General features: G+C 36.6%; 64 protein-coding genes and 1 pseudogene. 43 read left to right on the top strand and 22 right to left on the bottom strand.

What is annotated here, in order from left to right:
• Window positions 1-133 precede the first annotated feature (133 nt).
• The 12 genes from Q1K34_RS10090 (at window position 134) to Q1K34_RS10035 (ending at window position 14315) form a co-directional block, all read left to right on the top strand.
• Window positions 134-256, top strand: a complete 123-nt coding sequence (locus Q1K34_RS10090) for a hypothetical protein (RefSeq protein WP_300438036.1) — start codon at window positions 134-136, stop codon at window positions 254-256.
• Between the two features lie 3 nt (window positions 257-259).
• Window positions 260-1531 carry a hypothetical protein gene (locus Q1K34_RS10085; protein ID WP_300438034.1) on the top strand — a complete coding sequence of 424 codons (1272 nt, stop codon included), beginning with the start codon at window positions 260-262 and terminating at the stop codon, window positions 1529-1531.
• Window positions 1501-3000, top strand: coding sequence for a lipopolysaccharide biosynthesis protein (locus Q1K34_RS10080; protein ID WP_300438032.1), 1500 nt, complete (start codon window positions 1501-1503; stop codon window positions 2998-3000). Before Q1K34_RS10085 ends, Q1K34_RS10080 begins: the two co-directional genes overlap by 31 nt.
• Window positions 3001-3010: 10 nt before the next feature.
• Window positions 3011-3922: a glycosyltransferase family A protein gene (locus tag Q1K34_RS10075; RefSeq protein ID WP_300438030.1), complete on the top strand. Its 912-nt coding sequence runs from the start codon at window positions 3011-3013 to the stop codon at window positions 3920-3922.
• Between the two features lie 694 nt (window positions 3923-4616).
• Window positions 4617-5678, top strand: coding sequence for a glycosyltransferase (locus Q1K34_RS10070; RefSeq protein ID WP_300438028.1), 1062 nt, complete (start codon window positions 4617-4619; stop codon window positions 5676-5678).
• Window positions 5679-5736: 58 nt separating this feature from the next.
• The gene (locus Q1K34_RS10065) at window positions 5737-6852 is read left to right on the top strand and encodes a glycosyltransferase family 4 protein (protein WP_300438026.1); all 1116 of its coding nucleotides are present in this window, start codon (window positions 5737-5739) and stop codon (window positions 6850-6852) included.
• Window positions 6853-6942: 90 nt separating this feature from the next.
• Entirely contained in the window at window positions 6943-8064 is a 1122-nt protein-coding gene (locus tag Q1K34_RS10060; RefSeq protein ID WP_300438024.1) for a glycosyltransferase, read from the top strand.
• A gap of 10 nt (window positions 8065-8074) precedes the next feature.
• Complete coding sequence (locus tag Q1K34_RS10055) at window positions 8075-9010, top strand: GNAT family N-acetyltransferase (protein ID WP_300438022.1); 936 nt, start codon at window positions 8075-8077, stop codon at window positions 9008-9010.
• Between the two features lie 101 nt (window positions 9011-9111).
• Window positions 9112-10224 carry a hypothetical protein gene (locus tag Q1K34_RS10050; RefSeq protein ID WP_300438020.1) on the top strand — a complete coding sequence of 371 codons (1113 nt, stop codon included), beginning with the start codon at window positions 9112-9114 and terminating at the stop codon, window positions 10222-10224.
• Window positions 10225-10521: 297 nt separating this feature from the next.
• On the top strand, window positions 10522-11487 hold the full coding sequence (locus Q1K34_RS10045) for a polysaccharide deacetylase family protein (protein WP_300438017.1): 966 nt from the start codon (window positions 10522-10524) through the stop codon (window positions 11485-11487).
• A gap of 38 nt (window positions 11488-11525) precedes the next feature.
• Window positions 11526-13424, top strand: coding sequence for an asparagine synthase (glutamine-hydrolyzing) (asnB, locus tag Q1K34_RS10040; protein WP_300438015.1), 1899 nt, complete (start codon window positions 11526-11528; stop codon window positions 13422-13424).
• 48 nt (window positions 13425-13472) lie between these two features.
• Window positions 13473-14315 (top strand): glycosyltransferase family A protein, encoded by an 843-nt coding sequence (locus tag Q1K34_RS10035; RefSeq protein ID WP_300438013.1) that lies wholly within the window; start codon window positions 13473-13475, stop codon window positions 14313-14315.
• Window positions 14316-14360: 45 nt separating this feature from the next.
• Here the strand turns inward: Q1K34_RS10035 and Q1K34_RS10030 are convergent, their stop codons facing one another.
• The gene (locus tag Q1K34_RS10030; protein WP_300438011.1) at window positions 14361-15275 is read right to left on the bottom strand and encodes a glycosyltransferase; all 915 of its coding nucleotides are present in this window, start codon (window positions 15273-15275) and stop codon (window positions 14361-14363) included.
• 29 nt (window positions 15276-15304) lie between these two features.
• Window positions 15305-15964 carry an acetyltransferase gene (locus tag Q1K34_RS10025; RefSeq protein ID WP_300438008.1) on the bottom strand — a complete coding sequence of 220 codons (660 nt, stop codon included), beginning with the start codon at window positions 15962-15964 and terminating at the stop codon, window positions 15305-15307.
• A 191-nt stretch (window positions 15965-16155) separates the two neighbouring features.
• On the opposite strand from Q1K34_RS10025, the gene Q1K34_RS10020 reads away from it, so the two are divergent.
• The 10 genes from Q1K34_RS10020 (at window position 16156) to Q1K34_RS09975 (ending at window position 28329) form a co-directional block, all read left to right on the top strand.
• Window positions 16156-16938 carry a hypothetical protein gene (locus Q1K34_RS10020; RefSeq protein ID WP_300438005.1) on the top strand — a complete coding sequence of 261 codons (783 nt, stop codon included), beginning with the start codon at window positions 16156-16158 and terminating at the stop codon, window positions 16936-16938.
• A gap of 195 nt (window positions 16939-17133) precedes the next feature.
• Window positions 17134-18090: a hypothetical protein gene (locus tag Q1K34_RS10015; protein WP_300438002.1), complete on the top strand. Its 957-nt coding sequence runs from the start codon at window positions 17134-17136 to the stop codon at window positions 18088-18090.
• A gap of 154 nt (window positions 18091-18244) precedes the next feature.
• The gene (locus Q1K34_RS10010; protein ID WP_300437999.1) at window positions 18245-19522 is read left to right on the top strand and encodes a hypothetical protein; all 1278 of its coding nucleotides are present in this window, start codon (window positions 18245-18247) and stop codon (window positions 19520-19522) included.
• A gap of 73 nt (window positions 19523-19595) precedes the next feature.
• A complete protein-coding gene (locus Q1K34_RS10005; RefSeq protein ID WP_300437996.1) occupies window positions 19596-20759 on the top strand; it encodes a glycosyltransferase family 4 protein in 1164 nt (387 codons plus the stop codon).
• Between the two features lie 45 nt (window positions 20760-20804).
• Window positions 20805-21410 carry a sugar transferase gene (locus Q1K34_RS10000; protein ID WP_300437993.1) on the top strand — a complete coding sequence of 202 codons (606 nt, stop codon included), beginning with the start codon at window positions 20805-20807 and terminating at the stop codon, window positions 21408-21410.
• A complete protein-coding gene (locus tag Q1K34_RS09995; RefSeq protein WP_300437990.1) occupies window positions 21410-22024 on the top strand; it encodes an acetyltransferase in 615 nt (204 codons plus the stop codon). The genes Q1K34_RS10000 and Q1K34_RS09995 overlap by 1 nt, the downstream gene beginning before the upstream one ends.
• Window positions 22017-23162: an aminotransferase class I/II-fold pyridoxal phosphate-dependent enzyme gene (locus tag Q1K34_RS09990; RefSeq protein ID WP_300437988.1), complete on the top strand. Its 1146-nt coding sequence runs from the start codon at window positions 22017-22019 to the stop codon at window positions 23160-23162. Before Q1K34_RS09995 ends, Q1K34_RS09990 begins: the two co-directional genes overlap by 8 nt.
• A gap of 10 nt (window positions 23163-23172) precedes the next feature.
• The gene (locus tag Q1K34_RS09985; protein ID WP_300437985.1) at window positions 23173-25152 is read left to right on the top strand and encodes a nucleoside-diphosphate sugar epimerase/dehydratase; all 1980 of its coding nucleotides are present in this window, start codon (window positions 23173-23175) and stop codon (window positions 25150-25152) included.
• Window positions 25149-25922 carry a polysaccharide biosynthesis/export family protein gene (locus Q1K34_RS09980; protein ID WP_300437982.1) on the top strand — a complete coding sequence of 258 codons (774 nt, stop codon included), beginning with the start codon at window positions 25149-25151 and terminating at the stop codon, window positions 25920-25922. Before Q1K34_RS09985 ends, Q1K34_RS09980 begins: the two co-directional genes overlap by 4 nt.
• Window positions 25923-25926: 4 nt before the next feature.
• On the top strand, window positions 25927-28329 hold the full coding sequence (locus Q1K34_RS09975; RefSeq protein WP_300437979.1) for a polysaccharide biosynthesis tyrosine autokinase: 2403 nt from the start codon (window positions 25927-25929) through the stop codon (window positions 28327-28329).
• Here Q1K34_RS09975 and Q1K34_RS09970 read toward each other — a convergent pair.
• Window positions 28318-29070 (bottom strand): CpsB/CapC family capsule biosynthesis tyrosine phosphatase, encoded by a 753-nt coding sequence (locus Q1K34_RS09970; RefSeq protein ID WP_300437976.1) that lies wholly within the window; start codon window positions 29068-29070, stop codon window positions 28318-28320. The two genes, Q1K34_RS09975 and Q1K34_RS09970, sit on opposite strands and share 12 nt — an antisense overlap.
• A gap of 56 nt (window positions 29071-29126) precedes the next feature.
• Here Q1K34_RS09970 and Q1K34_RS09965 point away from each other — a divergent pair, with 56 nt between their 5' ends.
• From Q1K34_RS09965 to Q1K34_RS09955, 3 genes are read left to right on the top strand one after another with little or no spacing between them, the layout of a single operon-like run.
• Entirely contained in the window at window positions 29127-30491 is a 1365-nt protein-coding gene (locus Q1K34_RS09965) for a capsule assembly Wzi family protein (RefSeq protein ID WP_300437973.1), read from the top strand.
• A gap of 57 nt (window positions 30492-30548) precedes the next feature.
• Window positions 30549-33887: a PAS domain S-box protein gene (locus tag Q1K34_RS09960; protein WP_300437970.1), complete on the top strand. Its 3339-nt coding sequence runs from the start codon at window positions 30549-30551 to the stop codon at window positions 33885-33887.
• A gap of 24 nt (window positions 33888-33911) precedes the next feature.
• Window positions 33912-34316, top strand: coding sequence for a response regulator (locus tag Q1K34_RS09955; protein ID WP_300437967.1), 405 nt, complete (start codon window positions 33912-33914; stop codon window positions 34314-34316).
• Here Q1K34_RS09955 and Q1K34_RS09950 read toward each other — a convergent pair.
• Entirely contained in the window at window positions 34285-35397 is a 1113-nt protein-coding gene (locus Q1K34_RS09950) for an endonuclease/exonuclease/phosphatase family protein (RefSeq protein ID WP_300437964.1), read from the bottom strand. The genes Q1K34_RS09955 and Q1K34_RS09950 overlap by 32 nt on opposite strands.
• Before the next feature lie 15 nt (window positions 35398-35412).
• The gene (locus Q1K34_RS09945; protein ID WP_300437961.1) at window positions 35413-36234 is read right to left on the bottom strand and encodes a phosphatase PAP2 family protein; all 822 of its coding nucleotides are present in this window, start codon (window positions 36232-36234) and stop codon (window positions 35413-35415) included.
• A gap of 164 nt (window positions 36235-36398) precedes the next feature.
• On the opposite strand from Q1K34_RS09945, the gene Q1K34_RS09940 reads away from it, so the two are divergent.
• The 8 genes from Q1K34_RS09940 (at window position 36399) to thrC (ending at window position 46987) form a co-directional block, all read left to right on the top strand.
• Window positions 36399-37529, top strand: coding sequence for a hypothetical protein (locus Q1K34_RS09940; protein ID WP_300437958.1), 1131 nt, complete (start codon window positions 36399-36401; stop codon window positions 37527-37529).
• A 10-nt stretch (window positions 37530-37539) separates the two neighbouring features.
• Window positions 37540-39003 (top strand): magnesium chelatase, encoded by a 1464-nt coding sequence (locus Q1K34_RS09935; RefSeq protein ID WP_300438038.1) that lies wholly within the window; start codon window positions 37540-37542, stop codon window positions 39001-39003.
• Window positions 39004-39102: 99 nt separating this feature from the next.
• A complete protein-coding gene (locus tag Q1K34_RS09930) occupies window positions 39103-40146 on the top strand; it encodes an FAD-dependent oxidoreductase (protein WP_300437954.1) in 1044 nt (347 codons plus the stop codon).
• Between the two features lie 109 nt (window positions 40147-40255).
• Entirely contained in the window at window positions 40256-40711 is a 456-nt protein-coding gene (locus Q1K34_RS09925; RefSeq protein ID WP_300437951.1) for a KTSC domain-containing protein, read from the top strand.
• 32 nt (window positions 40712-40743) lie between these two features.
• Entirely contained in the window at window positions 40744-41622 is an 879-nt protein-coding gene (locus Q1K34_RS09920) for a DMT family transporter (RefSeq protein WP_300437948.1), read from the top strand.
• A gap of 701 nt (window positions 41623-42323) precedes the next feature.
• On the top strand, window positions 42324-44771 hold the full coding sequence (thrA, locus tag Q1K34_RS09915; RefSeq protein WP_300437945.1) for a bifunctional aspartate kinase/homoserine dehydrogenase I: 2448 nt from the start codon (window positions 42324-42326) through the stop codon (window positions 44769-44771).
• A 3-nt stretch (window positions 44772-44774) separates the two neighbouring features.
• Complete coding sequence (locus Q1K34_RS09910; protein WP_300437943.1) at window positions 44775-45695, top strand: homoserine kinase; 921 nt, start codon at window positions 44775-44777, stop codon at window positions 45693-45695.
• Entirely contained in the window at window positions 45692-46987 is a 1296-nt protein-coding gene (thrC, locus tag Q1K34_RS09905) for a threonine synthase (protein ID WP_300437940.1), read from the top strand. Before Q1K34_RS09910 ends, thrC begins: the two co-directional genes overlap by 4 nt.
• 5 nt (window positions 46988-46992) lie before the next feature.
• On the opposite strand, the gene Q1K34_RS09900 is transcribed toward thrC, so the two are convergent.
• From Q1K34_RS09900 to proC, 7 genes are all read right to left on the bottom strand, one after another.
• A complete protein-coding gene (locus Q1K34_RS09900) occupies window positions 46993-48480 on the bottom strand; it encodes a carboxypeptidase (protein WP_300437937.1) in 1488 nt (495 codons plus the stop codon).
• Window positions 48481-48514: 34 nt separating this feature from the next.
• The gene (locus Q1K34_RS09895; protein WP_300437934.1) at window positions 48515-50182 is read right to left on the bottom strand and encodes an AarF/UbiB family protein; all 1668 of its coding nucleotides are present in this window, start codon (window positions 50180-50182) and stop codon (window positions 48515-48517) included.
• 46 nt (window positions 50183-50228) lie between these two features.
• The gene (locus Q1K34_RS09890) at window positions 50229-52235 is read right to left on the bottom strand and encodes a cation:proton antiporter (protein WP_300437931.1); all 2007 of its coding nucleotides are present in this window, start codon (window positions 52233-52235) and stop codon (window positions 50229-50231) included.
• 224 nt (window positions 52236-52459) lie between these two features.
• The gene (locus Q1K34_RS09885) at window positions 52460-54334 is read right to left on the bottom strand and encodes a peptidase M61 (protein WP_300437929.1); all 1875 of its coding nucleotides are present in this window, start codon (window positions 54332-54334) and stop codon (window positions 52460-52462) included.
• Window positions 54335-54747: 413 nt separating this feature from the next.
• A complete protein-coding gene (locus Q1K34_RS09880) occupies window positions 54748-55947 on the bottom strand; it encodes a glutamate-5-semialdehyde dehydrogenase (protein WP_300437927.1) in 1200 nt (399 codons plus the stop codon).
• Between the two features lie 33 nt (window positions 55948-55980).
• Entirely contained in the window at window positions 55981-56754 is a 774-nt protein-coding gene (proB, locus tag Q1K34_RS09875; RefSeq protein ID WP_300437924.1) for a glutamate 5-kinase, read from the bottom strand.
• 31 nt (window positions 56755-56785) lie between these two features.
• Window positions 56786-57595, bottom strand: coding sequence for a pyrroline-5-carboxylate reductase (gene proC / locus Q1K34_RS09870; RefSeq protein WP_300437921.1), 810 nt, complete (start codon window positions 57593-57595; stop codon window positions 56786-56788).
• Between the two features lie 609 nt (window positions 57596-58204).
• Here proC and Q1K34_RS09865 point away from each other — a divergent pair.
• The 5 genes from Q1K34_RS09865 to ggt all read left to right on the top strand — a co-directional run bounded on the left by Q1K34_RS09865 (window position 58205) and on the right by ggt (window position 67027).
• Window positions 58205-61864, top strand: a complete 3660-nt coding sequence (locus tag Q1K34_RS09865) for a chemotaxis protein CheB (RefSeq protein WP_300437918.1) — start codon at window positions 58205-58207, stop codon at window positions 61862-61864.
• A gap of 7 nt (window positions 61865-61871) precedes the next feature.
• The gene (locus Q1K34_RS09860; RefSeq protein ID WP_300437915.1) at window positions 61872-64085 is read left to right on the top strand and encodes an ATP-binding protein; all 2214 of its coding nucleotides are present in this window, start codon (window positions 61872-61874) and stop codon (window positions 64083-64085) included.
• Window positions 64086-64144: 59 nt separating this feature from the next.
• Window positions 64145-64708: a response regulator gene (locus tag Q1K34_RS09855; protein WP_300437912.1), complete on the top strand. Its 564-nt coding sequence runs from the start codon at window positions 64145-64147 to the stop codon at window positions 64706-64708.
• Window positions 64689-65246: a biliverdin-producing heme oxygenase gene (locus Q1K34_RS09850; protein WP_300437910.1), complete on the top strand. Its 558-nt coding sequence runs from the start codon at window positions 64689-64691 to the stop codon at window positions 65244-65246. Before Q1K34_RS09855 ends, Q1K34_RS09850 begins: the two co-directional genes overlap by 20 nt.
• Before the next feature lie 68 nt (window positions 65247-65314).
• Complete coding sequence (gene ggt / locus Q1K34_RS09845; RefSeq protein ID WP_300437907.1) at window positions 65315-67027, top strand: gamma-glutamyltransferase; 1713 nt, start codon at window positions 65315-65317, stop codon at window positions 67025-67027.
• Here the strand turns inward: ggt and Q1K34_RS09840 are convergent.
• From Q1K34_RS09840 to Q1K34_RS09815, 6 genes are all read right to left on the bottom strand, one after another.
• Entirely contained in the window at window positions 67024-67596 is a 573-nt protein-coding gene (locus tag Q1K34_RS09840) for a pseudouridine synthase (RefSeq protein WP_300437904.1), read from the bottom strand. The genes ggt and Q1K34_RS09840 overlap by 4 nt on opposite strands.
• Before the next feature lie 262 nt (window positions 67597-67858).
• The gene (locus Q1K34_RS09835; RefSeq protein ID WP_300437901.1) at window positions 67859-69418 is read right to left on the bottom strand and encodes an amidohydrolase family protein; all 1560 of its coding nucleotides are present in this window, start codon (window positions 69416-69418) and stop codon (window positions 67859-67861) included.
• 68 nt (window positions 69419-69486) lie between these two features.
• The gene (locus Q1K34_RS09830; RefSeq protein ID WP_300437898.1) at window positions 69487-71640 is read right to left on the bottom strand and encodes a M3 family metallopeptidase; all 2154 of its coding nucleotides are present in this window, start codon (window positions 71638-71640) and stop codon (window positions 69487-69489) included.
• A gap of 790 nt (window positions 71641-72430) precedes the next feature.
• Complete coding sequence (locus tag Q1K34_RS09825; protein ID WP_300437896.1) at window positions 72431-73450, bottom strand: AraC family transcriptional regulator; 1020 nt, start codon at window positions 73448-73450, stop codon at window positions 72431-72433.
• A gap of 123 nt (window positions 73451-73573) precedes the next feature.
• Entirely contained in the window at window positions 73574-76120 is a 2547-nt protein-coding gene (locus tag Q1K34_RS09820) for an FtsX-like permease family protein (RefSeq protein WP_300437894.1), read from the bottom strand.
• Window positions 76121-76122: 2 nt separating this feature from the next.
• Window positions 76123-76803 carry an ABC transporter ATP-binding protein gene (locus Q1K34_RS09815; RefSeq protein WP_300437891.1) on the bottom strand — a complete coding sequence of 227 codons (681 nt, stop codon included), beginning with the start codon at window positions 76801-76803 and terminating at the stop codon, window positions 76123-76125.
• Between the two features lie 45 nt (window positions 76804-76848).
• Between Q1K34_RS09815 and Q1K34_RS09810 the strand changes: the two genes are divergently transcribed.
• A complete protein-coding gene (locus Q1K34_RS09810) occupies window positions 76849-77571 on the top strand; it encodes an arylesterase (RefSeq protein ID WP_300437889.1) in 723 nt (240 codons plus the stop codon).
• Window positions 77572-77873: 302 nt separating this feature from the next.
• Window positions 77874-80012 (top strand): catalase, encoded by a 2139-nt coding sequence (locus tag Q1K34_RS09805; RefSeq protein WP_300437886.1) that lies wholly within the window; start codon window positions 77874-77876, stop codon window positions 80010-80012.
• A gap of 196 nt (window positions 80013-80208) precedes the next feature.
• On the opposite strand, the gene Q1K34_RS09800 is transcribed toward Q1K34_RS09805, so the two are convergent.
• The 4 genes from Q1K34_RS09800 to Q1K34_RS09785 form a co-directional block, all read right to left on the bottom strand.
• Entirely contained in the window at window positions 80209-80631 is a 423-nt protein-coding gene (locus tag Q1K34_RS09800) for a hypothetical protein (protein WP_300437885.1), read from the bottom strand.
• Complete coding sequence (locus Q1K34_RS09795; protein WP_300437882.1) at window positions 80622-81188, bottom strand: hypothetical protein; 567 nt, start codon at window positions 81186-81188, stop codon at window positions 80622-80624. Before Q1K34_RS09795 ends, Q1K34_RS09800 begins: the two co-directional genes overlap by 10 nt.
• A gap of 96 nt (window positions 81189-81284) precedes the next feature.
• On the bottom strand, window positions 81285-81728 hold the full coding sequence (locus tag Q1K34_RS09790; RefSeq protein ID WP_300437878.1) for an MgtC/SapB family protein: 444 nt from the start codon (window positions 81726-81728) through the stop codon (window positions 81285-81287).
• A gap of 220 nt (window positions 81729-81948) precedes the next feature.
• On the bottom strand, window positions 81949-82686 hold the full coding sequence (locus Q1K34_RS09785) for a DUF3891 family protein (protein ID WP_300437875.1): 738 nt from the start codon (window positions 82684-82686) through the stop codon (window positions 81949-81951).
• Window positions 82687-82916: 230 nt separating this feature from the next.
• Here Q1K34_RS09785 and Q1K34_RS09780 point away from each other — a divergent pair, with 230 nt between their 5' ends.
• From Q1K34_RS09780 to Q1K34_RS09770, 3 genes and pseudogenes are all read left to right on the top strand, one after another.
• A complete protein-coding gene (locus Q1K34_RS09780; RefSeq protein WP_300437873.1) occupies window positions 82917-84038 on the top strand; it encodes a glycoside hydrolase family 130 protein in 1122 nt (373 codons plus the stop codon).
• 888 nt (window positions 84039-84926) lie between these two features.
• On the top strand, window positions 84927-85418 hold the full coding sequence (locus tag Q1K34_RS09775; protein WP_219548108.1) for a transcriptional regulator: 492 nt from the start codon (window positions 84927-84929) through the stop codon (window positions 85416-85418).
• Window positions 85419-85781: 363 nt separating this feature from the next.
• Window positions 85782-85969 (top strand): annotated as a pseudogene (locus tag Q1K34_RS09770) (hypothetical protein); the annotation flags it as partial.
• Window positions 85970-86332: the final 363 nt, after the last annotated feature.

The raw sequence follows: 86332 nt of genomic DNA, 5'->3' as shown, positions 1-86332 counted from the left end.
GTATTGGTGATATCCAGAGAGCAATACTATCTAATCATTCATTGGATGCAGAAATTATATCCTTGAACCTCACCTTCTGGAGGAGATTCCTGAAGATGAATTTTTCCACATTACTGCACTTATTGAAAAGATAATGGAAAGGAATGGAAAAGTGGGAATTTTCCCTGTAAGTGAAGGGAGTTGGATGGATATTGGTCAATGGGATGAGTATAATAAGACCTCAAAGAAATTGGGTTTTGGCGGAATAAATCTGTAGATTTTGAAGAAAGAAAACGTTCTTGTCACCGGGATAGGGCAGGCAAATTATATATTACAATTATATAGTGAAATTGGAAAAAAACTTCCTCAATACAATTTGAATGTTCTTAATTTAAGAAATTTTGGAAATAAGGATATAGAAAATAGAGCAACTACAGTTTTTAACAACATATATTTTGTTAAACCTACATTAAAAAATTTTTTTACTCTATTAAACGCATTATTACCGATTCTAACTAATAGATATTTTTGGAAAGATGTATCTATTCACATTGTCGAGAAGGGAAATATATTTTCAAATGAGGGCTTAAGGTTATTTTTAAGGCATGTGAATGCTTACCATTATGCATTTTTTATAGATAATAAAACCGATACCCAGCTTATTCATTTACACTATCCAACACATATTTTTTCATTATTTACAAAATATTTAAAAAAGGAGTATAAAATGATTTGGACCTATTGGGGTTCAGACATTTATCGAATTAATAGATGGAGAGACCACGAAATTCAAAATTCCCAAATTAGCAAAGCTACGATAATAACAGCCGCTACACCTGAAATGAAGTTTTCTATACTTTCGAGATTTGGTTTTCAGTATAATGATAAGATTAGACGAGCTCGATTTATTCACGATAGAACCTTTTATACCTTGGCAGAAGGTTTAATGTGTGATCGAAGTTGGGTTCATGATTTTAAAACATCATTTCAACTACCCCAAAATAAAATAATTATTTTAATGGGTCATAATGGACACCCTGAAAATAATCATCTTCAATTTTTACAAACAATTAAGTTCCTTCCTACTTCTGTTTTAAATAAGTTCCATGTGGTTTTTCCATTCACTTATGGGAATAATAAACCAGGTTATTTAGAAAAACTGCAAAATATCTCTAAAGAGATCCCTTTATCTTTTCAATTTATTGAGAATTTTCTGGATTGGAAGGACCTTGCAAAACTTAAAATTGTCTCTGATGTTTATATTCATTGTCCTACTACGGATGGGCTGAGTGCTTTTTTAACTGAATTTTTATTTACTAATAATCTGGCGATTGTAGCTGATTGGCTTCCTTATAAAACTTTTCGAGATCTCAATATTTCTTATTTAGACTTTAAAAACTTTGAGGAATTAAAAGGAATACTTATGAAATTAGAAGAATATCTCGAAAATAAGAATGAATTCACAAGAAGAAACACATCAATTATTTCTAAAAATTTTTCAGCTGAAGTAATTTCAGAAGAATGGGTATCAGTATTAAAGGAAATATATTAATGGTTAATCACTTAGCAAAAACAAAGCAGGGAGTAATTTGGAGCTTTATTAATCAAGGAGGAGCACAATTATTGAACCTTTTAATCACCTTTATTTTAGCCAGGCTGGTTAGCCCTAACGAGTTTGGTACCATTGCAATGGTCACAGTATTTACCGGATTTGCGATCCGATTCGTTGATTTTGGTTTTAGTGCTGCACTGATTCAGAAAAAGAAAGTTTACCAACAAGATATAAATACTGTGTTTTTCTTTAATATAATTTCTGGGATTATACTAACAGCTATCTTCTTTTTTTTATCTCCTTTGATAGCAAAGTTTTATGATGAAAGAATATTAAATATCCTAACGAAAGTCCTCTCCCTAATTTTTATAATTACCGCAATATCGGGAGTAAATAAAGCTTTAATAGCAAAAAACCTTGACTTCAAGCTCAGTGCATTAGTATCTTTATCGTCTCTAATTTTGAGTTCTTGTTTAGCTATTTTCTTGGCTTATATGGGATATGGTGTTTGGAGTATTCTCATTAAAATCCTATCACAGGAATTATTCACCTCTATTTTATATTATTTATTTTATCCAGTAAAGCAAAAACCAATTTTTCATAAAGGTTCATTTAATTCAATGTTTGGAATGAGCAGAAATGTTGCGGGAGAATCAATTATCAATTATTGGAGTAGGAATGCTGATAATTTGTTAATAGGTAAGATGTTGAATAGTAGTGCATTAGGAGTTTATTCTAAGGCTTATGCTGTAATGCTTTTACCTCTTACTAACTTCTCCCGAGTTATAGCAAAAGTCATGTTTCCTTCTTTTTCGTTAATTCAGGATGATATTTATCAGATAAAAAGAATCTATCTTAATGCCACAAAGACAATTGCTTTTCTAACCTTTCCAATGATGGGCGGCCTTGCTGTAGTTTCAAGAGAATTTGTTCTGACGGCGTTTGGGAACGGTTGGCAAGAAATGATTCCATTAGTTAGGATCTTATCCATGTTGGGAGCCTCTCAGTCAATACTAACTCTTAATGGGGTAATTTATAATTCGCTAGGGAAATCACATATTGCTTTTTGGATATCTTTAATATTCGGAATATTGAATGTCGTTGGTTTTTATATAGGAATTGAATGGGAAGGTCTAATGGGGTTAGTTATAATTTATACAATTATAGGTGTGATTGGAGCAATACCTAATTTTTATTTTGCAGGGCGTTTAATTGGAGTAAGTATTATAGAAATGTTGAAGAATTTATCTAATTCATTTTTTCTAACTATTTCCATGATGTTAATAGTATATCTTTGTAAGATTTATTTATCTAATTTTTCATTTAAACCTTTAATTAGTTTGATAATTTTAATATTAATTGGGGGATTAACCTATTTTATACCTGTTGTTGTTTTTAAAACTAAAGAATATGAGCTTATAAAAAATTTGATTAAAAAAGAGAATTTTAAAACTAATAAGAATAATTAAAATATTAATTATGTCCGGTGACCCTTTATTTTCTGTAATTATTCCTGTATATAATCGAGCCAATTTAATTTCTAATGCTATAAATAGTGTTTTGCAGCAGTCTGAATCAGATTGGGAATTGGTCATAGTGGATGACTGTTCTACAGATAATATTGGGGAAGTAGTTTCAAATTATGGGGATAGAAGGATAAAGTTTATCAAGTTGCTAAAAAACAAAGGGAATGCTGGTGCTCGTAATGAAGGAATTCAACAATCGAGAGGGCAGTTTATCTTTTTTTTGGATAGCGATGATGAAATGTGGCCGAATACACTTAAAACTTTTAAGGAAAGGCTTACTACGGAAGATCGAATCATGTTTGCTTTTGGAGGTTACCAAACTCGGGAAAAAAAAACCGGAATGATAAGAAAAATTTTCTGGAAACCCAGAAAAGGTATTTCTTTTTTGGAAGAACTTAAAATAGGAACGGGTTGCGGACTTTTTGTAAGAAATGATATTTTTGAGAAAGTTGGCTTATTTGATGAACGATTGAGGGTTGCTGTAGATACGGATTGGTTAATTCGATTAGATAATTATAAGTTTTATCCGACGATACTAGATGAAATTTTAGTTACAGTCAATATCCACAGCGGAGAAAGGGTTAGAAAAGATAGGGGCCAATTACTGAAATCATACGAAATTATATTTGAAAAAAATAGAGGGAAAATAATGAAGAGTAGTTCTCTTAAAAGAAAGTTTTTCTATAAACTTCAATGGTTGAATTACCATGAAGGTAATATTAAAAAAGGGAATAATTATTTTAATAAATTAATTTCGGATAGAATTATTTACAAAAATTCCATTTTACTATTTACATTATTTAATTTTCTCAATAAAGAGACTGCAAAGGCAATTCATTTAAAACTCAGTGGTCAGAGATTATGAGGATTTGCCAAAAATCCAAATAAAAGGCTTTTCTGATTTCAGAGGAGATTCAAGTTTTCGAGGATATTTTTAAAAAGGATGCTTTAATCGGGTTTTGAAGTTTTGTGAAAAATGAAAAGAAGCTTCAATATATCAAAAATATTCGAAATAACATGGCCAATCTTTTATTTGGTGCCTTTAAAAGAGGTGATGCAGAAACAAGAACTCTGGAGATTGGCGCCAATAGGGTATGTCTGTATAAGGAATAGAATTAAAAGAAGATTTCCAGAAAAGGGAATGATATTGGATTTTAACTCTCTTTTTTCAATGAAAAAATAAAGAAAATATTTTTGAACTGAAATTTTATCTGTAGGAAGAAATTAAGACCAATAATTATATATTTATTACTTAAACAATATAAAATTTTTAAATATATTCCTTATCAAAATCGCCAGTAGTTGTTTCTAATTTAATAAGAGCAACAAGATCCAATGGGAAAAATTTTTAAACTATTTAAAGATCACTTTTGAACAACTCAAATTGAAGACCTAAAGTATGGCTATGGAAATTGGATAAATGCAAAAAATAAATTAAGTCCTACTAAAATTTTGGAATAACCTCGAGAAAAACTTTCTAAAAAAGAAGAATTTTTTTTAATTTTTTTTATTAAATAATTTAAGCATTGTGTTGTTAATGCTCACGGGATAGTTTAAGTATGAAAATTCTACATATAATCCATAAAATTCAAAACAGGGGTGCTGAAATATTTACTTGCCAGCTTGCTTACCATCTTAGGGACCTTGGGCATGAAGTAAAAATCGTGGCTGTTTATTCTGGTGAGGCCCGCCTTCCTTTCTCTCCTAATATCGAAAATCTAAATGCCTCTGGCTTCACGGATATTGGTTCCTGGAGAAAAATTTCTAAAATTATTAAACATTTTAATCCAGATATTATACAGGCCAATTCGGGAGACACCCTAAAGTTTTTAATTATTTCAAAAATAATATTTGGTTGGAAGGTTCCTGTCGTTTTTAGAAATGCCAGTGAGGTGGGGCGTTATATTAAATCTTATAAGCAGAAAGTTTTCAATAAATTTTTGTATAAGAATGTAGACAGGGTTATTTCAGTATCTGAAGCTTCTAAGAATGATATTCTTTCTAATTTTCCGTTTTTAAAGGATAAAGTTGAAGTGATCCCGGTAGGTTTGGAAATGGGTAATCCTATTAAAGAATTTATTTATGAACCGGTTATTCATAAGCATATTGTTCATGTAGGAGGGTTTTCCTTTGAAAAAAATCACAAGGGCCTTATAAGCATCTTTAAACGCGTTCTGGATATTTGTCCTAACACACAACTTCATTTAATAGGGGATGGACCTTTGAAAAATGAAATAATGAATGAAATAAGGAAATCAGGAATTGCAGAAAATATAAATTTCCATGGTTTTGTGGATAATCCTCTTGATTATATTGCTTCTGCAGATCTTTTAGTTCTGCCCAGTAAAATAGAAGGCCTGCCAGGTGTTTTATTGGAAGCTATGTATTGCAAGACGCCAGTCATTGCATACGCAGTGGGAGGAATTTCGGAAATTGTGAATAAAAATACGGGATATCTGATTAAATATGGCAAAGAACAATTATTTACAGATACTATTGTTAATTCTTTGAAGAAAGATAATCAATGTATTATTAACGCTGCTTTTGATAAAGTAACGAAAGAATTTGATAATAGAGTTATTGCAAAAAGCTTTATTGAATCTTATGAAATATTGAGATAGCTTTCAGAGAGATGAATTTAAACAAAAGTATCCTTTATAGACCTTTCAAATTCATTGTATGAAAGTATTGTACATTATAGATACTCTGGAAGGTTACGGAGCTGAAAAAAGCCTCGTCGAGATTGCTGTAAATCTGACTAATATAGAGCCGGTTTTCGTTCAGGTATACAAGGGTGATATGCTAAGATCTAAATTAGAGGATAAAGGGATTAAGGTCTATCTTCTAAACCTCAATGCGAAATATGGTTTCAGAGAGGCGGTTAAAAAACTCATTCCCATCTATCTACATGAAAATCCGGCGATTGTCCATGCAACCCTTTTTCGATCTGAAATCGTTGCTAGAAGCCTGAAAAGAAAATTCCCGCAAATATGTCTCGTGGGAAGCTTTGTAAGCAATACTTACTCAAAAGCTCGCTTTTTAGATAAGAATTTCCTTTACAAAGCAAAATTATATTATTTCCACTTGCTAAATAAACGAAGCGTAAAGCGAGTGGATTATTTTATATCTAATTCCCAAACCATAAAGGAACGTAATGCCAATGCTTTAGAAATTCCATTGGAGAAAATTAAAGTAATATATAGAGGAAGGGATATAAAACAATTTCAACTTGAATTAGATCAGAATAGTGCAAATAAGAAGCCCCGAAAATTATTAAATGTAAGTAGATTAATACCTCTGAAAGGCCAAATGGATCTGTTGAAATCTATTGCTTTAATTAAAGGAGAGTTACCTGATATAAAATTAAGGTTTGCCGGTCACGGTTCCTATCTTCATACGTTAAAGCGGGAAGTAATAAAGTTATCTTTACAGGATAATGTTGAGTTTTTAGGAAGGGTTGATGATATTCCTGGTGTTTTAAATGAAGCTGATCTGTTTGTTTATCCTTCTTATTCTGAAGGTCTTCCTGGTGCACTAATTGAAGCCATGATGGCAGGTAAAATAATCATCGCCTCAAATATTCCGGAAAACCTGGAATGTGTAAATGATCATTCCGCGCTTATTTTTGAAAAAGGAAATATAGAAGAACTTGCCTCGCAAATTAAAGAAGTCCTTCTGAAGTGGTCTGATTTTCAGTTTCTGGGCAGGAATGCAAGGTTTCAGGCCATTGAAAGGTTTGAGATTAAGAATATTGTAGATCAATATCAAAATGCTTATGATTCCTTCTTAAAATGATATTAAGGAGTCCTGAATAAGGTCTTAAATTTCTTTTAATTACTTGATAGGCCTTTCAATTAGCTTAACTTTGCGACCAGATTTACTAAAATGCCAAAAACTAAAATCCTCCACATTATAAAATCCCTTGGAAGAGGCGGTGCAGAAATGTTACTGCCTGAAACCCTGCAGCTTCACAATAAGGATAAATTTGAATTTCATTATATATATTTCCTTCCCTGGAAGGATCAAATGGTAGAAGCTATTGAAAACGCAGGAGGATATGTTAAGTGTTTCCCGGCAAAGAATAATATCGAACTTTTGTTATCGGTAAATAAAGTAGTCGATTATTCTAAAAAAAATAAAATTAATTTGATTCATGCGCATCTTCCCTGGTCTGGATTCCTGGCGAGGCTGGTACATAAGAGAACTAAAATCCCCGTGGTTTATACAGAACATAATATTCAGGAACGTTACCATAAGCTAACCAAAGCTCTAAACCGGCTTAGCTTTAACTGGCAAAGTATGGCGTTGGGTGTCTCAAAAGATGTGAGTGATTCCATTAATTCGAATATCCATGTGAAAATTCCTGTAAAGACTCTTTTGAACGGAGTGAATACACAGAAATTTTCGCGTGATATGAACGCAGTCAAAAGGATAAGAGACTTATATGAAATTCCAGAAAACGCACTGGTAGTAGGCAATGTAGCTGTATTCAGAAAGCAGAAGGACTTAAGAACATGGGTTAAGGCGTTCCGATTAATTAGTGACGGGCGTCCCGGAGTTTATGGCCTTCTGGTAGGATCAGGACCCCAGGAAGAGGAGATACGTGATTTAATTAAAGATTTAAATATTCAGAATCTTATGTTACCAGGTTTACAAACAGATACCATCCCTTATTTTTCAGCTATGGATATATTTATGATGAGTTCAGAATTTGAAGGGCTTCCGGTAGCATTATTAGAGGCAATGAGTATGGAATGTGCTGTAGTTTCTACAAAGGCCGGTGGGGTCACCGAAGCTGTAAGAAATAATAAGGATGGCTTGTTGGTAGATATCGGTGATGTTGAAGCATTAGCTGAAAATTCATTAAGGCTGCTTAATAATAAAGAAGAACTTCAGTGTTTTAAGGAGAATGCCCGGAAGAGGGTTGTTGAAGATTTTAGTTTATTGAATATGGTGCAAAATCTTGAAGTGCATTATTATAATATTCTGAATTCAAAGCTCAATTAAATTTATAACAATGCTGATAAGAGAAGCAACTAACCAGGATATTCCCAATATAGTCCGGGTCCTTAAAGCAAGTCTGGGGGAAGATGAATTAGCTCTTTCAGAAGAAATATGGAAGTATAAACACGTAAACAATCCCTTTGGGGAGTCCCTGGTCTTACTGGCAGAGGAAAATAATGAAATAGTAGGTGTAAGGGCATTTATGCGGTGGAGATGGCAACAGGGTACAAAACAATTTTCGGCATTAAGGGCGGTAGATACAGCAACTCATCCCGAACACCAGGGTAAGGGTATTTTTAAAAAACTTACTCTTAAGGCTGTAGAGCTCGTAAGAGAAGATGGCGATCACTTTATTTTCAATACCCCCAATGCACAAAGCAGACCTGGTTATCTGAAGATGGGATGGAAAACGGTGGGAAAGATAAATGTAGGCCTAAGGCCTTCTTTATCTTTTATTTTGAATCGAATTAATCAAAAAACTTACTCAACATGTATCGAGGGTCCTGAACAAGGCCTGGAAGATCTCTGCCAATTTTGGAATAACAGAATGGAAGACTCAGGAAATATATTCACTCCTAAAAGCCCTGAATATCTGAAATGGCGATACCATATAAACCCCTTACAGTCTTACGAGATATTCTATAAGGATGGGCTTTATCTGGCAGGTTACGTGAAGAGAAGGAAAGGTTTGAAAGAATTCAGGATATCAGAATGCCTCTTTAAAAACTTAAGCCGCCGGGATCTTACCCGGCAAATAAAGGAAATAGAAAGGAAGTTTGGTTGTCACTTGATAAGCTTCTCCCCGCAAACAGTACCTCTAACTGGTAAAAAAGGCTTCTTTGGGCCTATATTAACGCTTAATAATCTTAACCTTTCCGGCGAGGATGTGCTGTTTTTTTCTGATATTAATAGGTGGAATAATACTTTAGGTGATTTAGAACTATTTTAAAAATGGCAGGTGTTTTTTTCTTAATAATTCTTTTCTTCATTTTAAATCAGTTGATTTATGGGTTATTCTCAAAAAAATTCTCCTGGTTTTCAAAGAAGAAAATGAACCTGCTTTATTTATACCATCTTATTTTTTATGGGGTTTATTCCTGGTATGCCTCTAATAATCCGTCAGATTCCCATAATTATTATAGGGTAATAAGTTCTCATCAGGGAGGCTGGTGGGAACTTTTTGGAACAGATACCAACTTTATTCACTGGCTGGGCTTTCCCTTTTTTCAATTAGGTTTTAATTATGATATGCTTATGCTTTCGTTCGCCTGGCTTGGATACCTGGGTTTTGTATATGCCTATATTTTCTTCCGGGAAAAGATACCGTTAAAATATAATTTCATGGGAGTAGACTTGTTAAGTCTCATCCTTTTCTTTCCCAATATGCATTTCTGGACCGCCTCTCTGGGAAAGGGAGCGCCTATCTTTTTGGGTTTAATGATGTTTACCTACGCCATAATAAAACCTAAGGACAGGCTTTTTGCGTTAATTCTGAGTTCTGTACTAATATTTCAGATTAGACCTCATGTCTTTATGTTTGTAGCGGTGGGAACGGCCCTAGGTTACATGAGCGGAAAGGAGAAAATTCCTTTCTGGCAAAAAGCACTGGTTTTTTTTAGTATGGGCACAGCGCTAATATTACTGCAGGATACAATTTTGGGAGTGATGGGACTGGAAGCTTCAGATAATCTTATAGATGAGTTTCAGGCGGTATCTGAAGAGCGCGCAGAAGATTTAAGCGGAGCAGGATCAGGGGTGGATATGTCCTCTTATCCTTTGCCATTAAAGCTTTTTACCTTTTGGTTCAGGCCTTTATTTTTTGATGCGCCAAATATTCTGGGTCTGATAGTTTCTGCCGAGAATCTGCTTTATCTTCTTTTATTCCTGAAAATATTGAAAAAGAATTTCGTGAATTTTATTAAAAAAGCCCCTGCCGTAGTGAAGATGAGTTTTGTTATATTCTTTGCGACTTCTTTTGCGATGACATTTGTAATGTCTAACCTGGGGATAATTATGCGTCAGAAATCCATGGTGATGTATTTTCTATTCTTTGTTATCTATTACTATCTGGCACAGAAGAAGTATGAAAGGTTGCTCAGGATTAAAAGGCTGAGGGGGAAGAGTAAAAGTAGGGAGATGGCGGCGGAGGCTGTGATGCCGTAATGCTGTGATGAAGTAAGGGAGTGAGTATAAGTGCTAAGATCCAGAATGATGAAGAGCGAAAACGGAACAGGAAGTCAGGGAGATAAGGAGACCAGGGGAAATAAATGGCCTGGAGAAGGAAAGTCTTAGAGAGCAGGAACGATATAATATTATCTTGTAAAGGAGTGATGCTGTGAAGAAGTAACTTTTTGAGGGAGCGACAAAGTACCGGTTACATGATCACAATGTCCCTACGTCACTTCGTCACAAATAACAAATTAATAAATCTGCCCGGTTAACACGGGTTAACAGTACAATATGAACAATAACGGAACTTTGGTAATATCCCTGGATTTTGAACTGCTTTGGGGAGTATTCGATAAAGTGGACTGGAAAGAAAAGGAAGAATATTTTATAAATACAAGGAATGTTATTCCAGAGATCCTGAAGCTTTTTCAAAAGAATGAGATTAGTTGTACATGGGCAACAGTAGGAATGTTATTTAATAATAACTGGGATGAATGGAATCAGAACATTCCCGAAATGCTGCCCGAATATGACAATGAGAAACTCTCGGCATATAAATATGGAAATTCTATTCAAAGTAAAGAATCTGAACAATTGTGCTTTGCTCCAGGCCTAATAAAGCAAATAAAAGAAACTCCGGGTCAGGAAATAGCAACGCATACCTATTCTCATTACTATTGCCTGGAGTCAGGACAGAAAATGACAGATTTTAGATCGGATATTTCCAAAGCCATCGAGCTGGCTGAAAAATTTGAATGCAGGCTACACTCTCTGGTGTTTCCAAGAAATCAGTTTAATAACGGCTATTCAACGGTATGTAAGGAACTGGGTATTAAAAATATCAGGACTAATCCCGATAATTGGTACTGGAGAGATACTCAACGGGATTCACTTCTACAGAAAATCTCAAGAACCTCAGATGCTTATTTCGGAAGGCTGGATAAGGCCTATTCCATAAGAGGGATACAAAATAAGGAAGGGATAACACATCAGAAAGCAAGCCGGTTTTTGAGACCCTATAATAGCAAGAGTATCCTTAATAAAACAAAATTGAGGAGGGTTTTTAGTGAGATGGAAGAAAGTGCAAAAAAAGGATTAATCTACCATCTATGGTGGCATCCTCATAATTTTGGTGAACAACCTCATCAGAGTTTGACAGATTTAGGACAAATACTTCTCAAGTATGGTGAACTTAAAAATAAATATGGCTACCAGTCTTTGAATATGAAAGAACTTGGAAATTATACCATACAGTAGCTGGCATAGCTATTTAGAAAGAAATAAAAAGATAAATTATGTGCGGAATAAACGGCTTTGTAAGTAGCCGAAATATCGAAGAAGATCAGATTTTGAGACGGCTAGAGACCATGAATCAAAAGATATTTCACAGAGGGCCAGATCAGGATGGTTTTTTTAGTGAATCCCTCGAGAGCCATTCAATTGGAATGTCTATGCGAAGGCTTTCCATTATTGATCTTGCACATGGGGAACAGCCTATTTTTAATGATGACGGAAGTATCCTTATCTTTTTTAATGGAGAGATTTATAATTATCTGGAACTTAAAGATATTCTGCTTAAAAAAGGATATACATTTAAAACCACCTCTGATACTGAAGTGATTTTAAAGGCTTATGAAGCGTGGGGAACAGAAAGCTTTGGAATGCTGGACGGAATGTTTGCCTTTAGCATTTATGATAAAACAAAAAACAAAATTTTTATTGCCAGGGATTATTTTGGAGAGAAACCTCTTTATTACACAAGAAGTAATGATCAGATAATTTGGGCATCAGAGTTGAAATCTATCATTAATCAATTAGATTATAGACCTGAAATTTCAAGAACCGGGCTTAATTTATTTTTCAGATTAACCTATATCCCGGCCCCTCACACGATATACAGTAATATAAACAAACTTGAAGCTAACCACTATCTCATAATTGATCCTGCAACGATGAATCTAAGCCTAGAGCCTGTAAAGTCTCCGGTGCAGTTCGAAATAGATCCGAATATTGATTTTAAGGAAGCGAAAAACCTTACACATGATCTAGTCGTCGAAAGTGTAAAAAGCAGATCTATAGCCGATGTACCTTTAGGGACATTTCTTTCAGGGGGTGTAGATTCATCTATTGTGTCTTTGGCACTGGCCAAACAGGTAAATGGTAAAATAGATACTTTTTCTATAGGCTTTGAGAAAAAATCTTTTGATGAAACGGACAAATCAAGGACCGTAGCAAACTTAATAGAGAGTAATCATCATGAGTTTATTATTAGCATAGATGATCTTAAAAATCAGGTGGATAGTATACTCCTGAATTTCGATGAACCTTTTGCCGACTCTTCCTCATTACCTACCTATCTGGTAGCCCATAAAACAAGGGAACATGTTAAAGTGGCCCTTACAGGTGACGGAGGGGATGAAGTGTTTGGAGGATATAACAAATATTATATTGGAAAGATGAATGAGAAATATTCCTCTATTGTGCCTGAATCTTTTCATAATACTTTTAAACCTGTAGTTAATAATCTCCTCAGCTCCAAAGACGATAAACGTGGTTTGCGTTTTAAAGCGAAAAAATTGGTAAATGCTGTTAATTACGAGGGTGATTTTTATTATAATATTATCTCCCTGGCATATCAGCAGGACGAACTTCAGGAAATGTTGAATGATCACTGGTTTAAGACAGAAATATTTGAACCTTATAAAAAGAAGGTGAATTACAGGGCTTCAGGCTTAAATGACTTCAGAAATATCGACAGGCATATTAGCCTGGAAGGTGATATGCTGGTAAAAGTGGACCGTACGAGTATGTTAACCTCCCTGGAGTCCAGGGCGCCTTTTTTGAACAAGAAATTATGGGATTTCACTTCCCAGGTTCCTGCTGAATATTTAATGAAAGGCTGGGATAAAAAACACCTGCTAAAAGAAGCTTTTAAAGAGTATTTCCCAAAAGATTTCCTGGATAAATCAAAAAAAGGCTTTGGGGTTCCGGTAGGTGACTGGTTAAGGGATTATTTGAGTGCTGAATTAAAATCTTATATTGAAACTGATTTTCTTGAAAAACAGCAAATCTTTAAAGTGACCTATATTCAAAATTTAGTGGATAAACATTTATCTGGGAGACAGGATAATACCTTTAAGGTATGGGCATTTTACTGTTTTCAGAAATGGTATAAAAATCAATATGGTAGATAGGTTTTCTGTATTCTACCTTTCTCCGGAAATTAACAATTTCACTTAAACATGCCAGAATTCAGTATAATTATCCCAACACATAACAGAGCTTCCAGGATTGGAAGAGCAATAGAGAGCGTTTTAGCCCAGTCTACCAATAACTGGGAACTGATAATAGTAGATGATGGTTCTACAGATGGCACCAGGGATAGTCTTGATGGATATTTGAATAAAAAGGAAATTAAATACATCTATCAGCAACATGCAGGCGCGTCAGCAGCTCGAAATACGGGTGTAGAACATGCCTCAGCCAACTACCTTATATTTCTGGATTCCGATGATAAATTAGATGCCAGTTTACTTGAAGAACTGAAAGCTGGTAATTATAATAATTACGACATGATTTTCTGGCATGTAAAGAAAATTTTTAATGATCGAACTTCAACCTGGAAAGCCACGAAACTGGGAAAAATGTATAACGGGATTGAAGCGAGTTTTTTATCTGGGAGTGTCTGTTATCGTAAAAAACTAATTGAGGATGTGGGAGGATTCGATCCAGAACTTCACTTTAGTGAGAATTACGAACTCGGAATGCGAATCTCGCAGAGAGAAAATAATGAAACTCTTATAATACCTAAATTTTTTATGTATTATTATGTTAGTAAGAAGGATTTAGACTATTCAGAATTAACAAATAAACTTACTTCTCTTAAGCATCTCCTGCAAAAACATAAACAGCTGTATCTGAAAGACTCATTTGCATATTCCAGACTGATCTATCAGATAGGCTTTATTAATGAAAAACTTGGCAATAAGAAGTCGGCTCTTGAATTCTATCATAAGGCTTCTAAAATAAGATTTTTTTACTGGAAGCCTCTGGTAAAACGCCTTATCTTTTTATTTAGGAAATAGGGGGCTTCCTCATTCAAAACCTTGCTTCGGGTAAGGGCCTAATGATTAAATAATATATCTAAAAAGTGGTATTGCTTTTATAAAATCTCCTTTTTTTAGAAAATGGACAAATAAACTGCGATACTTATTCTTAAGATCTTTTTGGAAAGAATCAACGAGGTGAGATTTGTTATTTTTTTTATGATAGGCAATCAATTTTATTAGTGTATTTATTTTGATTTTTAATTTAGCCGATTTCATTTTGCCAGACCAAATACCCTTTTCATGTCTGCGATATATCGTTGGACCAATATTTTCCTGAAATTTTGCCGGCCCCAATGTTCCTAAGATGCTCAGGAGAAAACTATCTACATTTAAGACTTGTAACATTTCTTCCGGCAGCTCTCTTAATAATGGTGCTTTAAAACATACTGTAGATAAGAGAGGATGAAACCTCAATTCCGCCAGTCTTTGAGAAGAAATATCCTGTAATGGCTGGTTCAGAGTAGGGTTATTTCCAGGATAATCACAAGGGAATTTTTCTTTAAACCTGTGAAAACAGAGAGAGTAATCGCTGTTTTTAAGTAGAAAATCGGTCTGGATCTGAAGTTTTTCCGGATCTGTCCAGAAATCATCTCCTTCACAGAATGCTATAAATTTTCCTCTGGCCTGAAAGAAATTGTAGAAAGCATTAAAATTTCCTGTTTTAATGGAGTTTACTGAAATTTTATTTTGATCATGATGCAGAAAGAGCCGGATTTTATTGGGGTATTTTTTTACATATTCTACACAGATTTCCCTGGTGCCGTCTGACGAATTGTCTTCTCCCAGTAGAATTTCGTATTCAAAATTGGTCTTCTGTTCCAGAATGGACTCCAGACATTGTTCAATGTAATTAACATGTTTATAGGTCTGAACACATATACTCACCAAAGGCCGGGATGAAACTTTATGCTTTACATGCTCCGGAGGTTTAAACATGAACTTATTTTGAAATTCCCTAAAGTCCATCAGAGTAAGAGCCGGTCTATGAGTTTTGAAGAATCAATTTTTCTTAAAGATGTTCCCTTATTGGAATAGACCGAGTACGGAGCTGTATTTTTTTCAATAGTGGCATTCATTCCAATTAGGGAATATTCACCCACCTGGGTACCATGTCTTACGGCAGAATTCATTCCTAAAAAGCTATGATTGCCAATTCTAACATCTCCACCTAGCGTGGTTACGCTTAATAAGACATGATCACCTATACTGGAATGATGGCCAATATTGGCACATATTAAAAAACTATTATTACCTATCTCTACAAATGGTTGAATAACCGAACCTTCGCCAATAAAAACATTCGATCCGGTTTTAATATCCGGCCAGATCTGCGCTTTAGTAGAAATATAACTGGCTAAGGAATAGCCTTTCTGTTCTGCAGCAAAATATAAACGACTTCTTATGTTATTATTACCCACTGCGATAAAAATATTATAAGAACCGGCAGGGTAGAATTCCTCTATCCCTTCAAAATTAATTAACGGGCGCCCGTCAAAGCTATCTGAATTTAAAAGCTTTTCTTCTATGCAGTAAGCAACCACTTCATATTCTGTATCATTTTCAAAAAGATACCGCACGTATTGCGCCAGCTTTCCAATTCCATAAATCAGCAATTTTGCTTTCATACTTTTTTGTCCAGGTTCAAATATATCAGTAAAATTTTTAATAGACCGGATTTGGAAAAATTTGTGAGAATTTACAAGAAATTGTGCTTTGTGTCTGCTTTATCATTCAGCTTATCGAAAAACAAATAAAACGCTTTATTCTAACTGTTATAGCTGCTATTTTTAGTAGGCTAAATTAAAATATTGATATTATGAACAAATTTTATTACATGGGAATGATGATGCTATTTCTGTCCTGCAGCGTGGAAAAGCTTGAGGATGTCGATTCAGCCATTACGGAAGCAAACCTGGTTTATGAAGTAGATGATTGCAAGATTTACAATTTTGATTTTGGAACACAGGGCGAAATTGAAGTGAGAAACTTTTATGATTATATAGAAGTTAATGTGGTAGCTACTAACCAACAGCCAGTAAGCTGGTTAAGTTTACATTTTACGGAAAATTTAAATGACTTTCCTACAAGAGGAAATGGGGATTTAAATATTTATACGATGTATTACAGCGAGAAGCAGAATACTTATGGAGTTAATTTAACTTTTAGCTTTGAGGAACTGGGGATACAGACTTCAGATGATTTACTAATAGCTGCGGTAGCTCAGTTTGGAACTGGTAAAAAAGCTGAAGAAATTTCTGCTGGTGATCTAACTTCTACCAACGGGAAATGGTCGTATTTTAATTACGAAGTTACCCCATTTACAAACTATGCCGGGACAGACCAGCTTAGGGAGATGACACTTTCAGAAGTAACTGCGTTACCCAGCTGGGATGAGGTTAGAAAAGTATATGCAAATATGCTGAACCCTGGAGTTAATAAAACTGATGGTGTCTATAATCCCAGTATATGGGATCTGATAAACAACTTTAATGATCCTAACCGTGAATCGCAAATAGATGACTATACCACCACCTATACTCTCGGAGAAGGTGATTGCGCAGACTCGGTTAATCTAACCTTAAGGGTTATTCCTGATTAGAAAGAAATTAATACTGATTCTTTAAAACGGCTTGTAAACAAATTATTACAAAAATTTCATTAAATCTTTCAAATAAAACCTTAAAATTCTGACAGTCTGATACTTTAACAAGTAATTTCTCCTCATATCGAATTTATTAAAATTCAGTCTACAGATAGCTTAAATTTAATCTTCCATTCTAAATTATAATATACTATGAAAACAAGATTACTTTTATTTCTATTGACTGTCGCTGCTTTTAGCAGTTGCTCTGTAGATCCCATTGAAGAGGATCTGAAACAAAATCAAATCACAGAATTTAATTCTGAAGTTGAAGATTATGGTTGTGCAGGCCCCGATAATTCTAAAAACATTACTTACTCCGAGGCGCAGGCTATAGAGAGTTGGGATGAAGTGAGAAAGCTTTATCTCAGTCTTCTTTCTGCCGGGGTTTCAAAAGATGGTACTTTTGATCCTTCTATATGGGGTATAATTAATGAATTTCAGAATAAGGGTATTGGGGATTATTCAACATTGTATAGTTTAACCGGGGAATGTTCCGATTCAGTTGTATTAACAATAAGCGTTATTGCTGACCCTCTGGCAGATCCCTGTACAGATTTTACTGCCGGAGAGGATAATTCCACTGAAATCACTAAATCTGAAGCCGAAGCTCTGGAGAGTTGGGACGAAGTAAGAAAATTGTATCTGAGTTTACTGGATTCTGGTGTTCCTAAAGATGGTACTTTCGACCCAAGTATATGGGATATCATAAATGCTTTCAATAATAGTGAAGATCCCCTTGGAGATTATACCACAACTTATACCATCACGAACGGAGAATGTACAGACTCTTTAGAACTTACTGTTACTGTAGTGGCTGACTTTAGTGATCCAGTTTGTGAACTAAGTGCTGGACCCGATAATATGAAGACCATGACCATTAGCGAAGCTTCTGCTCTTGAAAGCTGGGATGAAGTAAGAAAGGAGTATTTGAGTTTGCTGGCTACTGGTGTACCCAGAGATGGTACTTTTGACCCTAGTATATGGGATATTATAAATGCCTTTAATGCCACTGATAATCCAGCAGGGGACTACACGACTACCTATACCATTACAGATGGCCAGTGTTCCGATTCTGTAGAACTAACTATACGTGTAATTGAAGATTAATAGTTGATAAAGTTTACTATAAAATAGCTGCCTTAAAGGCGGCTATTTTATTTTCAGGACTGTTGATATTCTACATGATTGCGGAAATAATCGACACCTTAAGCTTTGTACGAAAGATTTTAGTTCCTGATATCCTCTCTAACCGGGATATCTTATGTTTGGCAGAAGCTTTGCTTATTCCCTGGCTGGAATAAAGAAAGCTATGGAATTGAAAGTTATATTAAACATTCTTGAAGCGGTATTGCTAATACCCTTTCTCTACGAAGTAAATCAGTATATACTGGGAAAGATCAATAAAAGACATTCATTTTTTTCCAAAATGAAGATGAATATTCTCTTTTTCTATCATCTGACTTTCGGACTGATTTATTACTTCTATGCTTTTTTTAATCCGTCAGATAGTAAAGCTTATTACTCCAGAACAGATGCTTTTAAAGGCTCCTGGTTCGAACTATTTGGCACCGAAACCACCTTTATAGATTTTCTCTCTTACCCGTTTATCAATACCCTGGGTTTTACCTACGAAATGATGATGTTGCTATTTACCTGGATAGGCTACTGGGGTTTTGTATTCGGCTTTCTGTTCTTCAAGGAGAATATCAAACAAAAAGTGATGGTATTTAAAAAGATCGATTTACTAACTCTAATCCTTTTCTTTCCGAATATGCATTTTTGGTCGGCATCTTTAGGTAAGGGGGCGCTTATCTTTTTTGGATTGATGCTATTTGCTTTTTCTTTTAGCAAACCTACAAATCGAAAATGGGGCCTTATAATATCTTCAATACTAGTATTTGCAATAAGACCTCATATGTTCTTACTTCTATATGCTGGTGGGTTATATGGACTCTATTTTGGTAAAAACCTAATTTCTAAAGGAAATAAAATAATTGGGGGAGTGTTTGTCCTGGCAGGTTTATTTTTGATCCAGGACAAGATATTGGCCGTAGTAAACCTAAATAATTCCAGTAATATCTGGTCAGATTTTTTAGCTTTTTCATCTAAAAGATCAGAAGATTTGAGTTCGGCAACTTCAGGGGTGAATATGGCTGGCTATAATTTACCTGAAAAAATCTTCACTTTTTGGTTTAGGCCTTTGTTTTTAGATGCACCTGGATTTCTTGGAGTGATTGTTTCTATTGAGAATTTTATTTATTTGCTTCTCTTCGGAAAAATTCTAAAGCTAAATTTCTTCAAATTCTGGAAGAAAGCACCTTCTCACGTTAAATCTTGCATGATGATATTTATCCTTACCTCTTACGCAATGACTTTTTTCATGTCTAATTTGGGAATTATGATTAGGCAAAAAACCATGATTATGTATTTTATGTTTTTTGTCATTTACTATTTTTTAGCTTATGAAAAATCGGCCGAAGTAAAATTTAGACTGGAAAAGTTTAGTGTATTATCCTCAAAAAACACTTTTAAATATTAATCTTTAATTTTTATGAATGGATAGCTATCCGAACTTAAAACCATAAATTTGCAACAAAAATTATTTTCAATTAGTGCAGAAGCTAGTCCGAATTACCACGATTCCTCTTTCTTTAGAAAAACTTTTAGAAGGTCAATTAACTTTTATGAATAAGCATTATGAGGTAATAGCAATTGCTGCCGAAAAGGAAAGATTAGAGAGATATGGATTAAAAAATAAGGTGCGTACTTTCTGGATTGAGATGACAAGGGCTATTACACCTTTTCAGGATCTAAAAGCATTGATGAGATTATACAATTTTCTCAAAGAGGAACAACCACTTATTGTACATACGCATACTCCAAAAGCCGGTATTATTGGAATGTTAGCAGCTAAATTGGCCGGAGTTCCTATTAGGTTGCACACAGTTGCCGGTCTGCCTTTGATGGAAACAAGGGGGCTAAAAAGAAAGGTCCTGGATTCTGTGGAAACTTTTACGTATCGCCTTGCCACAAAAGTATATCCCAATTCTTATGAACTGAAAAAGATCATTTTGAAATTAGGATATACCAAAAAAAGCAAATTAAAAGTACTTGGGGAAGGAAGCTCAAATGGAATTGATACTACTTATTTTGATCCTTCAATTTTCGAGAAGGATGAAAAATTAAAGATTAAAGAAGAACTAGGGATTCCTGAAGAGGATTTTGTTTTCATATTTGTGGGTAGGTTGGTTTCAGAAAAAGGAATTAATGAGTTGGTGACTGCTTTTTCCCAACTTCATCAAACACATCCAAGTATATCCTTATTACTGGTAGGACCTTTTGAACAGGAGCTAGACCCATTAAGCGATGAGGTCCTCCAATTAATAAAATCTCATCCAAAAATTTTCACAACTGGTTATCAGGAAGATGTACGACCATATTTTTCTATCGGCAATGTCCTGACTTTCCCCAGTTATCGGGAAGGCTTCCCAAATGTGGTGATGCAGGCAAATGCTATGGGACTGCCTGCAATTGTCACAAACATTAATGGGTGCAATGAGATTATACAGGATGGTCTTAACGGGAAAATTGTTTCGGCAAAAAGTATTTCAGAACTTAAAGTCGCTATTAAAGAATTACTTGAAGATAGTTCTTTACGATCTAAATTAACTCAAAACGCACGTAAATTAATACAAATGAAATATGAACGGACCCAGTTTTGGCAAATTTTGTTAAAAGAATATAAAGAATTAGAAGCCCTGCATAATCATGATTAAATTCGCCGCCGCGGATGAAATTAGCTCAATTTTTATAAGACCTTCATGTATATTAAACTTATTAAGCCATTTTTAGATTTTATCGTTTCTCTTCTAGGCTTAATTCTAATTAGTCCGTTATTAATTGTAATAACCATACTTTTGGCGATGGCTAATAAAGGCAAACCTTTCTTTTTTCAGAAGAGGCCAGGAAAATTCGGAAAAAATTTTAGAATTGTAAAATTTAAAACAATGACCGATGCTAAAGATGAAAACGGGGAGCTGCTGCCGGATGCAGAGAGATTGACCACAATTGGTAAATTTGTAAGAAAAACATCGATAGATGAAATTCCGCAATTGTTTAATGTGCTGGCCGGGGATATGAGCATCGTGGGTCCCAGGCCCTTATTGCCAGAATACCTGAATTTATATTCAAAGAGGCAAAGCAAAAGGCATCGGGTTAGGCCTGGGATCACTGGTTGGGCTCAGGTAAATGGCCGAAATACAATTAGTTGGACCCAGAAGTTTGAATTTGATGTTTGGTATGTCGAAAATGTTTCATTTGTATTAGATTTAAAAATAATTTTTAGAACTATAAAAAAAGTCTTGATTTCTGAAGGAATAAATACCCAGAACATGGCAACTACTGAACCTTTTAACGGTAAAAATTAATGATAGTATACGGTGGCAGCGGACATGCTAAAGTTATTTTAGATATAATAAACTCTAAAGATGGGGAGTCTGTAACTTTTATTTTCGATGATGATAAATCTATAAAGACATTATATGAATTTAAGGTGAATCATAATTGGACTGAGGAGATGCTTAACCAGAAAGCTGTTATTGCCATTGGAAATAATTTAACCAGAAAAAAAGTTTCCGATAAAATTCAAAATTTATTTATCGAAGCTTTAATCCACCGATCAGCAGTGATTTCCGAGGAAGTAAAAATAGATAACGGTTCCGTGGTCATGGCTAATGCAGTAATTAACTCATCTACTAAGGTTGGTGCTCATTGTATAATAAATACTGGTGCTATTGTAGAACATGATGTTATAATAGAGGATTATGTACACATTTCTCCTTCCGCAACTATAACCGGTAATGTAACCATTGGAGAAGGTACTCACGTGGGGGCAGGAGCAACTGTAATACCGGGAGTTGAAGTTGGGAAATGGGTTACTGTTGGCGCGGGAGCGGTAATAATAAATGATATTCCAGACTTTTCAGTAGTTGTTGGTAATCCAGGTAAAGTCATTAAGTTTAATAATATAGAAAATGAATAAAAATAAAATATGGCTTTCTTCCCCTCATATGGGTGGGAACGAGCTAAAATATATTAATGAGGCTTTTAAAGAAAATTGGATTGCTCCTCTTGGGCCAAATGTGACCGGCTTTGAAGAAGAAATTAAACAATATTTGAATTCAGAGAATATTGAGGTTGCTGCATTAAGTTCCGGTACTGCTGCTTTACATTTAGCACTAATATTATTGGGCGTTGGAAGAGGTGATGAAGTGATTTGTCAAAGTATGACTTTTGCAGCATCGGCTAATCCAATTGCATATCTTGGCGCAACTCCGGTTTTTGTTGATAGTGAGGCAGATACTCTTAATATTTGTCCAAATCAGTTGGAAATTGCCATTAAGGACAGGATTTCCAAAGGGAAGAAACCTAAAGCTATTATCGCGGTGCATCTTTATGGTATGCCATACAAAGTTGATGAGGTTAATGCTATAGCAGAAAAATATGAAACTCCGGTAATAGAAGATAGTGCAGAAGCGCTTGGCAGTACTTATAAAGGAAGAAATTGTGGAAGCTTAGGGGATTTTTCCATTCTTTCATTTAACGGTAATAAAATTATCACCACTTCAGGGGGAGGTGCATTGATTACTAAAGATATTAAGCATAAGAATAAAGCTGTTTTCCTGGCTACCCAGGCTAGGGATGATGCTCCGCATTATCAACATAGCCAAATTGGATATAATTATCGTTTGAGTAATATTTCAGCAGGAATTGGTAGAGGGCAAATGGAAGTTCTGGATAAAAGAGTGCAGGGCAGACGTAATATGTTTCAATTTTATGTAAATTTATTCCGGGATATGGACGGAATAAAAGTATTTGAAGAGCCTAATGATCTTTTTTACAGCAATCACTGGCTAACAGTTATAACCGTTGATGAAAATATAACAGGAGGTGTTAGTAGGGAGGATCTGAGAAAGTGTTTGGATTCTGAAAATATTGAAAGCCGCCCATTATGGAAACCAATGCACATGCAGCCCGTTTTCAGTAAAGATCCGTATTACGGCACGGGAATTGCCGAAGAGATGTTCAAAAATGGTTTATGTTTGCCAAGTGGATCTAATCTTAGCGATAACGATAGAGATAGAATAAGCTTAGCAATTGTAAATTGTTTAAAAAATTAGAATCTAAATTATGGGTAGCATAAATAGAGCCCTAAAAAAAAATCTTGCCGATCCCGACAACGCCCTGGATATTAGAAATTTAAAATATCTACCACGTTGGGCGGTTCTATTGATTGATATTGGGCTAGTTACTATCTCTACGATCCTTACGATTTTTATTCTACTGGATCTTTCGCCACTACAATACACCTTACTCTCGTACTTCGAAAAAACGCTTTTAGTAGTTTCTACAAATGTGTTCTTTTTTTACGTTTTTAAAACCTATGCGGGTATTATAAGGTATTCTTCAAATGTGGATGCACTTAAACTATTGCTCGCTACAGTCGGTGCCTTTTCAAGCCTTTTAGCCTTAAATTATATAAGTCTATTATTTATTGGAGAAAAGATATTTTTGGTAGGCGGACTCCTTATTAACCTTTGGATCTCGTTTTCCTTATTATTCTTATTTAGGCTTGGGGTTAAACAGGTTTATGAATATTTCAAGATTGCTCATAAAAATGAATCGCTTATCAAGACCGTAATATTGGGAGTTGACGAAAATGCCATTTCAATTGCAGGAGCTTTGGATATAGAACATCCCAAGAGATTCAAAATAGTGGGGTTTTTAACACAGGATTCTCATAAAAGCCTTAGGATTTTAGATAAACCAGTTTTAAGGCATACTCAAAAAGTTTCTCAAGAAGTAAAATCATTAGGAGCAGATGCTATTATTTTTTCTGAAAATACTTTAACCCCTGAAGAAAAATTTAAACTGGTAGAGGAATGTTTAGAACATGATATAGCTGTATATAATGCTCCACTTGTTTCGTCATGGGATGAGAACCAACCTATTGCCAAAAAGGTGAAAACATTACAGATAGAAGATCTTTTAGAACGTGAACCGATTCAATTAGAAGTACAAAACAAGATTGATCAGTTAACAGGAAAAACGATATTAGTGACTGGGGCGGCAGGTTCAATAGGTAGCGAAATTGTTCGTCAGGTTGCAGAGTATAATCCTGCTAAACTTATCATTTTAGATCAGGCAGAGACTCCATTGCATAATCTTCAGCTGGAGGTAGAGGCTAAATTTCCAGATTTAAATTTCAAGGTGATTGTATGTGATGTTGGCAACCAAAAGAGATTAGAATTGATGTTCCAAAACCAGTCTATTGATGTAGTTTACCATGCGGCTGCATATAAGCATGTGCCTTTGATGGAAAGCAATCCTCATGAGGCAATCTTCGTCAATATTCACGGAACAAAGAATCTGGCAGATTTGGCGATTAAATATAATGTGGGCCATTTTGTAATGGTTTCTACAGATAAAGCCGTAAACCCCAGTAATGTAATGGGTGCTTCAAAACGGACTGCTGAAATGTATGTGCAGTCCCTTTATCATGAAAGTATAAAGACCAACCCGAATAGCACAAAATTCATCACAACCCGTTTCGGAAATGTTTTAGGTTCAAATGGATCGGTTGTACCGCTTTTTAAAAAGCAAATTGAAGCAGGTGGACCGGTGACTATTACACATCCGGATATTATAAGATATTTTATGACTATCCCGGAAGCCTGCCAATTAGTATTGGAAGCTGGAGCCATGGGTAAAGGAGGAGAAATTTTTGTTTTTGATATGGGGGAGCCCGTAAAAATTATGGATTTGGCCATAAAAATGATTAAACTCGCCGGTTATCAACCTAATAAAAACATCAAAGTTAGAATTACAGGTTTAAGACCCGGTGAGAAACTTTATGAAGAATTGCTTAATGATGAATGTAAAACACTACCTACTCATCATAAAAAAATAATGATTGGTCAGGATGTGGTACGAGATTATGAAATGATTAATGATAAGGTTATAAAGATCATAAAATCTGCCAATAAGTTGAAGAACGACAAAGTGGTTGCAAAACTCAAAGATTTAATACCAGAATTTAAAAGTAATAATTCCTCTTACGAAAGGTTAGATAATGTTACTGAGTTAAGGAAAGAACAAAAGAGTTTATGAATAGAGTAATTTGTTTAATGCTATTGGCTTTAAGTTTGAATAGTTGTGCTACAAAGGACGAAATAGTTTATTTCTATGAGGGAAAGGAATCTCTCAATGGGCAAAGAAACCTTCTTGAATACGAGCCTAAAATTGAGAAAAATGATGTTCTTCGAATCAACGTATCTTCATCATCAATTAATGAAGAAATTGTTGAACCTTTCCAAATGAGAGGTCAGGGGCAACAGACAGGCGGCGGGGTTAATCAAAATCCATCGCTTAACGGTTATTTGGTTCGTCCTGATGGGATTATAAATTTTCCTATTTTAGGAGAAATAAAGGTGGAAGGATTGACAAGGACTCAAATTCAAAAAAAATTAGAAAAAGAAATAGAAACCTATGTTAAAGATCCGATTGTGGATGTTCGAATTATGAATTTTAAGGTAACCGTTTTAGGAGAGGTTGGAAGCCCAGGAAGAGTTGAAATACTGGACGGGCGTATAGCAATGCCGGAATTACTTGCTATGTCTGGAGATATCACCTATGATGGAAGAAGAGAGAATATTACTATTATTAGGGAAGAGGATGGTATTAAAAAAATTGGCTATATAGATATGACGGATACAGATTTCTTTAAGAGTCCTTTTTTTTATCTGAAACAAAATGATATTGTATATGTTGAACCATCTTACAGAAAAGTAAAGTCAGCGGGATTCTTTTCAAGTTATCAGGGAATAATTTCCATTGGTACTACCATTATAAGTCTCTACTTACTTATTAATAGTCTCTAATTTTATGGAAGAACTCAATGACTTTTCAGAAGAGCAGAATGAATCTAATTTTGATCTTAAAGCGGAATTATATAAATATTTAGCCTATTGGCGGTGGATCCTGTTGGGTTTTTTGATAGGGGGGCTAATCGCATATCTATATAATAGATACACTATCTCCAAATTTCGTACAACTGCAACCATGATTGTAGTGGACGAAAAAGAAAATAACGTAATGAGTGCGTTGCCATCTGGGAGCGGTACTATTTTATCTTTAGATAATGATGGCTTACAAAGCCAAATTGAAAAGTTAAAATCAAAGCAATTGGTATCCAGTGTGGTTGAAGAGCTGGATCTTAATGTGGAATATTATATCGAAGGTAATATTATTACAGTTGAAGCATATAAATCCAGTCCTGTTTTAATCGAATTTATTTCTAAAGATTCATTAGTGGATGATTCCTCTTTAAATATTTTTGTTACACCTACCTCAGATACTACTTATATACTGGAAAATAAAGAATTAAACTATTCAGCGGAACATAGTATAGGAGAGGTGGTTAATCTAATGAATTTAGAATTTATAATTCTGCCCAGATCCGGTAACGAAGAAGGATCTTTCAAAAGGACCAGTAGTGTAAATATCAGAATTTCTCCCGTTAAAGAAGTAACTAATAATCTTATAGCAAGTTTAACCATATCGCCTAAAGGTAAGGCGAAGGATATTTTAGAATTAAATATCGTTAACGAATCCAGTAGAAAATCGAAAGATTTCTTAAATAAATTGATGCATCGCTTTAATGAGGAAGGTGTGCAGGATAAGCAGGAGGTTGCTGAAAATACAACAGCATTTATACAGGAGAGACTAGAAATGATCACAACTGAATTAGATTCGGTTGAAGGGGGGATAGCAGATTTTAAACGCGAAAATCGTATCATGAATGTGGAGTCTGGTGCTGCAGAATTTCAATCCAAATTTTCCGCAGCAGAACAGGAAATATTTAATCTTGAAACTCAACTTCAGCTACTAAGTTCTATTGAGGATCTGCTAAAGCAACAAAATAAATATGATTTTCTACCTGAGGTTGGAATAAATGAAGGAGGTATTTCCGGATTGATCAATTCCTATAACACCCTTGTCATGGAAAGAAATTTGTATCTAAAAGGAGGTACTGAAAAAAATCCTATTGTAGAAGCACTTTCTGACCAACTGGATTCTTTACGAGGGAATCTTTTCGAAAATATTGCCAGCACCAGAGAGTCTTTAAATGTAAGATTAAGGGAATTGGGACAGCGTGAAAATGTTGCAGAAGGACGGTTTCGGAATTTTCCGGGCCTTGAGAAAGGAATGAGGAGTATTGAACGCCAGCAGCAAATCAAAGAACAACTTTATCTGTTTTTATTACAACGTAGGGAAGAAGCTGCCATATCTTATGCGGCTACAGCATCTGTTGCCAGAGTGGTAGATTCTGCTTTTACATTAGATCGTCCTGTAGATCCAGCACCATGGCTTATTTTAATTGCTGGTTTTATAATTGGATTGGTTATTCCAATAGGAATTATTTTTCTTAAAAATCTGCTAGATACTAAAATTCATCATAAAGGAGATTTGCAAATTCTTATAAAAACTGTTCCATTTATTGGAGAAGTACCAAGAATTACAGCAGATCAAAATGATGTAATTCATTTAAACGACAGATCACCTTTAGCGGAATCTTTCAGGATATTACGAACTAATCTTGCTTATTTGATTCAAAATAAAGATAAAAATGTAGGAGATGTTATTTTTGTTACTTCTACTGTTAAAGGTGAAGGAAAAACATTTATTTCTTATAACTTATCTCGAACTCTTGCTAGTTCAGGAAAGAAAGTTCTATTAATAGGTGCAGATATTCGTAATCCGAAATTACATAGATATACAAAGTCCACTGCAGGAGCTAAAGAAAAAGGTTTATCTGACTATTTATATGATTATAATGTCACTGCTATCGATGTGACTTCCATTACAAAAGAAAATGAAATAGAGGTAGACGTAATACTTTCTGGCCCAATCCCACCAAATCCTGCCGAACTCTTAATGAACGACCGGATGGAGGAATTAATAGAACTGTCTAGAAAGAAATATGACTACGTAATCGTAGACACTGCACCAGCAATGATTGTTACCGATACCTTATTAATAAGTCAACTGGCAGATTATACGTTATATGTAACCAGAGCTGATTTTACAGAAAAAAAGTTTTTAGATTTCCCAAAAGATTTGAAAAAGCAGGGTAAACTTAAAGGTCTGGCAGTAATATTAAATGATGTGGATTATTCTAAGTTTTCTTATGGAGCGCAATACGGCTATTCTTATGGCTATGGCTATGGCTATGGAGCTGATGAAGAAAGTAGGTGGGATCGCCTAAAAAAAAGATTATTTAAATAACTGTATATTATTTTCAATAATTTGATTAAGCATAGCATGATGCTTTTTAGAAATTTTAATTGTTCTTAATTTTTCTATATGGTTAAATTTATGTGCATCACTGCATATATAATCTATCATGTTGTTTTCAATCAAGCGGAACCCCATTTTTTGAATTCCAGATCCATAATGTGAAGAAAGAGAGAGCATATTAAGTTGTAAACTGCAACCCCTGGATCGTATATCTTTAAATTTTTCTAGATCTTTTGAATGCCAATAAACATATCTTTCAGGATGAGCTAAAATTGGTGAAAAGGAATTATTCTGCAGTTTAAATAATATTTGATTTAGGTTAATGGGAGGTTGAAAATAAGACATTTCAACAAGGACCTTATTTTTTACAATGGGTAATAAGGATCCTTTTTCTATATTTTCCATAAAGAACTGATCCATCATATACTCCGCAGAATAATTTAAGCTGACGGACTCTGGAATATTTGATTTCAATTTATCAAATGCGGCCTGGATGGAGCTGGGAGTATTCGGATAGTAGTCGTTCATAACATGAGGGGTAAACACAAAATCTTGTATTCCTATATTCTCAAATTCTCTAATTAGTTCTAGGGATTCCTCTACAGTTTTAGCTCCATCATCGATTCCAGGCAATATATGATTGTGAAAATCTGTTATACCTTCTAGTAAATCCACTAAATATGTATTCTTTCGAAATATTGACAGCATCCTTCCTATTTTACCTTTCAAAATTACATAATTTTAATTCTTATTAGTAATATTTGCAGTGTTCCTAGATCAAACCCATGAGAATTTATATTCTAATCTTTATTTTTTATATTGTAAGTCTTACACATGGCTTTAGTCAGGTTTTTTATGATTTAAATTATGAAGGTCAGGCGCAATTATTTTCTGGTAAAGAATCTCCCTTTTGGATGCATACTAATAGTCGTGGACGGGTCGATGAAAAAACACATTTTTCGGGATTGCTTTCATATAAAGCAACGATAGACTTTGAAGGTGAAAGAAAGGCAGAATTTGGTTTGGGAAGTTTTTTTAAAGATGGTTACGAGGATGGATTCAAATTGGATGAAGCCTATTTCTCTTATTCATCTCCTAAAGTAGGTATCGTTCTTGGAAAAAAGCAACGCAAAGATTTATTCCAAAACCTTAGTGCATCCAATGAAAATATCTTGTGGAGTTTAAATGCTTCTCCCTTGCCTGGCATCAGGTTTTTTACTACAGATCCTTTGTTTATTAAAGGGGACCACGGTTTAGGCTTCATGGTCAGCCTGGAAGAATATATAATGGATGATGATCGATTTATTGAAGATACTCGTTTGCACCATAAAAGCGGTCATATAGTGTATAGAAGCAAAAATGATTTCCAAATTTCTTTAGGAGGTCAGCATTTTGTTCAATGGGCAGGTTATTCTGAAGAGTTTGGGGAACTACCAGGTTCTTTTGAAGCTTATACCAGAATTTTTACAGGAATGGCCAGCGAAAATGAGATAGCAGGGGGAGAAGAAGCAAATGCCCTTGGTAATCAAATTGGTAGTTATGAGATAAAATTACAAACCAAAATCAGGGATGTTGATTTTCAATTTCTTTATAATCACATATTTGAAGATGCTTCAGGAATGAAAGGAGGAAACTTTCCTGATGGACGATATGCGGTATATTTTGAGGATAATCGAGATACATTCTGGGGAAGTTCCTGGTTAAAAGCTTTAATGTACGAATTTTATTACACAAAAAATCAAAGTCGAAGTCGTGTAAGTTCAGAGGTAGATGGCGCAGATAATTATTTCAATAATAATCTCTATCGTTCTGGATGGACCTATAGAAACCAGGTAATTGGAGTTCCTTTTATTTTGTTGAATGAAGATAATAGATTTAGGATTGGCACAAATATTCTAACCGTTCATCATTTAGGTTTGAAGGGCAAAGCCTTCGATGAGTTCCCCTATCGCTTTCTTTTGAGCTACCGCAAGAATTATGGAGTTAAAGATTCTTTTTTCGCTGAGACCAGAGAGGTTTTTTCTACCCTTTTGGAATTGGAATTAATCAATACTGATTATATTTTAAAAGCTCAGTTAGGGGCTGATATTAAATCATATGAAAACTCTAATTTTGGAATAGGCATTAATTTTTCCAAAAACATTTTTTAGATGTAGACTAATTATTTTTTTGTACTTTCCACAAGCCTAAATCTATTTATTTAAAACTTGAACAGGGAAACTTCCAGTATACATCAGGAGGCTTTCATAACAGTATGTTATGCCAAAGGAATAGTAGCTTATAATAAAGCTGCTGAAAGCCTTTTCAAAAATCTGTACAACATTCAGTTGAGCTACGGAAAAGTGTTTTCTGATTTCTTACCGAATCCCGAAATTCAGGAAAAATTAGATTTATGTCGAAAGGCTCAATTTCAATCACTTGTTTTAGAATATGAAGATAATCTTAAGCTAGAATGGTATTTTTCGCCCGTCCTGGATCCTGATGGAAACATAAATAAGGTTTCCATTTTTATTAAAGAAATACCCACAAAAAAATCTTCACTTACAAAAGAGATAGAAAATGAATTAGAGTATAATAGGCAAATTTACTCTAACCTATTTTATAACAATCCAGATGCTGTTTTTTCATTTGATCTGGAAGGTAATTTTGTGAATGCCAATGCGGCTTCTGCCAAATTAGCCGAAACATCTATTGAAGAATTACTGGATATGCATTTTCTGCCACTAATCCCGCGGGAAGACCATTCCATGGTACTTGAAAAATTTTCTAATGCAGTAAATGGAAAACCTCAGTCCTATTTCACAAATTTTGTCAGCACCAGGAATAATAAAAGGTTTCTGCAAGTGAATAATTTTCCCATTTTTTATTATGGGGATATTATTGGAGTTTACGGAATTGCCAAAGACATCACCAAACAAAAGCAGGCCGAGAATACTGTAGCTGAAGAACGTCAAATGCTTCGGGCAATTATTGATAACATTCCAGATTATATCTTTGTAAAAGATAAAGAGCATAAATCAATTTTGACCAACAAGAAGTTTTCTATCCAAATGTTAGGTCAATCTACTGATGAAAGTAGAAAAGGTTATTCCCCTCGGGATTATTTTGAGCCAACTAGAGCCAGTGAGATAATTGAAGATAATGAGCGGGTTATGAAGAGCGGAAAACCTGTTATTAACCGACCAGATTTAATCACGAATATTGATGGGAAGCAGGAAATGGTTTTACTTACTAAAGTGCCTTTAAAGAACGATGCTGATGAAATTATTGGTTTAGTAGGTATAGCCAGGGATATTACCCAAACCTATCTTCAGAATAAAAATCAGGAATTAATCTTAAAGATTATTAAGGCATTTGGAGGCAAACCTACTTTTGAGGAAGCAATGGTCAAGACTTTAAAAATTTTCTGCAAAGATCTGGGTTTTGACTACGCAGAGGCCTATAAGGTGAGTTTAAATAGTGAAAAATTAATTCGAACGGCTTTTTGGCCTTTATCTGAAGACCTATCAAATAAAAGAAATACCGGAAACTATTATTTGAAGGGCGAAGGCCTGCCGGGAAAAGTATGGCAGTCTGAAAAAGTAGAGGTTTTAAGGGAGAATGACGGAACCGGATTACTAGAAAATATGGTATTGAATGATAAGGAATCCATTAAATCTGCGGTTGGAATTCCAATAATTTTTCAGGGTAAATTAATTTCTCTTTTTTGTTTAGGCTCTATTAGCAATAATAAAAAATTGGAAGAGGCTATGTTAGGGGATATTACCTTACAAATTGCTTCAGCTATTGAGAGAAAAAGGAGCCAGGATCAATTAAATGATTTTTTTCAGTATTCACCAAACCTAATTGCCGTGATTGGGAAAGATGGATTTGTTCAAAAAATAAATCCTTCGTTTATAGATAAATTCGGTTTTTCAGAATGTGAAATATTAACGAAACCTTTTTCAGAGATTATCAATCCTAAAGACCGTGCAAGAGTTGGTAGAGCTATTAAGGATTTATCTATAGATACTCCAGACCTTGCACTAAGATGTTTAACGAAAGATGGTAATTATCTCTGGATTTCATGGCGTTTCTCCAGGTATTTTTCTGAAGAAAATGTTGTGTTTATCTACGGTGCCGATATAACTCCACTTAAAAATGTACACGAAGATTTATCTCGAATTATAACTGAAAGAAAAGAAGTTCAGAGAAAACTGAAAGATTCTGAACAGAAATATAAAAGCCTGTTTGATGATAGTCCTCTGCCCATGTGGGTTTTAGACAGGCAGCAATTAAAGTTCTTAAAAGTCAATAAAGCAGCTATAGAGCTATATGGATTTAAAGAGGCGGAATTTCTAAAAATGACCGTTCGAGATTTGTGGGCGCCTAAACAGGCAGATAGAATTGAAGCAGTAGTTTCCAATAACTTTAATAATTTCTTTCAGGTTAAGGTAGAACATAAGAAAAAGGATGGGGGACGCATTTTTGTAAATGTGAATAGTAGCCCTATCATATTCGATGGGCAACAGGCAAGAATATCCCTAATCAAGGATGTGACTGCACGCATATATGCTGAGCAAAAATTATTGAATAGTGAGAAAAGGTTCAAAGCTCTTGTTCAGGAAGGTTCTGATCTTATTTCAATTGTAGATAAAGATTATAATTATATTTATAACAGCCCGGCTTCTAAAACGGTCTTTGGTTTAGAACCTGCTGAAATGAATGGTACCAATTTCAAAGATTATATTGCTGAAAAGGATTTTAAAGCTATAGAACCTCATTTAGAACAGCTACAAACGCAGAAAAGGATTCAATTACCATCTTATAGGGTTAAAAATGCTAGAAATCAATGGAGTTGGATCGAGACTATTATTACAAATTTAAGTGATGATACGGCTGTAGGAGGTATCGTGATGAATTCCCGGGATATCACTCAATCTATGGAGCAGGAAAGAAAACTATTGGATAGTTTACGGCGCTATGATATTGTAGCTAAGGCTACTAGTGACCTTATTACCGACTATGATATTCAGAAGGATGAAATGAAAGTTAGTGAGGTAGCATCTGAATTGTTTGGTTATACGAGTGATACAGGCATCTACACTGGAGAATGGTGGAGCAGTAAAATACATCCAGACGATTATGGCCACGTTAAATCCCTTGCTCAAAAAATGCAGAAGGAAGGTTTGAAGTATCTTACCATTGAATATCGTTTTAGATGTGCAGATGGTTCTTACAAATATATTTTAGATAGAAGTTATCTCCTATTAGATAAAAATAAAGATCCTAAGCGTATAATTGGTTCAATGCAGGATATCACGCAAAGAAAACAACATCTAATCGATATTGAAAATCATAACAGGAAGTTGAAAGAGATTGCCTGGACACAATCTCATGTAGTACGGGCACCCCTTGCTAAAGTGATGGGTTTGGTAGATTTACTACTCAATTATAAAGATGACCTGGATAATAGTGATGAAATATTAGATAATATTTTAACTTCAGCAAAAGAACTTGATACAATCATTAGAAATATAGCTATTCAAACCGAAAATAAATCCTAAGTTGAACCCCAAAAAACCCTACATATGTTACGAACCTTAATTATAGATGACGACGAAATAGTTATTTTTCTTCAGCGAAAGATAGTGACCAAATGTGAATTAGACTCAGATCCTTATGTTTTTAAAAATGCGGGGAAAGCCCTGGATTTTCTTGAGAACGATTCAGATAGCGAGACAGATTATTTGATCATGCTGGATATAAATATGCCTATGATGAATGGTTGGGAATTTCTTGAAAACTTAAAATTTGTAAGTAACAATGAACGGTTTTTTGTGGTTATGGTCACTTCGTCCATAGACCGAAAAGATAAAAGAATAGCTGCGGAAGATCCTCATGTAGTAGATTTTATAGAAAAACCAGTTTCAGCAAGACACTGTAATAAATTGAAAGGGATCTCTAAGTTGTCAGCCTATTTTGAGGAAAGTTAAAATCTAGTTTCTGCCTGATAGGATCTGCATTTTTAATTTTTTCTTCAGCCCATTCTTTTTCTTCTTTTTCAGCCTGGTCTGTATCCTCGTTAATTGCCTGGGCAGAGGGTTCATAATTGAGATTGATATACATAGGGAAATGGTCTGAACCAATATTGCGCTCCCTGGCAATTTCAATTAAGGTAAAGTCTTTAGTATGAAAAACATGATCCAGGGGCCATCTCAGTAAAAAATATTGAGAATGAAAGGTATTAAAAAATCCCCTTCCAATTCTAGGGTCCATGAGTCCGCTTAATTTCTGAAATAGGCGTGTAGTTCTGGACCACGCCACATCGTTTAAGTCCCCAATTACGAGCACCGAATCTTTTTCGACATCAATATCACGTCCTACCATTAATAATTCGGCGTCACGATTTGTGGATGTATCACTTTCTGTGGGACTTGGAGGCATTGGATGAAGACAGTGGAGCCTTACCTTTCTTCCATTTCTAAGAACTACATAACCATGAATGGAAGGTATATCTTCCTGAACCAGGTATCTGACTTTTACATCCTTTAATTCAAGTTTTGAGAAAAGGTGCATACCATAGAGATTATCTTTTGGAATTTTTATGTTATGCTTATAATCTTTTTCCAGGACAGAAAGTTCTTCTTCCCATCTTTTGTCAGTTTCCAGTGTTAATAGAATATCCGGCTGTCTTTCATTCACCAGCGCAATTAATTTATCGCTTCTTTTATTTGGGGTAAGAACATTACTTACTAATATAGAAATACTACCATTGGGATCATTGCCTTTATATTTTAAAACCTGTTTTCTTGAAATATAGGTGTAGGGATATATTTTTTTGAATTGATATAGAAGGCTTAATATTAAAGTTGCCAATGCCACGATCTGCCAGATGTCTTCAAAGCTGTAATAGAGAAGTGAAACTACGATGACACAGATGATAAGGAAACTTATCTGAATCCTGGGAAAATCAAAACCTCGAATCCACCACTGATCAAATCTGGTTAATGAGGCCAGGGTGGGAATGCACATAAGTATGGTAAAAAATAGCAGTATTATTTCTCCAATTCCCATAGGAACAAACCGTTTTTAAAACGTATAGTTAAATCCTATACCTTTAGAGTTTATACCGGTTCCCATCACATTTGTATTCATTGTAGGATAAACATCCAATTTCTCATTCCCGATCTTGTGAATTTCTGGAACTAAGATACCACATGCGGCACCAATTCCAAAACCAATTATATTATCTGTTAAAAAATGTTTTCCAGCTTTAGTCCGTAAATAGCCTACGTAGGCGGGCACGGCAACGGCTCCAGCCCAAACAAAGGGAACTGCAGGAGATTCTGGATTAAAATCATTATAAACTTTGGCAGTAAAAAAAGTAGCAGCAGCGGTTGCCGCTGTATGGCCTGCAAAAAATGATCTTTGAGCGTCAGAGTTCAATCTTTCTTCCAAAGGTAAATCTTCGTTGTAAACTAATGGGCGGCTTTTTTCCACACTTCCTGCAGTGATGGTAAAGAAGGCGCCGGTGGTTGCCATAGTTTCTATAAACATAACTGAAATTTGCCCGAAATTACTTCGCTCATCCTCTCCTAATAAAAATAAGAGAGGAGTGGCAAATGAGGTATAAAACGGGAGATAGCTCAATTCATCAGCTTCTTCTGAAAAATTTCCTACAGCGCCGCGATTAATTCCCCATAGATCATCACCGTCAAGATTGGATAATTTTTTTTCGGTTAAATCAGGTTTATTTTGAATAGTAAACACTCCAACTACATTTAGACCTACAGATCCAGCGATCCATGCACCATCTTTCCAGAAATCAGTTTTATAAGGTGAACTTTTTTCCTGAGCCTTCAGTTGAAATGTAGATAAACTAATAAATAATATTACAAGCAATTTATTCATTGGGACTTTTTTTCAAATCTCTTATATCCCAGTAAATATGCGAAGTAATTAAGAAAAGTATAACAGCTTCTTTTATGGAGGATAAGTTTCTCTTAACAAAATTTTAGTTTGTGTTTACAATGCTTGTTTTCAATTTCTGTTTAAAAAAGATTAATTTTAAGGATATGAAAAAGAATAGAGATAAGGAAATAAGGGGCTTCGTATTTAATAAATATGATGCGCCGGAAACTTCTCCTTTTGAAAAATTGTTTGATATTTTCAAAGAAATCATTACCCATACTTCAGGTGATCTGGACGAAGCTTTGGATTGGCTTAAACAACTAGACGAAGAGTATCAGCTCACCAATGATAAATATACCCTGGATGATTTCGTAGAAGATCTTAAGAAAAAAGGATATATCAAAGAAGAAATAGATCAGGATGGTAGTGGAGGGATGATGATCACGGCCAAAACCGAGCGGGCGATACGTCAACAAGCCCTGGAGCAAATTTTTGGTAAGCTGAAAAAAGGTTCTGCTGGAAACCATAGAACAAATAGGATAGGTACGGGAGATGAACATACGGGTGATTTTAGAGCGTATCAGTTTGGAGATTCCTTAAGCAGGATCTCCATGACCGAAAGTTTAAAAAATGCCCAGATTAGCCATGGGATAGGAGAATTTTCCATGTCTGAAGACGATCTTGTGGTAGAAGAAACCCACCATAAATCTCAAATGAGTACCGTGCTTATGATTGATATAAGCCACAGTATGATTTTGTATGGTGAAGACCGGATTACCCCGGCAAAAAAAGTAGCGATGGCTCTTTCTGAACTTATTACCACCCGTTATCCAAAAGACACTCTGGATATCCTCGTTTTTGGAAATGATGCATGGCCTATTTCCATAGCGGAATTACCCTACTTAAAAGTTGGGCCTTATCATACCAATACGGTTGCCGGACTGGAACTGGCTATGGATTTACTGCGCCGTAAAAGAAATACAAATAAGCAGATTTTCATGATCACCGACGGGAAACCAAGCTGTATCAGAGAAAGAGACGGAAGTTATTATAAGAATAGTATGGGCCTTGATCCTTATGTGGTAGATAAATGCTATAATATGGCAAGACAGGCCAGGAAGCTTAGGATACCCATTACCACTTTCATGATTGCCCAGGATCCCTATCTTACAAGGTTCGTACAGGAATTTACCGCGGCAAATCAGGGTAAAGCTTTTTATACAGGCTTAAAAGGTCTGGGAGAAATGATTTTTGAGGATTATGAGATTAACAGAAAAAAAAGAATTAGAGGCTAAGAAAAAGTATATGGATAAAGATAAAATAAAGAATCTTGGAGATTTAAAAAAAGCAGGATACGAAAGTAAAAGTATTAAGACGGAACTCCGCGATAATCTAAAGCAGAAAATAAAAAATAAAGAGAATGCCTTCGAAGGGATCCACGGATATGATTATACTGTAATTCCTGAATTGGAAAGAGCCATCCTATCAAGGCATAATATTAACTTACTCGGTCTAAGGGGACAGGCAAAAACAAGGTTGGCCAGGCTTATGGTAAAGCTATTGGATGAGTGGATTCCATTTGTGAAAGGTTCAGAAATTAATGACGACCCATTAAATCCTATAAGTAGGTATGCCAAAGAACTTATTGCCGAAAAAGGAGATAATACACCAGTATCCTGGATGCATAGAGAAGAACGGTTTTTTGAAAAATTAGCGACTCCAGATGTTACCGTGGCAGATCTTATAGGAGACGTAGATCCCATTAAGGCTGCAAATCTTAAATTAAGTTATGCTGATGACAGGGTGATACATTTTGGAATGATCCCGCGGGCGAACCGAAGTATTTTTGTAATTAACGAATTACCCGATTTGCAGGCAAGGATACAGGTGGCCCTGTTCAATATATTGCAGGAAGGAGATATCCAGATTAGAGGATTTAAATTAAGGCTGCCGCTGGATATGCAATTTGTCTTCACTGCGAACCCCGAAGACTATACCAATAGAGGTAGCATTGTTACTCCTTTAAAGGATAGGATAGGTTCACAGATCCTAACCCATTATCCAGAAGATATTCAAACCGCAAAAACGATTACCGCTCAGGAAGCTCAATTAGATAAAAGGCAGCAGGAACTTGTTCATGTTCCTGAAATTGCAAAAGACCTGCTCGAGCAGATAAGTTTTGAAGCGCGGGATAGTGAGTTTATAGATCATAAAAGCGGGGTGAGTGCGAGGATGAGCATTACCGCTTTTGAAAACCTTCTTAGTACTGCAGAACATCGGGCACTAAAAAAGAATGAGGAAAAAACCTTGTTGAGGTTTAGTGATTTTCTTGGCGTAATACCTTCCATCACCGGTAAAGTTGAATTGGTCTATGAAGGAGAGCAGGAGGGTGCTGCCTTCGTTGCCCAGCAATTAATTGGGGATGCAGTAAAAAGTCTTTTTCCTGATTATTTTCCCGAAATAGAGAAGCTTCAGAAACCCGATGCCACTACTCCCTATGATGATCTTATTGAATGGTTTTTTGAAAGCTCCGGTTTTGAGTTATCAGATGATCTTTCAGATGCTGAATACAAAGAGAAATTAGATTCTATTGAACCATTGAGTAAACTGATTGAGAAATATCAGCCAGAACTTAAAGAAGAGGATAGATATTTTATGAAAGAGTTCCTGCTTTGGGCTTTAGTAGAACATAAAAAACTTAGTAAAAAACGATTTTCCAAAGGACTACAATTTAAAGATCTGTACGGAAATTATATCAGCGGATTGTAAGACTACTTAAAAAAGTATAGGCATAAGGATAAATAGATTAAAAGCGCGATATCATATATTGCGCTTTTCCTTTATATCACAATTGAAGAACCAATATAGATGAATGTTAAAAAAGTGAAATTTATTATCATAGGTGGCGGACTTAGTGGCCTAACAACTGCCAATATTTTATTAGAAAAGGGAGAGGAAGATTTTATAATACTGGAAGCAAGAAATAGAGCAGGTGGAAGGATCTTTACGAAAGAAGGTATAGATCTTGGGGCAACCTGGTTTCAGGAACAACATATTTATACTAATGATTTATTGAAGAAATATAACCTTGATTCTTTTAAGCAATATAGTCGAGGAAAAAGCGTCCTGATTTACAACAGTATGGCTCCGGCTCATTTATTTGAGAGTGATCCTAATGCGCCGGGTGCTAAAAGAATTTGTGGTAGTAGTGAAGCTTTAATAAAAGCTTTGAGTAAACCCGTGACGGCTAATCTTGAACTGGATTCTCCTGTAACCAGTATAAAAATGCTGGATCATTATTTAGAAGTAAAGGTAAGTGACCAAAACTATCACGCAGAAAAAGTAATTATATGTGTACCTCCTAAAATTGCTAAGAATATCGAATACACGCCACCGCTACCTGATAATTTGATAGAGGTAATGCAAACTACGCATACCTGGATGAGCAATGCAATAAAAGTGGGAATTTCATATCCTGAAGCATTTTGGAAAAAGAAAGGCTTATCGGGAACTATTATTGGGCAAATTGGACCTGTCATAGAATTATATGATCATTGTAATGCATTAGAAAATAAATATAGCTTGATGGGTTTTGTAAATGAAGGTCTGCGGGAAGAAACTAAAGCCTCTAGAAAAGAACGAATTTTAACCTATCTAGAAAAGCATTTAGGACCTGAAGCTGGAAATTATAAAAGCTATATTGAAAAAGACTGGTCTAAGGAAAAGTACACCTCGGGGAAATCCTTAAAATCGGAATATATGAGTCCGCAATATGGAAATCCAATCTTTGAAAAAACTTTTCTTGATGGGAGACTTTATTTTTCTGGAACCGAAACTTCTTCTGTATACGGAGGTTATTTAGAAGGCGCCATTTATAGCGGATTGAACGCTGCAAAAAGGATCTTATCTTAAAATATAAGCATCCATCAATTTATCTTCTAAAATCAAATTATTTTCAGAATAAAGAAAGCAATTTTTATCAGATAAAAAGGAGTAATTTCGCGGCTTATAAAAAATGAAAATGAAGCGAATTAATAAATATAAGAAGTTGTTTAATGTGGAAGATGAAATTGATCTTAAACAATTAAAAACTAATTATAGAAACCTGGTAAAACGATGGCATCCTGATAAATTTCAGGAAGGAGAAGAAGGCTATATCCAGGCTGAAATTAAAAGCAAAGAAATAATTGATGGCTATCATTTTTTAGTAAGCATTGCTCCACAAACAAAAACGGAAAATTTAGAGGCCTATACTAAAACTATTTCTGAAAGTGTAATTTATGACTTTCAGCATAAAGGGAATGTTCTGGAAATCTCTTTTTTAGACGGAACGACTTACGAATACTTCGGAGTAAACAAAGCAATTTATATCAGGTTAATCAATTCTGCAAAACAAAATCGATTTGCCAAAAGGAACATTTATAACTCCTTTCTATATAGGAAATCTAAGAAAGATATAGAGTTTCAAAGAGTATAAATTGTGAATTCTTAAATAAAAAGTGGCGGAATATGGAGAAAAAACCGATCTATGCCGTGGTTGTATGTGCTATACTTGCTGGCAATAATGGCTTGTTAATTAAGTCTATGAGCAGTATGTCCACCGGCGGTATCGCCTGGTTTAGAACGGCAGTCCCCGTGTTATTTTTAATTCCGATATTAATAAAAGACAGAGAATTACATTTTAAGGGAAATACAAGAAAAATGTTTTTGGCTTCTTTTATCAATGCTATTAGAATGTATTTGTATCTCCTGGCCTTTATATATACTTCTATAGGAAATGCGGTGGTACTCTTTTATACCTATCCTTTATTTGTGACAGCTATAGAATACTTGTTCTACGGGCAGAAATTGCAAAAAGCCCAAACCTGGTTTTTAATCCTGGCATTTATAGGTATTGTAATAACCTACGCCGGAAAACCATTTAGTTTTGCCTCCAACGATTTTATCGGAATGTTATCGGCCATCGGGGCTTCTATAGGCTACGCGGTCACCGTAATTCTATTTAAATCTGAAACCCCGAATTATAGTAAAAATCAGCTGATTTTTTATCAAAACATAATTGGAGCACTGGTCTTTGTTCCTTTTCTAATTGTATTGCCTGATGTAGAATTATCCCAAATTGGAATTGGAATTTTGTATGGATTGCTTATTGGAATTGTGGTATTTAAACTATTTTTTTACGGCCTTAAAGAACTAACTGCTGCTACTGCGACTACATTGATGTACCTGGAGGTAGTAAGTGCCATTATCCTTGGATATTTTATTTTAGATGAAAAACTAAGTTGGAATATTCTAGCCGGGGGTAGTCTAATTATTATTAGTAGTTTTTATGTCTCTAAATTGAACAGAAAAAAAATGGAGATACCTTCAGCTACTTCCACTTCCTGATTTTTGGAAATTCAGAAAAGTAATAAAACACCTAACATTGCGAGCACTCCCAGAATGACATTTTTTAAAAGCAACTCGTTTAATTTTGAATAAACTTTTTTCCAAGAAAAATAGCCAGGATAAAAAATGACAAATAAAGAGAGAATTACAGGGCCACTTTATATGTTTATGAAAATTGGACTAAAAGACCAATTCCATCTTTAGCAATTTATAGATCGACTTTTAGCATATGGAGAACCAACCACATATTTAATATTATCTGATTTCACCGATTTTACTGTCAACACCTTATAAAATTCCTAAATAAAATATTTTATGTTAGGCCCCAGGGATTTGAGATGATTTCTATTTGGTGATTTTTGCTGCGATTTTAATTTTTAAATAATTAAAAATCAATCCGATAATTCAAATTATTGTTTTTTTTAAAAGGATAAATTATCAATCTCATAATTCTCACTCTTATTTCTTTAAAAAGTTTTGCCCGTAGATTTAATTGAATACCTTTAATTAAGTTTTCGAGGAAAAACCATGAAAAAACTTCTAAAAAATATCAATATTATGTTAGGAAGAATCTCTTTCCGCAATCCCATTATTGATATTACGATCACCGGTATTACCCCTTTTGGGGTCCTTGATATATAACTTTCGTCCGTACACCTGTATTTTAATCTCTTATTAATTATTTAAAAACAATTTCAGTTATGCATGTCCTGAAATTTGGCGGTTCGTCCCTTGCCACTCCTGAAAGAATAAAAATTGTCTCGAAAACCATTCAAAATCATCTTAAAGAAGACACTGTAGTTAGCGTTTTCTCTGCATTTGGTGGAGTTACTAATGATCTTTTATTAATGGCCGAAATGGCAGCCAAAGAAGATGATTCTTATAAAACGCTTCTTGCAAATAACGAAAAAAGACATTTAGATGCTGTAAAGGAGCTAATACCCGTCACTTCTCAAAGTGCCATTTTGAGCAAGGTGAAAAATGAATTTAATAGACTTGAAACCCTGTATGAAGGAGTTTTTCTTTTGAATGAATTATCTGATAAAACAAAACACGTTATCTCGGGATTTGGTGAAATTCTAAGCTCTCACATAATTTCAGCATATTTCAAAAGTTTGCAAATCGATAGTTTATGGGTTGATTCCAGTGAACTTCTCGTTTGCAAAAACCTGAACGAAAAGGTACAGGTGAATTATGAGAAAACAAATTCAAACCTTACCGAATATTTCAAAAATAATAAAGCAGCGCTTTTTATAGTTCCCGGTTTTGTGGCCAAAAATGATCTTGGTGTACCAAGTACTTTAGGTCGCGGAGGTTCAGATTTTACTGCTGCTATTATTGCGGGAGCTTTAGATGTTGATAAAGTGCTTATCTATACCGATGTGAACGGAATGTTTACGGCCAATCCAAACCTGGTTCCACAAGCCTATCCATTAAAAGATATTTCTTACGAGGAGGCGATGGAACTTTCGCATTTTGGTGCTAAGGTCTTATACCCGCCAACTTTACAGCCGCTACTGGATAAAAATATTCAGATTCATATCAAAAATACTTTTGAACCGGAAAATCACGGAACGGTAATTTCCAAATCAAGCAAAAAGAACTTTAGATGGGTTACTGGGATCACCCATATAGATTCTATAAAATTGCTGAATATTGAAGGAAGCGGAATGGTGGGTATTCCTGGGTTTTCCAAGCGTTTCTTTGAAATCCTGTATCAGGAGCATATAAATGTAGTGCTAATTACACAGGCATCTTCCGAACATAGTATTTGTATTGCAGTGAAAGATGATGAAGCTGAGAAGGCAAAAGAAGCTCTGGATGAAGCCTTTGAAGTAGAGATCAGCTATAAAAAGATCAAGCCAGTGCAAATTGAGGATAATGTCTCTATAATTGCCCTGGTTGGAGATAGGATGAAGAGCCATCATGGGTTGAGCGGCAAGATGTTTAGTGCGCTTGGGAATAATAATATAAATATTAGAGCGATTGCCCAGGGTTCTTCAGAAAGAAATATATCGGCTGTAATTTCTAAGAATGACGTGGTAAAAGCTTTGAATATACTTCATGAACAGTTTTTTGAGGTTCCCTCCAAAGAATTGAATTTATTTATTACTGGAGTGGGAAATGTTGGTGGTAAACTTTTGGATCAGCTTAAAAAGCAGGAATCTTATCTATTGGATAAACTAAGGCTAAAAGTTAGGGTTTTGGGTCTCTCTAATTCGAAAAAAATGCTTTTCAATGAAAACGGAATAGATCTCGAAATCTGGAAAGAGTCTTTAGATAAGGCTGAAAAAGCCGATAAACAGAAATTCTTCGAGAAAGTAAAAGAGCTGAATTATAGAAACAGTATTTTCGTGGATAATACCGCAAGTCCTGAAATTTCCGGCTGGTATAAAAATTACCTGGCCAACTCAATTTCTGTGGTAACCTGTAATAAGATAGCCTGTGCAGATGATTTCGAAAACTATCAGAATCTTCAGGACCTGGCCCGGGAATACGGAGCCTCATTTCTATATGAAACGAATGTAGGCGCAGGGCTTCCAATTATCGATACGTTGCAGAATTTAGTGGCTTCCGGGGATAGAGTTAGGAAGATCCAGGCGGTACTTTCCGGTAGTTTAAATTTTGTATTTAATAATTATGATGGCTCCCAAGCTTTTTATAAAGTGGTGGAAACTGCCATGAAAGAAGGTTTTACTGAACCTGATCCTAAAATAGACCTAAGCGGCGTAGACGTAGCAAGAAAAATATTAATTCTGGCGAGGGAATCTGGGCTGCAACTCGAACTGGAAGATATCGAAAGAGATGATTTTCTGTCTCAGGAAAGCCTGAATTCTGAAACTAACGAGCAGTTTTTTACATTGCTGAAGGAGGATGAAGAAGATTTTAAAAAGCTCTATAAAAATGCAAAAGATAAGGATGCTGAATTAAAATACGTCGCTCAGCTGGAAAATGGAAAGGCAAAAGTGGGATTGCAGGAAGTAGATGCCCAGCATCCGTTTGCTAATCTTAGCGGAAGTGATAATATTGTGCTGTTTTTTACAGATCGTTATCCTGAACAACCACTAATCGTTAAAGGAGCAGGAGCGGGGGCAGATGTTACAGCTTCAGGAATTTTTGCAGATATTATAAGAATAGGAAAGAAATAGAGTATGGATCAAATAAAAATCTTTGCGCCGGCAACGGTGGCCAATCTTTCCTGCGGATTTGATGTTCTTGGATGCTGCCTGGATGCTGTTGGAGATGAAATGCTCGTAAAAAAGAATGATCTTAAGGAGGTGAGAATTGTAAAGATCACCGGTCAGGATTTGCCTATGCAAGCAGATCAGAATGTGGCGGGTGTGGCTGTTAAAGCTCTTTTAAATACACTTGGTTCCAAACAAGGCTATGATATAGAAATTACAAAGAAGATTAAACCAGGAAGTGGTATTGGCAGCAGTGCAGCGAGTTCCGCAGGAGCGGTGTTTGCAGTAAACAAAATTCTGGGAGAACCATTTAATGCACGTGAACTTATCACTTTTGCGATGCAGGGTGAACTCCTGGCAAGTGGTAATGCACATGCAGATAATGTAGCACCTGCTTTACTGGGTGGGTTTAGCCTGGTGCGAAGTTACCTTCCTTTAGAAGTTCTTAGTTTACCGGTTCCTTCGGAATTGAGGCTAGTGGTGCTTCACCCGATGATTGAAATTAAAACCAGAGATTCCCGATCTATCATCAAACAAAATGTGAGCCTTAAATCGGCCATTAATCAATGGGGAAATCTGGGTGCATTTGTAAGTGCACTTTATACGGAAGATTATGAGCTTTTGGGTCGAAGCCTTCAGGATGAAATTGTAGAACCGGTACGCTCTATTCTAATTCCTTACTTTCAGGAATTGAAAAAAATAGTGTCTGCAAAAGGAGCTCTTGGCTTCGGTATTTCAGGATCTGGCCCTTCAGTTTTCGCATTGTGCAAAGGGGAAGAGATTGCCTTAAAGGTAAAGAAGGCAATGCACGCATTTTATTCAGATAAAAATATAGATTTTGAACTTCATCTGTCAGGAATTAATAAACAGGGAATTAAAGTATTATGAAGTATTTCAGCTTAAATGATAAATCACATACCAGCAATTTTGAAAATGCGGTAATTCGCGGACTCGCTCCTGATAAAGGCTTATATTTTCCCGAGGAGGTACAGAAACTTCCTAATTCTTTTTTCATGAATATTCGTACTAAAGATAAAATTGAAATTTCTTTTGAAGCGATTAAGAATTATGTAGGTGATGAAATCCCAAATTCTGAACTTATTAATATTATAAATAAAACCGTAGATTTTGATTTTCCGGTGGTTGAGGTCATGGAGAATATTGGGACTTTAGAACTGTTTCATGGTCCCACGCTTGCCTTTAAAGACGTTGGGGCGAAATTTATGGCCGGAAGTCTTGGCTATTTTATTAAGAAAGGCAATATTGAAAAGATCACTGTTTTGGTGGCTACTTCTGGAGATACAGGTGGTGCCGTGGCTAATGGTTTTCTTGGCGTGGAAGGAATAGAAGTGGTGATTTTATATCCCAAAGGAAAGGTTAGCGGAATACAGGAAAAGCAATTAACCACTTTAGGAAAGAATATCACTGCTTTGGAGGTAGACGGAAACTTTGACGACTGCCAGGCGATGGTAAAAAGAGCATTTTTGGATCACGAGGTTACGAAGAGAAGAAAATTAACTTCTGCCAATTCTATTAACGTGGCTCGATGGCTACCGCAGATGTTCTATTATTTCTTTGCCTATAAACAATTACAGGAAAAAAATAAACAGCTTGTATTTTCAGTGCCTAGTGGAAATTTCGGAAATATTTGTGCCGGTTTATTAGCCCGGGAAATGGGATTGCCCATTGATAATTTTGTGGCTTCCAATAATGCCAATGCTACCGTCACCAAATATTTAGAGACTGAAAACTATGATCCACAGCCCAGTGTGCAAACTATTTCAAATGCCATGGATGTTGGTGATCCCAGTAATTTTGTAAGGATACTGAAGCTTTTTAATGAAGATTATTCCAGTTTAAAACAAAATTTTTCCGCCTATAGTTTTGATGATGAAAAAACTAAAACTGCGATGAAGGAAGTTTATGCCGAAACAGGTTATTTGACGGACCCGCATGGAGCGGTTGGATATCTGGGGTTGAAGAAATTTATGGACAATAATCCGGATTATTATGGTATTTTCTTAGAGACCGCACATCCCGTGAAATTTTTAGATACGGTAGAAAAGGCGATTAATAACAAAGTTGAAATTCCAGATTCCATAAAAGATTTGATGGATAAGCAAAAAAAATCCCTTCAAATCAAAAATTACGAAGATCTGAAGGGATATTTATTAAGCTGATTATTTTAGTATTTAGCAGGATCTTCTCCGGGAAGGCTATTTTGAATGAATTCCCGAACATCGTCATTGGCTTTTTCAAGATCTTCACTTCTAAGGTACATCATGTGTCCACTACGATAACCTTTAAAGCTAAGACGGTCTTTCATTTTTCCGCTGGGATCCAGCTGCCACATAGAATATTTGGCATTAAAATAAGTGGTGGCACCATCAAAATATCCCGATTGGATCATCACATCAAGATTTGGATTTTGCGCCATGGCCTGTCTTAGGTTCTCACCCGTATTGTTGCCACTTCTATCCCAGGGATGAACTGGACCAAACATAAAGTACTTGAGATCTGTTTTAAAATTCAATTCTTCTCTTAGATAATAATTAATGGCCGGGGTGAAAGAATGCAGCCAGGAAGTAAGCTCTGAATTATAATCTGGATTATCACCAGCCTCCCTGGCATCGAGTCCGCGGTACCTGGAATCCAAACGTCCAACTGTGTAACCTTCTTTTTCTCGAAGCAGATCTTTCCAGAAATACCTGAAAGGCACCTCTAAATTATTCTGAAGGATCACTTCTTTTTTAATTCCTGAATAATAGGCCATTTTTTCGGCTACTTTCTCTTTTTCTGCGGAATCATTAAATCCTCCTTTTACCAGCACTGGTAACAATTCATTGATCGCATAATTTTCAACTTCAGGTAATAATTCATCAAGATCTTTGCTTTGCAATTCAGCAGGTAGAACTTTATGATACCATGCTGCCGCTGCGAAATAGGGAAGTCGGTTAGCGATTTCTACGGGTCCTTCACGATCTAAACCAATTTCAGTTGGCGAAACCAGGATTACCCCATTTAGATACATCCACTGGCTGTTTTGTAATTCGAGAGCTAAACCGGAAACCCGGGTAGTTCCATAACTTTCCCCAATTAGATATTTTGGGGACAACCATCTGTTCTTTCGGGTCACGAATGTATTTAGCCACTCTGCGAGATATTCAATATCTGCCTGCACACCGAAGAATTTTTTTCTATCCACTTTTCCTTCAGCATCTGGAATAGGCCTGGAATACCCTGTATTTACAGGGTTTACATATACTATATCTGCAACATCCAGAATCGAGTGCGGATTTTCTTTAATTCCGTAGGGTTGAACGGGAAAACCTTCGTCGTCTATTTTTAGAACACGTGGCCCTGTATAAGCAATATGCATCCAAACGGAAGCAGAACCAGGTCCTCCGTTGAAAGAGATCACCAAAGGCCTGTTTTCATTATTTTTTACACCATTTTTCGTATAATAGGTATAAAAAAGACTGGCAATAGGCTCTCTGTCTTCATTCCATAGCGGCATCATCCCTGTTTCAGCAGTATAATCTATAGATTTTCCATTGATATTTACTGAATGTTGCGAAGTTACCGCAGTATCAATGGGTATTTCAATTTTCTGAGCGTTAATTTCATTCAAAGAAATTATTGCTAAAAGCAGTAATAAATAAAACTTCTTCATGTTCATATATAGGTTCTGGGTTTAAAATTTAGTATTAATTATTGAGATTTTCGTCACGAAATATGATCACATAGCTCAGCACGATGGCACCCACCGCTGCTAAAAGGAAAAATAAAATAGCCAGCCCCGGGTATCCAAAAATTGTGAAATCTGAAGGTACCTGCATAAGCATAGAGGCACCCACGACCATAGAGGCGATAATAAGGCCAAGGGTAATTCTATTGGCTACCTTCTGAAAACCATCAGTAACACGTTTTTCATCTATGGCATCAATCTTAATTTTGAACTCATTATTGGCAAGATTTTCGGAGATCTGGTTCATTCTCTCCGGCATCTTTTCAAGAAAATGTTTAGATTCTATAAGCGTACTAAAGAAATTCTCTGGTTTTAATTCGCTCAGCATTTTCTTGCGCATAATCTCGTGTACATTTCGCTGAATTGCCGCTCGAAGATCAAATTCCGGGTCTAACATTGCCACGATTTGGTCCAGGTTCAGCAAAATCTTACCCAGAATATTTATCTGGATGGGGAGCTTGATATGTGTGGCTAGCGCCAGCCTGTTTAGCTGAATTAAGATCCTTCCTGTTTGAAGATCTTTTGCCCGGCTGTTCTCACTTTCCATGATCACATCACTCACCGTTTTGGAGAATTCCTTTTTCTGAGACTCTTCGGTTAATTCACTCATTTTTAAAAGTGAGTGCGCTGTTTTTTCCCCGTTACTCTGGCTTATCGCTAAAAGAAGTTCAATTAAATTCTCCTGAAGCTGAGGCGTAAATCTGGCCACCATACCAAGGTCTATCAGTGCTATCTTATTGTCTTCAGTAAATTTAATATTACCGGGATGTGGGTCTGCGTGGGCGAAGCCGTCGTTAATGATCTGCTGGAGATAAGCTTCTACAAGTTCTTCCACCAGTTCAGAAAAATCATTTTCCATCTGGCGTAAAGGTGAAAGCGAGGTGATCTTCTTTCCGCTTACAAATTCCATAGTAAGCACCCGTGTAGAGCTATAATCGTTTACCGGCGCCGGAATAATTAGATGTTCGTACTGAGTAAGGTTTTTCTTTAAGGTTTTTAAATTTTGGGCTTCTTTTTTATAATCCAGTTCATTTACCAAAATTCGTCTCAGTTCAGCAAAAACTTCATCAAGGGCATAAGTTTTGGCTTTTTCCAGATGCTTCACCGCCATGGCTGTAAGTTCATCCAGGGTGTCCAGGTCGTCCATAAATTGCTTAGAGATCCCTGGTCTTTGCACTTTTACGGCAACGGGCCTTCCGGAATGTAGTTCGGCACGATGTACCTGTCCTATAGAAGCGCTGGCCAGTGGCTTTTCATCAAAAACATTAAAAGCCTTGGATATTTTTGTACCTAGCTCTGTTTCAATAATCTTTTTTACTTCTTCAAAAGGAACGGGAGATACATTATCCTGCAGTTTTGCCAGTGCAGAAAGATATTCTTCCGGCAGCAAATCTGGTCTTGTAGAAAGCAACTGGCCCAATTTTATATAAGTGGGCCCCATAGCTTTTAAATCTTCCACCAATTCTTCTGGGGTCTGATCAAACTTATGTTCTTCGTCCTCTTCTTCTAAAAGTTCTTCGTTACGAGCAACAGCACTGGTTTGGCGAAACAGATCGCTGTTCCAGTATTTGAGCATAAAGCGTATGAACTTATAATATCTTTTAATTTTATCTGGTGTATTGCTCATATATGGCGGAAATTCTAAGCTCCTAAATTTATAAAATTAAGGCATATTAAAAAGAAAGTAAATTGTTTAAATGATTTATGTTATTTGGATGACCGAATAAATAGAGAAGATCACCCTGATGAATAGTGGTTTTAGGGGAGATTTCTGTAAGATATTTCCTGTCTCGCTGTATGGCGAGTAAGGTAACATGATAATTCTTGCCAATCCCGGATTCCTGTATGCTTTTCCCCACGATTTGATGGTAGTCCCTCTGGACTTTTAAAGTCACGATCTCTTTATTCGGAATATTGAGATGTTGTAAGGCAGGAGAATGCGGACTCTTCTTCATGGAAGTTAGCATCTCATAATCTGAAGAACGTATCTGATTGATAAACTCCTGAATTTCGTCAAAGGGGACCAGGTATTTTTTTAGTACTCGGGTAAATATTTCAATGGAAGTTTCAAATTCCTCGGGCACCACTTCATCTGCGCCAAGTCTAATAACATCTTCCATTTCCTTAACATATTTGGTGCGCACAATAATAGTAGCCGTTTGTGTAAACTGCCTGATACTGCTAAGCATTTTTTTTGTAGCTCCGGGATCTGAAATGGCAATGACGATCACTCTCGCTTCCTGTATATGAGCATGTTTTAGAATCACTGGATTAGTGGCATCTCCAAAGATGATGGGCTCATTATTTTTTTTAGCCTGTTCAAAAGTTTCAGGATTTGCATCCAGAATCACATAAGGGATTTCCGCTTTTCTGGCAGCTTTCGAAATATTTGTACCATTAATGCCGTATCCAATGACCACCAGATGATCGTGAAGATTTTCTTCTGAAAATTCTTCTTCTTCCATACTGGAACTTTTTTTAATATTTTCCAGACGTTTTCTTACTGCAGCAGGAATTGGAGCTTTTAAAATAGCATAAGTCATTCTGGGTGCCGCAGAAATTAAAAACGGCGTAACTCCCATAGTGATAATAGAGATCGCTAAGAAATATTGATAAATATTTTCAGGAATAATGGCATTTTCCTTTCCTACTCCTGAAAGTAATAACGAGAATTCCCCAACCTGAAATAAACTGAATAAGGCGAGAAAAATAGTTCTTACCGGATATTTAAGAATAAGTACGGTCACTCCCACCACCAACATCTTAAGCAGGATGACCCCAATTACCAGTAATAGAATATTGAGCAGATTGCTAAAGAAGAATTCAAGATTTAAAAGGGTTCCTACGGAAATAAAGAAGAAGCTGATAAAGATTTCCCTAAACGGAAGTACGTTAGCAGTAGCCTGATGGCTATAATCAGATTCAGAAATAATGAGTCCGGCGAAAAAGGCGCCGAGAGCCAGTGAAAGTCCTACGGTTGAGGTAAGCCAGGCTACGCTAAAGCAAAAAACGACCACCGTTAAAATAAATAATTCCTGATTTTTTGTCTTTACCACCCAACCAAAGATTTTTGGTGCCACAAAACGGGCGAGTATATAAACGATCACCAGCACCAATAATATTTTAAGAACCATTATGACGATCGTAGAAAGGATGTTGGGCGTTTCTCCTGCCAATAACGGGGTAAAAAGCATCATAGGAACCACAACTATATCCTGGAATATCAAAATTCCAAGGCCAATTTTACCATGCGGCGTAGAAATTTCCCCTTTTTCCTGAAGTAATTTCAGTACGATGGCCGTACTGCTTAAACTGAAAAGAAAACCTAAAAAGATAGAGGTGTTTAAGGGTAAACCAATAAAATATGAAATAGCGGCGGTGATGGCTATAGTTCCCCCAACCTGTAGACCTCCTCCCACGAAAATGATCTTTTTTATAGAAGCAAGTCCTTTTAAGGATAGTTCGATCCCGATAACAAACAGAAGAAAGATAATACCTATTTCTGAGAGTAATTCCACCTCATGCTGGGAGCTAATTAAGTTAAATGCGTGAGGTCCCGCGATGATTCCTGCGAGAAGGAAACCTAGAATTGCAGGAAGTTTTAAACGCTGAAAAACAAGGATGATCACAATGGATAATCCTAAAATAATAACAATATCCTGAAGAATAGGAATTTCCATAGATTGGTTGGTTTTTTCAGAAATTAAAGATAATAAGTTGAGATGGTTATAAAGAACAGGAAGTAAAAAAAAAGAGGCTGTCTAAAAAATCCCGAACACGCCATCCTGAATTTGTTTCAGGATCTTAACTAATTGAAATTATAATCAGTAGAAGCTGAGTCAAATTCAGCCTGACGAAATAAGGACTTTTTAGACAGCCGCTTATAAATTACTTAAATGTTACATTATCCTTTTAACCAGGCATGTCTTAACTCCATTTGTTCACCATCTGGATTTTGAATTTCAACCATCTTCATTTCCATATCCATTGGTTTAGTAATTTTTCCTTCCAGATTTATTTCCTCGCCTTCTCTTATCACGATCATGCTAATCTCGTCACCTTCTTTCCAGCTATTCGATGCAGTGATAAGTTCATACACATTTTGAATGTTATACTCAGTTCCGTTAACAGATTTTAGAGTGTCCCCACCCTGAACTCCCAGATCTTTAAGAAAGGTATTCAATTCTATATCCTTTCTAAACATGATCTGCATAGTAGCCTGGTTAGCGGTAATATACGGAGTTTGACCTTTTAGAAAAAAGCCTACCTCACTCATTACTTCTTTTTCTTCCAAACCGGCTTTTGCAAAGAACTCATTATAAGGAATAGGAGTAGTACCAGTGATATAGGTGTCAAAGAAATCCTGAATCTCAGGATAAGTCAGCTCTACGATATCAGAAATTAACTGGTCGTCATCAAAAGGCCTGTCTTTTCCGTACTTGGCATTTAATTTTTTCATCAGGTCTAGAATCCCCATTTTGCCACCGCTAAGCTCTCTTAATCGAATATCCAAAGCCATACCTATAAGTGCTCCTTTTTGGTACACATTGTAATAACTATCCTTATACTCATCTGTCAGGATATTTTTACTCATCACTGTAAATGGAACGGTATCGTCAAATCTTTTGGAAATATTGATTTTATCTACCATCCTGTCGTAGAATTCCTGATTGCTGATAAGCCCCTGATTCACCTGGAACAGATTTGCGAAATATTCAGTTACCCCTTCGTACAGCCATAAATGTTGTGACATTTTGGGATCATTATAATCGAAATAATGAACTTCTTTAGAATGAATTCCTAAAGGTGTGATAATATGAAAGAATTCATGGGAAACGATATCGGTCATACTTTCATCTAAAGCTTTGGCTTCCATGGTTTCAGGCATAACCACCACAGTAGAAGTATGGTGTTCCAGAGCTCCAAAATTACCTGCATCTTTCTCACCCGGAGTAGCCGAAAGGTATACCAGGATTGCATATTTATCTGTACTGTTTATATCTCCAAGGAATTTCTTTTGAGCTCGGATCGTTTTCTCCAGGTTTGGTCTTAAGCTCTTCGCTGAAAATTTATCGTTTGGTGAAAAGACATTGATCAACACCTTCATATCCTCCACCATAAAGCTTGTAGTATCGGGACTTGAATACATAATAGGGTTATCTATCACCTCAAAATATCTATCCAGATTATAAATATCGGTTTTAGAGTCAATGGTTTCACCGTCAATGGTTTTATCTATAGTAAGTGCAGTTCCGGCTATCAAATTTGCCGGTCTCTTAATTTCGAGACGGAATCTATTCTCCTTTGTATCTTCAAAGTAACCTACGAAACCGTGAAGGTTCAGGAGGAAATTTTCATCTTTAAGAATATTTGTTCCTGCCATGGAATATACACCTCCTTCATCTTCCCAGTCAAAAGAATCGTTCACCTGGTACATTACTTTATCAAGGACTTTGGCATCTGTAATGGTCCAGCTGTTTTCATCGATTTTCTTGAATGGCATTTCCTTTCCTTTATAATCTATCGCTTTAAAAGCTTCTGAAAATTTTCCGTAATTGTCGGTGGAGTATGTACCGGGTACGGTTTTAGGAATATAAAAAGTGGTAGTATCTGAAGTGAACCTGTCAGGATCTACCGTTACCCAAACTTTATCATTCTCAACATTTACAAGATCTATACTTGCAACTGTGGGTTGTTGAGGTTGAGTTTCAACGACATTTTGAGTTTTACAGGCGAAAAGCATAGTGGCTGTAATAACTCCAAAAATTATTTTTTTCATGTATTGTAAAGTTTAGTAATAAGACTGGAAAAGCATACAATAGTTACAGTTAAAATCAAATTTATAACTTGAGTTTCATAAATTGCGCTGCTTCACCTTGATAAATTTTTATTTATTTTCAGTGGTGTCCAATAAAAATTTTAAAGAAGGAAGCTTAACTCAGTATTTTCGATAGTTGAAAGCCTTTTACTATTATCTATATCCTGCTTTTACAAATTTTTGAATTGTGGCATTTCTTTGATAAATACAATTTCAGACTTACTGTATTTATCAGATAGTTAAGTACAAGTCTAAGTTCAAATACCTAAAAGTGAAACGGTCTAATTTCTTTAACCGGACATGGATAATTTATTTTAAAACATATAAAACCCGGCAATCACCGGGCTTTATATGTTTGTAAAATTCCAGAGTGATTATGCTCTCACATGGCCTTCACCTAAAACGTAGTACTTGTTAGTTACTAATTGTTTAAGACCTAACGGACCTCTGTGATGAAGTTTATCCGTAGAAATTGCCAGTTCAGCACCAACTCCCATTTGTCCGCCATCGGTGAATCTTGTAGAGGCATTATGATACACAGCGGCACTGTCTACCTGCTCCATAAAGTTCATAGCGTCTTCCTTATTAGTGGTGATAATAGAAGCAGAATGTCCGCCTGAATATTTATTGATCTTCTCTATAGCATTTTCCATCCCATCAATAGCTCCAATAACGATCTTCATGGCCAGGAATTCTTCATACCAGGTATCTTCAGAAGGGACTTTCTCTTCATCGGTCAGTACTTTTGAAACTTCCTCGTCTACAAGAATATTCACTTTATTATCTCTGAATAGTTCCTGAAGCTCTTTCAGTTTAGACTCAAAACCTTCAATATTCTTATCTACCAGTACTTTGTCAAGGGCATTGCATCCGGAGATCTTATCGATCTTGGCGTTCAGCATCACCTTTTTTGCTACTTCAAAATCGGCATTTTCAGAAACATAAAGGAAATTATTTCCTCTACCACTTACTAAAACAGCTCCGGTAGCATGTTCTTTCACAAAGGCAATCAATCTTTCACCACCACGAGGAACGATAAGGTCTAATTGCTCCGGCGGATTTTTTAGAAATTCCTGGGTTTGAGTTCTGTCCAGGTGTAACAATTTGATCCATTCTTTTCCAAGTCCGTTTTCTTCCAGCGCTTCATGCCAGCACTCTTCAAGGATCTTGTTACTATTAATGGCTTCTTTACCACCTTTTAGATAGATCTTATTATTGGCTTTAAAAGCAAGCACCGCAGCCTCAATGGTTACATCTGGCCTGGATTCATAAATGATCATAATGTTTCCAAAAGGAGCAGTTTTGTTGGTAATATCAAGACCGGTGTCCAGTTTACGGTGTTCGATTACCTGTCCCACCGGATCGTCCTGATCCATCACTTCCTTTACAGATTGTATCATTCCGTCTACTTTCTTTTCGTCCACGATAAGGCGGTCATACATAGCCTGATCGTCTTTTGAAAAAGCTTCCAGATCTTTTTTGTTTGCTGAAATTATTTCAGCACGTCTTTTATCCAGGATATTCATCATGGATTTAAGTACGTTATTTTTGGTTTCAGATTTTATCAACTTCATTTCTTCGTTTCTTTAGTTTAGTTAAACTTTATTTTATGAGGTAAACTTGGTGCCAACGGGTTTTCCGGCCATAATATCCAATATCACATTATCACGTTTTCCGTTGGCGATATAAGTAGGAATATTTTTGGCAGCGGTACCTTTGGCAATCTTTATTTTAGATTCCATGCCGCCACGACCTTCACCTTCACCTTTATCAGATTCCTGAACATATTTTTCAACATTTTCATCAATCTGAACTTTATTCAGTTTTTCGGAATCATCATGTTCCGGATGTCCTGTATATAAACCTTCGGTATCGCTTAAGATAATAAGTTTTTCAGCACCAATCAATTCGGCGACAAGACTTGCGAGTTCATCATTATCAGAGAACATAGACATGGTCACAGATACCGCATCATCTTCATTTGCAATAGGAATAATCCCTTCAGAAAGTAAAGATTCATAGCAATTGATCATATTTTCCCTGTGGATACCGGGGCTAAAGTCTCTTTTAGTGGCCAGGACCTGTGCGCAACGCATTCCATAATCATGAAAAATACTGTAATAATGGCGCATCATACGCGGTTGCCCTACTGAAGAATATACCTGTCTACGCTTACTGGCATCTTTTATATTTATTTCTCCCAGTATTTCTTTTCCCGCAATTGCAGAACCTGAAGAAACAAGGACCACCATGATGTCTTCTTCATATAATGTGGCAATTTGTCTTACCAGGCTTTTGAGTACCGGGCCTAAAATTCTATTGTCTTTGTTGGTCATTACATTGGTTCCAACTTTTACAACAATCCTTCTTTTTTTATCCATTTTTAACTTCTTTCGTTAGTTAAGTTTTGAATTATTTTTTCTCTTCTCCTAATTCTACTGCACGATCAAAAGCAGCATAGGCAGCATCTTTAATTAATTCTTTAACATTATTATCATCCATGGAATCTAAAGCAGCCCTTGTTGTTCCTCCTTTAGAAGCTACACGATTCATCCAGGTATCCGGGGAAAGATCGTTTTGGTTAAAAAGTTCAACAGCACCTTCAAAAGTTTGACTTACCAGGACTTTAGAGTCATTTTTAGAGAATCCCATTTTTAGGGCGGCTTCTAACATGGAGTTCATAAAGTAGAAAACATAAGCTGGTCCACTACCTGAAATTCCTGTAGAGGCATCTATATAATTTTCGCTTTCAACGTGTATAGACTTTCCTGTAGTATCTAAAAGGTTCCGCACCATTAGAAGTTCTACTCTGGATACTTCGCTGGATTCTGTATAAGAAGTAACACCTTTTCCTACCTGAGCAGGCAAATTAGGCATGGAACGTACCACTTTTTTAACCGCAAGTCCTTCCTGAATTTTTGCGATTGTGACACCGGCCATCAGGGAAACAAATATCTGTTCCTGATTCACCATAGGTTGCATTTCTTCAAAAAGATCATCACAGTGATACGGCTTCACAGCTATAAATACCATATCTGCTTTGGGCAGGCATTCTTCCAGGGATTCATATACATCAAAATGATCAAGATCTCTTAATCTTGCAATCACATCTGCCGACTTATCGAAAATCATAAGATTTCTCCGGTTAAGCATTGCAGATTGTGCCATTCCTTCGGCATAAGTTAATCCCATATTTCCTGCTCCAATAACTAATGTCTTCATTTTTAAATTTTTGGTTCAATATATCAGCTTTCTGCTGATTAGATCTGTGCCTAATTGGACAAATACCGTGCGACAATCCCCTTATTAGCGCTGATAATTGGTTTAATCAGATAATTTACCCTGATTTTCTGAAAGTAGGCATTAATAAAAACTTAAATTCTCATGTGATTTCCTAAATTTTAGGGGATATAAGTTGCGAAATTTGCAATTTATGGTGGCAATCGATGTTTTTATATAAAAAAATAGCCATCGTTTTAAAAAATATGTAAAACATAAATTTTGGAGATTGGAGATAACTCTACAACTTCTTAAAAAAATGTTATTTCTAATTCCGAATTCTTAAAAAAGAAGAATTTTGCAGGAATGGCAAAATTGCTGCAAGAATGTCAGGTTTAAGGGCTGAAGCCGTACAAAATAATAATTAGATGCTCTTTTAGGATAAATTTTCAAAGCAGAAAAATGAGTATTCAGCTGAAACTGCCAGTAATTACTGAGCATTTGACTCAAGAAATATTTGAATTGTGTTACTGAATTTGGAAAAATTACCCTATAATTATCGATTCGTAATAATTAATTGGATTATTACCTAAAAAACTACTACTCAGATTAATGAAAAGTGTTAAAGAGAATTCTACAGTAGAATCTGTAAGGGAGAAGAATATTGAATTACCGAGAATTATTGCCGTTGGAGCTAGCGCTGGAGGACTTGAAGCGTTAAAAACGTTCTTTAAAAATATTCCTGCTGGTGATAAAAGTGCGTATGTAATAATTCAGCATTTATCTCCAGATCATAAAAGTATGATGGGTGAACTACTTCAGAAAAGCACCAGTCTCCCTATTGTGCAAATAAAAGATCAAATGGAGGTGAAGCCTGGTCACGTGTATCTCATTCCGCCGGCAAATAACCTTATCCTCGAAGATGAAATTCTTCGGTTAACCGATAAACCTAAGAATCATACTCTCAACCTTCCTATAGATATCTTTTTTGAATCTCTGGCAAAACAGCTTAAGGAAAGGGCGATTGGTGTGGTATTAAGCGGTACAGGTAGTGATGGTACAAGAGGGGCCAGGGCTATAAAAGAAAATGATGGGATGGTCATGGTGCAGGATCCAGGTGAGGCCAAGTTCGATGGAATGCCTAAAAGTGCCATTAACACAGGCCTTGTAGATTATATTTTACCCGCAGATAAAATGGGGTCAGAATTACAGGATTTTATCTCTAGTCCGCCAATATTTCATTTTAAGGATGGCGATGTCCAGTATGATGAAAATGAACTCAATAAAATCCTTAATTATATTAACGATGAGGTAGGGCTTGATTTTAGGGAATATAAGTATGCTACCCTGGCCAGACGGGTTGCTAGAAGGGTAAATATTTGTAAATGCAGTAATCTTAAGGATTACTACAGGTTTCTAGTAAGTGAAAAAAAAGAGGTTGAGATCTTATACAGGGAATTCCTGATAGGGGTAACGAAATTCTTCCGTGATGAGGAGGTATGGAAAGTATTGAGAAAAGAAGTCTTTCCAAAGATGATCAGTGAAAAGGAAGATGGGGATATTTTAAAAGTCTGGGATGTTGCCTGTAGTACCGGGGAGGAAGCATATTCCTTTGCAATGTGCCTCCACGAAGAAATGGAAATCCAGGGAAAAAGAATTGAAATAAAGATTTTCGCTACAGATATTTCCCAACCACATCTGGAGATTGGAAGTAAAGGAATCTATCCAGAAAGTATTGTAGCTGATGTTCCAAAGGATTTTTTGCTAAAGTATTTTCTTAGTAAATCCAGTAGCTACCAGATCTCGGATAAAATTAGGAGATCTGTTGTTTTCTCCAGACATAACCTCATTAAGAACCCACCCTTCAGCAATATGGATATGGTGGTGTGTAGAAACCTTTTGATCTATTTTCAAAACAGTATCCAGAAGAAAGCGCTAAATATGCTGCACTATGCCCTAAAGAAAGATGGCATTCTTGTATTGGGCACAAGTGAAAGTGTACATACGCATAAAGAACATTTTGTTGAAATTGACCGTAGGTGGAAGATTTATAAAAATATAAAGCCGAGTACCCGTCTAAAGAATGGAATAAGCCATGCAAATATTTCCGCTAGCATTACCAAAGAGCTTTTAAAAAACAAGCCTGATGAGGAGCGAAAACTTTACAAAACACATTCCAATCCCATTCGGCAAAAGTTACAGGGAGAATTAAATGAAGCGATCATGGATCAGTTTGGGGGAGCTTCGGTTTTCGTAGATTCAGAATATAATATTTTACAGGCTGTTGGAGAATTTAGGAAGTATGCTAATCTTCCGGTTAGTGGTTTTTCTATCAATTTGCTGGATATGCTGGATACCGAATTGAAATTTGTAGTTCAGTCCACTTTTAATAAAGCTTTTAAAGAAGAAAAGAAAGTGGTGTATAGCGATGCAGTGATCAGGCAGGGTAGTAAGAAAATAGGTGCCAATATTATAGTAAAACCTTTTAAAGACCATAGTTTAGAAGGGGAAACGAATTATGTGATCACTTTTATTGAAAAGGAAATCAATTTTGAAGAAATAACAGAAGTTGCCAAAATTAGTCCATCACAACAAACCAAGGAATATGTAGCCAGACTGGAAAATGAACTGAAGCAAACTAAAGAAGATCTTAAAGCCTCTTTGGAAGAAATTGAAACAAGTAACGAAGAATTGCAGGCGGCTAATGAAGAACTATTGGCGTCTAATGAAGAATTACAGAGTACAAACGAAGAACTCCAAAGTGTTAATGAGGAAATAAATACGGTGAATGCCGAGAATATTCAAAAGATGGAAGATCTCGCCGCTTTGAATGCAGATATGAACAACCTGCTGAAAAGTACTGATATTGGAGTTATTTTCCTTGATTCAGATTTTAAGATCAGAAAATTCACCCCTGCCATTAAAAAACATTTCAGCCTTATAAATGGGGATATAGGCAGACCCATAGATAATTTCACAAATAGTTTCGGTTTAAGCCGAAAACAAAGTTTTCTGGATCGTTGCCAGAAGGTATTAGAAACAGGTAAAATACTTGAAAAACATATTGTTTCCCGGGAGGGAAAGAATTATTTGCAGAGGATTTCACCTTATAGAGAATCAAAGGGCGAGATTAGTGGCGTAGTGATTACTTTTATCGATATAGAAACAATTCAGAAGTCCAGGGAGAAATTAATGGCCAGTGAAAGGCGTTTCAAATCTTTCTATGAAGAGGACCCGGTATTACATATAAGTATAGATCCCAAAACTTCAGTTATTGTGCATTGCAATAAGAAGGTCATTCAAAAATTAGGTTATAAATCTAAAGAAGACCTAATAGGCCGTCCCGTTTCTGAATTATTTGACCAGGAATACCCACTTAATACTCAAAAGCTTAAATCCAGCATTAAAAAATCTGGTGAGATTATTAATATAGAGCAGTACATGGTTACTAAAAAGGGTAAAAGCTTACCGGTAATCCTCAATGCTACTGCTGAAAAAGATGAACATGAAAATCTCATAACCATCCGATATACCTGTGTGGATATTTCAGCATTGCACAAGGCCCAGGAACAGTTAAGAGAACAAAAAAATGATCTGGAAAGGGCTAACCGTGATCTGGAACAATTTGTTTCTATATGCTCCCACGATCTCCAGGAACCATTAGCGACCATTAAATTTGGTAGTGATGTTCTGGGCAAGATGTATGCGAGTCAATTGGATGAAAAAGGAGAGAATTATATAAAATATATTAAGGACGCTTCAGACAGACTTTCGGCTCAAATACGTGCTCTTCTGGAACATTCGAGAATTGGAAAGAATGGTAAAAAGTCCCATATAGATACCAAAGAGATCGTAGAGGTTGTAAAGTACGACCTGGGCAAGAGCATTAAAGATAGAAATGCTAGAATACATACCGGGGCTTTACCACAGTTAAAGGGGTATGAAGTGGAATTGCGACTGTTATTCCAAAACCTTATTAGCAATGCCATTAAGTATGTGCCAAAAGATAGAAATCCAGAAATTCGTATTTCAGCTTATAAAGAGGATAAACATTGGGTCTTCTCTATTATGGATAACGGTATAGGGATTTCTAAAGAAGATCAACGCAACATTTTCACCATTTTTAACCGGGTTCCAGGGAATGATGATACCGATGGGACCGGGGTTGGACTTGCCCATGTAGAAAAGATCGTACTTCTGCATGAAGGAACTATTTGGGTGGATTCACAGGAAGGAGTAGGAAGCACCTTCTATTTTAAATTAAAAGCCTAAGATTTTAATGAACAATCATATAGGCTATCCCAAAAATATAGATCTTTCAAGTTGCGAAAAAGAACCTATCCATATTATTGGAGTTACGCAGGCACATGGGGTTTTAATTGCCTGTGATAAAAATACAGGCAAAATAACCCAGGTTAGTGAGAACACTAAGGAGTTATTCAATATTTCTGCGGAAGAACTGTTGAATAAGCAGCTTACGACCATTATTGAAAAAGAACTCGTTGAAAAACTGCTCTCCATTAGTGATGAAGAAGGTGTTTTTATAGTGGAAGAGGTGAAAATTAATACCAATAATTTCGTTTTAATTCCCCACATCAGTAGAGAACATCTTATCCTGGATATTGAACCTCTGGAAAATAAAGCCGATAGTTTTCACTTTCAAAAGGAACTCAGCAGTTTACTCAGCACTTTAAGTGCTTCAGAGAATGCAGAAAAGCTTTGCCGGGATGCTGCCAGGATCACAAAATCGATCTTTGAATATGATAGGGTGATGGTTTACAAGTTTGACGAGGAGTGGAATGGGAAGGTAATCGCAGAAGAATTAAACGAGGGTATGGAAAGCTGGCTGGGCTTACAATATCCGGCCAGTGATATCCCAAAACAGGCGAGACAGTTATTTCTTAAAAACAGGGTTCGTACTATTTCAGATGTCAATTATTCGCCTGTTAAGATTATCCCTCAGTTTTCACCTTTGACGCAGAAAGCTTTAGATCTTTCAAATTCAAAATTGAGGGGAGTTTCGCCTATACATATAGAATATCTTCAGAATATGGGGGTAGGAGCTTCGCTAACGGCTGCCCTTATTAGTAACGGAAAGCTATGGGGATTACTGGCCTGCCATCATTACAAACCAAAGTTTATTAATTATTATCAGCGCCAAACCTGTGAATTTCTAATCCAGATATTTTCAAATGAATTGTCTCTGAAAGATTCTAATACTTTTCTTGCAAGTATTGATAAGGTGGATGATTTTCACGCGAAACTTATGGATCAAATTCAGCAGGCAGAGAGTATAAAAAAAGGACTTAGTTCAATCTCTTTAAAGGTGACCGATCTTTTTGATTGCAATGGTGCTGCCATTGTTTTAGACGGAAAAATAAAGCTGGTAGGGGAGAGCCTTCCGAAAAAATACATCAGGAAATTAATTAGAGAATTCCTGGCCCCAAAGAGCGATCATCTTTTTTTTACAAAAAATCTCTCACAGGTGTATCCGGAAGCTGAAGGTTTTAAAGAAGCAGTATCTGGTATTTTGAGCGTTCGTCTTGGAAAAAGCGGACAAAATTTTCTTATTTGGTTTAGACCAGAAGTTTTGCAAACGGTAGAATGGGGAGGAAATCCAGACAATAAAGCTACCTATGATGAAGAAAAGAAACGTCTTAGCCCGAGAAAATCTTTTGAAAAATGGAGTGAACAGGTAAGGGGTGTGGCAAATGCCTGGAAAGATTTTGAAATAAGGGGAGCAAGAAAATTAGGAGAGAGTGTAGGTTATGTCATTCTGGAAAATCAAAAGAAGAAAATTGATAGCCTGCACAAACAGATAACTGAAGCTCATAGTGAGCTGGAACTATTTAGCCAGGGATTATCACATGATCTTAAAGCGCCGCTTCGGGGTATTGATGGATATGCTCATATCCTAAAAGAAGACCATTATGCAGAGCTTCAGAAGGAAGGTCAAATGGCGGTGGATACAATTTTGAGCTCTGTAGAAGAGATGCGAGAGCTTATTGACAATATACTTTCATTTGCCGGAGTTTCAAATCTGGACATCCATAAAAATATAAACTCCACCAATAATATGGTTCAGGATATACTGGTTTCTTTTAATGCGAAATCGAATTATCCCAATACCAAAATTATCGTGGAAAAAAACCTGCCAAAGATAGTGGGTGATAAAAGAATGCTTATCCAGGTGTGGTCTAATCTTATTTCCAATGCTTTCAAATATAGCGAGAAAAGTGAAAATCCTGAAATAATAATAGGTAGTGAAGTGCTTGATAGAAAAACTATTTATTATGTGAAAGACAATGGGATAGGCTTCGATCCAAAATATAAAGAAACGATCTTCGACCTATTTTCAAGACATTCAGGAGAGCATTATCAGGGAACGGGTATAGGTTTGGCCATTGTAAAAAAAATTCTGGAAAAACATGATGGAGAGATATGGGCCGAAAGCACAGAAAATTCCGGTTCTACATTTTACTTTCATGTTTAACTCTCAGTTATTGTTTAATTAGGCTTTTAGCATTATTTTCGCCAATATCCACGAAGGGAATGATTAACAGGAAACTAAACATCTTATTAGTAGAGGATAATCAAAATGATGTCTTTCTAATAAAAAGGCAGGTTAATAAGATAATCTCCCATCCTGTTATTGAAGTGACCGATAACCTGGAGGGCTGTAAAGACCAGCTGGTGAATTTTGCGCCAGATGTGGTACTTTCAGATTATAACTTACCTAAATGTACCGGTCTCGATATTTTGGATATGGTAAAAGATTTTGACCCGAATATCGAATTTATATTTATTACTGGAACCATCCAGGATGAAGAGCTTGCTGCTAACACTATTCTTAATGGGGCTTCGGGATATATTCTAAAAAAACATATAAATAATCTGGGTGAGAAATTAGAGCCACTCCTCAAAAAAGTGGTAATAAATATGGTGTCCAGGGATGAACTGCGTGAGAGGATCAGGACTAATAAAATTACTGTGAATCAAATATATAGTTATCTGGATAAAATGAATTCAGATAATGTTGAGCAACGGGCCAATATAAATCAAATTAAGGAGTCTATAGAACGTTTTAACCTGGAAGATGGCAGAGATATTGAATAGATTACGGGAAGCAACCAAACAACTGCACAGCGATATTGAAAAAGACAATATCGCCAATAAAGTAGTAGATCATTCTATTAGCCTTACAGAATATAAACTTCTTCTTTTTCAAAATTATATGGCCTATAAGGCTGCTGAAGCTGAGGTTGAAAAGTTTATTCCGGAATATAAAGCCAGTAAGACTTATCAACTTGAACAGGATTTGAAGGGATTAGGCCTTTTAGATATCAATTCCACCCTGGATTTTCATTGTCAAAATAAAGCGGAAGCCATTGGTGCGGCATATGTTATTGAAGGCTCAGCAATGGGAGGGATGCTTATAGGAAAGGAGCTCAAAAGTTGCGGTTCACTTAATTCTATTCCAAACCAGCTTTTCTTCACAGGCGAAAGGAGTAGCATGCAAGGGTGGAATAGCTACCTAAAATATCTGCGATCCTGTGAGTTCTCAGAACAGGAAATCACGGCGGCCAGCAATAAGGCAAAAGAGACTTTTTTACTTTTCAAACAGGCATTTGGCCTGGAGCTTTCAAATTCCTAAAATTCCTATTTCACGGGTTGTTTTAGATGCGATTTTTAGTTAGGTTTAGGTTTTCTAAATCCAAACGAATGCGTCATTTCACTCAGTTTATTCTTAGTGCGTTTATAATACTTTTCTTCAACCTTCAATTAACAGCTCAGGGTGGAAGAATTCCGGTTCCAGCAAAGAATGGCATGGTGGCGAGCAGCCATTATTTAGCTTCTGAAGTTGGAAAGGATATTCTGGTTCAGGGAGGAACAGCGGTAGATGCAAGTATCGCCACGGCATTTGCTTTAGCGGTAAGCTTACCTTCTGCCGGAAATATTGGTGGTGGCGGCTTTTTGGTCTATCAGGGTTCAAATGGAGAATCTACAAGCTTCAATTTTAGGGAAAAAGCTCCTTTGGCCGCCACCAGGGATATGTACCTGGATGAAGATGGCAATATAAAGGATAATTCAAATCACGAAGGTTTACTCTCGGTAGGTGTCCCGGGAACAGTTGCAGGTTTATACAAAGCACATCAGAAATACGGTAAACTCTCATGGTCTAAACTGGTGCAGCCCGCTATAGATATTGCTGAAAAAGGTTTTCCCGTAAGCCCGCCCCTGGCAGGATTTTCAAATTGGGTTTTTGAAAATAAGGATGAGTATAAATCTACAGCTGCTATATTCCTGAAAAATGGACAAACTCCTTTAGAAAATGGAGATATCCTTATTCAGAAGGATCTGGCAGAAACTTTAAAGCGAATTAGGGATAAAGGAGCCGATGGATTTTATAAAGGTAAAACTGCCAGTTTGGTTGCAGATTTTATGAAAGCTCATGGTGGAATTATTACCAAAAAAGACCTAAATAAATATGAAGCCGAAGAGATGCAGACAATAACTGGTAATTATCGGGGTTATGAAATTATAGGAATGCGCCCGCCGAGTTCCGGAGGAGTGGCAATTATTGAAATGCTGAATATCCTGGAAGCCTATGATCTAGAAGAAATGGGGCATAATTCAGCCGAAAGCCTTCACTTTATTACTGAAGCAATGCGACGAGCCTTTGCAGATCGCGCACAGTTCCTGGGAGATCTTAATTTTAATGAATATGTACCTATAGAAGAATTAACTTCTAAAGAATATGCCGGGAAATTAAGGGAGGGAATTGAAAATGAGAAAGCTTCCAAAAGTGATTCTGCTAATTTCAATAAAGCACATTTATTATACGAAAGTCCTCAAACTACCCACATTTCCGTAGTGGATAAAGAAGGGAATGCCGTATCACTTACCTACACTCTTGAGCAGTCTTATGGTTCAAAAATAGTGGTGGAAGGCGCAGGATTTTTACTGAATAATGAAATGGGTGATTTTAATGCCATACCCGGTTATACCGATACTAAAGGAAGGATTGGCACCAGGCCCAACCAGATCGAACCTGAAAAAAGGATGCTTTCCAGTATGAGTCCCACCATTGTTGCAAAAGATGGGAAACCTGTAATTGTGATTGGCTCTCCTGGTGGACGAACCATTATCAATACCGTTCTACAGGTGATTATAAATATGATCGATTATAAGATGGATATAGCGAAGGCAATAGAATCCTCGAGAATTCATCACCAATGGCTACCCGATGTTTCTTATTTCGAAGAATGGGGCTTTTCACCAGATACCCAAAGGATTTATAAGGAAATGGGGCATGAAATTGAAACCAGAAATAGTCAGGGTAGGGCAATGGGAATTTTTATAGATCCCGTAACCGGTATGTTGGAAGGCGCTGCAGATAGCAGAAGTTATGATGGAAAGGCGGTAGGTTATTAAAGATCAACCTGGTTTAGTTCCAGAACCTCACCGGCATCCATATTTTCGATAGTTTCGTTTCCTATTCGTACTCGTACCAGCCTTAGTGTTGGAAATCCAACAGCTGCCGTCATTTTTTTCACCTGGCGAAACTTACCTTCAGTAAGAATAATGCTAATCCAGCTGGTGGGGCCGTGACGCTCGTCCCTGATCTTTTTGGCCCGTTCCGGGAAAGTTGGACTTTGTTCTATTTTTTTGACTTCACATTCAAGGGTTTGATAAGGTTTCCCATGAATACTTATTTCTACACCTTTCTTTAATTCTGAGATTGCCTCATTGGTTATAATGCCATCTAACTGCACGTAATATTCTTTTTCGCTGTTGCCAGCAGTTATCTTTGTGCTGAGTTTTCCATTGGTTGTAAGAAGGAGTAAGCCTTCAGAATCCTTATCAAGTCTGCCAATTGCCATGGTGCCTTCAGGAAAATCGTATAATTCCCCTAAAAGCCTGGGCTTTCCTGCTGCTTTTTGGTTAGTGATAAACTGACTTAAAAATCCGTAAGGTTTATATATTTTAAAATGTGTATGCATTTCAGAAAATGTAAAGTAAAAGTAAAAGACCAACTATAATTTTATCTTACAAATTTCCCTATGGCTCTGCCACGGGGTTTCCGCTTCACCTCTCCTCTTGCATCCGACAACCGCAGGGAGAGGAATGCCCGGTCGGAACTGTTTTTTTGCAGTTCCGGGTGAGGGGAAATAAAAAAATCGGCTTTTGGCCGGGGAGGCCAAAATGAAACCGGCGAAATAGCCCTAGATTTTACCTTGGGGATAGTCGGTTTCAAGAAATTTTTTATTTCATTCCCGGCTGTTTGATCTGGAAATCTTCATCTTTCTTAGCCTTATCTACCATCTTCTCTACTTTTTTAAGCAATGCTTTACTGTCATAGATTATTCCGTCTTTTATGGTATATTTTACTCCTCCCACTCTTACTACTTCATTATCGTCGGTTAGTTTAATGGCGCCGGTTCCATAGAGAACTTTAAGATTTTCTAAAGGGTTTTCTTCCACGAGTACAAGATCTGCAAGTTTTCCAACCTCAATAGTTCCGATTTTGTCATCCATGTTCAAAGCTTCTGCGCCGTTGAGGGTTGCAGCCCTGATAACCTCTAAAGGATGAAAACCGGCTTCCCTTAATAATTCCATTTCACGTATATAAGCAAAACCATATAGCTGAAATATAAAACCGGAATCCGAACCTGTGGTCACACGACCCCCGCGATTCTTATATTCATTCACAAATTGCATCCAGGTGCTGAAATTTTGTTTCCAGGCAACTTCTTCTTCAGTTCCCCAGTAATGCCAATAGGAACCATGGCTTATTTTGCTGGGCTGATAAAATCTCCATAAGGAGGGTAGGGTATAGGTTTCATGCCATTCTGCGCGTCTTGCCCTCATAAGATCCCTGCTGGCTTCATAGATATTAAAGGTTGGATCTAGAGTAAAATCAAGTTCCAGAAGCTTATCCATGGTTTCATTCCAGTGGTCAGTGCCGGGTTTTGTTGCCTGATTCCATAGTTTTCCCGCTTCAGCAAACCGATGTTGTTCATTTTGATAATTATAATCCAAAGGATAATGCTGTACTGTTTTATCATCAAAAAGAGCTTCGGGTAATCCATACCAGTGTTCCATGGAAGTTAGGCCTGCTTTTGCAGAATTCAGGACATTCCATCTCCCCACATTTAGCTGCGCATGGTGCATGGCAGATCCTTTACCCAATTTTGTATTCTCTTCAAGTGCAGCCTTCATGATTTCGGGCGAAGCACCAAAAAATTTAATACCGTCTGCTCCTTTTTCAATATTTTCCCTCACCCATTTTCTTGCTTCCCCTGTGCTTGTTATGGGCTCTTTTCTACCTGAACCAAAGACAGAATAACTAACTATCCTGGGACCGGCCATTTCTCCTGATTTGATTTTCTTTTTTAGCTCTTTTGTCCATTCGATGCCAGGACCGCCAACTTCTCGCACAGTGGTTACTCCATGAGCAAGCCACAGATTAAAAACATATTCGGGAGTGGTACCCTGGGCTTCCCCGCCAATATGGGTGTGCATATCAATAAACCCGGGCAGGAGATACATCCCGCTGGCATCAAGTTCCCTTCCGCCTTCCTTGAGTTTGGGCCTTTTGGACTCTTCTATTTCCACCCCTGGGTAACCTACATTATCTATAGCAGTAATGATATTGTTTTCAATGCTTATATCTACCGGGCCCATAGGAGGCGCCAGGTTTCCATTTATTAATGTTACCCCGCGAATGATAAGCTGTTCGTAAGGGCCGCCCACAATTTTTTGAGAAAAAGAATAGTGTAGGGAGATAAGAAAAATAAGTAAGAAAAAGGAAAGATTCTTCATTTACGGAGTTAGATTTGAATTAAAAAAAAAACCATCCCGGGGCGTGCCCGGGATGGTATGGTAAGAAATTAATTTTTATCCTTTTCAGGAACAGGGAATCCCCGGTCGCGCATTAAAGCGTCTATTTCGGCATCCCTTCCTCTAAATTTTTTATAAGCTTCCGCAGGATCCATGGCATTTCTGGGAGCAAATAGGTATTTAACCAATTTGGCAGCCACCTCTTTATCATAAAAACCTCCAGGAGCTTCCGCAAAAGCTTCTGCAGCATCTGAAGTTAACACATCTGCCCACAAATATCCATAGTAACCGGTAGCATAACCTTCACCTGAAAATACATGTCCGAAATGTGGTGTACGATGGCGCATTACAATTTCTTCAGGCATATTCAATTCTTTCAGTGTTTCTCTTTCAAAAGTATCGGGCTCTATCTCTTCTGGATCTGTTGTATGATATTTCATATCCATTATGGCCGATGCGAGGAATTCTGTAGTGGCAAATCCCTGGTTAAAAGTAGATGCTTTTTTAATCTTTTTCACCAACTCATCTGGAATTACTTCATTGGTCTCGTGATGCCTTAGGAATTGATTGATCACTTTATCTGTAGATAACCATCTTTCCAGTAATTGCGACTGAAATTCAGTATAATCCCTTACGCCACTGTTAAGAGTTGGGTATTCAATGTCTGCGGAAAGAAAATGTAACGCATGTCCAAATTCATGGAAAAAAGTGTTGGCATCGTCCCATGAGACCAGCACAGGCTCTCCGGGTGCTGGTTCTATGAAATTTGAATTATTAGATGCAAGTACCGGTTTTTCTCCCATTAGCTCAGTAGAGCTTCGGTAAGTGGTAGCCCAAGCGCCGGAACGTTTCCCCTGCCTGGCATAAGGATCTAAATACCAAAGCCCCACAATATTTCCTGAATCTTTATCTGTAACTTCCCATACTTTTACATCTTCATGAAAAACCGGTACCGTACCTTCTTCCACCGGGGAAAATTCAAAATTAAAAAGCTCACCGGCAGTAAAGAAAAGCGCCTGGGTAAGGTTTCCAAGCTCTAGATATTGCTTTACTTCCTCACTATCGAGATCATATTTTTCTTTTCTAACTTTTTCTGCATAGAATCTATAATCCCAGGGTTTAATTGTAATATCTGCACCCTCAGCGTCTGCTACTTCCTGCATATCCTTTACTTCTTCCTCAACCCTTGCCAATGCCGCAGGCCATACTTTCATCATAAGATCCATGGCATTTTCAGGATTCTTGGCCATTCTGTTTTGTAAGCGCCACTGCGCATAATTTTCAAAACCAAGTAGTTCTACACGCTCGTCCCTTAATTTCAGGATCTCTTTTACGATCTCGTTATTGTCGTATTCATCTGCATTATCACCACGAGAATAGTAATTATTCCAAACTTTCTCACGAAGTTCCCGTTCTGTAGAGTAGGTTAAAAATGGATCCATGGAGGAGCGTGTATTCGTCACCGCGTATTTACCTTCTTTTCCACGTTCTGCAGCTGCCTGTGCAGCAGATTTCACATAAGATTCAGGTAATCCTCCAAGTTGATCTTCTTCCAGATAGATCACATAATTCTCTTCATCTGCCAGAACGTTACTGGAAAATTTCGTGTAAAGGCTTGATAGTTCCTTATTTATTTCGGCATAGCGTTCTTTATCTTCTTTGTTAAGATCTGCTCCCTGCATGGCAAAATCTTCATAAATAAGATCTACTACCCGTTGTTCTGCTGAATCCAGGGGTTGTTTCTGAGACTTTTCATAAATGGTTTTAATACGTTTAAAAAGCTCTTCATTCTGACTTATTTTAGAAGAAAATTCGGAAATTTCCGGTGCCAGTTCTTTCTGCACTTCCCTAAATTCAGGGCTGGACATATTACTGCTGTAAATTCCATAGTAAATAAAAGCCCTATCCAGTTCCTGTCCTGCTTTTTCCAGCGGAACGATCGTATTTTCGAAAGTGGGGGCAGCCGGGTTTTTCGTGATCTTATCAATATCAGCCAGATGTAATTCCATGCCTTTTCTAATGGCTGGTTTTACAAGGTCTACCTTCATTTCATCGAATGCCGGAACTCCCTGGTAGGGGCCATTCCATTCTGCCAATAATGGGTTATCAATCGTCATTTGTTTTTCTTTTTCCTGGCCATTGGAATAGCCAATAATAAACACCAGAGCAGAAATACTCAGGCCTTTTTTTAATCTTGAATTCATGTTTGGTCTGCTTTAAAAAATAGGCCTGAATATACAAACATTTAGAAAAATTTGAGCAGGCTATTAACATGAAAATTTTATAAGAGCCGGCTTATGTTGAAGAAAGGGAAAATAAGTTTGAATATTGGAAATCACTCATGGCTGGTTAAAGAAACTAGACCGCTTCGCTTTTAGACAATAGAAGCTAGACTTGAGCTTAAATAACTGATAGATAATTAAATTTAAAATTATATTTTTCACAGGAAGACTCAATTCAAAAATTTGTATAAGCAGGGTATAGATAGTAATAAAAGCCTTTGAACTATTGAAAATACTGGATTAAGGTTAATTTTTTAAAATTTTTATCTGACACCACTGATTGGAAATATATCTTAAAGTAGTCTCCGTTCATACTGAACTCCTTTTCGGCATCCCAAGTTATTTTGAAAAATGAATGGTTTAATTTTAAGGATTTCTAAAAAGCGGCTTACTTAGGAAAAGTTGTGAATCTCCAGGAAGGGAATAAAAATTGAAAATCTGATATTCTAAATGAATGGTTCAATAAAATATAAATATTACGCCATGTAACTACTGATTGATGAATGAGTCCCTTAAACATTTTGACAATATCAGATTTTCATTAAAATTTCTTTGATCAAAAGATTGTTTAAGGTACTTATTTATGGGTCTTTCCAAAAGGGGATTTAGCCCCTATTTTCGCATTCATTAATCAGAATTTAGAAACGTATCTTTTAACCTTAAAAATTCCCCAGCGGCTCAGCATCAGCGGTAGTTGGTTATATGAAGTTTATTATTTTTTTTCGGTGTTACCCGAAAGTACTTTTCTGGGGGAGATACCATATTTTGCTTTAAAGATTTTAGAAAAGTAACTTCGGCTGGAAAGACCTAATTCGTATACCACTTCACTAACATTTTTATTTCCGGAGGTGAGCATGTTCAGAGATTTGGTGAGCCTGATATCCCTTATATATTCGTTTACCGTTTTGCCATAAACGGTCTTAAAACCCTCTTGAAGTTTATTAGTATTAACCCCGGCAATTTGAGCGAGATCTGCAACCGTTCCTGTTTTTGAAATATTCGTTTCTATATGTTTTACAGCTGCTTCAATCGCTTTACGGTCTTTTTCCTTTATCTCGTTAGATCCGAAGCGATCATTTTCTTTCATAAACCTGGCTAACATATAACTAAGGATTTCCAGTGCTTTTGCACCTATAAAATTTATCCGCGGAAAACCTTTCAATTCGCAATGCTGGATTTCTTTGATGCTATCAGCAGTTTTAAGACTAAAACTTCCGGTTTCAGAAATACGCTGTAATCCGTCGATATCACTAAAAATTTTATAGAAAACAGGTTCAAGATCGTGGAGATCAAAAGAGAAATATTGCTGAAATTTTAACCTGTCTATCTCCAAATAACACATAGTTATATTCTTTTCTTTAGAAAAAATAATACTATGGGTTTCATTATTTTTTGGAGCTGTGATTAAAAATTCATGATCTGAAATTTTTATTAAATTTTCATCATCATCAAAACGGCTTTCAACCTTTCCGGATACGCAGTAGATAAATCGAATCGGTTTTATAAATGGTTGCGAAATACGAAGGCTGAGATCTGATTGTAATTTACAATGATAGGTATAAAATCCTATGCCATTAGGGAAATTGATCCCCGAGATACTGCCTTCCCCAATATTATTTGGGATTTTAAGTTGAAATTCTCCTAAATGCTCCGAAAAATCAACTTTTAATTTGCTCGCCAGTTCGGGAATAAAATCGTCAACATCATTTAGTTTTAAATGATAATTTTCCATGTTTGATCGATTGAAGTCTTTGTTGGTCAATTCTTAAAATTACAGCCTCCCGTAAAATTAACATAAAAATAGAGGTTAAATTTTTAATAAAACCTAAGAAAAAAGGAGTTTCAGGTTCATTTTTTACCTGGACTCTTTTCGAAGCACCACCAGGGGCGGACTTTTAATTACGCTCAGACTGTTGCTCAAACCAATGCCCATTACCAAAACAATTATTCCCGGCAGTAGAACAAAAAATGGGATCCAAGAAGGGATAAAGGCAGTTTCAAAAACAAAATACCCCAACAATAAGCTGCTAATAAGAGATAATAGAATTCCTGTAAGCGCGCCAATCAACCCGAGGTAAAAATATTCCAGAGCCAGGATTTTTAAGATTTGGTCGCTTCTGGCTCCAAGGGTTCTAAGGAGCACATTTTCTTTAATTCGTTGATATTTACTGGTGCGCACGGCTCCAATTAAAACAATAATCCCGGTAAGGATACTAAAAAACGCCATAAAATTAATTAACCATGAGATCTTGCTCAATATTTGCTCAATAAGTGTGAGCACCTGTCTCAAATCTATGATGGTGACATTTGGAAATTTTTCTACAAGGCTTTGTTGCAGTGCTGCTGAACTGTTCTCATCTGGAACTTTAGTGGTAAGCACTCGAAATTGTGGAGCTTCTTCCAGAACACCGGTGGGAAACACAACTGAAAAATTAAGTTGCATCCTGCTCCAGTCGACAATACGGATACTTCCAACCTTTGTACTTAATAATACCCCCTGCACATTAAAGTCTATTTGGTCTCCTATCTGAACTTCGGCATCTTCAGCAAAATTTTTACTTACAGAAATAGGTATCAGGTTCCCTTCTGTCTTTTGCCCGATCCATTTTCCCTCTTCCAATTCTTCGGAAGAAATTAAAGAATCCCGATAGGTAGTCCTAAATTCATGTTGCAGGATCCATCCATTTACTTTCGAGGTAGTATCCTCCCTAATTTCGTTCACCGACCTGCCTTTTAAATTTTCAACACTCATGGTCACGATGGGAATATTCTCGAGAACCGGTAGATTTTGAGAATTTATGGTATTACTAACCGCTTTTTGTTGTTCTGTTTGAACATCCAGCAGGATCATATTCGGGCTTTTGGCCTGCGCTTCCAACGAGGACTGGGCTAATAAAAGATCTTTAGTGAAATAAAGCGTGCTTATTAAAAAAGTTCCGATCCCAATCGCCAGTACCAGGATAAGGGTCTGGTTCTGGGGCCTGAATAAATTTAAAAGGCTTTGTCTCGACACAAATCCCCAACGGGAAGGAAAATTCTTTTTTATGGCTTTCATAAATAAATGTGCAGTTCCGGCCAACAGGGAGAACGTAATGATAATTCCCAGGATAAAAAATATTGAATACTTCCAGTCCTCCAGTAACCAGAAGGCAAAAAGAAAGATAAATAAGAATATTCCTCCAAGTACAAGAAGTGCCGCCCTTCCAGATTTAGATTTTTCAGTATTATCCACCCGAAGAGCTTGCAATGGTGACACGTATAAGGTAGCCATAAGGGGATATAGCGCGAAAAGAAGCGACATTAGTACACCAAGTAAGATACCCATAAAAATAGTACGGGGATAAAATGCGATAGCGACGTCTACCGGTAAAATATCCTGTAAGATAAAAGGAAAAAGCTGTTGCAAAGCCAGTCCCAGTGCCGTTCCAAAAATACCTCCCACCAAACCAATAATGGCAATCTGGATGAGGTAAATTAAAAAGCTTTGTTTTTTGGTGGCACCTAAACATTTAAGCACGGCAACCGACCTTAATTTCTCTTTTATATAGATATGAATAGCACTGGCAATCCCAATACATCCCAGCAGCAGCGCGATAAATGCGACCAGGTTCAGAAATTTTCCAAAATTCTCATAACGTCTTCCCATTCGCTCACTGGTAGACGTATGGGTGTCTAGATCGGCATCGTTGGCATCGAGAATGGGATCTATTTTTTCATCAAATTTTTCAAGGTCGAGTTTAGGATCGGCCAGGAAATAATATTTATACCCAATTCTACTTCCTACCTGTACCAGTCCGGTTTTTTCTATTAATCTATGCGGAACTAATACCGGAGGGGCAATAGAACTAAATATCGCCGCACTACCGGGAACAGATTTCAATGCACCGCCCACAGGCAGTACTAAATTCCCTATTTTAATTTTATCACCGACCTTTATACCTAATTGAAGCATAAGCGTAGCATCTACCAGGGCAGAAGCCTCCTGCTGAAATTCCTTTGCTGCGGAAGCAGGTTCGGTTTCAAGTTCCCCATATAAAGGAAAATTACCTTCTATTCCGCGCACTCTCACCAGTTTGGTACCTTCATTTCCTGGAAATGCCGCCATAGATGCAAAATTAATTTCCCGGGCTTCAGGTCCGCCCAGAGAATCCATGATAAACGATACTCTTTTATTGGGAATCTTATCACTATCAATAATGTAATCGGCGCCCATTAAAGATTTGGACTGCAGCGCAATGTTTTCCTTTAAATTATTGCTGAAAGACTGAATAGAGACCACGGCAGCAATTCCTAAAACAATGGAAGCCATAAAAAGAACCAGTTTCCTTTTACTCGCTTTCCCATCCCTGAAGGCCATTTTTAAAAGCCATTTGAAACCTGCTTTTGAATCTATTTCTTTCATGCTTATACTTTAAGCGTTTCAAGGATTCTTCCACCCTTTAATTTCAAAATACGTTGTGTTTTTTTTGCCAGTTCCATATCATGAGTAACAATTACCAGCGTGGTGCCAGATTCGCGGTTTAGTGAAATAAGAAGCTCCACCACTTTTTGTCCCGTTTCCTCGTCCAGATTTCCCGTAGGTTCATCGGCGAAAAGAATGTCTGGTTTGGTACTGAAAGCCCTCGCCAGAGCTACCCGCTGCTGTTCCCCACCTGATAATTGGGAGGGATAATGATCAAACCTGTCGCCAAGACCAACCTTTTCCAAAAGTTCTTTTCCAATTTTGGTGGCGTTTTTATCGCCTCTTAGTTCCAGTGGTACTGCTACATTTTCCAGCGCTGTGAGCGTAGGTATTAATTGAAAGTCCTGGAAGACAAAACCTACTTTCCGGTTCCTTAGAAGTGCCCTTTTATCTTCACTAAGTTCATTAATAAGAGTGCCACAAAGTTCAATTTTTCCAGAATCAGGCTGATCCAGGCCGGCGCAAAGCCCTAAAAGAGTGGTCTTCCCGCTTCCAGACGGACCCACAATGGCAAAGGTTTCTTTTTCCTCAATCTCGAAACTGATGTCTTCCAAAACCGTTAATTGCCTGGATCCACTTGCATAGGTCTTTTTGAGATTTTGGATGTTTAAAATTTTTGCCATCTTCTATGTTTTAGGTTACTTTATCAGGACAAACAAAATAAAGAAATGATTTTGATTAAATCCCTTAGATTGACAGGAAGCTTGAAAATGTATTTTTCGGCATTGGCTTTTTTGCTTTTTATAGCCTGTGGTGAGAATACAAAAAAAGAAAATACGGAAGATTCCGCCGAAACTGGAAATGAAGAGGTTCAAAAAGAAGAATCCAAAGTAATCCTTTTTTTCGGGGATAGTTTAACCGCGGGCTACGGATTAGAGCAGGGGGAAGCCTTTCCGGCGATTCTTCAGCAAAAGATAGATTCCCTAAACCTGGATTATAAGGTGATAAATGCCGGTTTGAGTGGGGAAACCACTTTCGGCGGAAAAAACAGGATAGACTGGGTGCTTAACCAAAATGTGGATGTTTTTGTGCTGGAGCTCGGGGCAAACGACGGTTTGCGCGGAATTCCGTTACAGGAAACCAGAAATAACCTTCAGGAGATCATAGATTATGTGAGGGCTGAAAATCCTGATATTAAAATTATCCTTACCGGGATGCAGATCCCGCCAAATATGGGACAGGAATATACTGCTGAATTTAAAAGCATCTTTCCCGAACTGGCAGAAAAGAATGATGTTTACCTGATCCCTTTTTTATTGAAAGACGTAGCAGGAATCCCTGAACTAAACCAACAGGATGGAATTCATCCTAATGCGAAAGCACAAAAAATCCTGGCTGAAAATGTTTGGGAGGTTTTAGAGGACGTGATTCAGGAAGAAAGACCGCATTAAGTGAGATTAAGCTTAACGTCTAATATCTAAAAGCGGACAGGAACAATGTTTTATTAAGATACTTGTTCATTTTCTTCATTGATGAAATAACCAACAACCTAAAATTTCACGTTGCCTACACTCCAAATTCCACGATAAATTTGCGATAGGCCGAGAAACTGAAGAGGAACCACGAGCAGAGATCTTCGGCATTTTGTAGTACAAAAAAACTTTATGATTTTCCATTTTTTGTTTAACATATCATTGATTCATTAGCGATTGGGATTTTCTAATTTTAGAAGGGAACTAATCAAAAAAATATTATGAAAGAAGGAGAAGAAAAAAAACCATCTTCTAAAAAATCAGAAGATATGGCCAAAAACACCTCTACTGCAGAGGGAAAAACCATGACAACGAACCAGGGCCTTAAGGTGAACGACACTAATAATTCCCTAAAAGCAGGTGAACGCGGAGCCACGCTTTTAGAAGATTTTATACTTAGGGAGAAGATCACTCATTTTGATCATGAAAGGATTCCCGAGCGTATTGTTCACGCCAGGGGAAGTGGTGCGCATGGTTATTTTGAATTATACGAGAGCCAGGAAGAAATCACCAAAGCTGGGATTTTTACCGATACTTCCAGGAAAACTCCGGTCTTTGTCAGGTTTTCTACTGTAGCCGGTTCTAAAGGTTCGGCAGATCTTGCCCGGGATGTACGGGGATTTGCTGTAAAATTTTATACTGAAGAAGGAATATTTGATCTGGTAGGGAATAATATGCCAATATTTTTTATCCAGGATGCGATGAAATTTCCAGATCTCATCCACTCGGTTAAGCCCGAACCAGACCGCGAAATTCCGCAGGCAGCTTCTGCCCATGATACTTTTTATGATTTTGTTTCCCGGGCTACAGAAACCCTGCACAATCAAATCTGGCTGATGAGTGACCGCGCCATTCCACGTAGTTTTAGAATGATGGAAGGTTTTGGGATCCATACATTTAAACTGGTGAACAAAGAAGGAAAGGTGAGTTTTGTAAAATTCCACTGGAAGCCAAAATTAGGCGTACAATCGGTTACATGGGATGAGGCCGTAAAAATTCACGGTGCCGATTCAGATTTTCACCGAAGGGATCTTTGGGATGCGATCGAATCTGGAAATTATCCTGAATGGGAATTGGGAGTACAGGTAGTGCCAGAAGAAGATGAGCATAAATTCGATTTTGATCTTTTGGATCCAACCAAACTGATTCCGGAAGAAATGGTGCCGGTAAAACGTATAGGGAAAATGGTTTTAAACCGAAATCCAGATAATTTCTTTGCTGAAACCGAACAGGTAGCTTTTCATCCGGGACATGTGGTTCCAGGAATAGATTTCACTAACGATCCTTTATTACAGGGACGATTATTCAGCTATACCGATACTCAGCTTTCCAGACTTGGAAGCCCTAATTTCCCTGAAATTCCTATTAACCGCCCGGTAAATGAAGTTCATAACAATCAGCGGGATGCCCATATGCGCATGACAATAAATAAGGGGAAGACGGCATATTTTCCGAATTCTATAGGAGGTGGTTGTCCTCATCTTGCGAAGATGGCCGAGGGTGGATTCACCACCGCTGAAGAACGAATCGATGCCAGGAAGATCCGTGGCCGTAGTGAGAGTTTCAGTGATCATTTTTCACAGCCCGCTTTATTTTATCGCAGTCTGAAAGATTTTGAAAAAGAGCATGTTGCGGAAGCTTATTCCTTTGAATTAGGGAAGTGCACCATGGAACATATAAAATCCAGGATGTTGTGGATTATCAATCAGATTGATGAAAACCTGGCTAAAAAAGTTTCTGAAAATCTTGGAATGAAGGTTCCGGAAGATATTGAAAGGCCCATTAACCAGGCCATTGGAGCAGATGCTGATGTAGAGAAGCACCAGCCGGGAAAAAAGAAAAATTACCTGGATCAATCTGAGGCGCTGAGCCAAACCTACCTGAAATCTGAAAGTATCGAGGCGAGAAAAATAGCAATTCTGGTAAGTGACGGCTTTAGTGGGGAAGCATACGGAAATATGAAAAAGGCCCTGGAAGCCAAAGGAGCGGTAGCAGCAATCGTAGCTACACATGGAGGCGAAGTTACTTGCGATAAAGATAAGAAGCATAAGGTTGATGCCGCTTTAATGACTACCGAAAGTGTGCTTTTTGATGCGGTGTATGTTCCTGGAGGAAAGAAAAGCATCGATATGTTGATGAAACAGGCAAAAGCTAAAAAGTTCATCAATGAAGCTTTAAAACATTGTAAAGCCATCGCTATAGATTCTGAAGGAGAGGAGCTGTTTAATGCCACCTACGGAAAGGATTTTAAAGATGATGAAGCAGTTTTTATCAATAAAGATGCTTCGGCATTTATCAAGGCTATAGCAAAACACCGTAACTGGAAAAGGGAAGAAGCCGCAAAAGCAATTCCGGCTTAAAGCTGAAATAATTCAGATTTAAATTGTAAAGAAGCTGTCTTAAAGATAGATATCACAATTTGCAAGGATGGGTTTTTTTAGAGGAGATAAATTCTGCCGAAGTGATAAAACCATAATTACATATTTGATAACCTGATTTTTAGGACAGCTTTTTTTATAGTAATAACAGACTTACCTTCAGGGAAGACGTGCCAAATTACTCATTAGACTCTTGAAATTTCCTTTCGAAAGAGGGAATGCGCTTTTTCAGTTGTTGGATGGCGTAAACTGAAGCAAGGGAAATAGCTGCCGTAGTTCCCAAACTGCCTCCAAAGCCTTCAAAAAAAGACCCTGTTACGAGATAAATTAGGGAGAATACAAAACCTGAAATCCCGATTATCCAATATTTCCTAATGATCCTGGAGGAAGCCATGCCAATAAAAGAAGCACCCATGATTATAAAAGGAAGATTTTCGGTAAGATTAGGCGAAATGAGATCCGGAAATAGATAGAAAACTACACTTCCTAACAGCGATATTCCTGCGGAAGCCATTACACCACCCATTTGCAGCCAATTATTCAGCAAATAGGTTGCCAGTGCAGCGATAGTCCCGGCGATTAAAAGGAAGCTTATTTCCATAACAAAGACATTAAAAAAAGGAGGAAGACCGTAATGGAAACCCCTCCAAAGGCAATAGTCCCAAGTTTACCACCAAAACCGTGGAGGGTGGATTTTGAGAGGATAAGTATGATTCCGCTGATGAGTCCTGCAAAGCATACAAAAAGGTAGCCGTTGGCTATAAAAGGTGCCGTCATGCCCACAAACGAGCCACAGTACATGGCGGCAGGAAATTCCCGAAGAAGATCTGATCTTCTCTTTAGAAAAGGCACAAAAGAACTGACAAAACCAACAAGGCCTGCAGCCATTACTGCCCCTACTTGGAATTGAGAATTGAGCCAGTAGGTTGTCACTGCTCCCAGTATGGAAAAAATAACCAATAAAAGGTCGGTTGTTTTAAAGCTCGACGTATCTGCTTTAAACTTTTTGGAGTAGAAAATTCCAAGTAAGACAGTGATGCCAGCTAAAAATATCAGGATTCGAGGGGCGTTTCGATTTTCAAGGAATAGCAGCAGCAGAAAAACAAAATGCAAAACGAGAAATAAGAATATAGGGAATGCCTTAAGTAGTTTTCGCACGCTTTCTGATTAATTGCCTGCAAAAATCTAAAAATTCTTAGAAACAAAGAAATTTGCTAATCGATTATAAAAAAAAATAAATTTCTAACTTCCAACCTACTTCCTATTGTTAAAATATTTTGCTACTCTCCCATTGAGGAAACCAAAGACAAGATTTATCAATATTACCACAACAGTTAAGGCCAGGAGGGGAATATATAGTCCGAAGCCTGCAAGACAACCGGCAGCGGCACTACACCAGATAGCCGCTGAGGTGGCCAGGCCCGTTACATGTTTTGAGTTTTTATCATGAAGTATAACCCCGGCACCCAAAAAACCGACGCCCACCACGACCTGGCCCACGATACGGGTCATATCTGTGCTATCTGCATCTTTGAACAATAAGGAAATAATAATAAAAGTGGCGGCACCAACCGCTACCAGTGAATAGGTTTTTAAGCCGGCCGGTTTGCCTTTGAATTCTCTTTCAAATCCCATACATGCGCCGGCAAGGGCCGCGGCTCCAATCTTTAAAATAAATTCCCAGATATCAATTTCCATTTTCACGCGATTTTTAGGGGGAGCTAATTCCTTTTAAATTTAAAGCATATCCCTTTTATGTCCTAAAAATTCTTTCCTCCCTCAGGATTTATTTTGACTTTGTCTAATCTTTGATCCAGGGGTCTCAATATTACCTTTTGGAAAAGTCTAAAACATCTTTAGACTGATGTCATTTTAGGTTTAGGATGATACAGGCAAACAAATTAATTTACTGTGGAATTTATTTTTGTAACTCCCAGCGCTTAATTTTAACAGGATTTTCGTTTACAATTTTTTCAAACTCTTTATTGCTTGAAAAAGAACTTTGCGTAATTAATTTATATTCAGCCTCCAGAATAAAGTTCTCTTTTTCAAATATCCAGGGCTCTATCTGAATATTACCAGATTCCTTTTGCTTTATCCAGAAAGTTTTACCTGCAATACTGGTATTTATTTCCAGGCTCCTGTTTTTTTCAGGAATCAAATCCTGGCATAGAATTAAAGAACATCTGTCTGCGAATACCATGATTTGATACATTTCGTCTATTTCTTTGCTGCTTAGATCCAGGTTTTTGATATAAGCCTTTTCGGTTTGTTCCAGTTCCTTCAGGAATTTAGCAATGGTCTTTCTCTCCTCCGCCATTTCCTTATAAATAAATTGTAGATGGTGCGCAATAAGTGCGGCAATGAATAAGGATTTTTCTATGGACTGGGAGAGCAACCTTTTAGAGCGTTTTACTATTTCATGAACATTTCTGTCTTCCAGCGTAAAATCCCGGGGAGTGCCAATCTCGGTTAAATAGTTCTTTTCGTTAAAATCCAGTTGACGGTCGTCATGTTCAATAATGGCCGCGAGGGTGGCCACCCAGTTCTTATTTTTGTACTGTTCCTTAATTTCATGCGCAATCTTCCCGGCCAGAAGGCCGTGACTTGAATGTGAGAATAGTTCCCAACCTTCGTTTTTCTGATTTACGATCATTGTTTCTTCTTTATTTTACGCAACTCGCAGGGACGTTGCTATTGTTTTTCCTGAAGCTGTCCCGATAACTTTCGGGATTGATTCAGTTTCAGAATGACTTCTTTTTTTTAGATTAGGAGTCTTTACTTGAACTTTCTTTGCAAAATAAACCTTATTTTGGTTTATATAACTTCGGAAAAGGATTTAGGAAGTTTATAGAGCGGGAGACCCTGCATAAACAATAAATTTAGATGAAAATATACAGGTTTTATATTTCGGTGATGGTACTATTATTCATTAGTGGTTTTGGATATGCCCAGGAACAACTGGAAAGGGATTGGATGCTGGGGCCATTTGAAAGGTTTGAAAATCCAAAACCAATCATTCAAAAAGATTCGCTGAGCGAGTTTAAGGATCCCATGACCGGTAAGATTATTCACTGGGAGTCAATGGCGACATTTAATCCTGCGGCCATCGTTAAAGATAATAAGATTCACGTTTTATACAGGGCTGAAGAGAAATTAGGTGAAAAAGAAATTGGGGGGCATACTTCCAGGATTGGTTTAGCCACCTCGGTAGATGGAAAGGAGTATATAAGAGAGGAAGAACCTGTTTTTTATCCAACTAAGGATAATCAGAAAGAATTTGAATGGACAGGAGGAACTGAAGATCCTCGTATCGTAGAGACTGAAGAAGGAACCTATGTATTGACCTATACCCAATGGAACAGGGAATATCCAAGGTTAGCGGTGGCTACTTCCAAAGATCTTAGAAACTGGGAAAAACAAGGGCCGGTTTTTCGGGAATGGAAGGATGGAAAATATCATAATACCGAAACAAAATCTGGAGCTATTGTTACTCAGCTTAAAGATGGTAAACTGGTAGCGGCAAAAATTAACGGTAAATACTGGATGTATTACGGAGTGCCTCATATTTGGCTGGCCAGCTCAGACGATTTGATTACCTGGGAGCCGGTGGAAAATTATGAAGGGAATTTGGTTCCGGTACTCAATCCTCGCCCGGGTTATTTTGATTCCTGGTTAGTAGAAGCGGGACCACCACCGGTTTTGACCAAAGATGGTATAGTAATGCTTTATAACGCCGGAAACTCTAAAAATATAGGAGTAGAGGAATTGGGAAATAGAATTTATACAGGTGGGCAGGCGCTATATGATGCTGAAGAACCCTGGAAGTTATTAGACAGGTCTGATAAACCATTTATTAAGCCGGAACTGCCTTTCGAGAAATCAGGACAATACAAAGATGGTACTACGTTTATTGAAGGCCTGGTTTATTTTAATGGTGCCTGGTATCTATATTACGGAACTGCTGATAGTATGGTAGGAGTGGTAAAAAGTGATGTTAAAGATTAAATTTATTCAGTTTTTTGATTATTAAAAACAAGAGATCTCAATTTACCCTATTCAGAATCCGGATTAGCTAAAGCTTTATTAATAAGATTTTGATTTTATCTTACATCAAAAAGGTGAATAATACCTGCTGTTTATTTTCCAATACAGAAGTTTTCAACTCCTAATTTTGCTGGGCTTAGCTAAAAATGAGGTGTAATCCAGGTACAAAACCATTTCTAACATCTTAAAATAACTACTAAAATGTTGCATAAAATACAGTCATTAAATAATATTAGTAAAATAAGGCATTGAGCTAATATTGAGTTTATACTTCGAATTGGCTCCAAGTAGGACCCATCATAGAACAACTACTTAAAATACTTCCAGGTACAAAAACTTACATTAGAAGCCTTACAAGATATGCCATAGACCTAGAGAATGAACAAATCAAACAAGCCCTCTTAAAAAACAAAAACCTTCCAGTGACTAATCTTTGAAAATGGAGATACTAGAAAACAACTAATCGCACGAAGTAGGTGCCTACTCTATAAAGCCGGAAAAACCAACAATAAACCACACAAAACCTGAAAACGAAATAATAACTGCAAGTAATGTAAAATGGGGGTGGTTATCCCTTGTAAGGAAATTCAAGTTCTGTGGGAGCAAATCCTGGAGAGACTCAACTGAAGCTTTAGTTTCAGGATTCTTATTGAAATTTTATGAAGGATTTTCACAACACCACATATTTATAAACTGAGCTAAAAACGTTGTAAAATCATATATAAACAATAATCAATAAAAATTTAATTTCGAATAGTTCGGTTTGTTCGAAACCATAACTATTTTTGCCTGGATTTTACTGTGGGTGAGTTAATAATTATCGACAATGAGGAGAAAAAACAATTCGAAATGAAAGAAAAAATATGCAGAGAAAAAATGGACTTAGTTGAAAAACTAGGTGTGCATTTAGAGAATAGAGAACAGTTAGCTCCATTTGCGGCACGTATTTTAGCTTATATCATTCTTACAGGTAAAATAGGTACCACATTTGACGATATGGTGACAATCCTTCGCGCAAGTAAGAGTACTATTTCTACACACCTCAATCATTTACAGGATTTAAAAAAAATAGTGTATATCACAAAAACTGGAGATCGCAAAAGATATTTCATTATAAATAAGGATTTGATTGTTCAGTACATCGATGCTATGATAAATGAATGGCAAGAAGTTAAAGCGTTACATTTAGAAATAAAGAAATATAAAGAGACGATTAACACACAAAAAATTATAAATGAAGAAGAAAAATTCGATTTAAATTTTCATAATGACTATATCAAATTTTTAGATGAAGCAAGTATGTCAATAAAACAATTAAGAGAGAACCAGTTTAATATTTAAAGTCAGATTAAAAATGAAATCCAATAAACTGATAACCATCTAGTCACTAAGTGTATGCTTAGTCATTGTAAGTTGTAGTGATAAACAAGAAAACCCACAAGTTTCTCAAAGGCCACCTGTACCTTTTCCAGTAACACAACTGCAACCTAAAACAGTTACAGGATTTACAGAATAGCCGGCAGCCAGTGAGGGCATAATAAACAGTGATGTTAGAGCTAAAACATCTGGTTACATTCAAAAAGTATTGGTGGACGAAGGGCAAAAAATTACGAAAATGCGAAGTGTTATATAAGTTTGAGACACAGCCGTTGAGTCAAGGTGCTGCAGCCGCAAAGCACTTATCAATGTGGCACAAGTAAAGCCAAGACTCAAAAAGAAGTTGCATTTGCACAGCAACAGCAAGCCTTACTTGAGTTTAAGAAGACCCTGTTGATTGCCGGGAGTGAAGTATCTAATGCGTTGTTTACCTTTGAATCTGAAACTAAAAAATTCGAGTTTAGAAAAAATGAAGTTGAAGAAAGTTACAACAATTAGTTTCGCTTGTAGACTAATATGAAGCGCTGCGCGGCGGATGGAGATAATATTAAATACTTAATAAACCTTTTTAATCAAAACTATGTGCTCAATCCTAGTTGCGACAAATTTTTCTAAAACATCAGACAATGCTGTTCTGTATTCAGCATCATTAGCTCAACTGTTAAATACAAAACTGGTGTTTTTTAATGCTTTTAAGTTGCCCTCACTCACAGCACACAACGAACCAAAAAAATAAAGAAACAGATACTGGCAAAAAAGCTTACTGATGGCCAAATGATCAAAATACCAAAGGCTGAAAAAACCCGTCTGATTTTTACCTATTCGAACAATCGAGCGGCAAAAGATGAGCACAACCGAAAAAGAGGATTGCAGCGCCT

This window comes from Christiangramia sp. (genome assembly GCF_029937855.1).
Classification (GTDB): domain Bacteria; phylum Bacteroidota; class Bacteroidia; order Flavobacteriales; family Flavobacteriaceae; genus Christiangramia.
This window is presented reverse-complemented; position numbering and strand designations above follow the sequence as displayed.

What these genes read in the sequence shown, in the direction of transcription:
- Q1K34_RS10090 (WP_300438036.1), top strand. Translation starts at nt 134, where the DNA reads ATGGAAAGGAATGGAAAAGTGGGAATTTTCCCTGTAAGTGAAGGGAGT.
- Q1K34_RS10080 (WP_300438032.1), top strand. Translation starts at nt 1,501, where the DNA reads ATGGGTATCAGTATTAAAGGAAATATATTAATGGTTAATCACTTAGCA.
- Q1K34_RS10075 (WP_300438030.1), top strand. Translation starts at nt 3,011, where the DNA reads ATGTCCGGTGACCCTTTATTTTCTGTAATTATTCCTGTATATAATCGA.
- Q1K34_RS10070 (WP_300438028.1), top strand. Translation starts at nt 4,617, where the DNA reads ATGAAAATTCTACATATAATCCATAAAATTCAAAACAGGGGTGCTGAA.
- Q1K34_RS10065 (WP_300438026.1), top strand. Translation starts at nt 5,737, where the DNA reads ATGAAAGTATTGTACATTATAGATACTCTGGAAGGTTACGGAGCTGAA.
- Q1K34_RS10060 (WP_300438024.1), top strand. Translation starts at nt 6,943, where the DNA reads ATGCCAAAAACTAAAATCCTCCACATTATAAAATCCCTTGGAAGAGGC.
- Q1K34_RS10055 (WP_300438022.1), top strand. Translation starts at nt 8,075, where the DNA reads ATGCTGATAAGAGAAGCAACTAACCAGGATATTCCCAATATAGTCCGG.
- Q1K34_RS10050 (WP_300438020.1), top strand. Translation starts at nt 9,112, where the DNA reads ATGAACCTGCTTTATTTATACCATCTTATTTTTTATGGGGTTTATTCC.
- Q1K34_RS10045 (WP_300438017.1), top strand. Translation starts at nt 10,522, where the DNA reads ATGAACAATAACGGAACTTTGGTAATATCCCTGGATTTTGAACTGCTT.
- asnB (WP_300438015.1), top strand. Translation starts at nt 11,526, where the DNA reads ATGTGCGGAATAAACGGCTTTGTAAGTAGCCGAAATATCGAAGAAGAT.
- Q1K34_RS10035 (WP_300438013.1), top strand. Translation starts at nt 13,473, where the DNA reads ATGCCAGAATTCAGTATAATTATCCCAACACATAACAGAGCTTCCAGG.
- Q1K34_RS10030 (WP_300438011.1), bottom strand. Translation starts at nt 15,275, where the DNA reads ATGTTTAAACCTCCGGAGCATGTAAAGCATAAAGTTTCATCCCGGCCT.
- Q1K34_RS10025 (WP_300438008.1), bottom strand. Translation starts at nt 15,964, where the DNA reads ATGAAAGCAAAATTGCTGATTTATGGAATTGGAAAGCTGGCGCAATAC.
- Q1K34_RS10020 (WP_300438005.1), top strand. Translation starts at nt 16,156, where the DNA reads ATGAACAAATTTTATTACATGGGAATGATGATGCTATTTCTGTCCTGC.
- Q1K34_RS10015 (WP_300438002.1), top strand. Translation starts at nt 17,134, where the DNA reads ATGAAAACAAGATTACTTTTATTTCTATTGACTGTCGCTGCTTTTAGC.
- Q1K34_RS10010 (WP_300437999.1), top strand. Translation starts at nt 18,245, where the DNA reads ATGTTTGGCAGAAGCTTTGCTTATTCCCTGGCTGGAATAAAGAAAGCT.
- Q1K34_RS10000 (WP_300437993.1), top strand. Translation starts at nt 20,805, where the DNA reads ATGTATATTAAACTTATTAAGCCATTTTTAGATTTTATCGTTTCTCTT.
- Q1K34_RS09995 (WP_300437990.1), top strand. Translation starts at nt 21,410, where the DNA reads ATGATAGTATACGGTGGCAGCGGACATGCTAAAGTTATTTTAGATATA.
- Q1K34_RS09990 (WP_300437988.1), top strand. Translation starts at nt 22,017, where the DNA reads ATGAATAAAAATAAAATATGGCTTTCTTCCCCTCATATGGGTGGGAAC.
- Q1K34_RS09985 (WP_300437985.1), top strand. Translation starts at nt 23,173, where the DNA reads ATGGGTAGCATAAATAGAGCCCTAAAAAAAAATCTTGCCGATCCCGAC.
- Q1K34_RS09980 (WP_300437982.1), top strand. Translation starts at nt 25,149, where the DNA reads ATGAATAGAGTAATTTGTTTAATGCTATTGGCTTTAAGTTTGAATAGT.
- Q1K34_RS09975 (WP_300437979.1), top strand. Translation starts at nt 25,927, where the DNA reads ATGGAAGAACTCAATGACTTTTCAGAAGAGCAGAATGAATCTAATTTT.
- Q1K34_RS09965 (WP_300437973.1), top strand. Translation starts at nt 29,127, where the DNA reads ATGAGAATTTATATTCTAATCTTTATTTTTTATATTGTAAGTCTTACA.
- Q1K34_RS09955 (WP_300437967.1), top strand. Translation starts at nt 33,912, where the DNA reads ATGTTACGAACCTTAATTATAGATGACGACGAAATAGTTATTTTTCTT.
- Q1K34_RS09950 (WP_300437964.1), bottom strand. Translation starts at nt 35,397, where the DNA reads ATGGGAATTGGAGAAATAATACTGCTATTTTTTACCATACTTATGTGC.
- Q1K34_RS09945 (WP_300437961.1), bottom strand. Translation starts at nt 36,234, where the DNA reads ATGAATAAATTGCTTGTAATATTATTTATTAGTTTATCTACATTTCAA.
- Q1K34_RS09940 (WP_300437958.1), top strand. Translation starts at nt 36,399, where the DNA reads ATGAAAAAGAATAGAGATAAGGAAATAAGGGGCTTCGTATTTAATAAA.
- Q1K34_RS09935 (WP_300438038.1), top strand. Translation starts at nt 37,540, where the DNA reads ATGGATAAAGATAAAATAAAGAATCTTGGAGATTTAAAAAAAGCAGGA.
- Q1K34_RS09930 (WP_300437954.1), top strand. Translation starts at nt 39,103, where the DNA reads ATGAATGTTAAAAAAGTGAAATTTATTATCATAGGTGGCGGACTTAGT.
- Q1K34_RS09925 (WP_300437951.1), top strand. Translation starts at nt 40,256, where the DNA reads ATGAAGCGAATTAATAAATATAAGAAGTTGTTTAATGTGGAAGATGAA.
- Q1K34_RS09920 (WP_300437948.1), top strand. Translation starts at nt 40,744, where the DNA reads ATGGAGAAAAAACCGATCTATGCCGTGGTTGTATGTGCTATACTTGCT.
- thrA (WP_300437945.1), top strand. Translation starts at nt 42,324, where the DNA reads ATGCATGTCCTGAAATTTGGCGGTTCGTCCCTTGCCACTCCTGAAAGA.
- Q1K34_RS09910 (WP_300437943.1), top strand. Translation starts at nt 44,775, where the DNA reads ATGGATCAAATAAAAATCTTTGCGCCGGCAACGGTGGCCAATCTTTCC.
- thrC (WP_300437940.1), top strand. Translation starts at nt 45,692, where the DNA reads ATGAAGTATTTCAGCTTAAATGATAAATCACATACCAGCAATTTTGAA.
- Q1K34_RS09900 (WP_300437937.1), bottom strand. Translation starts at nt 48,480, where the DNA reads ATGAAGAAGTTTTATTTATTACTGCTTTTAGCAATAATTTCTTTGAAT.
- Q1K34_RS09895 (WP_300437934.1), bottom strand. Translation starts at nt 50,182, where the DNA reads ATGAGCAATACACCAGATAAAATTAAAAGATATTATAAGTTCATACGC.
- Q1K34_RS09890 (WP_300437931.1), bottom strand. Translation starts at nt 52,235, where the DNA reads ATGGAAATTCCTATTCTTCAGGATATTGTTATTATTTTAGGATTATCC.
- Q1K34_RS09885 (WP_300437929.1), bottom strand. Translation starts at nt 54,334, where the DNA reads ATGAAAAAAATAATTTTTGGAGTTATTACAGCCACTATGCTTTTCGCC.
- Q1K34_RS09880 (WP_300437927.1), bottom strand. Translation starts at nt 55,947, where the DNA reads ATGAAGTTGATAAAATCTGAAACCAAAAATAACGTACTTAAATCCATG.
- proB (WP_300437924.1), bottom strand. Translation starts at nt 56,754, where the DNA reads ATGGATAAAAAAAGAAGGATTGTTGTAAAAGTTGGAACCAATGTAATG.
- proC (WP_300437921.1), bottom strand. Translation starts at nt 57,595, where the DNA reads ATGAAGACATTAGTTATTGGAGCAGGAAATATGGGATTAACTTATGCC.
- Q1K34_RS09865 (WP_300437918.1), top strand. Translation starts at nt 58,205, where the DNA reads ATGAAAAGTGTTAAAGAGAATTCTACAGTAGAATCTGTAAGGGAGAAG.
- Q1K34_RS09860 (WP_300437915.1), top strand. Translation starts at nt 61,872, where the DNA reads ATGAACAATCATATAGGCTATCCCAAAAATATAGATCTTTCAAGTTGC.
- Q1K34_RS09855 (WP_300437912.1), top strand. Translation starts at nt 64,145, where the DNA reads ATGATTAACAGGAAACTAAACATCTTATTAGTAGAGGATAATCAAAAT.
- Q1K34_RS09850 (WP_300437910.1), top strand. Translation starts at nt 64,689, where the DNA reads ATGGCAGAGATATTGAATAGATTACGGGAAGCAACCAAACAACTGCAC.
- ggt (WP_300437907.1), top strand. Translation starts at nt 65,315, where the DNA reads ATGCGTCATTTCACTCAGTTTATTCTTAGTGCGTTTATAATACTTTTC.
- Q1K34_RS09840 (WP_300437904.1), bottom strand. Translation starts at nt 67,596, where the DNA reads ATGCATACACATTTTAAAATATATAAACCTTACGGATTTTTAAGTCAG.
- Q1K34_RS09835 (WP_300437901.1), bottom strand. Translation starts at nt 69,418, where the DNA reads ATGAAGAATCTTTCCTTTTTCTTACTTATTTTTCTTATCTCCCTACAC.
- Q1K34_RS09830 (WP_300437898.1), bottom strand. Translation starts at nt 71,640, where the DNA reads ATGAATTCAAGATTAAAAAAAGGCCTGAGTATTTCTGCTCTGGTGTTT.
- Q1K34_RS09825 (WP_300437896.1), bottom strand. Translation starts at nt 73,450, where the DNA reads ATGGAAAATTATCATTTAAAACTAAATGATGTTGACGATTTTATTCCC.
- Q1K34_RS09820 (WP_300437894.1), bottom strand. Translation starts at nt 76,120, where the DNA reads ATGAAAGAAATAGATTCAAAAGCAGGTTTCAAATGGCTTTTAAAAATG.
- Q1K34_RS09815 (WP_300437891.1), bottom strand. Translation starts at nt 76,803, where the DNA reads ATGGCAAAAATTTTAAACATCCAAAATCTCAAAAAGACCTATGCAAGT.
- Q1K34_RS09810 (WP_300437889.1), top strand. Translation starts at nt 76,849, where the DNA reads ATGATTTTGATTAAATCCCTTAGATTGACAGGAAGCTTGAAAATGTAT.
- Q1K34_RS09805 (WP_300437886.1), top strand. Translation starts at nt 77,874, where the DNA reads ATGAAAGAAGGAGAAGAAAAAAAACCATCTTCTAAAAAATCAGAAGAT.
- Q1K34_RS09800 (WP_300437885.1), bottom strand. Translation starts at nt 80,631, where the DNA reads ATGGAAATAAGCTTCCTTTTAATCGCCGGGACTATCGCTGCACTGGCA.
- Q1K34_RS09790 (WP_300437878.1), bottom strand. Translation starts at nt 81,728, where the DNA reads ATGGAAATTGATATCTGGGAATTTATTTTAAAGATTGGAGCCGCGGCC.
- Q1K34_RS09785 (WP_300437875.1), bottom strand. Translation starts at nt 82,686, where the DNA reads ATGATCGTAAATCAGAAAAACGAAGGTTGGGAACTATTCTCACATTCA.
- Q1K34_RS09780 (WP_300437873.1), top strand. Translation starts at nt 82,917, where the DNA reads ATGAAAATATACAGGTTTTATATTTCGGTGATGGTACTATTATTCATT.
- Q1K34_RS09775 (WP_219548108.1), top strand. Translation starts at nt 84,927, where the DNA reads ATGAAAGAAAAAATATGCAGAGAAAAAATGGACTTAGTTGAAAAACTA.